General features: G+C 31.9%; 79 protein-coding genes and 2 tRNA genes. 38 read left to right on the top strand and 43 right to left on the bottom strand.

Annotated features, from left to right (window positions below; all coding sequences use genetic code 11):
* Positions 1-163 precede the first annotated feature (163 nt).
* From LG649_RS14830 to LG649_RS14860, 7 genes are all read left to right on the top strand, one after another.
* Positions 164-604, top strand: coding sequence for a hypothetical protein (locus LG649_RS14830; protein WP_226544605.1), 441 nt, complete (start codon positions 164-166; stop codon positions 602-604).
* Positions 605-773: 169 nt separating this feature from the next.
* Complete coding sequence (locus tag LG649_RS14835; protein WP_226544606.1) at positions 774-1349, top strand: Crp/Fnr family transcriptional regulator; 576 nt, start codon at positions 774-776, stop codon at positions 1347-1349.
* A 9-nt stretch (positions 1350-1358) separates the two neighbouring features.
* On the top strand, positions 1359-2054 hold the full coding sequence (locus LG649_RS14840; protein WP_226544607.1) for a hypothetical protein: 696 nt from the start codon (positions 1359-1361) through the stop codon (positions 2052-2054).
* Positions 2055-2138: 84 nt separating this feature from the next.
* A complete protein-coding gene (locus tag LG649_RS14845) occupies positions 2139-2492 on the top strand; it encodes a YciI family protein (RefSeq protein ID WP_226544608.1) in 354 nt (117 codons plus the stop codon).
* Between the two features lie 24 nt (positions 2493-2516).
* A complete protein-coding gene (locus tag LG649_RS14850) occupies positions 2517-3044 on the top strand; it encodes an SRPBCC family protein (protein WP_226544609.1) in 528 nt (175 codons plus the stop codon).
* Positions 3045-3185: 141 nt separating this feature from the next.
* Positions 3186-3770: a hypothetical protein gene (locus tag LG649_RS14855; RefSeq protein WP_226544610.1), complete on the top strand. Its 585-nt coding sequence runs from the start codon at positions 3186-3188 to the stop codon at positions 3768-3770.
* 367 nt (positions 3771-4137) lie between these two features.
* Positions 4138-4464 (top strand): hypothetical protein, encoded by a 327-nt coding sequence (locus LG649_RS14860; RefSeq protein WP_226544611.1) that lies wholly within the window; start codon positions 4138-4140, stop codon positions 4462-4464.
* Between the two features lie 13 nt (positions 4465-4477).
* Here LG649_RS14860 and LG649_RS14865 read toward each other — a convergent pair whose 3' ends face one another.
* From LG649_RS14865 to LG649_RS14890, 6 genes are all read right to left on the bottom strand, one after another.
* Positions 4478-5140 (bottom strand): ATPase, encoded by a 663-nt coding sequence (locus tag LG649_RS14865; protein ID WP_226544612.1) that lies wholly within the window; start codon positions 5138-5140, stop codon positions 4478-4480.
* Positions 5141-5166: 26 nt separating this feature from the next.
* Positions 5167-5871: a hypothetical protein gene (locus LG649_RS14870; protein WP_226544613.1), complete on the bottom strand. Its 705-nt coding sequence runs from the start codon at positions 5869-5871 to the stop codon at positions 5167-5169.
* Positions 5872-5946: 75 nt separating this feature from the next.
* A complete protein-coding gene (locus LG649_RS14875; RefSeq protein ID WP_226544614.1) occupies positions 5947-6228 on the bottom strand; it encodes a helix-turn-helix domain-containing protein in 282 nt (93 codons plus the stop codon).
* 485 nt (positions 6229-6713) lie between these two features.
* Positions 6714-7547: an RteC domain-containing protein gene (locus LG649_RS14880; RefSeq protein ID WP_226544615.1), complete on the bottom strand. Its 834-nt coding sequence runs from the start codon at positions 7545-7547 to the stop codon at positions 6714-6716.
* A 153-nt stretch (positions 7548-7700) separates the two neighbouring features.
* Positions 7701-8960 carry a site-specific integrase gene (locus tag LG649_RS14885; protein ID WP_226544616.1) on the bottom strand — a complete coding sequence of 420 codons (1260 nt, stop codon included), beginning with the start codon at positions 8958-8960 and terminating at the stop codon, positions 7701-7703.
* A 234-nt stretch (positions 8961-9194) separates the two neighbouring features.
* Positions 9195-9268, bottom strand: a tRNA-Arg gene (locus LG649_RS14890).
* Between the two features lie 254 nt (positions 9269-9522).
* Here LG649_RS14890 and LG649_RS14895 point away from each other — a divergent pair.
* Entirely contained in the window at positions 9523-11085 is a 1563-nt protein-coding gene (locus tag LG649_RS14895) for a hypothetical protein (protein ID WP_226544617.1), read from the top strand.
* A gap of 914 nt (positions 11086-11999) precedes the next feature.
* Positions 12000-13145, top strand: a complete 1146-nt coding sequence (locus LG649_RS14905) for an alpha-hydroxy acid oxidase (protein WP_226544619.1) — start codon at positions 12000-12002, stop codon at positions 13143-13145.
* An 82-nt stretch (positions 13146-13227) separates the two neighbouring features.
* On the opposite strand, the gene LG649_RS14910 is transcribed toward LG649_RS14905, so the two are convergent.
* The 9 genes from LG649_RS14910 to LG649_RS14950 form a co-directional block, all read right to left on the bottom strand.
* On the bottom strand, positions 13228-14085 hold the full coding sequence (locus LG649_RS14910) for a hypothetical protein (protein ID WP_226544620.1): 858 nt from the start codon (positions 14083-14085) through the stop codon (positions 13228-13230).
* 6 nt (positions 14086-14091) lie between these two features.
* Positions 14092-14760, bottom strand: a complete 669-nt coding sequence (locus LG649_RS14915) for a bifunctional 4-hydroxy-2-oxoglutarate aldolase/2-dehydro-3-deoxy-phosphogluconate aldolase (protein ID WP_226544621.1) — start codon at positions 14758-14760, stop codon at positions 14092-14094.
* A gap of 71 nt (positions 14761-14831) precedes the next feature.
* Positions 14832-15878: a sugar kinase gene (locus LG649_RS14920; protein ID WP_226544622.1), complete on the bottom strand. Its 1047-nt coding sequence runs from the start codon at positions 15876-15878 to the stop codon at positions 14832-14834.
* Between the two features lie 44 nt (positions 15879-15922).
* Complete coding sequence (locus LG649_RS14925) at positions 15923-16675, bottom strand: SDR family NAD(P)-dependent oxidoreductase (protein WP_226544623.1); 753 nt, start codon at positions 16673-16675, stop codon at positions 15923-15925.
* 53 nt (positions 16676-16728) lie between these two features.
* Positions 16729-18306, bottom strand: coding sequence for an MFS transporter (locus LG649_RS14930; RefSeq protein ID WP_226544624.1), 1578 nt, complete (start codon positions 18304-18306; stop codon positions 16729-16731).
* Between the two features lie 51 nt (positions 18307-18357).
* Positions 18358-19062 carry a FadR/GntR family transcriptional regulator gene (locus LG649_RS14935; RefSeq protein ID WP_226544625.1) on the bottom strand — a complete coding sequence of 235 codons (705 nt, stop codon included), beginning with the start codon at positions 19060-19062 and terminating at the stop codon, positions 18358-18360.
* A gap of 234 nt (positions 19063-19296) precedes the next feature.
* On the bottom strand, positions 19297-20844 hold the full coding sequence (locus LG649_RS14940; RefSeq protein WP_226544626.1) for a RagB/SusD family nutrient uptake outer membrane protein: 1548 nt from the start codon (positions 20842-20844) through the stop codon (positions 19297-19299).
* Between the two features lie 20 nt (positions 20845-20864).
* The gene (locus LG649_RS14945) at positions 20865-23927 is read right to left on the bottom strand and encodes a SusC/RagA family TonB-linked outer membrane protein (protein ID WP_226544627.1); all 3063 of its coding nucleotides are present in this window, start codon (positions 23925-23927) and stop codon (positions 20865-20867) included.
* A 436-nt stretch (positions 23928-24363) separates the two neighbouring features.
* Entirely contained in the window at positions 24364-26673 is a 2310-nt protein-coding gene (locus LG649_RS14950; RefSeq protein ID WP_226544628.1) for a chondroitinase-B domain-containing protein, read from the bottom strand.
* A 287-nt stretch (positions 26674-26960) separates the two neighbouring features.
* Here LG649_RS14950 and LG649_RS14955 point away from each other — a divergent pair, with 287 nt between their 5' ends.
* The 3 genes from LG649_RS14955 to xylA are packed head-to-tail and all read left to right on the top strand — an operon-like array spanning position 26961 to position 30774.
* A complete protein-coding gene (locus LG649_RS14955; RefSeq protein ID WP_226544629.1) occupies positions 26961-27947 on the top strand; it encodes a GntR family transcriptional regulator in 987 nt (328 codons plus the stop codon).
* Positions 27947-29437, top strand: coding sequence for a xylulokinase (locus LG649_RS14960; protein WP_226544630.1), 1491 nt, complete (start codon positions 27947-27949; stop codon positions 29435-29437). The genes LG649_RS14955 and LG649_RS14960 overlap by 1 nt, the downstream gene beginning before the upstream one ends.
* Before the next feature lie 11 nt (positions 29438-29448).
* Positions 29449-30774, top strand: a complete 1326-nt coding sequence (gene xylA, locus LG649_RS14965) for a xylose isomerase (RefSeq protein WP_226544631.1) — start codon at positions 29449-29451, stop codon at positions 30772-30774.
* Positions 30775-31017: 243 nt separating this feature from the next.
* On the opposite strand, the gene LG649_RS14970 is transcribed toward xylA, so the two are convergent.
* From LG649_RS14970 to LG649_RS15005, 8 genes are all read right to left on the bottom strand, one after another.
* Positions 31018-31091, bottom strand: a tRNA-Arg gene (locus tag LG649_RS14970).
* Positions 31092-31211: 120 nt separating this feature from the next.
* Positions 31212-31487, bottom strand: a complete 276-nt coding sequence (locus tag LG649_RS14975; RefSeq protein WP_226544632.1) for an ATP-dependent Clp protease adaptor ClpS — start codon at positions 31485-31487, stop codon at positions 31212-31214.
* Between the two features lie 31 nt (positions 31488-31518).
* Complete coding sequence (gene prmA, locus LG649_RS14980) at positions 31519-32355, bottom strand: 50S ribosomal protein L11 methyltransferase (protein ID WP_226544633.1); 837 nt, start codon at positions 32353-32355, stop codon at positions 31519-31521.
* A 245-nt stretch (positions 32356-32600) separates the two neighbouring features.
* Entirely contained in the window at positions 32601-33350 is a 750-nt protein-coding gene (tpiA, locus tag LG649_RS14985; RefSeq protein ID WP_226544634.1) for a triose-phosphate isomerase, read from the bottom strand.
* A 37-nt stretch (positions 33351-33387) separates the two neighbouring features.
* Positions 33388-33879, bottom strand: a complete 492-nt coding sequence (locus LG649_RS14990; protein WP_226544635.1) for a TlpA family protein disulfide reductase — start codon at positions 33877-33879, stop codon at positions 33388-33390.
* 45 nt (positions 33880-33924) lie between these two features.
* On the bottom strand, positions 33925-35001 hold the full coding sequence (locus tag LG649_RS14995; RefSeq protein WP_226544681.1) for an ABC transporter permease: 1077 nt from the start codon (positions 34999-35001) through the stop codon (positions 33925-33927).
* Positions 35002-35037: 36 nt separating this feature from the next.
* Positions 35038-36351: a BT_3928 family protein gene (locus LG649_RS15000; protein ID WP_226544636.1), complete on the bottom strand. Its 1314-nt coding sequence runs from the start codon at positions 36349-36351 to the stop codon at positions 35038-35040.
* 51 nt (positions 36352-36402) lie between these two features.
* On the bottom strand, positions 36403-36942 hold the full coding sequence (locus LG649_RS15005) for a DUF1599 domain-containing protein (protein ID WP_226544637.1): 540 nt from the start codon (positions 36940-36942) through the stop codon (positions 36403-36405).
* A gap of 138 nt (positions 36943-37080) precedes the next feature.
* Between LG649_RS15005 and folP the strand changes: the two genes are divergently transcribed.
* From folP to LG649_RS15025, 4 genes are read left to right on the top strand one after another with little or no spacing between them, the layout of a single operon-like run.
* On the top strand, positions 37081-37905 hold the full coding sequence (gene folP / locus LG649_RS15010) for a dihydropteroate synthase (protein ID WP_226544638.1): 825 nt from the start codon (positions 37081-37083) through the stop codon (positions 37903-37905).
* Between the two features lie 5 nt (positions 37906-37910).
* Positions 37911-38549: a hypothetical protein gene (locus LG649_RS15015; protein WP_226544639.1), complete on the top strand. Its 639-nt coding sequence runs from the start codon at positions 37911-37913 to the stop codon at positions 38547-38549.
* Between the two features lie 40 nt (positions 38550-38589).
* Positions 38590-39381, top strand: a complete 792-nt coding sequence (locus tag LG649_RS15020) for a diadenylate cyclase (RefSeq protein WP_226544640.1) — start codon at positions 38590-38592, stop codon at positions 39379-39381.
* Between the two features lie 2 nt (positions 39382-39383).
* Positions 39384-40172, top strand: coding sequence for a DUF3667 domain-containing protein (locus tag LG649_RS15025; protein WP_226544641.1), 789 nt, complete (start codon positions 39384-39386; stop codon positions 40170-40172).
* Here LG649_RS15025 and LG649_RS15030 read toward each other — a convergent pair.
* Both LG649_RS15030 and truA read right to left on the bottom strand, forming a co-directional pair.
* A complete protein-coding gene (locus LG649_RS15030) occupies positions 40169-41935 on the bottom strand; it encodes an ABC transporter ATP-binding protein (RefSeq protein WP_226544642.1) in 1767 nt (588 codons plus the stop codon). The two genes, LG649_RS15025 and LG649_RS15030, sit on opposite strands and share 4 nt — an antisense overlap.
* A complete protein-coding gene (gene truA / locus LG649_RS15035) occupies positions 41932-42675 on the bottom strand; it encodes a tRNA pseudouridine(38-40) synthase TruA (RefSeq protein ID WP_226544643.1) in 744 nt (247 codons plus the stop codon). Before truA ends, LG649_RS15030 begins: the two co-directional genes overlap by 4 nt.
* A 99-nt stretch (positions 42676-42774) precedes the next feature.
* Between truA and LG649_RS15040 the strand changes: the two genes are divergently transcribed.
* Positions 42775-43272 carry a metallophosphoesterase family protein gene (locus LG649_RS15040; RefSeq protein WP_226544644.1) on the top strand — a complete coding sequence of 166 codons (498 nt, stop codon included), beginning with the start codon at positions 42775-42777 and terminating at the stop codon, positions 43270-43272.
* 59 nt (positions 43273-43331) lie between these two features.
* On the opposite strand, the gene LG649_RS15045 is transcribed toward LG649_RS15040, so the two are convergent.
* Positions 43332-43742 carry a DUF4293 domain-containing protein gene (locus tag LG649_RS15045; RefSeq protein WP_226544645.1) on the bottom strand — a complete coding sequence of 137 codons (411 nt, stop codon included), beginning with the start codon at positions 43740-43742 and terminating at the stop codon, positions 43332-43334.
* Positions 43743-43924: 182 nt separating this feature from the next.
* Here LG649_RS15045 and rho point away from each other — a divergent pair, with 182 nt between their 5' ends.
* Positions 43925-45538 (top strand): transcription termination factor Rho, encoded by a 1614-nt coding sequence (gene rho / locus LG649_RS15050; protein WP_226544646.1) that lies wholly within the window; start codon positions 43925-43927, stop codon positions 45536-45538.
* A 151-nt stretch (positions 45539-45689) separates the two neighbouring features.
* On the opposite strand, the gene lpdA is transcribed toward rho, so the two are convergent.
* Together lpdA and LG649_RS15060 are read right to left on the bottom strand one after the other, a co-directional pair.
* Entirely contained in the window at positions 45690-47090 is a 1401-nt protein-coding gene (gene lpdA, locus LG649_RS15055; protein ID WP_226544647.1) for a dihydrolipoyl dehydrogenase, read from the bottom strand.
* A gap of 90 nt (positions 47091-47180) precedes the next feature.
* Positions 47181-48800, bottom strand: a complete 1620-nt coding sequence (locus LG649_RS15060; RefSeq protein ID WP_226544648.1) for a S41 family peptidase — start codon at positions 48798-48800, stop codon at positions 47181-47183.
* An 85-nt stretch (positions 48801-48885) separates the two neighbouring features.
* Between LG649_RS15060 and smpB the strand changes: the two genes are divergently transcribed.
* The 4 genes from smpB (at position 48886) to LG649_RS15080 (ending at position 52366) form a co-directional block, all read left to right on the top strand.
* Positions 48886-49344: an SsrA-binding protein SmpB gene (gene smpB, locus LG649_RS15065; RefSeq protein WP_226544649.1), complete on the top strand. Its 459-nt coding sequence runs from the start codon at positions 48886-48888 to the stop codon at positions 49342-49344.
* A 78-nt stretch (positions 49345-49422) separates the two neighbouring features.
* On the top strand, positions 49423-49974 hold the full coding sequence (locus LG649_RS15070; RefSeq protein ID WP_226544650.1) for a hypothetical protein: 552 nt from the start codon (positions 49423-49425) through the stop codon (positions 49972-49974).
* A 13-nt stretch (positions 49975-49987) separates the two neighbouring features.
* On the top strand, positions 49988-51817 hold the full coding sequence (locus LG649_RS15075) for a Xaa-Pro dipeptidyl-peptidase (protein ID WP_226544651.1): 1830 nt from the start codon (positions 49988-49990) through the stop codon (positions 51815-51817).
* 6 nt (positions 51818-51823) lie between these two features.
* On the top strand, positions 51824-52366 hold the full coding sequence (locus LG649_RS15080) for a pyridoxamine 5'-phosphate oxidase family protein (RefSeq protein WP_226544652.1): 543 nt from the start codon (positions 51824-51826) through the stop codon (positions 52364-52366).
* 234 nt (positions 52367-52600) lie between these two features.
* Here LG649_RS15080 and LG649_RS15085 read toward each other — a convergent pair whose 3' ends face one another.
* Positions 52601-53242 carry a protein-L-isoaspartate(D-aspartate) O-methyltransferase gene (locus tag LG649_RS15085; protein ID WP_226544653.1) on the bottom strand — a complete coding sequence of 214 codons (642 nt, stop codon included), beginning with the start codon at positions 53240-53242 and terminating at the stop codon, positions 52601-52603.
* Positions 53243-53402: 160 nt separating this feature from the next.
* Here LG649_RS15085 and LG649_RS15090 point away from each other — a divergent pair, with 160 nt between their 5' ends.
* The 8 genes from LG649_RS15090 (at position 53403) to LG649_RS15125 (ending at position 61552) form a co-directional block, all read left to right on the top strand.
* Positions 53403-54362: a Gfo/Idh/MocA family protein gene (locus tag LG649_RS15090; RefSeq protein WP_226544654.1), complete on the top strand. Its 960-nt coding sequence runs from the start codon at positions 53403-53405 to the stop codon at positions 54360-54362.
* A gap of 3 nt (positions 54363-54365) precedes the next feature.
* The gene (locus LG649_RS15095) at positions 54366-55253 is read left to right on the top strand and encodes a 3-hydroxyacyl-CoA dehydrogenase family protein (protein ID WP_226544655.1); all 888 of its coding nucleotides are present in this window, start codon (positions 54366-54368) and stop codon (positions 55251-55253) included.
* Positions 55253-55921 carry a YggS family pyridoxal phosphate-dependent enzyme gene (locus LG649_RS15100; protein WP_226544656.1) on the top strand — a complete coding sequence of 223 codons (669 nt, stop codon included), beginning with the start codon at positions 55253-55255 and terminating at the stop codon, positions 55919-55921. The genes LG649_RS15095 and LG649_RS15100 overlap by 1 nt, the downstream gene beginning before the upstream one ends.
* Before the next feature lie 63 nt (positions 55922-55984).
* Positions 55985-57346 (top strand): exonuclease domain-containing protein, encoded by a 1362-nt coding sequence (locus LG649_RS15105; protein ID WP_226544682.1) that lies wholly within the window; start codon positions 55985-55987, stop codon positions 57344-57346.
* A gap of 9 nt (positions 57347-57355) precedes the next feature.
* Complete coding sequence (locus tag LG649_RS15110) at positions 57356-59317, top strand: DUF3857 domain-containing protein (RefSeq protein WP_226544657.1); 1962 nt, start codon at positions 57356-57358, stop codon at positions 59315-59317.
* Positions 59318-59346: 29 nt separating this feature from the next.
* Positions 59347-60189 carry an ion transporter gene (locus LG649_RS15115; RefSeq protein WP_226544658.1) on the top strand — a complete coding sequence of 281 codons (843 nt, stop codon included), beginning with the start codon at positions 59347-59349 and terminating at the stop codon, positions 60187-60189.
* Between the two features lie 169 nt (positions 60190-60358).
* Entirely contained in the window at positions 60359-61273 is a 915-nt protein-coding gene (gene miaA / locus LG649_RS15120; RefSeq protein ID WP_394371925.1) for a tRNA (adenosine(37)-N6)-dimethylallyltransferase MiaA, read from the top strand.
* Positions 61274-61552: a pyrimidine/purine nucleoside phosphorylase gene (locus LG649_RS15125; RefSeq protein ID WP_226544659.1), complete on the top strand. Its 279-nt coding sequence runs from the start codon at positions 61274-61276 to the stop codon at positions 61550-61552.
* 11 nt (positions 61553-61563) lie between these two features.
* On the opposite strand, the gene LG649_RS15130 is transcribed toward LG649_RS15125, so the two are convergent.
* The 3 genes from LG649_RS15130 to LG649_RS15140 are packed head-to-tail and all read right to left on the bottom strand — an operon-like array spanning position 61564 to position 64283.
* Positions 61564-63150 (bottom strand): hypothetical protein, encoded by a 1587-nt coding sequence (locus tag LG649_RS15130; RefSeq protein ID WP_226544660.1) that lies wholly within the window; start codon positions 63148-63150, stop codon positions 61564-61566.
* A gap of 13 nt (positions 63151-63163) precedes the next feature.
* On the bottom strand, positions 63164-63748 hold the full coding sequence (locus LG649_RS15135; RefSeq protein WP_226544661.1) for a hypothetical protein: 585 nt from the start codon (positions 63746-63748) through the stop codon (positions 63164-63166).
* Positions 63732-64283, bottom strand: coding sequence for an RNA polymerase sigma factor (locus LG649_RS15140; protein WP_226544662.1), 552 nt, complete (start codon positions 64281-64283; stop codon positions 63732-63734). The genes LG649_RS15135 and LG649_RS15140 overlap by 17 nt, the downstream gene beginning before the upstream one ends.
* Positions 64284-64455: 172 nt before the next feature.
* Here LG649_RS15140 and LG649_RS15145 point away from each other — a divergent pair, with 172 nt between their 5' ends.
* Positions 64456-65010, top strand: coding sequence for a DUF2911 domain-containing protein (locus LG649_RS15145; protein ID WP_226544663.1), 555 nt, complete (start codon positions 64456-64458; stop codon positions 65008-65010).
* 139 nt (positions 65011-65149) lie between these two features.
* Here LG649_RS15145 and LG649_RS15150 read toward each other — a convergent pair whose 3' ends face one another.
* The 7 genes from LG649_RS15150 to mnmA form a co-directional block, all read right to left on the bottom strand.
* On the bottom strand, positions 65150-65527 hold the full coding sequence (locus LG649_RS15150; protein WP_226544664.1) for a hypothetical protein: 378 nt from the start codon (positions 65525-65527) through the stop codon (positions 65150-65152).
* A gap of 214 nt (positions 65528-65741) precedes the next feature.
* The gene (locus tag LG649_RS15155; RefSeq protein WP_226544665.1) at positions 65742-66308 is read right to left on the bottom strand and encodes a phosphatase PAP2 family protein; all 567 of its coding nucleotides are present in this window, start codon (positions 66306-66308) and stop codon (positions 65742-65744) included.
* Between the two features lie 123 nt (positions 66309-66431).
* Positions 66432-66659, bottom strand: a complete 228-nt coding sequence (locus tag LG649_RS15160; protein ID WP_226544666.1) for a hypothetical protein — start codon at positions 66657-66659, stop codon at positions 66432-66434.
* Positions 66660-66665: 6 nt separating this feature from the next.
* Positions 66666-68045: an MATE family efflux transporter gene (locus LG649_RS15165; protein ID WP_226544667.1), complete on the bottom strand. Its 1380-nt coding sequence runs from the start codon at positions 68043-68045 to the stop codon at positions 66666-66668.
* A gap of 259 nt (positions 68046-68304) precedes the next feature.
* Entirely contained in the window at positions 68305-69246 is a 942-nt protein-coding gene (locus LG649_RS15170) for an NAD(P)H-dependent flavin oxidoreductase (RefSeq protein ID WP_226544668.1), read from the bottom strand.
* Positions 69246-70838, bottom strand: a complete 1593-nt coding sequence (locus tag LG649_RS15175; RefSeq protein WP_226544669.1) for a S8 family serine peptidase — start codon at positions 70836-70838, stop codon at positions 69246-69248. The genes LG649_RS15170 and LG649_RS15175 overlap by 1 nt, the downstream gene beginning before the upstream one ends.
* A 25-nt stretch (positions 70839-70863) precedes the next feature.
* Complete coding sequence (mnmA, locus tag LG649_RS15180; RefSeq protein WP_226544670.1) at positions 70864-72051, bottom strand: tRNA 2-thiouridine(34) synthase MnmA; 1188 nt, start codon at positions 72049-72051, stop codon at positions 70864-70866.
* Between the two features lie 180 nt (positions 72052-72231).
* On the opposite strand from mnmA, the gene LG649_RS15185 reads away from it, so the two are divergent.
* The gene (locus LG649_RS15185; protein ID WP_226544671.1) at positions 72232-73200 is read left to right on the top strand and encodes a fasciclin domain-containing protein; all 969 of its coding nucleotides are present in this window, start codon (positions 72232-72234) and stop codon (positions 73198-73200) included.
* 43 nt (positions 73201-73243) lie between these two features.
* On the opposite strand, the gene LG649_RS15190 is transcribed toward LG649_RS15185, so the two are convergent.
* From LG649_RS15190 to LG649_RS15200, 3 genes are all read right to left on the bottom strand, one after another.
* Complete coding sequence (locus tag LG649_RS15190; RefSeq protein WP_226544672.1) at positions 73244-73951, bottom strand: toxin-antitoxin system YwqK family antitoxin; 708 nt, start codon at positions 73949-73951, stop codon at positions 73244-73246.
* A gap of 150 nt (positions 73952-74101) precedes the next feature.
* Positions 74102-75988: a membrane protein insertase YidC gene (yidC, locus tag LG649_RS15195; RefSeq protein WP_226544673.1), complete on the bottom strand. Its 1887-nt coding sequence runs from the start codon at positions 75986-75988 to the stop codon at positions 74102-74104.
* A 79-nt stretch (positions 75989-76067) separates the two neighbouring features.
* Positions 76068-77708 (bottom strand): CTP synthase, encoded by a 1641-nt coding sequence (locus LG649_RS15200; RefSeq protein ID WP_226544674.1) that lies wholly within the window; start codon positions 77706-77708, stop codon positions 76068-76070.
* Positions 77709-78029: 321 nt separating this feature from the next.
* Between LG649_RS15200 and trmD the strand changes: the two genes are divergently transcribed.
* From trmD to LG649_RS15230, 6 genes are all read left to right on the top strand, one after another.
* Positions 78030-78707: a tRNA (guanosine(37)-N1)-methyltransferase TrmD gene (gene trmD / locus LG649_RS15205; RefSeq protein WP_226544675.1), complete on the top strand. Its 678-nt coding sequence runs from the start codon at positions 78030-78032 to the stop codon at positions 78705-78707.
* 3 nt (positions 78708-78710) lie between these two features.
* Positions 78711-79199 carry a GyrI-like domain-containing protein gene (locus LG649_RS15210; RefSeq protein ID WP_226544676.1) on the top strand — a complete coding sequence of 163 codons (489 nt, stop codon included), beginning with the start codon at positions 78711-78713 and terminating at the stop codon, positions 79197-79199.
* Positions 79200-79427: 228 nt separating this feature from the next.
* Positions 79428-79778: a 50S ribosomal protein L19 gene (gene rplS, locus LG649_RS15215; protein WP_044632442.1), complete on the top strand. Its 351-nt coding sequence runs from the start codon at positions 79428-79430 to the stop codon at positions 79776-79778.
* Positions 79779-80560: 782 nt separating this feature from the next.
* Positions 80561-82771 carry an NADP-dependent isocitrate dehydrogenase gene (locus tag LG649_RS15220; RefSeq protein ID WP_226544677.1) on the top strand — a complete coding sequence of 737 codons (2211 nt, stop codon included), beginning with the start codon at positions 80561-80563 and terminating at the stop codon, positions 82769-82771.
* Positions 82772-82864: 93 nt separating this feature from the next.
* On the top strand, positions 82865-83683 hold the full coding sequence (murQ, locus tag LG649_RS15225) for an N-acetylmuramic acid 6-phosphate etherase (protein WP_226544678.1): 819 nt from the start codon (positions 82865-82867) through the stop codon (positions 83681-83683).
* Positions 83673-83912: a DUF6095 family protein gene (locus tag LG649_RS15230; RefSeq protein ID WP_226544679.1), complete on the top strand. Its 240-nt coding sequence runs from the start codon at positions 83673-83675 to the stop codon at positions 83910-83912. Before murQ ends, LG649_RS15230 begins: the two co-directional genes overlap by 11 nt.
* A gap of 29 nt (positions 83913-83941) precedes the next feature.
* Here the strand turns inward: LG649_RS15230 and LG649_RS15235 are convergent, their stop codons facing one another.
* Positions 83942-84424 (bottom strand): hypothetical protein, encoded by a 483-nt coding sequence (locus LG649_RS15235; RefSeq protein WP_226544680.1) that lies wholly within the window; start codon positions 84422-84424, stop codon positions 83942-83944.
* Positions 84425-84704: the final 280 nt, after the last annotated feature.

Here is an 84704-nt window from a genome sequence, read left to right on the forward strand (position 1 = left end):
AAACTAAACAATAAACCTAGGAAAATAATAGGGTATAAAACTCCTAAAGAAATACTCGAATTTGAAGAAAAAAATGTAGCTTAGTAACACTAAAAATTAAAAACGCTTTGTTGCGTTAGAACATTGAATGCACGCAAAACGAATAAATAATAAACACGAGAGAATGAAAAACTTACTAACGAACTTAACCTTAATTTTATCATTGATTTTAATAATATCTTGTAGTAGAGATGATAGTGGGAATGCTGAAAATCAAACCGACCCATTAATCGGTAATTGGGAATACTCTGCACAATTTGAAAATGATACTGAAACTACGGTAAATAATTGCAGTCCTTCTACTATTGAATTTACACAAACTGGAAATAGAACTGATTTATATTACGGAACAGACAGTTCTGGAAATTGTGTAGTTGTTGACACTGTAAATATGACTTGGGAAAAATTAAGCAATGGAACATATGAATTTACTCAAAACGGATTTACTTTCTCTGATGTAGTGACTTTTGAGAATAATAACAACACTCTGACTTTAGAAGACTCTTATACAGATGGAAATGGCAACGTAATTGTCTATCGATTTGTCTATACTCGAATTAATTAAAAAAGCACTATACACAACAACGTGTATAATTAATTACTAGTTCTAGCCTATTTATGAATATTCCTGCGTAATATTCTATTCGGTTTTTATTTGCTAAATTACTTGCTAAACCACGCAACAAACTATATACAAACACGTTATGCCTTATTAAAACAGAACGCAAAAAACAATGAAAACAGCTCATTTTTTAAATAGCATTTTTAAATCTGAAAACTTTAATCAAGAAGAATTAGAATTGATTTTAATGCAATTTGAAGAAGTTGAATTTAGAAAGAATGAATATCTAATAGAAAAAGGAAAAGTAGCAAGTTACTATTACTTTTTAGAAACTGGTTTTTTACGTTCATATAGTATTGACACAGAAGGAAATGATGTTACAACCAAATTCTTTGCAGAAAAAGACATTGTAATAGATTGGCATTCCTACTTTTTAAAAAAACCTTGCAAAGAGTCAATTCAGGCGTTAACAAATGGAAAATGTTGGAAAATTAGTTTTGCCAATTTTATGAAACTATTTAACATTGAAGCTTTTAGAGAAGTAGGCAGAACAAGACTGATAAATAACTACTTTGAATTAAAACATCACTCCATTTCGGTTATTGCAGACCAAGCCAAAGACAGATACTTGAATCTATTAAAAGAAAAACCTTCAATAATACAAAATGTACCACTAAAACATATTGCTACCTATTTAGGTATTACAGACACCTCTTTAAGCAGAATTAGAAAAGAAATTACTTTATAACCTCAACCTATGTTTTCAAATCAAGTACCTATAATTATCTCTATCATTTTTCTATTGGCTTTTATATTTCCTATAGCAATGGTAGCTCGATTAGCAAAAAAAGGGAAGGTTAAAAAAGGTTATTGGCGGATTATTGGTTTCTATATTCCTTATCTAACGATAGTTTCAATAGCAAGTTTTAATGGATTTTTTGATACTATTATGTTACCTCCCAAAATTGTTTTAACAACAACACTACCTTTGGCAATATTTGCAACCATAATCTATAACACCGTTGTCTGTAAAGATGCAAACAACATCTTAACTCTTGAAGATTTAGTTAAGATTCATATATTTCGATTAATTGGTAGCACCTTTATTATTCTATTCCTTTATGATTTACTGCCTCCAGTTTTTGCTCTTTTTGCTGGTATTGGAGATATACTTACAGCTATATCAAGTATTTTTGTGGCAAAAGCCATCCGAAACAAAAAAAACTACAGTAGAAAACTAACCTATATTTGGAACACTTTTGGACTTGTCGATATTTTAATTACTTCGGCTATGGCTATTATTTTTACTAAAATCAGTATCGATAATAATATTCAAGGTGTAGAGTTTTTAGCGGAATTCCCATTTTGTTTTATTCCTGCCTTTGCTCCACCAACAATTATTTTTCTTCATTTATTGGTATTTCGAAAATTATCTTGGCTCAAAAAAGGGTAATTCTCATTTCTTGTCATAGGCTAAGATTTTTGTTATTCATCTGCTCGACTTTTGAAGTATTATTAATTATTAAAACTTTAAAAAATGAAAAACGAGCAAATTTTTATGATGATTTTTAGGTTCACTCCAAACTTTGAGTATCAACCTACAAAAGAAGAACAAGCCCAAATGCACGAGCAATGGGGAAGCTTTATTGGCAATATTGCCATTCAAGAAAAGCTAATTAGTACACATCAACTTGGTTTTGAGGGAATGCAAATTAACACAGACTTATCTATCTCTGAAGGTATTTTAATTTCAGAAAACAAAACACTTGGAGGAAATATGGTTGTAAAAGCAAATTCATTAGAAGAAGCCACAACTATGGCAAAAGATTGTCCTATTCTAAAAATGGGTGGTACTGTAGAGGTAAGAAGTATAATACCAATGGAAAACTAATATAAATTTTATAAAATGAAAAAAATGATAGTAACAATAATCGTAGGGGCTGTTATACTGTTTTTAGTAATAGGATTTTATAACGCAAGTAAATTACAACATATTCACATTCAAAAAAGTGTAACTATAAATTCAGATATTGAAACTGCATTTACCAACGTTCTGTATCTAAAAAACTTTCCAAAATGGTCTCCATTTTATGAAGCCGACCCATCTCAGAAAACAGAAGTTAAAGGAAACGATGGACAAGTAGGAGCTCAATTTCATTGGAACGGAAATAAAGGTAAAGACTTAGGTTATCAAGAAATAAAAGAAATAAAACCCTTAGAATACATAAAAATGGAATGTGATATTCAAAAACCATTTAAAGCAAATCCCACCTTTGAGTATTCTTTCTCCAAAACAGGAAATGGCGTAAAAGTAACTCAAGATTTTAATCTCAAATCAGGATTGGTAGATTCATTCTTTATGTGGCTCTTTGGAGCAAAGAAAGATATGGCGAAAATGAATGCGAGAGGAATGGAGCTTTTAAAAATAGCATCTGAAAAGTAACAAGGCATAACAATGTATAAAAAGCAATAGCGGTTTAGGTGTAAGCTCTAATCTCTATTGCTTTTAATTAAGTATATTGTTGTCAGAAAGACTAGTGAATTTAATCCGCTACTGCCCTTATATTAACCGTTAGCAATAATTATGACCAAATTTAGAAACTTATTGACATTAATAGCGTTATTGATTTTCAACGAATTGATTTCACAAGAAATAATCGGAATGAAAGAAGTATATATTGAGAATAAATTGGTTTATAAAATTGCTACGGATGAACTCTTTACTGGAATTGCTCAAAGCAAAAGAAAAAACGGACATTTAGTTTATGATGAGGAATATAAAAAAGGAATTATACTATTAAGTAACTTGTATTATAATGGAAAAAAAAGAAGAGTTTACAATAAAACGATATATAACCCGAACAAACCCTTAGTGCTTTCAAAAGAGATTAAATACCATTTGGATGGAGAAATGTTTGAAACAACAACCTATAATAAGAAGGGAGTAAAAATACTTTACGAGCAATTTACAAATGGAAAAGTTAGTTATAGTTGTCAATATTTCGGAAAGAAGAAACACGGCCTTGAATTGGGCTATAGAGATGGAGGCGAAAAAATAACTTTTCGTTGTGAATATATTAATGGAAAGAAAAACGGGACGGAATATTGTTTAAAAGAAGACGGAACCGAAACCAAAAAACAATATAAATTCGGAAAAAAAATAAAATAACTAGTACCAACACCATGTACAATTAATTGCTTGGTTCTATCCTACTTACGAAAGTCCTCTCGGATTTTCTATTCGGTTTTTATTTGCCCTATCTACTTTTAAATGGGTATACTCAAAGTGGTTATTCGTTTATTATTATAAAGCATAAGATATAATTGTACTTGGAAAGAATGGTGCAAAACAGACACTTATATCACTGATTCTTAATCTATTTAACAATTATTATGCTCTAAATTTTAAACAAAAATTATTAATTTTACTACACTAGCTAACCACTAGATTTTTTATTACACCAACACACTAAATAATTTAAAAAGTCATGACACATTTGAGCCTTATTAATCGTTTTTCTATTTTATGCGTTCTTTTGACTTCCTGCGGATCGTCCATATCTCCTAGTCAGGTTAACGACACGCTTCCCTCTTTAACCCAAGCTACTTATTATAATCAGGTAAATGCTGCAGAAGCTCAAAACAGCGGGAAATGTAAATTACTTACTAAGAGTAGAAATTATGTTGCACCCATTGGATTCACCGTAAAAAATGATTTAAAAAATGGTGCTCGCGGTATTGATGAATGGGTACAATTAGATGGCGGGAATGCCTATGTACTCACTAATTTTAAATGGGTAACGGTGGATCATCAAGGTTCTACACAATTACATATTGATTTTAATACCATGGTATGTGAATAATAAAAACAGTACTTTATTCCCGTTTATCTTCACTTTCTTTATCGAAAGCCAATAAGTTAAAAAGTTGTCGCATTCGGGAACGCACTCTATTTCCGTAGCGTTGCTCCAATTCTTGTGCATTTAAATTGGCTGTAGCATGGGTTCTGATTTTATGCTTCAAGAATAAGTCGTAACGCGACAATAGGATTTCGCCCATTACATTGCAATCGGCACCATAATGTTTTCCAGTGGGTTCAACCCCTAAGTCGTCGAAGCAATAATAATTATTGTCGCCATACTGTTGAATGGTAGAAAATCCATTTCTGTTAAACCTAAAAGCTATATTACGGCATGGTACCACCTCGTAAGGTTTTATGTGTGGCAGAATATATTTTACAAGTTTCATTAGGGATGTTTTTCCGCAACCAACGGGTCCAGATAGCAAAATACCCTTATTGGGATCTATATTGAACTTTTTGCAATTGGATACATCCTGAATGAAATACACACATAGTTTGAAAATAAGTGCTTTGTCCTCAGAATAAATTTTAAACTTTTTACCGAACAGTAACTTGCCTTTGTAATCGAGATACTCTAATATTCTATCGAAATCGTAGTGAATGATATTTTGTTTTACATCGCCGATTTGAAATTGATACTTATTTTCGAAAATGATATGTGGCTTGATGGTTTCCATATTTGGCTGATTTACCCTTTCAACCGTTACAAAGGTTGGTTGTAATTTTTATTTCTGTTGGTATGTAAATAATCGGTGGTATTCAAGTTGTCTCTATTTTGAGATTGCTGCGGGCTGTTTTCATGGGTTTTAAAGTCTTGAGATTTTAATATCCATTTTTTTGCCAATGCCTTCCAGTTTTCAATTTTAGTATGGTTGGGAAATTTCCATCCGGTGGCCATATAATGATTGTAAAATTTTTGTGCCTCATGAGTGGTAGCATCATTATTCTTAAAAAACTTAATAACTTCTTTTTCTGAATTTGGGATTGAGGTTTGTCCCTCGTTTATATTGTTTTTTAATGTTTTTATATGTTTGTTTTTAGATACCAAGGCTTGTTTTATAGTTGTACTGTTAATGGAATTGTATTGTACTTTGTCTTGTTTTAAGGTTGTACCAAAATTGAACAACTTAACTTTAGACCCTTTGAATGGGTTTTTAGAGGGCATATAAACGATGTAATTATAATAACCTAATGCTTTAATTACTCTGTGATATGTGGCTTTAGAGCCTATTTTAGAGAGTTTCATAATTTCCTCTCGATTGACATGAAAAGTTTCTGGAAAGTGTAAAAAGTTCCAGTAATTAAAAAGTGCCATGTACATGCTAATATGAGTTGGGTTTAATCTATCGTCTTTAGAAAATTGATCTAAAACGGCGTTGAGGTGATTTATATAATTTACATTAGGCATAATTATGTGTATTGAAAGCTAAGGCATGCTATACTTAACAACTTAGCATACCTCAAGCTTTATAAATGCGGTTGTTTAATTGTAAACGTTTGCTACTTGATTATTCTCAAGCATTTGGTTAATTAATTCGGCATTATAATACATAAGATTACCAAATTTGGTATATGGCAATGTACCATTAGCACGCATGTTTTGAAGTGTTCCTGGTGAGACCCCTAATAGCTTACGTACTTCGGAAGACTTGATCCATTTTCTGGGTTTTTGTTGTGATGATGTTGTTAGCAGTTCCTTTAGATCTTCTAGTAACTCTACTTTAAAATTTTCAAGGTCGTCCGTAGTTAGAATTTTTACGCTCATAATTGTTCTTAGTTTTAAGTTAGTTGATTAAATTTTCGGGTTGTAGCCATAAGCTACACATAGTTTGATTTGACTTTCTGTGAACAAATTTGCATTCCTTTTTTATATTTTATTCACAAGGTATACCCAAGTTGGGTACTGTAAAACTTCCGATAAAATCGAATGCATTTTGCTACAAACGAAAACAAATAAGCGTCTTCTACTTATTTACTTAGATGTTAAAACCATATGATTTGGTTTATTTTTTTAATGATAATATTTCACCAACTTGGGTACTTTTTAAAACTGTAGAGCTTTACTCAAATAGCCTTCAAAAAACCTAATCAACTATAAATCAGAATGTAATTTTTATTTAAACAGCCTATTACGAATGACGCTATTTGCTATAACCTCTAGACTATTTATTTTAAGAATTACTAGAATGTCAGAATGCATTATTTTCAGCGATTTGAAAGCATAAAATAATAATAGTCAAAGTGTACTTTTTATAATGACCGTTCTATTTTTATTTCCAATGCGTCTTGTAGTTGGCCTAAGAACTTCGTGGGATTAGACCGTAACTGTATATCATAGAAAATTCTGGAATAATCGCCTAACTGGATATTAAATACATCTTCTAAAGACTCCACAAGGTCTTTAAGCGTGATACCTCCATTATTTATAGCTCCTGCTGTTTGTAAGGCATAAATTAACTCTACTAAATCACTTTTATTGGCTGTCCATTTTAACACGGATCGGTTTAAATTTTTATGACTTTTAGGTTGATTTTGTAACACTGCAATTTGATTTTCTACATAATTGAAAATGTTTTCATAGGCCATAAAAGTGGCTAATATTACATCGTGACTTGTTGAGAAATCGGAATCTATAGCATAGAACATAGCCTGAGCATGCAGAGTTTCATTACGTTTTAAACGAGTAAAATATTTTTGATCGTAACTTGTATCCTTCATCCGATAGTACTTATAGAATTCCTGATTTTCTTCAAAATACACTTTCAACATTTTAATACAATTTTTATATTCTTTTAATTTTATTTCGGATGGTAACACGACATGCTTAATTTCAAAATCACAAAGCATTCCATATTTTATAACTTTACTTAATACCACTGGTTTAATATTTTTAAAAAAATGTACCTCTTCTTCATCTGTTTGTGGTTCGTTTAGCTTAAATTTTTGCTTTAACTTTGTTAAGGCTTCACATGAGGTGTCATAACATAATTTAAGACGATTTACTCGATCATTTTCTTGTTTGTTAATTAGTTTTAGTTGCCTTTTTAACTCGGTTGCAACTTGATTTAGGGAATTTAGTTTCATTAATTTAACACGTTAATTAGTAATTTATATGTAGGTTTATTTTTACTAATTTAACATAAATAACTAAATCGTACCATTTGAATATATTTTGTATCCATAAAAAAACAGAGTTAAAAGGCTTTAACTCTGTTTACAATCATTAGAAAACTAAGACTAACCATTTCCCTTTTTCAGGTTTCTTGCTTGTCTTTTTTTACTCAATTGCTGCCTTAATTGATTTACATCTGCACTAATTTTATCTTCTAAAACCCGGGCGTAGATTTGTGTAGTTGCTATTTTTTTGTGCCCCAATAATTTTGAGACGGTTTCAATGGGTACGCCATTGGATAGTGTTACTGTTGTCGCAAAGGTATGTCGCGCCATGTGGAATGTAAGGTGCTTTTTAATGCCAACTGCTAGGGCTACCTCTTTTAAATAAAAATTTAATTTTTCATTAGTTATTTGTGGGAATAGCGTACCTGAAACCACTGACATAGGGTGATTGTTGTATTTATTAATTAATGATTCAGCCATTCCGAATAAAGGAATTTTAACTCTAGTGTTAGATTTTTGTCTGTTTGTTACAATCCAGGTTGTTCCATCTATGCCTCTTACTAAATTGTCTTGGGTTAATTTTATAAGGTCTATATAGCTTATCCCTGTATAACAGCTGAATAAGAATAAGTCTTTAACACGTTCTAACCTATCTATAGCAAATTGATAATCTTCCATTTTTTGAAGTTCAATATTGGAGAGAAATTCACGTTCTCGTTTTTCAAAAACAGATTTCCATTTAACAAATGGATCTCTATCTATCCACTCCATATGGTAAGCTAGCGTAACCATTTTTCTTAATCGCTGAACATGTTTCATGACAGTATTATTACTTATTTGTCTTGGATGATTTTCTGGCCAATAGTTTTTTAAATAAGCGACAAAATCGCATAAAAACTCGTAATTAAGATGTTTTAAATATATGTCGTTGGCTTTTCTACTTGCTTTTAAGAATCGCTTGAGATAGTTTTCGGTAATACCATAATTTACAATGGTTCCTGGAGACAAAGTGTTTTTAAACTGATTTTTATGATATGCAATAAGATCCATTAAGGTTTTAGAAAATACAGTTTCGCCCGTATAAATAGACTTTATTAGTTGGGCGGTAACAATTTCCTCTTTATAAATTAAATCCTTATAAATTTGAAACAAGCGCGTGTACACTTCGTTTAAATACATGTTAATTTGTCTAGCATCGGCGGTATTTCCTTTAACTTTTTTAGCTTTAGCATCCCAAAGCTTATAGGATATGTGCCTCTTTAAGCTAATATTTGCACGTTTCTGGTTAACGGTAATACGTGCGTATAGTAAAGCTTTGCTTGATTTTGAGCTACTATTATCTGCCCAAAAAAGAATTGAGAAAGTGTTTTGTGATTTCATAGTTATCGTCTTAAAATGTTAAACATATGTCTAGACGAAAGCCAAATCAACTATGATTATTATGGGGCCAAAATAAGTTAAATTTGAATGAACTGACAGTTTTAAAAATGAACTGACGGATAACTGACAAATTATATCAAATCATTACAAATTAAACTTATTCCGTAAAAACTAGAAAACCACGCATTTCCATAGAATTACGTGGTTTTTGACTCTTTTTAAAAGCCCTTCTAGTGATCGCGACAGGATTCGAACCTGTGACCGTCTGCTTAGAAGGCAGATGCTCTATCCAGCTGAGCTACGCGACCGAATATTTATAATTTAATTTTCCAGTGCGCAAATATAGAATTAACTATAAATCTAACCAAAAAAATAACTAATAATTTTAAGTTTTTTGTTTTTATTACTTAATTAAATCAACTTCAATTTGTTACAAGCTAACATATTTAAATTTTAACACAAAATTGTTTTCTTGTAAAATGTAAACCACTAATAATTTACTTGCAAAACACTAAAATTTAGATTACAAAGTTATATTTTTAGCCAGAAAATTAAATCAACCATGCGCTTTATATATTTCTTTTTAACCTTTTGCTTTGTTTTACTTTGGAGTTCTTGCCGAAAAGATTTTGAGTTTACAACAAGTACAGGGTCACTTCAGTTCTCCAAAGATACCGTTTATCTAGATACAGTATTTACTAATATAGGCTCTAGTACATACAATTTAAAGGTCTATAATAACAGTAATGAAGATATTTTAATTCCCTCAGTAAAATTAGGGCTTGGAGAAACCTCAAACTACAGACTAAATGTAGATGGTATATCTGGTAAAATTTTTGAAAATGTTGAGCTACTAGCAAAAGATAGTCTTTACATTTTTATTGAAACAACTATTAATTATTCCGAATTTGCAAATACAGAATCATCATATTTATACACCGATCAAATTCAATTCGATTCTAACACCAACCTACAAACTGTAGAGCTTGTTACGCTCGTACAAGATGCCGTTTTTATTTATCCAGATAGAGACGAAACAACAAAAGTTATAGAAACATTAACTTTAAATATTGGTGACGAAATAGTTGAAACCGACTTACAAGGCAGAGAACTTCTTGCCGACGAACTTACCTTTACCAACGAAAAACCCTATGTTATTTATGGTTTTGCAACTGTACCAGAAAACGAAACGCTAACCATTAACCCTGGCGCTCGAGTATACTTTCATGCCGATTCTGGGATAATTGTATCCAATGGCGCTTCAATACAAATTAATGGCGAGTACAGTAATGATCAAGAATTATTAGAAAATGAAGTGATTTTTGAAGGAGACAGACTCGAACCAAAATACACAGATACACCTGGGCAGTGGGGCACTATTTGGTTGCTCGATGGTAGTATTAATAATCAAATTAATTATTTAACCATAAAAAATGCCACAATAGGCATTTTAAGTGATGGTAATCCTACAGAAACAAACAATAAACTTAGCATCTCCAATTCACAAATTTATAACTGTAGTTCTTTTGGCCTTTACGGAAGAAATACATCGATTGAAGCAAAAAATTTAGTAATTAATAATTCTGGCCTGTCATCCTTTGCCGGAACCATTGGCGGAAAATATAATTTCACCCACTCTACTTTAGTAAATTACTGGAATAGTAGTTTTAGGCAGTATCCTGCCATATTATTAAATAATTTTGTTTTAGATGAAGATGGTAATGCAGCTATAGCAAGTTTAACCGAAGCCAATTTTAACAATTGTATAATTTACGGTAATGATAATCCTGAATTTTTGATTGAAGAAATTGAAGATGATACTACAGACTTCAACTTTAAATTCACCAATTGTTTAATACGTTTTAGCGACACCAATAATAATTACACCGGCGACAATTATAATTTTGATGACGTAACACACTATGAAAATATCATTTTTAATGAAAATCCTGATTTTAAAGATACAGTTAATAATAAATTAATTATTGGAGAGAATTCAGAAGCTATAAATAAAGGTTCAACAATTTTTTCAAATCAAGTAACTACAGATATTTTAAACAAAGATAGAACTACCTCACCAGATTTAGGTGCTTACCAACACATAACCTTTACCGAAGATGATTAAATAATTTATTCAATTTTTCTTATTATGAAATATATTAAAAGATGAAAATTGAAAAAATCAATTATTTTTAAATCAAATTTGCCTTGATTTTACAAATCAACAACAAAAACACCCTACAAAGCCAACTATTTGAAACATATTTATGTTTTTTTTATTTAAAATTAAAACATAAGCAAAGAGAGTCACTCAAATATTAAAACTAATAATACTTTTTTAGTTACATATTAGTATTCACTTTCACAGATTTTAATAAAACATTTTGGTTTGCATATGTGTTAGTATTTATATTGAAAAAACAATCAACAAATATAATTACTAACCATTTTAAAACTAACCATTTTATGATCACACTTGCCAAATTGTTAATTGAAATAATAATCTTTATTATTTCTTTAATGTAATTTTTAAAACATGTAAAACTTAGTCTAGAATAAGTTTTACTATTTTTACCAAAAAGCAAGTAAGTTGAAAAAAATTATATTTAAAATTTTAGCACATTTAAACAAACTTTTACTCCCTAGTTACACAAAACAGCAGCTAGACCTAGCTAAAGCTAGTAAATTACAATTAGCAATAATTGGCTGGCGTTATTTTGTAACAAAAAACGTTATTAACTAGCTATTTTTTTGCATAATATATGCTTTATATTGCCTTATTTTAATATTGTTATTTAATCTTCATTTTTATAATGAAACATTTAAATATATTATTAAAAGAACTTTTATTCCATAAAACCAATAGGTTAAGCCCACAATAATTATTCTGACTAATAAATATTTAAAAACAAATTCTTAATTTTAACCACTATTTTTTAAAAAATTCTCATTTTTTAACAATAGCTGTAAGTAAACGCTTAAAAACAAACCAAATATCATAACCAACTAATATTTTAGTTTTATAATTTATTAAATAATATGGCTTTAAAAATTGACACGAGATACCCATCTATAGATGACTTAAGAAAAAAAGCTCAAAAAAAAATACCAAAATTTGCTTTTGAATATTTAGATGGCGGATGCAATGAAGATGTAAACTTAATTAGAAATACAGCCGAATTAAGAGATGTACAATTAAAACCAAATTATTTAAGAAAACACAGTGGCTCTTCACAAAAAACGAAATTATTTGGTGTAGAGTATGACGCACCTTTTGGTATTGCTCCAGTAGGCTTACAAGGCTTAATGTGGCCTAATTCTCCAGAAATTTTAGCCAAAGCAGCATTCGAGCATAACATCCCTTTTATTTTAAGTACAGTTACTACAACCAGTATAGAACGAGCTAGTGAACTAACAGAAGGTAAAGCGTGGTTTCAATTATATCACCCTACCGAAGATAGGCTACGTGACGACATAATTAAGCGTGCAGAAGCAGCAGAATGCCCAGTACTTGTTATTTTATGTGATGTCCCTACTTTTGGTTTTAGACCAAGAGATATTAGGAATGGATTAGCAATGCCTCCTAAAATGTCGGTTAAAAACATTCTTCAAGTTTTAGGAAAACCACATTGGGCTATGCAAACTTTAAAATACGGACAACCTAATTTTGCAAACCTATTACCATATATGCCTAAAGGCTTAGATTTAAAACAGCTTGGTAAATTTATGGATCAAACCTTTAGCGGACGTTTAAACGAAGAAAAAATAAAACCAATAAGAGATATGTGGAAAGGTAAATTGGTTTTAAAAGGTGTAGCTTCTGAATATGATACTGAAGAAGCTATAAGATTAGGTTTGGATGGAATTATTGTTTCAAACCATGGTGGAAGACAATTAGATGCCGGAGAATCCACTGTAAAACCATTATCTAGAATTGCTGAAAAATATGGCGATAAAATTGAGGTTATGGTAGATAGTGGTTTACGATCTGGACCAGATGTTGCACGTGCTATGGCTAGCGGTGCTAAATTTACATTTATGGGACGTTCGTTTATGTATGGTGTTTCTGCCTTAGGAAAACAAGGAGGAAATCATACAATTTCATTATTAAAAACCGAATTACAACAAGTAATGGAACAATTGTGTTGTGAAAAAACAAGTGATTTTCCTGAGCATTTAATTTAACATATCCCTTATAGTTACTCCAAATAAAAACCCCTTAACAAAATAATGCTAAGGGGTTTTTATTATTTTAACCAAAAGTAAATTATTTTTTATCTGTACTCATTGGCTTATGAGTTTTTAACCACTCTTGCCCTTCTTTGGTTAAGAAAAAATCCATCCACATATAATTCATACGTTTATTTTCTTCTACTTTAACCCAATGACTCGAACCTATTGGAATATGCAATAAAGCAAATTCCTTTAATTGAGTAGAAGCATCATCTGCAAATACCGTAATATCATTATCTGTTAAACCTAAAAACAATTGATCTAGCATTGGATGCTTATGCGCGCCAACCTCGTCTGGTCCCATAGCTTCTACTGTTCCTAAAGATACTCTAGGAACAATATCGGCAGGTAAAACCGTTCTACTAGTTGTATTAGGGCTCTTTATCTTTTCAGTATAAGGTTCACAATCAACAAAACGTGTGTAAAATAATTGATACTTATTTTCATCAGGAAAATTTTGAAAATCTTCCTTATCCTGTTCTGATAATTTTTTGGTAAACTGTACAAAATGTAAAACTTCTCCAGCAGGAACATCAAATTCAACATTATTAATGTTATCTATTGGTATCGCAATAGATTCTGGAACTAGACTTTTTACAATTGTATCAGCAATTAAATTTGCATTACCTTTTAAAAATAAAAACATAGTAATATTGTCTGAAGATAAATTAATCGTTTGCTTTGTTGGTCCAACAAAAGCTAGATGATCAATTTTTGTTTCAGCAATTTCACCTATTAATAATGGTTCAGAAAAAACTTGTTTTCCTTCTGGAACATCCATATTAAGATCTTGAACAACTATTTGATTTGTAGAATTACATGATAAAACTACAATAGCTATAAGCGAATAAACACCTAGTATTTTATTTTTTAAAAAAGATAATACTTTCATAACAAATTACTTTCTAAGGTTCTTAATTATCCCTAAAGCTTCTTCAACTTTACTTTGTAAAGTACTATAATCTTCGTTAGCAATAATTTCCTTAGAAATAAGTTTAGATCCCATTCCTACACAAGTAACACCTGCATCAAACCATCCCGTTAAATTTTCTACAGTTGGAGATACTCCACCTGTTGGCATAATGCTTGTCCATGGTTGTGGCCCTTTAACTCCTTTTACAAAATTAGGTCCATAAATTCCGCCAGGGAATAATTTCACTATTTCACAACCTAATTCTTCAGCTTTAGCTATTTCTGTTAAACTTCCACAGCCTGGAGACCATAAAACTTTACGTCTGTTACAAGCAATAGCAATGTCTTCACGTAATACAGGAGTTACAATAAAGTTAGCACCAAGAGCCATGTATAATGATGCGGCGGCTGCATCGGTTACAGACCCAACTCCCATTATCATACCCGGCAATTCTGCAATTGCATATTTTGTTAATTCACCGAAAACCTCATGAGCGAAATCTCCTCTTGCTGTAAATTCCATTAAACGCGCGCCACCATCGTAACAAGCCTTTAAAACTTTTTTACTAATTTCTATATCGCTATGAAAAAACAAAGGAACCATTCCAGTTTCTTTCATTACTTGAGCGACTTCTATTCTTGAAAATTGTGCCATTTTATAAAATGCTTTAAATTGATAAAGCTGCTACATTAAAAAAATGTAACAGCTTTATTATAATTGTTTTATTATCGAGCTACACGACCTGAAGCGTCTCCACCCATAAGTTTTTCAACTTCTGCAACAGTTGCTAAGTTCGCATCACCTTTAATAGTGTGTTTTAAACAAGATGCTGCAACAGCAAAGTCTAATGCATTTTGATCGTCTTCTGGGTACTTTAATAATCCGTAGATTAAACCTCCCATAAATGAATCTCCACCACCTACTCTATCTACGATATCTGTAATTTGGTATTGACGAGTTTCATACATTTTTTTACCATCGTATAATACACCTGCCCATGTGTTATGAGAAGCGGATATAGATCCTCTTAAAGTAGTAATTACCTTTTTAGCTCTTGGAAATTTTTCCATCATTTGTTTACAAACAGACAAGAAAGCTTCTGCTTTTACATTATGCCCTTCTGTTTGTACGCTTATACCTTCTGGCTTAATTCCAAAGTGCATTTCTGCATCTTCTTCGTTACCTAAAACGATATCACAATAAGAAGTTAATTCTGTCATTACAGCTTCTCTGTGTGCATCGTCACAGTACTTCCAAAGTTTAGCACGATAATTTAAATCTGTAGAAATAGTAATTCCTTTTTCGCTAGCCGCTTTTACAGCTTCTAAACAAACATCGGCAGCACCTTGTGAAATAGCTGGTGTAATCCCTGTCCAGTGAAACCACTCTACTCCTTCAAAAACAGAATCCCAATCAATCATTCCAGATTCAATCTCTGCGATAGCTGAATGTGCACGATCGTAAACTACTTTACTACCTCTGCTTACAGCACCTGTTTCTAAAAAGTAAATACCTAAACGGTCTCCACCCCATACTATTTTATCTACATTTACACCACGCTTACGCATCTCCATCATGGCACATTCTCCAATATCGTTTTTTGGTAATCTTGTTACGAAATCAACTGGAACACCGTAATTTGCTAAAGATACTGCAACGTTAGATTCTCCACCTCCATATACAACATCGAAACTGCTTGCTTGCGAAAATCTTAAAAATCCTTGTGGGGCTAATCTTAACATAATTTCCCCAAATGTTACTACTTTACTCATTTATTTATAGTTTGTGTTTTGTGTTTCTAGAAAGTTATTTAAAATTAAATTCCTAAACCTTGTCCACCTCCAACTTGAATAGTTTCAGCTGTTAAGAAGGCTGCGTTATCGCTTACTAAGAAAGACACTACAGAGGCTACGTCTTCTGGTTGCCCTAATCGTCCTAATAAAATGTTATTTTTCCATGAAGCAAAAACTTCAGGCTTAGTTGACTTAATTTGTTTGTGGAAATCTGTATCAATAGTTCCTGGAGATACAGCATTTACACGAATACCATATTCTGCCAAATCTTTAGCTAACGCACGCGTTATAGCGTGTACAGCTGCTTTAGATGTTCCGTAAACTCCAGCTCCTGGTCCACCTGCATTCCATCCTGCGATAGAAGTATAGTTTATAATAGATGGGTTTTCTCCTTTTTTTAAGTAAGGAATTGCAGCTCTAGATGCAAAGAATGTTGAGTCTAAGTTTAAAGCCATAACGAATCTGTAAAATTCTGTTGTCATGTCTTCAAATCTTGAACGACCACCAAGACCACCTGCATTGTTAACTAAAGCGTCTATTTTACCATATTTTTCACCAATTTTTTGAATGTTTGTTGTTACTGCCTCTTCGTTTGTAACATCAAACCCATAATATTCTGCAGTTATACCTTCTGCTTCTAATTGTTTTACGCGTTCTGCACCAGCTTCGTCTTCAATACCATTTAATATTACAGTATATCCATCTTGACCTAAACGTTTTGCTACTTCAAATCCAATTCCACCAGTTGCTCCTGTGATTACAGCTACTTTACTCATAACTTTGTTTAATTTTAGTTTTATATTAATTAATGAATTTTGTTAAATTTTGATTATTCTACTGATTTAATTTTTCTTGCAAAGAAATATATTGCTCCTACACCAAGTGGTACAAATACTGCAATGGCTATAAAAACAGGTGTGTATGAAATTTTCTCTACTACTATTGGCACTAAAAAGTTCATTACTATAACTGAGAAAACTCCAATCATACCTCCTAAACCTGCTAGTGAACCAACAGATTTACCACTAAAGAAATCACTTGGTAATGTTTGTACATTACTAATAGCAAACTGAAAACCAAACAATACAAAAAATACAATTACAACAAATTTTTCGGCTGTATTACCAATTAACACTGTTGCTATAAGCCCCAGTAGCATAATTACGCCTCCAATAAGTATTGTAGTTTTTCTTCCTTTATCAATTGAGTTTGTTTTTGCAATTATTTTTCCAGAAACAAAACCACCTGCTATACTACCAACTGCAGCTCCTACATAAGGTACCCATAAAAACATTCCAACATCCTTTACATTAAATCCGTAAACATCGAAAAGATAAATTGGCATCCAACCTACAAATAACCACCATATTGGCTCTAAAAAGAAACGCCCTACTACAACTGCCCATGACTCTTTAAATGATAATATTTCGCCTAGACTCTTACCTTTTGTATCGTCTGTGGCATTTTGGTCTGCTTCACTTTGCCCTTCAAGAATATACTTTTGTTCTTCTTCTGTAATCCAAGGGTGTTTTTTTGGTCCTGCTTTGTTAATTAATAACCAAGGAATTACCCATAATAATCCGAAAGAACCAATAACCATAAATGTTACTCTCCAGCCATAACCAACAAACAGCATAGCGATAAGTGGTGGTGCAATTACAGAACCTATTGATGCTCCTGCATTAAATAAACCTTGAGCAATAGCTCTTTCTTTTATAGGAAACCATTCTGCATTACTTTTTACACCTCCTGGCCAGTTACCTGCCTCTGAAATACCAAGGGTACTTCTAAAAAACAACAATCCTCCTAAACCACGGACTGTTGAATGTAAAAAAGATGATAAAGCCCATATACCAATTGACAGTACATAACCTATTCTTGTACCTACTTTATCAAATACTTTTCCAGAGAATAATTGTCCTAGGGCATAAAAAACCATAAATATGTTTAAAATTAAGGCATAATCGTTTTTTGAAAGTCCTAAATCTCTTGAAATAGAATGTTTTTCGATATCCAAAACCTCAAACACAGCATCTTCTTTTTCTAATACTTTACTATTTTTAAAACTTTGAATTAAATTTAAAGTTGCCTCATTTGAAACTCCAGCTTTAATGCTTTCGATAGTCTGTTTTATACTAGATGGTTTTTGTAAAGTAATTAAATTTATATGGCTTACAATACTATCTTGTTTTAAGGAAGGCTCGCGCAATTTATTATTAAAAAAGCTAACTAAACTATCGTTACTTACTTTAGAGTTTTCAATAATATCAACTAGATCAATCATTACTTCTTTTTCATCTGATGCTCCTCCCCACATTATTGCTAAAGCACTCCTGTCTATATAATTAATAACCGTAGCTAAAAATATGAGCCCTATAATGACCCATCTCAGTTTTTTTATTTTCATGATTGTATCTGTTTGTTTATATAGTTTTATTTAAATTTCCTTTATCTAAAATTAACTCTTGTTATAGCAGTATTGATATAATAAGTTAAAATGATCTTTCATTTTTTGTTTTGCCAATGTTGGATCTTGACTTTTTATGGATTGATAAATTTCGTTATGCTCTTTTATACCTAACAAAGCTTGTCCTTTATCGCAAACATGATATTTTTCAAAATCTATAATTATTTGTGGTGTTATGGTTAACATAAAGTTATTCATTGTACTATTACCAGATGCTTTTGCTATTGCCAAATGAAATAATAAATCTTCTTGCACCGCATCTTGTCCAGACATTACTTTATCTTCGTAAGCATCAAGTGCCTCTTTTATGCTCTTTAAATCCTCTTCGCTTCTTCTTAATGAAGCTAATCGAACTGTTTTTAATTCTAATAATATTCTTGTTTCTACTAAAGATTTAAAATCTTGTTCTTCTAGACCTATAATCTCATCTATCATACCATTCATTGCTATAACACCAATATTAGCTACAAATGTTCCACTTTGTGGAATAGATTGTAAAATGCCATAAAATTCCAATTTTTGTATAGCATCGCGTACATTACTTCTGGTAACTCCAAACTTTTCAGCTAGCATTCTCTCTGAAGGAAGTTTATCTCCGGGTTCTAAATTCTTAAAGTTTATTAAACCCCTGATATTGTCTATTATAGTGTTTTGCAAACTTGAATTTTCATTGGATGTTAAGGTCCCTGTCTTCATATTAATTCATGTATAATTTTATAAAATTGGCTAAATTATACTTTCTTTCATTATTTCGTTATTTTTCCTTGCATAATTACGTGAATACAACACCTAATTAGCTAATATTTTTGGTTAAAGTTTTACTGGCACTTTAGTACCAGTAAAACTTATAATTATTAACAAATCTAAAAGAAAAACCAAACATCAAAAAAAACATTCTTTTAGAAATAATTCGTTAATAAAATTTTATAATTAATTAGAAATATTAGGCATTCTATTTAATTCTTCATCTGGTATAGGTGTATCATAATCTACAGATGAATTCCAATCTGGTTTCTCTCCTTCGTAACCAGAAGCACTAAACACAGCATCTCCTAACTCTCTTCTTTTAATATCATACCATCTTTTACCTTCAAAACATAGCTCTATTCTTCGCTCTTCTAAAACATCATCAACAGTTACAGTTCCTGTTAAATCTGCAGGTACTGCACTTGGTGCTATAGTTTCTTCAACATAGCCTCCATTGGTTGAGTTGCCTCCTTGTCTTGCTCTTTCCCTAACCATATTAATATAATTTAAAGCAGAAGCATTATCTCCTATTTCAACAGCTGCTTCAGCAGCTATTAAAAGCACCTCAGCAAAACGAATCATTGAATAATTATGACTAGTTGCTCTTTTATTAGAACGTGCGTAAGGACCAGGATAACGCGTGTACTTAGCTATATAAGGTTGGTTAGCGGCATGTTCATGTCCACTAATAGTAAAATTTGTATAATCTACAGTTACTCCTCCAATAGTAGCCTCGGTTTGGAAACTTACACGTGTTCTATAGTCACCTTCATCAAAAGAATCGTAAACAGCCATGGTTGGCACTGCAACAGACCACCCTTGATCATCATCATCACCTCTAATTCCCGTCATAGGAGCTGTTTGGTCATATGCGTTATCTTCAGCTTCTACATTATTGTAATCGAGAGCAAAAATAGGTTCAATTGATGCATCTATTAAATTAGCATTAAATAATGTTTGGTAATCACTATCTAACCCTATACCATAGGTTCCTGCATTATTAATTACATCTGTAGCTTCATCAAAAGCCATTTGCCAATACTCTGAACCAGTATCGTTACCTGCCATAGTTAAATAAACTAGTGCTAAATAAGAACTAGCAGCAGCTTTAGACGGTCTAGATCTAGTAGTAACCGTATTTGGTAACCATGTTTTTGCGTATTCTAAATCTGCTATAATATTTTGATAAACTTCAGCTTCTGGAGTATTGCTTACAGAAGCTGCTGCGTCTGCATCTACAACTGGAGCATCGTAATAAGGAATGTCTCCAAATAAACGAACTAAATGAAAATAATAAAATGCTCTAGCAAAATAAGCCTGTGCTGTAACTGGGTTCTTTACACTATCATCTTCGTTTACGTCATCCGCTCCTGCTATTGCAGTATTAGCTGCTGAAATACCAAGATACATTCTTATCCATGGATCGTAAACCATTTCATTATCTCCAGAAATGGTATGCATATTCATTTCAACCCTTCTTGTTTGTGTGGATTGCAGGTTTACCATATCTGAACGCAACATTAAGGCTATAGAAAGCTTTCTACCCCAGATTTCTTCATTTATAGCATGGGTTAAAGAACCATCAACCGCTGCTTGTATATCGTCTGTGCTCTGGAAATATCCTGTAGGAGACAATAATGCCACTGGCTCCTCCTCTAAATCCGAACAACCTACAAATAATCCTAGGCTTACACCTAGAACTAACATATATATATATTTAATATTTTTCATTTTTTTAGTTTTTATTATTCTTAAAACGTTAAGTTAAGGCTAAAACTAACAGATTGTACTGTTGGGTAATTACCAAAATCGAATCCTCTAACTGTGTTGCTAGACGTATTGTTATTACCAGAAGCGCCAAAGTAGTTAACTTCAGGATCTAGACCAGAATAATCAGTAATAGTTAATAAGTTTTGAGCACTTACAGATAACCTTAGCTTCTCCATACCTAATTTTTCAACAATTTCTGAAGGTAAGTTGTATCCTAAAGCAACATTTTTTAATCTAATATAACTACCATCTTCAACGAATCGTGAAGATATTTCTCTATTACTATTGTTCCCTACGCGTGGTTGATTTGTATTTGTATTGGTAGGTGTCCATGCGTTATTAAAATAATCGTAAGTTGTATTAGCGTCACCATTATTTAACTGAACGTTGGTCATATTAAAAATATCACCACCTTGAGATCCTTGAAAGAATATGTTTAAATCGAAATTTTTATATCTGAAATTGTTAGTAATACCCCAGGTAAAATCTGGGTTAGGATTACCAATTATTCTTCTATCATCTGTATCAAGTTCATCATTATCATTTAAATCATAAAATAATGGATCTCCTTCTACTGCTCCTGCTACAGCGGTTGTACCTTCTGGTAAAGCTCCCCCTTGATAAACTCCTGCATAATCAAAACCAAAAAACAGACCAACTTCTTCTCCTTCTCTTAAAATATAGTTATTATCTACACTAAAATAACTTGGTGCACCATTACCAAAAAAGTCTGCACCATTAATAAGAGATACTACTGTATTTTTATTTCTTGAGAATACAACATCTGTTGTCCAGTTAAAGTTTTCGTTAGAAATGTTTCTGGTGTTTAAAGATACTTCAAAACCTTTGTTATTAATTTCACCAACGTTTGTTAGAATCTCATCATTTAAAAGTCCAAATGCCCAAGGAATACTATTATCAAACATTAATACATCTTTTGTATCAATATTATAATAATCTAAAGACATTGAAATAGCGTTATTAAATAAACCTAAATCTAAACCAAAGTTTGCCTGATAAGAAGACTCCCATTTTAAATTAGGGTTAGCGTTTTGGTATGGAGTTACAGCAGTAACCGTTTCTCCATTACTTGACGCATAAATACTACTTAATACAGCTAAAGATTCGTAAGCTCCGATTGAAGGGTTACCTGTAACACCATAACTTGCTCTTAATTTTAAGTTAGAAATAGCCTCAACATCTTTCAAGAAATTTTCGTTTGAAACTTTCCATCCTAACGCACCTGAAGGGAAGATTGCATACTTCTCATTTTCAGCAAAGTTAGATGCACCATCTCGTCTTACTGTTGCAGTAATTAAATATTTATCATCGTAATCGTAGTTAAATCTACCGAATTGCGATTGGATTTCAGTTTCGTTAAAGTAAACATCTCCCGCACCTCCATTAATTAATGATGTAGCCGTGTATAAGCCATAGTATGAAAAAGAATCATCTATAGTTCCTGTACCTTCACTATAAAAACCTTCATTAGTAGTTTTTTGATAAGAATAACCTGCCAATAAAGTTAAATCACCTTTTCCTATTTCTTTTTTGTAAGTTAAGTAGTTTTCACTTAAAACTGTTTTAGATCTATCTTCTGACATGATAGCTCTACCATCAACCCCACCCGAAGTTAAAGTTAATGTACGCGGTGTATATATTCCTCTAAACTCATTTTCTGTACTTAAACCAAAAGTAGTTTTAAAGTTTAAACCTTCAAAAATCTGATAATCAGCATAAACGTTAGCTCTAAAATTATCAATTGTAGTATCATCATCTCTTTGAGTCGCTACAGCCCAAGGGTTATCAACCTCATCACCAATTTGATCGTTTGTAGAAAATGTTCCATCATCATTATAAATACCTTTATCTGGTGCAAAACGCATAGCTAAAGATATTACATCATCTCCACCTGCTGATGCAGAACCATCAGACTGTGTTCCTACACCACTCTTTTTGCTGGTGTTACCAACTAAGTTAAGCCCTAACTTTAGTTTATCTGAAACTTGAGCATCAATATTTGATAAAAATGATAATCTCTCATAATCAGAATTAATTACTACACCATCTTGCTTAAAATAAGTACCAGAACCATAAATATTAATTTTTTCTGATCCTCCAGCGAAAGATACTTGATGATTTTGAGTGCTTCCTGTTTTGTAAATTAAATCTTGCCAATCTGTATCATAATCACCTTGAACGTATGGCGTTGCAGTAGTACCATTTGTAATTGCAACATTTTCTCTTACTTGGTTTTGATAATCTGCAAAATCTGAAGCATTTAATAAATCTAATTGATTAGAAACTGTTTGTACTGAATATGTAGAATTAAGTTCAATATTTAATCTTCCGCTCCTACCTTTTTTTGTTGTAACAATTACAACACCATTGGAACCTCTAGAACCATAAATAGCGGTTGCAGATGCATCTTTTAATACTTGTAAGCTAGCAATATCTCCTGGCTGCGGCATAGTAGCACCTACGAAACCATCTACAACAATTAATGGATCACTACTTGCATTAATAGATGTATTTCCACGAATATTGATTTTTATAGGCGCACCTGGCTCACCTCCATTGTTAGATTGAACTACAACACCAGAAGCTCTACCTTGAAGTGCTTGAGTAGCTTCTAAAACAGGAAAGGCTGTTAACTCTTCTGTTTTTACAGCAGAAACAGACCCCGTTACATCACTCTTTTTACGAGCACCGTAACCTACTACTACTACTTCTTCTAACTCTGCTAAATCTTCTACCAATGACACGTTTATTGTAGAACTATCTCCGACAACAATTGTTTTTGTAACAAAACCAATATAAGAGAATTGAAGTTCATCTCCTTTACTGGCTTTTATCTCATAATTTCCATCAAAATCGGTTGTGGTACCGTTTGTTGTATTTTTCAAAATCACATTAACCCCTGGAATAGGAACATTGTCGGTAGCTGAAACAACAACCCCTGAAACTGTTACGCCATTCTGAGCAAATGATACAGCACTAAAAATTAGTGCCATAAAAAGAATTAGTTTAATTTTTAAATTCATAATTTGTCTTTTTAGTTTAAATTATTCGCACCTACATGTGGTAATTAAGCGCTTTGTTTTTTACTTAAACCTAAACACCATAGTTATTTTTTATGCTTAGTTTATTTTATGCTGTTTAGTTCCCTGTAAATTTTGGTAATGAAAAAGGATATTTACAGGAATTCCTTTTCATAATTTTTTTTCATGATTTTTTCTTTAAGATTAAACAATAGGTGTGTGTTATTAACAATAAATTGGTTTCCCAATTTGGTTTACCAGTTTGGTTTTCCAAATATATGTTAAATTTTTGTTATAACAAAGCAAAACAAAAATTTAACATATAGTTGTTTTAATGAATAGTTATCAATTAAAAAACAGAATTAAACAACTAAAAAACAAGACATTAAAACAACTGCTAAATGCATTTATTATCTTTCAAATTGTAATAACGAAAGTATTAATACATTAAAGTTAGCTTTAAATTCTGCTCTGTTTTAATTTCTCCTGAATTAATTAGTGTATTATTAATTTCGGAATTATTTTTTGCTCCCCATAGCACAGAAACAAATTTCACAGGATTATTTTTAAATGAATTTTGAGAAATAGTAACATTTACAATACCACGATGATTTAGTAATACTCCATTTTTTTCGTGAGATCCAGAGTTTGTAAACACTGAATTTTCTATAATTAAATTACCTCCAATTGTAGATTCGTCGTAGCCACCACGATAATAATCAACAACGTTTTGTTTTACATTATTAAACTCACAGTTTTTTATTGTTAAATATTCCGTATTGTAGTCGCCTTTATCATTTATTTCCTCAGATAATTCTAAACCATTTTCACAGTTTAAAATTGATGTATTAATAAAAGAAATTCGTTCTGCAAAAGCCTGTTTGTAAACTTTTAAGACGTAATTAAAATTTGTTATGGTAGAATTATAAACATTTAACCCAAAATGAGTAAACATATTCTCTTTTAAAGATGCAAATGCCTTAGTTTCATTATTACCTTTTAAGGTTACACCATCTAAACTTAAAAATCCTTTTGGGTTAAGTTCAAAAAGTGCAGAACCAGCCTTTCCGGTATATGTTATAATTGTTTCGTTTTTATCAGCCGATTTTACTGTTATGTTTTTTGAAATTTTTAATGAATTTAAAACTGAATAATTTCCTGCACTCAACAAAATTACATCTCCATTTTGTGCTTCATCAATTTTTTTCTGAATATCTTCTCCTGGAGCAACTTTAAAAATTTGAGCTTCACTAGTATTCTGTTCTTGTGAAAACCAAGATGGACCATATTTAGATTTATCTAATATATTTGGATTAACCGCTTCGTTAGAAACAAAAGCACCAATATTATTGTTTGACGCTCTTGAATTACCAAATATATCTTCAGTAATCTTATCAAAATCAAAACCTACGTATGGTTCAACATTTAAACTTTCAGTTGGAATATAAATATTTTCAGAAATGGCTTTAACTTCAAAATTTGAAGCCGACAAACCTTCTACTGCATTAAAATACCCCTCTTGATTATTTATAATATTACTTTTAAATGTTACACCCTCAATTTTATCGTGTGCAACAATTGGTAAACTATCTGCTTCTTTATTATAAAGTGTGTTGTTAGCTACTATGGTGCGAATAGGCACTGCAGAACGAATTTCTGAAGCAGGTAAAACATCTTTTTGGTCTGTATTAACACCAACACCAAATTGCCAGGGAGACACACAGTTTACGTAAGAGTTGTATGCAACCACAACATCGGTTACTTGGTTATACCTGTTTTGTGGAGATTTTGGAATGCCGTTCATAACAGCTAGTGGACTTCTAAAATTCTTTCCTATTAAGTTATAAAAATAGTTGTTAATTATAGTGTGTCCAGAATTAATTACTCGTATACCTCCAATATTTTCATTTATACCGTCACCTATAAAATAGTTTCCTTCAATAGTGCAATAATTTCCATGTCTAGTAACTAAAGAACCTTCGCTTTTATAAAATACATTATTTTTAAACTGATTGAAGTTTGTTTTACTTGAAATTATTTCAACCTCTCCATTACATTCTTCAAATAAATTATTTTCTACTAAAGTATAACTTGGTGCCATTGAGGTATAACTATCTCCTAATTGAATAGTTTCGCCGCTTGCTCCTCCTTTTGGTGGTCGAGGACCAAAATGATTATTTATAATTTGGTGATAATTATTAATATGTTCGTTTCCTTTTAAATCAATTCTAATAGTAGGCCCGCGATTGGTTTTTCCTGCAATATAACAATTACTCAAGGTGTTGTGTCTGCCCCAGAATTGCACCCAACGGTCAGAGTCGTCGCGTTCCATTTTATTAAAATCCTCAATAACACTATTTGTTAAAGTACAATGATTACCAATATTCTCATCATCCAATTTAAAATCAACCACATTTCCTTTAGCATACCCACCTTTAAAATGCAGACCATTTACAACTAAATAGCTACCTCCAAATTTTAAATGAGACACACCAGATATAATTACCTCGCCCTCTGTTTCTGCCTGTATTGTAATAGGGTCTTTTTCGGTACCATTAGCTTTAAAGTTTATTTCTAAATCTTTCCAAACGCCATTTTTTAAAACAATTACATCTCCTGGTTCGGCCTGCTTAATTGCAGTATTTAATGCATCTTCTGTATCTACTAAAATTTCATTGTTTATTGCACTTTTACTTTCACAAGAAATAATTAAAGTGATTAATAAAAGAAAGGAAAAAAGATTTTTCATAAGAATTTAAGTCTAAGTTTTAGTTTAGTTTTTATAACCTGGAATTAACATTAAGAAGAATTAATTTTCAGGACGCTCTTTGGAAAACCAAACTGGTTAACCAAATTGGTTTTCCAAAAATACTAATAACTTTTAATTATCAAAATGAATTTAAAAGAAATTAAGTAAGGAACATGTGTTAATTAACATAGTAAAAAAATAAAACTTAATTTAATTTTTGAAAATCATCTATTAAATTTTTCAAATATTTGTGTATTTTTGACAACCAGAACAGAACAGAACAGTTAATGCCTTTTTTATTAAAACTAAATTTAGAATCACCTAAATACCAGCAGATTGTAAATGCTGTAAACGTTGCGTTAGCTAACAATACTTTAAGTAGTGGCGATGCACTACCCTCGGTAAATACAATGTGTAAAACTTATAATTTATCTAGAGATACTATTTTTAAGGCCTACTCTATTTTAAAAGAAAACGGAGTTATAGAGTCTGTTCCTAACAAAGGTTATTTTATAGCAAATAATACAAGAAAAGTACTTTTGGTATTAGACACCTTTAAAGCATACAAAGAAGTTTTATATCACGCTTTTATAAATAATTTACCTAAAAAAGTAATTATTGATGTTCAATTTCATCATTACAATATAAATAATTTTAAAACTATTTTAAACCACAGTAAAGGCAAATATTTTAAATATGTGGTTATGAATTTTAACCACGAGGAGGTTCCCATAGTTCTGAAAGATTTTGATAATGATAAACTTTTGCTAATCGACTGGAATATTCATGCTAAAACAAATAATAACTTTGTATTTCAAGATTTTGGCAACGCTTTCGCGGAAGCTTTAAAAAAAGCAAAACCAGCGCTAAAAAAATACAAACGTTTTGTTTTTGTATATCCCGCATTTACTTTTCATCCTTTTGAAACTGTCACGTTTTTTAAACAATTTTGTAAAACTGAAAATATAAAATATAAAATCGTTACCAACATTGATGATTTTGAAGTTAAACAAAATGAAGCTTATTTAAGTGTAAGTGATCGGGTTTTGGGTATGTTTTTAGAACAATGCCGAAATAAAAACCTAGAACCGGGAACTCATGTTGGCTTTTTATCTTATAACGAAACACCAATGAAGCCCTTTATTTACAAAGGAATTTCGGTTATTTCAACCGATTTTAAAGCCATGGGAAACCTTGCTGCTTCATTTGTAAATCAAGATCAATCAATACAAAAATATATACCCACTAAACTTATTTTAAGAGACTCATTATAATGTATTATTTAGGATTAGACATAGGAAGTTCTTCTATAAAAGCAGCTTTGGTTAACACCGAAACCAGTAAAAGCATTACTCTTGTGCAAGAACCAAAACAAGAAATGGAAATGTACGCCGAAAAAAACGGTTGGGCCGAACAAGACCCAGACCTTTGGTGGCAACATGTTTGCAACGCTATTTCCCGTTTAAAAAGAGAAAACAACGTTACTAGCGAACAAATTGTTGGCATAGGTATTTCGTACCAAATGCACGGTTTGGTTATTGTAGATAAAGCAGGTAAACCATTACGAAAAAGTATAATTTGGTGTGATAGTAGAGCGGTTGAAATTGGTAATAACGCGTTCAAATCTATAGGCGAAAACACTTGTAATACCAACCTACTAAATTCTCCGTCAAATTTTACGGCATCTAAGCTAAGTTGGGTAAAACAAAACGAACCTGAAGTTTTCGAAAAAATTCACAAGTTTATGTTACCAGGAGATTATATTGCTTATAAATTCTCCAACACCATAAATACTACAATTTCAGGATTATCAGAAGGAGTTTTTTGGGATTTTAGTAAAGACGATATTGCCGATTTTTTATTAGACCATTATGGCATTCATAAAAACTTAGTACCCGATATTGTTGCTACTTTTGGTAAACAATCTGTTGTAAATGAAGCTGGAGCTAAAAGCAGCGGATTACTAGCAGGAACACCTATTTTTTATAGAGCTGGCGACCAGCCAAATAACGCTTTATCTTTAAATGTTTTTAACCCTGGTGAAGTTGCTTCTACCGGTGGAACCTCTGGTGTAATTTATGCGATCACTAATAATTTATCTGTTAAAGAAAGCTCTAGAGTAAACAATTTTGCTCACGTAAATTATTCAAAAGGAGATGAAGCACGCATCGGGAAATTACTTTGTATTAATGGCGCAGGAATTCAATATAGATGGTTGTTAAACAATCTCGCTGTTGAATCTTATGAAGACATGAACGAACTTACCAACAACATTCCTGTTGGTAGCGATGGCGTGTGTATAATTCCGTTTGGCAATGGTGCAGAACGCATGCTAAACAATAAAGATGTTGGTACGCGCATTTTAAACCTTAACCTCAACAATCATAATAAAGGGCATTTATGTCGTGCTGCTTTAGAAGGTATCGCGTTTTCGTTTGTATATGGCATGGAAATTTTAAAATCCGATGGCATAAAACCAACCGTTATACGTGCTGGAAACGATAATTTATACCGCTCAGAAATTTTCGCAAATACCGTAGCAACCTTAATTAATCAAGACATTGAAATTTACAACACAACCGGAGCAATTGGAGCGGCTCGCGCAGCGAAACTTCATGAAGGCGATTTCGAAGGCTTTGGTAAAGGCATTATGGAAAACGATTATGTTATGACTTACAAGCCATTAGAAGACAAAACACCTTACCTAGAGGCTTATAACAACTGGAAAAAAGAATTAGAAATTATATTAAAAAACAATAACTAAATTTTAAAAACATGGCATTAATAGGAAATAAAGAATACTATAAAGGTATTGGAGAAATTAAATTTGAAGGTAAAGAGTCAGACAACCCTTTAGCGTTTAAATATTACAACCCAGATCAAGTTGTTGCTGGCAAAACTATGAAAGAATGGTTTAAATTCTCGGTGGCTTACTGGCATACGTTTTGCGGACAAGGAAGCGACCCGTTTGGTCCTGGAACTTTAAACTTCCCTTGGGATGCTTCAACCAACGCTGTACAAGCTGCAAAAGATAAAGCTGATGCTGCTTTTGAATTTATTACAAAAATGGGATTTGGTTACTACTGTTTCCACGATGTAGATTTAGTTCGCGAAGGTAATTCGTTTGGCGAACTAGAATCTAACTTAGCGGCAGTTACCGAGTATTTAAAGGAAAAACAAGCTGCTTCGGGTGTAAAATTACTTTGGGGTACAGCTAACTGTTTTTCTAATCCAAGATACATGAATGGTGCTTCTACAAATCCAGATTTTAATGTGGTTGCCAGAGCTGGTGGACAAATTAAATTGGCTTTAGATGCTACTATTGCACTAAATGGTGAAAACTATGTATTCTGGGGCGGTCGCGAAGGTTACATGAGCTTATTAAATACCGATATGGGTCGCGAACTAGACCACATGGGACAATTCTTAACCATGGCTAGAGATTATGCCAGAGCTCAAGGTTTTAAAGGAAACTTCTTTATTGAACCAAAACCTATGGAACCAATGAAACACCAATACGATTTCGATTCGGCGACTGCTATTGGTTTCTTAAAAGAATATGGTTTAGACAAAGATTTTAAAATTAATATTGAAGTAAATCACGCTACGCTAGCACAACACACGTTTCAACATGAAATTGAAGTGGCAGCAAAAGCCGGTATGCTAGGTAGCTTAGACGCCAACCGTGGCGATTACCAAAACGGCTGGGATACAGACCAGTTTCCTAACAACATTCAAGAAACTACCGAAGCTATGCTTGTATTTTTAAAAGCAGGTGGCTTACAAGGTGGTGGTGTTAATTTTGATGCTAAAATTAGAAGAAATTCTACCGATTTAGAAGATGTATTTTTAGCACACATTGGTGGTGCCGATACCTTTGCTAGAGCTTTAATTACTGCCGATAAAATTATTTCGTCGTCTCCTTATGATAAGTTAAGAAAAGAACGTTACAGCAGCTTTGATTCTGGAAAAGGAAAAGATTTTGAAGCTGGCAAATTAAGCTTAACCGATTTATATGATATCGCTCAAGAAAACGGTGAATTACCTTTACAAAGCGGTAAACAAGAATTGTTCGAGAATATAATCAATCAGTATATCTAATTAAACGCTATTTTAATTAGAGTTTATAAAGAGGCTGACTAAAAAGATACATGTTTTAATTAATCTGAAATCGTTTTAGATTCTTAAAACTAACGAAAATCAATGTTAATATTCTGAAATAAATTTAGAATGACAGATTTTCTATCTTTTTAGTCAGTCTCCTCTTATATAAAAAATTGATTACACAGTGTAGAATTTAAAGTTAAAGCATAAAAAAAAGCTTCAATTTCTTGAAGCTTTTTGTGACCGCGGCAGGATTCAAACCTGCAACCTCTTGAGCCGTAATCAAGTGCGCTATTCAGTTGCGCCACGCGGCCGTTTTTTGTGGGTGCAAATATATGTTTTATTAATAAACCACCAAAATATATTTAATTTTTTTTGCAAGATATTTTCCCCTAAGTAATATTGCCAAAAACAAAAAAGGGTAATAACAAAATTTAAATAATTTCTGCGCTTAAACCAGCCTCTAATAGTTTTGAGCATCGTGGTTTTAAATCGTCGTAGCCACCAGTTTTTACGGTACATTTACCTTTATAGTGTACTAAAATAGCGCACTGCTCTGCTTGTTCTAAGGTATGCTCGCAGGCGTAAATTAAAGTTTCTATAACATGATCGAAGGTATTTACATCATCGTTATAAAGCACAATTTCATTTTGTGTAGAAATTTCTTCTTGTAATAATACGTCTTCTAAAGTTTTTTCTTTAACACTCATAAGATATAAAACACTAATTAATAAGTTTTTACTAATTTATAAATTTTAGGGCAACCCAATTATTTCTTTCTAACTTTTCTCTAAATTTTAACATTAACTTCTCGCAAGTTTCTTGAATTACAGGAATATCCTCTTTATAAAATCCGCTTAAAAATAATAATCCGCCTTTATTTAAACAAGATACGTAAGTGGCCATATCTTGCAACAAAATATTACGGTTTATGTTTGCTATTATAACATCGTAATTGTTTTTACCTAATACGCTAGCATCTCCTTCAATTACTGTTATGCGTTCGCAGTTGTTACGCTCTACATTTTCTAAACTATTTAAATAGCACCAATTATCATAATCTATAGCATCAATTGGTTTTGCTCCTTTTTTTTCGGCCAAAATGGCTAAAACTCCTGTACCGCAACCCATATCTAAAACTGATTTGTCTTTAAAATCATTTTTTAAGATGTGCTGAATCATCATGTGTGTGGTTTCATGATGACCGGTACCGAAACTCATTTTTGGCTCGATAACAATGTCGTATTCTACGCTAAATTTTTCATGAAATGGTGCACGAACTGCACAAGCATCGTCAACAACTATTGGGTTAAAGTTTTTTTCCCATTCGGCATTCCAGTTGGTTTGCTCTATTTCTTCGAAGGTGAAAGAAATTTCAAACTCATCAGAATTTAATATTTGAATATCTTCTAAAATAGATTGGTTCCACTCTTCTTTTTGAATGTATGCAGTTACGCCTTCTTCGGTTTCTACGAAACTCTCGAAACCAGCGTACCCTAATTCAGCTATTAAAATTTCTACAGCGGGTTGTTGTGGCTCTACTTTAAAATAATATCCTAAATATATTGTATTTGACATATTGCAGTTTTTTGGCTGCAAAGATAATTACTAAAAACTAAAGCTAGACTTTTGATTGTATTTTATAATAAAAAAACCTGCTAAGTGCTTTTTAACTTAACAGGTTATTATTTTTATAACTGGTTTTGGCAAATATGCCTGCGTTAGGGATTGAGGTATTGTTGAAGCTCACCGACGAAGGAGGTAGCGACTACCGAAAGCCCGACCTTGCCCAAAAGCAAGGTAACGTCCAAATTATTTTATTTTTAAAAGGCGTTTACTATGGCAAAGAAATCTTCGGCTTTTAGTGATGCACCTCCAATTAAACCACCGTCTACATCTGGTTTAGAGAATATCTCTTCTGCATTTGCAGGTTTTACACTACCGCCGTAAAGAATTGAAATGGTTTCGGCCACATCGTTACCGTATTTATCGGCTAATGTTTTTCTAATATAGGCATGCATGTCTTGGGCTTGGTCTGGAGAGGCGGTTTCGCCTGTACCGATTGCCCAAACTGGCTCGTAAGCTAAAACGATATTTTGAAATGATGCAGCAGGTAAGTGAAATAAAGCGTTTTTAATTTGGTTACCTACTACGGTTTCTTCGTTACCAGATTTTCTGTCGGCTAACTCTTCGCCAAAGCAAAAAATTACGCGTATTCCTTTTGCTAATGCTGCGTCTACTTTTTTGGCTAATAATTCATCGGTTTCATTAAAGTATTCACGACGTTCGCTATGGCCTAAAATAACGGTGTTTATACCTATACTTTTAAGCATTGAGGCACTAATTTCGCCTGTGTAAGCACCATTTTCTGCAAAGTGCATGTTTTGTGCTACAACTTCTATGTTGGTTTCTTTTAAAGTTTCGTAAGCGCTGTAAAGGTTTGTAAATGTTGGCGCTACCATTACCTCTGCATTCGAGGTTTGCTCTTGTGCTTTTAATGCTGTAATTAACGTTTGCGTTTGTGCTAAATCGTTATTCATTTTCCAGTTTCCAGCTACTATATTTTTTCTCATGATGTTTAGGTTTTATAATAATGCTACGCTAAAATACTTATTTTTTTATAGCTTCTATAAGTTTTTCGTCGTCAGCTTCAATAACATTAAATACAACGATTTCGCTAGCTTTATTTATTACCATATATCGAGGAATCCAGCTTATATTTACAAAATCTGCAAAAGCACAATCTTTTGCATTTGGTAAATAATAATGGTCGCCTTGAACATTATATTTTTTTATACCTTTTTTCCAAGCTTCTACGCCTCTATCTAAAGATAAAAACACATATTCTACGTCTGGAAATTGTGCTTGTAAATTTTTTACTTTTGGCATGTTTTTAATGCAATCGCTACACCAAGATGCCCAAATATCTATAACTATTGTTTTTCCTTTGTGCTTATTTAAAATAGATTGAAGTGTTACTTCTTGCTCTGTTAGTGTTACAAAATTATCGCTTAAAGCTTCTTGAGAAAATTGTGCAGGTTCCTGCTTGTTACAACTTAAAAATGTTACAACAGTTAAAATAACTAAACTTAGTTTTTTCATTTTTATTTAATTGAATTTTGATATCGCTTTCGCGGATTTTGAAGATTAATTGAGTTTTACTTTCGGGTCTAACCAAACATATATTAAGTCGACAAGAATATTAATAATTACAAACATAATGGCTATTATTAATACAGCTCCCATTATTATAGGCAAATCTAGTGTGTTTAAAGCATTTACAATTTCTTTACCAAGACCATTCCAACCAAAAATATATTCTACAAAAACAGCACCGGCTAACATAGATGCAAACCAACCAGAAATAGCTGTAACCACAGGATTTAAAGCATTTTTTACGGCGTGTTTTTTTATTATTTGAAACTCGCTAAGTCCTTTGGCTCTGGCTGTTCGTATGTAATCTTGATTAAATACTTCTAACAACGAATTACGCATAAGCTGAATAACAACTGCCAACGGACGAATACCTAAAACAATTGCAGGAAGTATTAAATTTTTCCATTTTATGTGCATGTCTTCACCAAAATCGTCTAGCTCGTAAAGGCTTCCTGTCATTTCTAAATTGGTATATTTATGAAGCACGAAACCAAATAACCAAGCAAATAAAATGGCGCTGAAAAACGATGGTACACTCATGCCTAATGTACTAAAAATTTGAATGGTTTTATCTAACCATTGGTCTTTGTAAAGTGCCGAAACAATACCAAAAGTAATGCCTAACAACATAGCAATAATTATTGCCGAAACTGCCAAAACGAATGTGTTTGGCAAAGTTTCTTTTAATACATCGCTTACTTTTTTTCCTTGTTTTGCAAACGATTCGCGCAAATAAGGCAACTTTAATGCAATTATAGTATTAGCTATGCTAAACAATTTTACAGCATTGTATTTACCGTTTTGTAAATAGGTATAGTGATTTTCTTTTTTTGAATGTAAAGATATTGGTGATAAATCGTTTAAATAGTAAAAATATTGGGTTGATAATGGTTTATCGAAACCGTACTTCTGTTTAACTAAAGTAAGCTGTTCACTATCTTCATTTTGTCCTAGCATCATTTGTGCTGGATCGCCCGGTAGCACATTAAATAATAAAAATATAACTGTAACTACTCCAAATAAAGTGAGTAAGGCGTAAGTGATTTTATTTAAAAGATAGCTTAACAGACAGTTGTTTTTTTGTTTTAGTAAACTTACTAAATTTTATTCTGGTTTTAATGTAATATGCATTAAAGCTGTAAACGAAGTATTGTTTTCTTTGTTAAACTTTTTTACCAAAGCTTCATCTTTTACAACATTAACACTATCTACTTTCTCTGGGTTTATAGCTTCAACCACCTGCTTTGTGCTTAACGAATCGTTTACAAAATACCCAATTTCTTCTTCGTGATTATGAAAAGGTTTGGGCTTGGTTTCAACTAAAGGTAATTTTAAATCTTCTATATCGTTCCAGTGTACTTTTTGCTTTACAGTACCTTTATCTAATTCTATAATACCTGGGTTGGCTCTTACTACTGTTTTTAGTGCTTTTTCGTCGCACAAATACCAAGCTAAATCTAAATTATATAATTTGTTTATTTGTTTTTTTGTGTCTTCGCCAGAAGCTGTTAAACCTATAACTTGATACCCGTTTTTACGAGCTGTATCTTGTAATTGTTTTAATTTTAAAGCCCCTTCTCGTTCAATATGCTCTAAACTATATGATATAATTACAATTAAGTTTTCTTCTGAAAGAAAATGTGTAGTTAAATCTTCTTCTTCCGTTTCTATAGAGAAATCGTAAATTGGTGGTTGGTAACCTTCCTTAATTACCTTAGTTTCTACGCCAATAAAATCGCCTTCAACAGATGGGTAAGACCCCATGGTTGTTATTACTTTTTCTTCACCGTTTACTTTAAACTTCCAATAATATTCTGTTTCTGCCTTTGGAGCATCTTCTGGTACAGTCATGCCCTCACTTATATTTGCTCCTATTTTATAAGCTCTAAAATCTTTTGCTGGCAAATGCATTAATACATAATAGCCAAACCATAACGATAAAATAAAGCTTAATAAAGCAATAATTGTTGTTGTTAACTTACCAAAAATTGGGTTTATATATTTTTTTCCAATAACTAAAATTAAAATAAAAACTAATAAAATTACATCTTTTGTAAAGCTTTCCCATGGTGTTAATTTTAAGGCATCGCCAAAGCAACCACAATCTTTTACCTTATCGAAATATGCTGAATAAAAGGTTAAAAAAGTAAAAAATACAATCATTAAAAGTAAACTCCAGACTGTAAATTTGGATTTATATCCAATTAAAAGGAAAACACCCAAAACCACCTCGAATACTACCACTAATACAGAAATAGCTAAAGCATAGGGCTCTAAAAAAGGTAAGTTTAAAACATCTGGACTAAAATATTCTTGCAATTTATAAGAAAACCCAAGTGGATCGTTTAGTTTTATTAATCCTGAAATTATAAACAAAACGCCAACAAATATTCTAGAAATACTTACTAATATCTTCATTATGTATTTTTATGTATGAATGTATAAATTTAGGCCGAACAACAGAAAATTTTAACTATTGTTTAAATGAATAAGTGCGAAAATGGAATAATTTATCATGTCTTGGTAATTGGCATCAATACCCTCGCTTACCAATGTTTTTCCTGCATTATCTTCAATTTGTTTTACCCTTAATAATTTTTGCAAAATTAAATCGGTTAAACTACTAACACGCATATCTCTCCAAGCTTCACCATAATCATGGTTTTTATCTTCCATTAATTTTTTAGTAATGGCAACTTGTTTTTCGTAAAGTTTGGTAGCTTCTTCTGTGTTTAAATCTGGTTGATCTGCCACACCCTTTTCAATTTGTATTAAAGCCATAATACAATAATTTATTATGCCAATAAACTCACTTACTTCGCCTTCGTCTACCTTTCTTACATCATTTTCTTGCAGACCTCGAATACGCTGTGCTTTTATAAAAATTTGATCGGTTAAAGATGGTAGCCTTAATATTCGCCATGCGCTACCATAATCGCTCATTTTTTTTACGAATAAACTTTTACAAGTATCTATAACGCTATCGTATTGTTTCGAGGTTTCTTGCATAAATAATTAGAATTTTGTGTAAATTTCGCTTAAATAGTTTAAAGTACAAAGTTCCGCGTTCAAAGTTTTAATTAGCCCCATAAATTCATGAATTAGTTCTTATTTTTGATTTTTAAAATTTGAATATTAAAATTTTATATGACAATTAATTGCAAAGGCAACCTCATCGATTTATCTACCCCTAAAGTAATGGGAATTCTTAACCTTACTCCAGATTCTTTTTACGATGGTGGTAAATATAAAAACGAAAAAGATATTTTAACAAATGTTGAAGGTATGCTAAATGAAGGGGCAACATTTATAGATGCCGGTGCCTACAGCTCGCGACCAAATGCAGATGATGTTTCGCAAGATGAAGAAATATCCAGAATTTTACCGGTAGTACAATTAATTTTAAAGTATTTTCCTGATACACTAATTTCAATAGATACATTTAGAAGCGATGTGGCAAAACAGTGTATTAATGCTGGGGCTGCATTAATAAATGATATTTCTGCAGGTAAATTAGATGATTACATGCTACAAACTGTTGCCAATTTAAAAGTACCTTACATAATGATGCATATGCGTGGAACACCAAAAACCATGCAACAACAAACTAATTACAATAATATTATTAAAGACATTACTTATTATTTCTCTGAAAGATTAGCCGCTGCAAAGGCCTTGGGAATTATAGATGTAATTATAGACCCTGGTTTTGGTTTTGCAAAAACAACTGAACAAAATTTTGAAATTTTAAATGCATTAGAACTATTTAAAATAATTGATAAACCTTTACTTGCAGGTGTTTCTAGAAAATCAATGATTTATAAAACACTAAACTCAACAGCAAGTGAAGCCTTAAACGGTACTTCTGTTTTAAATACTATAGCATTACAAAAAGGAGCAAAAATTTTAAGAGTTCATGATGTTAAAGAAGCTGTTGAGTGCGTAAAATTAATAAAAGCCTTACACCCATAAACGTTATGAAATATTTTTTTTTACTTATTATAAGCTTATTAATTCTTTCTTGCGGTAAACAAAAAACAGTAAAACTACCAGAAATAAATTATTCTAAAATTAGAGATGTTACTGATGTTTCGGCTGCTTACCTATTTTACAACGAAACCAAAAAAGATAGTATAGAATTAAATCGTAAAAACTTAATTAGCACCACAAATTGGTTAATAAATGTTGATAAGCGTTTAACACTAAAGCAAGTTATACCCCAAATACAATTTCTTCAAGATAAAAAAGCTAATGCCGGCCATAAAAATGAAAACTCTAAAAATTACTTTACTTGCAATGATATAAGTAAAAAAAACTTAGGATTTTTAGATTTTACAAATGTTAAGTACAAGCTATTAAAAAACCCAAATAAGCATAAAACCATAATTATTAATAGTCTAAATGATATTTTAATAATCAACAACAACAATTTAATAAAAACAACCTATAAAGAAAATTTTGAAGCTATATTAAAAGCTAACTTTAATACTAACGATGTTATTTTTCTTCAATTCTACAATCAATTATCTTTTCAAGATTATATAACTTTTAAATCTTTAATTCTGTATAAATTAGGTTTAAAACAACACATCTCGGACAACGAATTTATAATTTAATTGAATCAATTTTTACTACATTTACAAAAACGGCTTACCCTTGGAAATTTTTAAAAATATATTAAGTTTTAGTATTATAGATGTTATAGATGTTATTCTTGTAGCACTACTACTCTATTACGTTTATAAATTAATAAAAGGTACAGTTGCAATAAATATTTTTATAGGTATTATAATTATTTATTTGGTTTGGAAACTTACCGAGTTTTTAAACATGCAACTACTTACAAGCATTTTTGGTGGTTTTATTAAAGTAGGAATTATTGCATTGATTGTTGTTTTTCAACCTGAAATCAGGAAATTTCTTTTAATGGTAGGCTCAACAAACCTTAATAGAAGAAAACAATTTTTTAAACCTTTTAGTTTTTTAAAAACTGAAAATGAATTAGAAACGGAAACCGATATATCCTCTATAGTTTCTGCTTGCAACAAAATGAGTCAATCTAAAACCGGAGCATTAATTGTTTTTGAGCGAAATAACAATTTAGATTTTTTAACGTCTTCTGGTGATGAGATGAATATTAAAGTAACCCAGCCTATTATAGAAAGTATTTTTTTTAAAAATAGTCCGTTACATGATGGGGCTATTATTGTTAGCGACAATATTGTTAAAGCAACTCGAGTAGTACTTCCTGTAAATAACGACAAAGCAATTCCTAAGCGTTTTGGTTTACGTCACAGAGCTGCAATAGGTGTTACCGAAAAAACGGATGCACTGGCTTTGGCTGTAAGCGAAGAGACTGGACAAATTTCTTATTTTAAAGATGGGGAATTTGTTGTTTATCAAGATGTTAAACAATTGGAAAATTTAATCAGGAAAGATTTAAGTTGATTATGAATTGTAAAAACTGTAACAATACCCTTAGAACCGATTATAGTTTTTGTCCAGATTGCGGTGCTAAAGTTATAAGAAACCGAATTACAGCAAAAAGTTTGACTTTCGATTTTTTTGAACGTTTTTTCAATCTAGATAATACACTTTTTAAAACGCTTTGGCACATGATAATTAAACCACAAGACGTTTGTGGTGGTTACATTTCTGGATTACGTAAAAAATATTTAAACCCAGTAAGCATCTTAGCTATTTCGCTTACGGTATCGGGTTTGGTAATGTTTTTAATGAAAAAATTTGCATGGGAGCATATCGATTTTAGTAATATTGGTTATGTCCAAACCAGTTCGGGAGCAGCTGGCTCAGAGAAAATTATTTCTAAAACCATGGAATATAGTTCATTTGTATACTTTTTATATATTCCAATTATAGCGTTTTCAAGTTTTGTTGCCTTCAATTATAAAAAATATAATTTTGCAGAACACGTTGTTTCGGCCATTTATACACTTACTAGTTTTAGCCTTATTACTACAATTTATGCTTTAACTACACTGCTAATAAATCCGCAGTTATACATGAATACGGCAATGATTTACATTGTTTTTATGATCGTATTTTGTATTTATGTATCATATAAAAATTCTGAGAACAACCTAAAATCTTTATTTTGGAGAATTCCCTTATTCCTACTCATTGTTTTAATAGGTTATATAGGGACTTCTATATTAACAGTAGTTGCATTGTTTATAACTGGCGAAATAAGTCCGCAAGATTTTATCCCAAAAAACTAAGCTACTTTTTCTTGTAAAAACTGAACCTCGTAAAGGTTTTTATAATAACCGTTTTCTATTTTTAATAGTTCATCATGCGTACCTTGCTCCACAATTTTACCAGCATCCATAACTATAATTTTATCTGCTTTTTTAACAGTTGCCAATCGGTGAGCAATAACTATAGATGTTCTTCCTTTTGTAATTTTATCTGTAGCGTTTTGTATAAGTTGCTCTGAATACGAGTCTACCGAAGATGTAGCTTCATCTAAAACTAAAATACTAGGGTTTGTTACGTAAGCTCTTAAAAAAGATATTAGTTGTCGTTGCCCAGATGAAAGCATTACACCTCGCTCTTTTACATTGTAATTATAGCCATTTGGAAGACTAGAAATAAACTCATGCACACCAATATCTTTAGCTGCTGTAATTACATCTGCTTCAGAAACCTCTGGATGATCTAAAGTTATATTACTCATTATTGTATCGGCAAACAAAAATACATCTTGTAATACTACTGCTATTTGACTTCGTAAGGATTGTAAAGTAAATGACTTTATATTAATATCATCTACTAAAATATCGCCATCTTTTATTTCGTAAAAACGATTTAGTAAATTAATTATAGTAGATTTTCCTGCTCCTGTTGCTCCAACAATAGCTACTGTTTCACCTGCTTTTACATTAAAAGAAATTCCTTTTAATACTTCTTCATCTTGAACATAACTAAACTTTACATTATTAAACGCAATGTTTCCTTTAAAATCTTGAGCTATTTGAGTTCCGGCATCATCTATGTGTGAAGTGGTGTCTAATACTTTAAATACTCGAGTTGCCGCAACCATACCCATTTGTAAAGTATTAAACTTATCTGCTATTTGGCGTAATGGCCTAAATAACATAGGTATATACATTATAAACGAAATTAAAACCCCTTGAGATACATTACTACTCGCTACAATATTTAAACCGCCATACCAAGCAACTAACCCAATAGTTACCGAACCAAATAATTCTGCAATTGGAAAGAAAAACGAGTTATACCAAACCGTTTTTAACCAACCTTTTTTATGGCGCTGATTAATGGCTTTAAACTTTTCGTATTCTATAGCTTCTCGAGAAAATAATTGTAAAATTTTCATGCCCGTTAAACGCTCTTGCACAAAGGAATTAAGGTTTGAAACTTCTGAGCGCACTTCCTCGAAAGCCCTTTTCATATATTTTTGAAAAATTCTTGTGGCATAAATTAATAAAGGAAGCATTAATACTACTATTAATGATAATTTTAAGTTGGTATATAACATAAAACCAAATACTACAACCATGGTTAATAAATCTCGAATTATCATAAACAAACCTTGACCAAAAATATCGGCAATACGTTCCATGTCTGCTACAGATCGAGTAATTAAAACCCCTACTGATGAATTATCATAATATTTCATTTTAAAACTTAGCAAGTGGTCAAATAATTTAATACGTATATCTTTTACTAAATTTTGACCTAACCATGAGGCATAATAAATAAAAAGCAGCTGAAATATAGTTTGTAACACTAATGCAACAAGCATTAATGTAATATAAAATAAAAAGTCTTTCTCGTTTTTATTTACTATACTATCATCAATTGCGTACTCTGTTAATTTGGGTGTTGCCGCACTTAAACCAGCTAATAGAATAACGAAAAATGTTAAACTAAAAAATATAAACTTATAAGGCTTTATGTATACAAAAAGTCTTTTAAATAGTTTAAAATCGAAAAATTTATCTTTGGTTTCGCTCATTTTAATTTTATATCCTCTGGGTATTCAATATGTGTTAAGTATAAACCGTGTGCTGGCACCGAAAACCCTGCTTCACTTCTATTTTTTGATTCAATAATACTTTCTAAATCGTTAACTGCTATTTTACCAACACCTATATTTACCATAGTACCTACAATGGCTCGAACCATATTGCGTAAAAATCTATCTGCTTTAACTGTAAAATGAATTTCGTCTTCAACCTTATTCCATTCAGCTTTCATTATTGTACAATTAAATGTTTTTACATCGGTATTTGTTTTGGAAAAACATTGAAAATCTGTGTAATTAAAAAGCATACTTGATGCTTTATTCATTTTAACTAAATCAAGGTCTTGATTAAAAAAATATGCATCATTATAATTAAATACATTTTTTTTTGTCGCTATTCTATATAAATAAGTTCTACTTAAGGCATCAAAACGAGCGTGAGCATCATTTTTTACTTCAAATAAATTTTGAATTGCAATAGTTTTTGGTAAAAACGAATTGAGCTTATAAACCAAATTACCAGGCAATTCTTTATCACTTTCAAAATGAGCATACATTTGTTTAGCATGCACGCCTGCATCGGTTCTACCAGCTCCAACTATACTTGTTTTAGTATTTAATAGAGTAGATAGTGCTTTTTCAATAACTTCTTGTACGGTAATTGCATTGGGCTGATTTTGCCACCCATGATAATTGGTGCCATTATATGAAAGTTCTAAAAAATACCTCAATCTGTTTTAATACTTTTGTGAAAACACAAAGATAGGCAGTTTTTACAATTTCAAAGAAAACTAAAATCTTAATTCTATATTAAAAGATTTAATGCATAAATGACCAAAATACTTTTACTTTCCGACACCCACGGTTATATAGATAATCACATTTTAAAACATGTTAAAAAAGCAGATGAAGTCTGGCATGCTGGAGATATAGGTAGTTTAAATGTAACTGATGCTATAAAAGCTATTAAACCACTTCGAGGAGTGTATGGTAATATTGACGATGCTTCGGTTCGTGTAGAATTTCCAGAGCACAATCGTTTTAAATGCGAAGATGTTGATGTTTGGATTACCCATATTGGTGGCTACCCACCCAAATACAATGTAAGAACTTATCATGAAATAAAACAAAACCCACCAAGACTTTTTATTTGTGGGCATTCACACATTTTAAAGGTTATGCCCGATAAAAACTTAAATTTAATTCACATGAATCCGGGAGCGGTTGGCAAACACGGTTTTCATAAAGTGCGTACCATGTTACGTTTTACTATTGATGGTAAAAAAATTGATAATCTTGAAATTATTGAATTTGATAAAAGACACTAAAAAAACCCGAAGCTAAGACTTCGGGTTTTTTACGCACTAATACTACTAAGATGTTAGGTTTATCGCAATCTATCAACAGATTTTACAAGATCTTCATCCTTTTTTATAGCTTTATTGGCTAAAGCTAAAAACACGATAGAAATAATAGGAAGAAGCATCCCAATACCTTTCTTAGAAACCGCCGTTTCTCCAGATATGCTTAGTGATTGATACACGAAAAATCCTAGTAAAATAAAATTTAATATGATGTTAAGTCGACCCAACATAAATTGAGTCTTCCTATTTTTAAACATAAATATTGATATTACAGATAATATCGCAGAACCTAAAAACAAGGCTAAATACAATAAATTATCTTTTGCATAAACAACTATATCATTTTCTGTAACCCATAAATTGAATACAAAAATTAACCCTGCAGAAATTACTGCTGCGCTTAATAGATAAATTGTTTGAATGCGTTGTAACATATTTTTAAAAACTTGACCGCAAAAATAACAGAAATTATGTTAAAAATTAAAATAAAGTCGTATAATTGCATTATTATTTCACAACAACCGTAGTAACAACCGGTTATTTCTTCAAATCAACTTTAAATCATCCTTCGAAATAAAAAAATTCTCTAAAAAAATATATACACATTTTTATATCAATGTTTGAAATTTCCCAATTAAAAGAAAAAAAACTTACTGAGTTACAAGAAATAGCGAAAAAACTGAGTATTCCAAAGTACCGCTCGTTAAAAAAATTAGATCTAGTTTATCAAATTCTAGATCAACAAGCAGCAGACCCCAAAGCTATAAAAGAAGTGGTTGCTCCAAAGCAAACTGAAGAAAAAACCACTAAAGAAAAACCGACTCCAGAGGCTAAAAAACCTAGACAGCGCATACAAAAAACTGCTAAAAATACTCCACAAAAGAAAACTGAGGATAAAAGCAACAATAGCGCGCCAAAAAATAAAACTGAACAAAATTCTGATAAAAATCAAAACAATCAGAATGATAATCAAAATCAGCAAAAAACAAATCAAAGAAACAATAACAATAATCACCAAAATAAAAATCAACATAAAAACCATAAAAACAATGGCAACCATGTTGATAAGGGGAATAAAGATAACCGAAACCGTTATCGCGAACCAGATTTTGAATTTGATGCTATTATAGAGAGTGAAGGTGTTTTAGATATTATGCAAGATGGTTATGGTTTTTTACGTTCATCGGATTATAACTATTTATCTTCTCCAGACGATATTTATGTATCTCAATCGCAAATTCGTTTATTCGGGCTTAAAAAAGGAGATACTGTTTTAGGAAATGTACGCCCACCAAAAGAAGGTGAAAAATATTTCCCATTAATAAAAGTTAACAAAATTAATGGCCAGAAACCAGAGGTTGTTCGCGATCGCGTATCGTTCGAGCATTTAACACCTTTATTTCCTCAAGAGAAATTTAATATTGCTGAAAAACAAAGCACTATTTCTACAAGAATAATGGATTTGTTTTCACCAATAGGTAAAGGACAACGTGGTATGATTGTTTCTCAGCCAAAAACAGGTAAAACGATGCTATTAAAGGATGTTGCAAATGCCATTGCTGCCAACCATCCTGAAGTTTATCAAATGATTTTACTTATTGATGAACGCCCTGAGGAGGTTACAGATATGCAACGTAATGTTCGTGGTGAAGTAATTGCTTCAACCTTTGATAAAGAAGCTCATGAACACGTAAAAATAGCCGATATTGTTTTAGAAAAAGCAAAACGTTTAGTAGAATGTGGACACGATGTTGTTATTTTATTAGATTCTATAACACGTTTAGCAAGAGCTTATAACACTGTACAACCAGCATCTGGTAAAATTTTAAGTGGTGGTGTTGATGCCAATGCATTACACAGACCAAAACGCTTTTTTGGAGCAGCAAGAAATATTGAAAATGGTGGTTCTTTAACTATAATTGCTACTGCTTTAACCGAAACTGGTTCTAAAATGGATGAAGTTATTTTTGAAGAATTTAAAGGAACAGGTAACATGGAACTACAATTAGATAGAAAAATATCTAACCGTAGAATTTTCCCTGCTATCGACCTTACATCTTCAAGTACACGTAGAGATGACATTTTATTAGATGATGTTACCGTACAACGTATGTGGGTAATGCGTAAATACCTAGCAGATATGAATCCTGTTGAAGCTATGGAATTTATTAACGACCGTTTTAAACAAACAAAAAACAACGAAGAGTTTTTAATATCTATGAACGGATAATTTAAATTCTTTTCTTTAAAATAACTAAAAAGCAAACTCTTGGAGTTTGCTTTTTTTATTCATGAAATACATTTTTTTATAATAGTTTAAAACATAAAAAAAGCGAACCTAAATGGGTTCGCTTTTTTTAAGCTTATATAATTTACCGTTTTTAAACGTGTAATGCTCTGTCATCTGTTGCTGCAAGAGCTGCTTCTTTTATAGCTTCAGTAAATGTTGGGTGTGCATGCGACATACGCGATACATCTTCTGCACTTGCGCGATACTCCATAGCTACAACCGCTTCTGCAATCATATCTGCAGCGCGAGCTCCAACCATGTGCACACCTAAAATTTCATCTGTTGTTTTATCGGCTAACACTTTTACAAATCCGTCAATATCCATACTTGCTCTACTTCTACCTAAAGCACGCATTGGAAATTGTCCCGTTTTATATGCAATACCAGCTTCTTTAAGTTGCTCTTCTGTTTTACCAACAGCTGCAACTTCTGGCCATGTGTAAACCACACCTGGAATTAGGTTATAATCGATATGCGGCTTTTGTCCTGCTAAAGTTTCAGCAACAAAAACACCTTCTTCTTCGGCTTTGTGAGCTAACATTGCTCCCTTAACAACATCGCCAATAGCATAAATATTAGAAGCACTAGTTTGTAAATGGTCGTTAACTTCAACACGTCCTCTTTCGTCTATTTTAACGCCGGCGGCTTCAGCATTTAAACCATCAGTGTAAGGACGACGCCCAACAGACACTAAACAATAGTCTCCTTTAAACTCAACCTCTTCACCTTTTTTATTATCTGCTTTTACAATAACCTCATCACCCACGCGCTCTACAGATTTTACTTTATGTGAAGCATTTATTTTAAATTTCTGTTTCTTTAAAACTTTATTCAATTCTTTTGAAACACCAGCATCCATGGTTGGGACAATTCTATCGGCATATTCTACAACGGAAACTTCTGCACCTAAACGTTTGTAAACTTGACCAAGCTCTAAACCAATAACTCCGCCGCCAATAACTATTAAGTGTTTTGGTATTTCTTTAAGTTTTAAAGCTTCTGTTGAAGTAATAACGCGTTCTTTATCTAACTCTATAAACGGTAAGCTAGCAGGTTTACTACCTGTTGCTATAATCGTGTTTTTTGCTTCAATTTCTGTGGTTTCTTCTCCAGAAATAGTAATATGTGTAGCATCTTTAAAGCTTCCTAAACCTTGATAAACATCAATATTATTCTTTTTCATTAAATAATCGATTCCTCCGGTAGTTTGATCTACAACCGATTGCTTACGCGCAATCATTTTTTCAAGGTTTACCTTTACTTCGCCAGGAATTTCAATACCATGTTCTTCAAAATGCTTAATAGCATCTTCGTAATGGTGTGACGAATCTAATAATGCTTTACTTGGTATACACCCAACATTTAAACAAGTTCCGCCAAGTGTAGCGTATTTTTCTATAATGGCTGTTTTCATGCCTAATTGTGCGCAACGAATTGCTGCAACATATCCTCCAGGTCCAGAGCCTATTACGGCTACATCATATGAATTCATAAACTAATGTTTGTATTAAAATAAAATTGGTTAACCAAAAATACAAATGTTTTATGGTAGCACAATGAGAAAATTACTTTTAAAACAGAATTATATTTTTTGTGAAGTATTTAAAACGGTGCTAGTGTTAGTTTCTATTTTATTTAAAACCCATTCTAATTCCGGATCTTTACCTTCAACCCTATCGCTTATTGTAGGTGCTATTTCAATATCTGGCTTTACACCATAGCCATCTGGTGATTGCTTTTGTGGTGTATCAACTTGCATTAAACCCATTCGTACCTTAATTTTACTATTGGGCATTTGATACACTTTATAAATTCCTGCCACTGTGCCATTATAGGCTCCACCTGTTTCTTCACCAATAAAAACAGCACGATTATTACCTTTTAATTGAGCTGATATTAACGATGAGGCAGAGAATGAATTACCGTTTATTAACACATAAATATCTCCTTTATAATGTAATGGTTTTGGTGCTTTTGTTTTAGTATATTTTCTAAACTTATAATACAACTTTCCGTCTTTTTTATGTGTGTTTATAAGATTATGAGCTGCAATAAATGGCGAAAACAAACCTGAAAACACTTTTGCAGAATTTGGCATTGTATTACTCATTAAAAACTTTAAAAAAGGAATACGGCTATTTACTTCACTTTCGTTTAAAAACTGGTAATCTTTTGTGGTTAAATAACTGTACAGATAATCGATTTCAGCAATGCGACCGCCACCATTATCACGAAGATCTAAAATTAAATTTTGGGTTTTAGCAGAATCTAATTTAGTAAAAACATCTTTGTAAAATTTTTTATAATTACCGTTAGTAAAACCTCTAATTTTCATGTAAGCTACCGCGCTATCTTTTCCGGTAAATTTAAAATTCCTAGTGTAAGTTTTACTTTTAGAAATAAATCCGTGCTTTTTATTAAATTTTAATTTATTTCGTTGCGCTATTCGCCTATCTTTTTTTTGCTGTTTGGTTAATTTTATAGGTTTTGCCTTCTCTACCTCTAAACTATCTTTCTCGTCTTGTTTTTCTTCTTTAGCTATGCGATTAAAACTTTTTATGTATACAGAATCCTTGTGTTTTAAAGTTACATTCAAGCTATCTAAAAAACCTTTATCTCGGGTGTAAAACACAGAGAAACCTTTAGCTACAAATCTATTATGCAATGTGGTATTAAACCCGTCTGAAGCAAATCTTGTTTTATAATCTTTTATTAATTTTGAAACTGAATCGTTTTCAATTTTAATAATTTCACTTCCTATAATTGTAGAATCTTTTCCATAATTATTTTTAACCAAGAGTTTATCATTTAAAAATTCAAACTCTAGATCATAAAAATCTAATTTTTGCTTTTTTAATTTTTTTCTCTCTTTTTTTGTAAAACGTTTTACTGTATATGCCGTAGAAACATGACCTTGCTTTACATAAGTTACAACTGGAGCTATTTTTTTATAAAACTCTCTTGTATTTAATGGTTTTATTATACTCTGTTTTAAACTATCAAATTTATAATCTAAATCGGCTTTTGAAGTGTATTGATATAACCTTGGATGATGTTTCTGTAATTGATTATACAACTTATCCACATCTGTTTTTAAATCTTCAGGTGTATGCAACTTTGTAATTTGTTCGTTATATTTTTTAACACTATTGCAGGATGTAAAATAAGCTAAAATTAAAATAAAAACTAAAAAATGCTTCATACAAAATTGAGATTAACTGTAAATGTTTTTAATTTGAAAGATACAATGTTATACACAAAGTTAAATTTATGTAATTTTGTACTTCATGCAAAAGAAAATTAACATACTTAATAGAAAAGCTCGTTTTAACTACGAGATTTTAGATAAATATACCGCAGGTATAGTATTAACTGGCACAGAAATTAAATCTATTCGCACAGGTAAAGCTTCTATTGCCGAAAGTTTCTGTGAATTTAATGACCGTGGAGAACTTTTTGTAATTAACATGACCATTGAAGAATACCTTTATGGCACATATTACAACCACAAACCTAAAGCAGAGCGAAAATTACTTTTAAATAAGCGCGAGTTAAAAAAACTTAACAAAGAAGTACAAAATACAGGGTTAACCATTGTTCCTCTAAGATTATTTTTAAACGACAAAGGTTTAGCTAAACTAGAAATTGCCTTAGCAAAGGGTAAAAAGCTATACGACAAACGTGAAACCATGAAAGACCGCGATAACAAAAGAAACTTAGATCGCATTAAAAAAATTTATAAATAGTTTTTTTTTAAGATATCCTTAACATGCTAGGCGCTTTGAAACTACTAATTTGTAAATTATTTATACGTTAACATTTTTATGAAAAAAATTATTTTCATCCTATTTGTAGGGCTATCATTTCAATCAGCAATTAGCCAAGAAAAAAAAGATAAACCTGAGAAAAAGGAAGACAAATCTTTAAGCTACCCCGAAAAAGTTAAAACCTTAGATGCCACCGTAAAAAACTTATATAAAGTTATTTCTGGAGAAAAAGGAGAAGAACGCGACTGGAAATTATTTAAATATTTTTTTACTAACGATGCTAAATTAATACTTACTCTAAAGGATAAAGACGGAAAACCTTACCCAAAATATATGTCGCCAGCAGATTACATTAAATCTTCTGGAACTTGGATTGTAAAAAATGGCTTTATAGAACGCGAAATACATCGTGAAGTACATATTTTTGGTAATATGGCACAAGTTTTTAGTACTTACGAATGTTACGAAAGTATTAATGATGAAAAACCTTTTATGCGAGGCATAAACAGCATTCAATTATTTAATAATGAAGAGCGCTGGTATATTGTTAATTTACAATGGACTCAAGAAAACGCCAAGTATCAAATACCAAAAAAATATTTAAGATAAAAAACACAGTGTCATGAAAATTAATAAAAATAGTTTTTGCAAAACCTTATTTATTACTGCTTTTAGTTTTACAATAATAAACGCACAAGAAACAAAAACAGCAAAACCTATTTTTATTGATGGTGAAGCACAAATTGTTGAAGCTTTTAACCATCCTGAAAAATGGATTAGACATGATTTATTTGTTGAAACCACCTTTGATTCTGATAAAGATGGAAAGCTAGACCGCGTACATGTAGATGTTACAAGACCTTACCAAACAGAAACCCAAAATTTAAAACTACCTGTAATTTACGAATCAAGCCCTTATTATGCTGGTGTTGCGCCAGATGTTGATGGTGTTTTTTGGAATGTAAACCATGAATTAGGTGAAATGGCCGAAGAGCGTGTTCATCCACCTGTAACTCGCCGTGGTAAGCGTCCAATTATCTCTAATTCTCAAGTTAAAACTTGGGTACCTCGAGGTTACATTGTAGTACATTCTTCTTCTCCAGGAACTGGTTTCTCGCAAGGTTCTCCAACCGTTGGCGGTAAAAACGAATCTTTAGCTCCAAAAGCAGTAATAGATTGGTTAAATGGAAGAGCTAAAGGTTATACAGAACCTGAAGGCGGTGAAGAAGTTAAAGCTTTTTGGAGTACCGGAAAAGTTGGCATGACGGGTACATCATACAACGGTACTATACCCTTGGCCGCTGCAACCACTGGTGTTGATGGTTTAAAAGTTATTATCCCTGTAGCGCCTAACACATCGTATTATCATTATTACAGATCTAACGGATTAGTTCGATCGCCAGGGGGTTATTTAGGTGAAGATATAGATGTTTTATACGATTACATTCATAGTGGAGACGAAAGTAAACGAGCTAGCAACAATGCCAGAGTTAGAGATATTGAAATGAAAAACGGAATGGATAGAGTTACTGGCGATTATAACGATTTTTGGGCTGGTAGAGATTATTTAAACCAAATGGATAATATGAAAGCCGCTTTACTCATGTCTCATGGTTTTAACGATTGGAATGTTATGCCAGAACACAGTTACAGAATATATAAAAAAGCCAAAGATATGGGCTTAGAAACTGCTATTTATTATCACCAATTTGGTCATGGTGGTCCTCCACCTGTTTCTATGATGAATAAATGGTTTACACATTATTTGCATGGTATAGATAATGACATTGAAAAAAATTCTAATAAGGCCTACATAGTTCGCGAAGGTGAATCACGAAGTAATCCTACAGCGTACAAAGATTATCCAAACCCAGAAGCCAAACCTGTTACTTTTTACTTAACAAAAGGAGCGCCTGAATTTGGCGGACTAACACTTGAGCCTCAAAAAAAACAAGGCAAAGAAACCTTAACCGACAATTACACTATTAACGGGGAAACTTTAGCTCAAGCTACAACATCAAACAATCGTTTATTATATGTTACACCAACCTTAACTAAAGATGTTCATATTTCTGGACTTGCGCAAGTAACGGTAACCTTAGCAAGCAGTAAACCTGCGGCAAATTTATCAGTATGGTTAGTTTCACTTCCGTGGAATGATAATAAAGGCACTATTATAACAGATAATATCATAACACGAGGTTGGGCAGACCCTCAAAACTACAAATCTATTACAGAAAGTGAACCTTTAAAACCAGGTAAATTTTATAAAGTTACTTTTAATCTTCAACCGGACGATCAAGTTATAAAAGCCGGACAACAAATTGGTTTAATGATATTTTCAAGTGATAAAGATTTTACATTACACCCAAAACCAGGCACAGAATTAACTGTAGATTTAAATAAAACTTCAATAACTTTACCTATAGTTAACGGACTAAGTAAATTTTAAAATATCATGGGAAAGCAACTACCAGAAATCACTCCAAAACTTCAAAAATTTATTGAAGCTCAAAAAATATTTTTTGTAGGTACAGCGGCTACCGAAGGCCGTGTAAATGTTTCACCTAAGGGGCATGATACACTTCGTGTTATATCTCCAAACAAGGTTATTTGGTTAAACCTTACAGGAAGTGGTAATGAAACCGCAGCACATCTTTTAAAAAACGATCGCATGACTATTATGTTTTGTGCTTTTGAAGGTAAGCCACTTATTTTAAGACTATACGGGCATGCAAAAATATATCATGAGCGCGATGAAACATTTCAAAAACATATTGGTTTATTTGATAAAAATGTAGGCTCTAGGCAAATTATAGAGTTAGATATAGAAATGGTTCAAACCTCATGTGGTTTTTCTATTCCTTTTATGGATTTTAAAGAAGAACGTGGGCAACTAAACTCGTGGTCTGAAAAACAAGGAAAAGAACGTATTGAAGCATACTGGGAAGAAAAAAACTCGAAAAGTATTGATGGTTTTGAAACAGGCATTATAGAGTAATTTCAAGATACTGAAACTGTGATATACATCACAAAAAATTTCTCAAAAAGGCCTATAGCCCTAAGTTTAATTGCATATTTTTTTGGTGGTTCCGTGCTCTGTCAAAACATCTCTGCCATAAAAAGAGATGCTTAAACTAGTTCAGCCTGACATAACTAACAACTAACAACTAACAACTAACAACTAACAACTAACAACTAACAACTAACAACTAACAACTAACAACTAACAAACCTAATTCTTATCCTCCAATAAAGGCACAAAACGAAATTCGCCAAACTCATGTTGCTCAAATTCTTTGGGGCCTTTTCTAATAAACATTGTCATAATTTGCACATCATCTCCCACAGGAATTACTAACCTACCTCCTATTTTTAGTTGTCCTAAAAGCGGTTTAGGCACAAAAGGTGCTCCAGCTGTAACAATAATACTATCAAAAGGGGCTTCTTCTGGTAAACCTTTGTAACCATCGCCAAAAATCAACTTTTTAGCACGATAACCTAGTTTGGGTAAAAATCTACTGGTTTTTTTAAACAACTCCTGTTGGCGCTCAATACTAAAAACACGAGCCCCAAGTAAACATAATACAGCTGTTTGGTAACCGCTACCTGTTCCAATTTCTAAAACTTTATGTCCTGGTTCAATTTGCAACAATTCACTTTGAAAAGCTACGGTATAAGGTTGCGAAATAGTTTGGTCTGCAGCAATAGGAAACGCTTTATCTTGGTATGCATGGTCTAAAAAACTAGAATCCATAAACAAGTGCCGTGGTATTTTGCCAATAGCCTGCAAAACTTTTTCGTTAGTAATGCCTTTGTTTTTTAACACATTAACAAGTTGTTGGCGTAAGCCTTGGTGTTTAAAAGTATCTTTCAATTTTTGGGTGGGTTTAGTTTGCTAAAATTAATTAAACATTTTAAAGCTAAAAACTATTTACAAAGATTTTATTTTTAGCATTACTTATCGGTAAAAAATCAATTTAAATCCCTAAATTCAACCTTTAATTATGTTATTTTTGTTTAAAACGTAAAATATTATGCTAAACGCCGGAGTACTTGGTGCAGGTCACCTTGGAAAAATTCATTTAAGACTATTAAATCAATCTAATAAATATAATCTTGTTGGTTTTTACGATGCCGACGAAGAAAACGGGAAAAAAGTAGAAGCCGAATTTGGATATAAATTCTTCCCAACTATCGATGCTTTAATCGAGGCGGTTGATGTTGTAGATATTGTTACACCAACCTTATCGCATTACGATTGCGCTAAACAAGCCATAGCTAAAGGCAAACACATTTTTATTGAAAAACCAATTACAAACACTGTTGAAGAAGCAGAACATATTCGTGAATTACTTGCCGAAAACAAGTTACGCGGGCAAGTAGGCCACGTTGAGCGATTTAACCCTGCATTTTTAGCTGTAAAAGACGATATAAACTCACCAATGTTTATTGAAACACACAGACTTGCAGAGTTTAACCCAAGAGGTACAGACGTTCCTGTGGTTTTAGATTTAATGATTCATGATATAGATATTGTTTTAAGCATTGTAAAATCTAAAGTTAAACATGTTTCGGCTAGTGGCGTTTCTGTTATTAGCGACACACCAGATATTGCTAACGCTCGTTTAGAGTTTGAAAACGGTTGTGTTGCCAATTTAACTGCTAGTAGAATTTCGCTTAAAAAAATGCGTAAAGCCCGATTTTTTCAAAAAGACGCTTACATTTCAGTCGATTTTTTCACTAAAAAATGTGAGGTTGTAAAAATGAAAGATGCACCAGATAATCCGGGTGATTTCGATATGATTTTGCAAAACGCAGAAGGTGTAAAAAAACAAATTTATTTTGATAACCCTGAAGTGTCTGATAACAATGCCATTTTAGATGAGCTTGAAACCTTTGCTGATGCTATAAACAACAACACAACACCTGTAGTTACACTTCACGATGGCACAGAAGCGTTACGTGTTGCTAACCAAATTATAAACTGTTTCTAAAACATGAAAAACATTGCTGTAATTGGAGCGGGCACCATGGGAAATGGTATTGCGCATACTTTTGCGCAATGCGATTTTAAAGTAAATTTAATTGACATTAATGATGCTGCTTTAAAATCGGGATTAAACACAATTTCAAAAAACCTAGATAGGCAATTAGCCAAGGATAAAATATCTGAAGCCGATAAAACTAAAACTTTATCTAATATTTCAAGTTTTACAAATATTGAAGAAGGTGTAAAACAAACCGATTTGGTTATAGAAGCGGCCACCGAAAATCTCGATTTAAAACTTGAAATTTTTAAACAACTTGATACTTTTTGTTCATCTGAAACTATTTTAGCTACAAATACCTCATCAATATCTATAACTCAAATTGCAGCTGTAACCAACAGAGCTCATCAGGTTATTGGGATGCATTTTATGAATCCAGTGCCCATAATGCCCTTGGTTGAAGTAATTCGCGGTTACAATACCAGCAATTCGGTTTGCAAAACCATAATGGAATTATCGAAAACGTTAGGTAAAACACCTGTTGAAGTTAACGATTACCCGGGTTTTGTTGCCAATCGCATTTTAATGCCCATGCTTAATGAAGCCATTGAAACACTTTTTAACGGTGTTACTGGCGTTACAGAAATAGATACTGTTATGAAACTAGGAATGACACACCCAATGGGACCATTACAGTTAGCCGATTTTATTGGTTTAGATGTTTGTTTATCTATTTTAAACGTTATGTACACTGGCTTTAAAAACCCAAAATATGCACCTTGCCCTTTATTAGTTAATATGGTTAACGCAGGAAAACTAGGTGTAAAATCTGGCGAAGGTTTTTATGATTATTCCGAAGGAAAAAAAGCCGAAAAAATCTCAAAACAATTTAGTTAATGTCTATTACACAGAATTTAAATACCATTAAAAACACTTTACCCGAACATGTAACTTTAGTTGCTGTATCTAAAACAAAACCTGTAAGCGATATCATGGAAGCTTACAATACCGGACAACGCATATTTGGTGAAAATAAAATACAAGAAATGGCAGAAAAGTATGAGCAAATGCCAAAAGATATTGAGTGGCACATGATCGGGCATGTACAACGAAATAAAGTGAAATACATGGCCAGTTTTGTAAGTTTAATTCACGGTGTAGATAATTTTAAGTTACTTAACGAAATTAACAAGCAAGCACTTAAACACGACCGAGTTATCAACTGTTTGCTTCAAATAAAAATTGCTGAAGAAGACAGCAAATTTGGAATGACAGCCGACGAAGCTTCAGAGATACTACAATCGGAAACGTTTTCAGAATTAAAAAACATAAATATTGTTGGTGTTATGGGAATGGCAACATTTACTGATAATGAACAACAAATTGAAAACGAATTTAAATATCTTAAAACAACTTTTAACGAGTTGAAAAAACTAAATACTGAAAACTGCAAACTAAATACAATCTCCATGGGCATGAGTGGTGACTACGAATTAGCTATAAAATGCGGCAGTAATATGGTTCGAGTTGGAAGTAGTATATTTGGTAGTAGAAATTATAGTTAAGTCAACGAACACTGTTAAGAAACCTAACAGCCAATAAATAACCATCAACTAAAAACAAAAAAAATCTACGCAATTCTCGACATAGAAACCACTGGCGGTAAGTACAACGAAGAAGGCATTACAGAAATAGCCATTTACAAATATGATGGGCATGAAGTGGTCGATCAATTTATAAGTTTAATAAACCCCGAGCGCGAAATTCAGCCCTTTGTGGTTAATTTAACAGGAATAAATAGCAACATGCTGCGCAATGCTCCTAAATTTTACGAGGTAGCAAAACGTATTGTAGAAATTACTAATGATTGCATTATTGTTGCGCACAATGCGAAATTCGATTACAGGATTTTGCAAACTGAATTCCGTCGTTTAGGTTTTGAATACGAACGCAAATCGTTATGTACTGTAGAGCTTTCAAAATATTTAATTCCAGATTTACCGTCATACAGTTTAGGGAAATTAGTGCGTTCGCTAGGTATTCCAGTAACCGATAGGCACAGAGCTTCTGGTGATGCTTTGGCTACGGTTAAGCTATTCAAATTATTGTTAAGCAAGGATTCAGAAAAAAAAATAATTCAAGAATCGGTAAGACAAAACCCAAAACACCAATTAGAACCAAGACATTTAGATATTTTAAGTCAACTACCATCCATCACTGGTGTTTATTACATACATAATACCGATGGCGAAATTATATACATTGGTAAAAGCAACAACATAAAAAAACGAATTAATCAGCATTTCACAGGAACAAACCCAAAATCTAAAAAAATACAATCTAAAGTTTACACAGTAACCTATGAAGCTACAGGTAGCGAACTCGTTGCTTTACTAAAAGAAAGTGAAGAAATAAAACGAGTTAAACCTATTTTAAACAGGCAATTAAGACGCTCAATTTTCACACACGCATTGTATAGCTTTAAAGATGAAAACGGTTATATTAATTTAAAAATAGATATAGCCGATGGGCGTAAAAAACCAATAACCACTTTTACCAACAGGCAAAGCGGAAAAAGTTTTTTAACCAAAGCGGTTGAAGATTATTCGCTATGCCAAAAGTTAGCGGGTTTATATAACACAAAATCTAGTTGTTTTAATTACGAAATTAAAGCCTGTGAAGGTGCTTGTATTCAAAAAGAATCTCCAGAAAGTTATAACAAACGTGTCATGGCTTTAATTGATAAAAATAGCTACACCAATAAAAACATGGTAATTATAGATAGAGGTCGAGATGTAGATGAGCGCAGTGCTATTTTAATTGAAAACGGTGTTTTTAAAGGCTTAGGGTTCTTCAACTTAAATTATCAAATTAACAATATTGAAGTGTTAGAATCTATTATAACACCAATGCAAAATAATAGAGATACGCAGCATATAATTCAAAGTTATATCCGTAAAAATAAACGCTTAAAAATTATTACCCTTTAACGTCAAAATATGAACAAAACTTTACTATTATTAGCTTTTTTCAGCTATTTTGCCTTATCTGCCCAAACGTTTAATTCTACAGACCTACGTGTTACTAAAGACGATTTAACATTAAACACTTACGAAAAAGATTCTACTGCCAATGCCTTAGTACTTTACGAGCAAGGTAACAGCTATTTCGATAGGCACGATTATGTTTTAACAACCAAAGAAAAACATAAATTAAAAATATTAAATAATCAAGGTTTTGATCATGCTACAATTGAGGTGTATTTGTATTCTGAAAAATCTGATAGCGATAAAGAAAAGATTGAAGATATAATAGCTACAACTTATAACATTGAAAACAATGAAGTTATAGCAACCAAATTGAGTGAAGAAAATATTTATAAAACAAGATATAACGAACATTACAATAAAGTTACATTTACACTACCCAACGTAAAAGCTGGTTCTGTTATAACGTACAGTTATACGCTAATTTCTCCTTTTATGTGGAAATATAAAGGTTGGGAATTTCAAAGCAGTATACCAAAATTATACAGTGAATATAAAGCCAGTATTCCCGGAAATTGGTTATACCATAAAAAGCTTATTGGATCAGAAAAATTTGCGGTAAACGAAGTAGACATTAAAAAAAACTGCTTAACAAGCTTCAATGGTGGAAAAGCAGATTGTGAAGAAAGCGTTTACGCCATGAAAAATGTTCCTGCATTTATTGAGGAAGATTACATGACGACTACAGATAATTATTTAGCCAGAATTGAATACGTTTTAAAAACGTTCCATAGTATGGATGGGGTTATTAAAAACTATACAAAAACCTGGAAAGACGTAGACAAAGAGTTTAAAACAGAAGATGGCATTGGAAAACAATTAAGAAAAAAAGTAAATACCGAAGAGCTTTTAAGTCAAGATATTTTAAACAATCAAAATACCTTAGAAAAAACCCAAGCCATTTATAAATATGTACAAAATAATTACTCCTGGAATAACGATTATAAATTATTTTCAGATTTTACTATTAAAGAATTAACCAAAACAAAAACAGGAAATGTTTCGGCTATAAACATATTACTTCACAACCTGTTAGACCAAACGGGTATTAACGTTAAACCTGTGCTACTTTCAACAAGATCTAACGGTTACCCAACAAAAATTTTTCCGGTAATAGACGATTTTAATTACTTAATAGTAAAAGCAACCATTAATGGTAAAGACTATTTACTAGATGCCACAAATAAATTTTTAGCCTTTGGCGAATTACCATATAAATGTTTAAATTATTATGGAAGAGAATTAGACTTTAAAGAAGGAAGTAACTGGGTAGATATAGAACCACAATCCATATCACGAGTTATGTATAGCGTAAATGCAAGCATAAACGATAACGACGAAATTATAGGAAAGGTAAAAGATAAATATACCGGCTACGATGCCTATTTTACAAGGCAATCTTATTTTGAAAACAAAGAAGAATACGTAGACGAGCTTATAAACAACACCCCTTTTCTAGAAATATATAACCACGAAACAAGCACAACGGGAAAAACAGAAAACACCTTTGCCGAAACTTACGATTTTGAATATACCATAGACGATAACACAAACCTAGTTTACCTAAACCCATTCATTATAAAGTTTTTTAAAGAAAACCCCTTTAAATTACAAGAACGCTCCTACCCTATAGAACTTGGTTACCAAAGAAACTACTTATATAGTTTCAGCATCGATTTGAAAGATAAATATACTGTACAAGAACTACCTAAACCAACCCGTTTAGCATTACCTAATAACACAGGCGATGTATCATTTTCAGCACAGCAATTAGGCAATAAAGTTTTACTAAATTTTAAACTAAGCCTAAATTCGGTAATTTATCCAGCAGAATACTATCCGTATTTAAAAGAATTTATGGGTAAAGTGGTCAATATTCAAAAAAACTCCATTATTGTATTAAGTAAAAATTAAACTTATAATTTTTAAGTACTTTTGATTTTATGAGTAAAACACAAAAACCTTGGCAAAAAAAACTTCATGAAATAATTTATGAAGCCGATACACCTGCCGGAAAATTATTCGACATTGTTTTACTAATAATTATTTTAGCAAGTGTTATTTTAGTAATGCTCGAAAGCGTAAAAAGTTTCGAAAAACACGTAGCTATACTCGATACCCTCGAATGGATAATAACCATACTTTTTACTATTGAATATTTTGCCAGAATAATTACCGTAAACAAACCCTACAAATACATTTTTAGTTTTTACGGTATAGTCGATTTTCTATCTACTATACCAAAATACATTTCCCTATTTTTTGGTGGCATTCATGCTTTAGCGGCATTACGAGCCCTAAGATTACTTCGTGTTTTCCGCATATTAAAACTAGCACGATATTTAGGTGCATCAAAAAATCTAACAAATGCCATAAAAGCAAGCAGAGCCAAAATTTCGGTATTTTTATTCGCCGTATTAATTGTAGCCATAATTTTAGGCACCATAATGTATCTGGTAGAAGGCGAAGAAAACGGATTTTCAAACATACCTAAAAGCGTATATTGGTGTATTGTAACCCTTACCACTGTTGGTTTTGGCGATATTGCACCACAAACACCTTTAGGTCAATTTTTAGCCTCACTAGTCATGATTTTGGGTTACGGTATAATAGCTGTACCAACAGGCATTGTTTCTTCCGAATATTCAAATCAAAATAAAAATTCAAATAACGATAACAAAACTCCAATCGTACATTTAAACTCGCAATCGTGCGCCAACTGTTTAGCCAGTAAACACCAAGATGGTGCAAAATTTTGCCATAACTGCGGCCATCCATTACATTAAAACAATTAGGGCGTTACCACAAGGGTCGGGCTTTCGCTACTCGCTGCCTTCTGCGGCGGCGAGCTCAAACATGCCGCTCAATCCCTAACGCGATAAGATACTTAGTTAATCATTACAAATATCTTGTAAAATCGTTAATTCAAATTAAATTTGTAAAAAAATTAAAACTATTAATACAAACCCTAAATATTTAATATCAATAGTTGGCCCAACAGCCATAGGTAAAACTGCATTAAGCATAAAATTGGCCAATTATTTTAATACCGAAATTATATCGGCAGACTCTAGGCAGTTTTTTAAAGAAATGCAAATAGGCACCGCTGCACCAACACCAGAAGAATTAGCAGCAGCTAAACATCACTTTATTCATCATAAATCTATTCAAGATAATTACAGTGTAGGTGCTTTTGAAAAAGAAGCCATAAACCGTTTAGAAAAATTGTTTACCAAACACGATGTTGTAATAATGGTTGGTGGTTCTGGTTTGTATGTCGATGCCGTAACAAAAGGTTTAGACTATTTCCCCGATGTAGATAAAAGCATCCGCGAAAAATTAAATAGTGATTTAGAAGCCTTTGGTCTAGAACACCTTCAAAATCAATTAAAACAACTTGACGAAGTATCATACAACACAATCGCTATCGATAATCCACACCGTGTAATTCGAGCGCTGGAAGTTTGTATTGGTAGCGGTAAGCCCTATTCTTCATTTTTAAATAAAGAAAAAAACAATAGAACGTTTAAAACCATAACCGTAGGTTTAACAGCAAACCGAGAATTAATATACAACCGCATAAACCAACGTGTAGATATTATGGTTAACCAAGGTCTTTTAGACGAAGTAAAAAATTTAATTCCTTTTAAACATTTAAACGCCTTAAATACGGTAGGCTATAAAGAAGTGTTCAACTATTTTAATGGCACTTGGGAACTCGATTTCGCAGTTTCAGAAATAAAGAAAAACACACGTAGGTTTGCAAAACGACAACTTACTTGGTTTAAACGAAACGAAAACACACTTTGGTTCGATTATAAAACCGAGCTAACAGATATTATAAAAACAATTAACACAAAACTGAATTAAATGATAAAAGTAAACGAATATTTTGATGGAAAAGTAAAATCGTTAGGGTTAAAAAACACACAAGGTAATTTTACAATTGGTGTTTTAACTAAAGGCACTTACGAATTTAATACATCAACTAAAGAATGGATGACTTTAACAGCCGGAGCTTGGGAAATTCAATTACCAAATAGCGATAAAAAAACATTTGGCATTAACGAAACTTGCGAAATTCCTTCTGGAATAACCTTTACAGTTTACGCCTTAGAAGATTCGGCGTATTTATGTAAATATGAGTAGTTAGCGTAGTTTTATTCCATAATTACATTACAGTATTTAGCGTTAATCATAATATTTTTTCCGCTAGCTAAACTTCCAGAAGAAAAACTAGAAGTATTTTCTTTTGTTTTTTTCTTTGGGTGTGTAAACCTAGTATGCGATCCTTTAAACTGAAAATTAAATGCTGTTTTAGGCAAAGCAATTATAGCATCAGAATTTTGAATAATAACGTTTAAATTAGTAAAAGTATCATCAATATTTAAAATATTAAGGTTTCCAATGTTGCCGTCAACCATAGCTGCACCTGTTAAGTTTTCAATATTAACATTAGATGATACTGCATTTAAAACCAAGTTATTTACATTTTTTAAATGCACATCTTCAGCATAGTTAAGATTTAGTTCACCTAAATTCCACTGTGACACATATACTGGCGAATAAGAAGCATTAATGGAAGTATCTCCTCCATTAATGCTATTTGCTGTAAACTTTGTATAAGCTAAATCTGCCTTTAAATTTTCTATAGTTGTGGCGAACTCAATTTCACCATGCTTTACATTAACTTTAAGTTTAGCATCTTTAGGCATTTTAATAATAATTGTTTTTTTAACCTTAGATCCGGCCCTATGCTCTACGGCTTGTTCAATTAAAACACGACGCTTTTCGGCGAGTTTAGCGCGCTCTTTAGCCATGGCCTTTCTTTTTTCGGCCATTATTTCAAGACGTTGCTTGTGCGCTTCTGCTCTGGCTTTATTGGCTTCAGCCCTAGCTTCGTTGGCCTCAATTCTAGCTGCACTACGCTCAATTTGTGCTGCTAAACGTTCTCCCCATGCCTCCATTTGTTTAACAAATTTTTCTCCAAATTCCTCACCCCATGCTTCCATGTTCTTTTCAAAATCTGAGCTTTCCATATTTTTTTCAAATTCTTTGGCCCATTTTTCCATTTCTTTTCCATACTTCTCTCCCCATTCTTTACCAAACTTTTCGCCCCATGCTTCCATTTTTTTGGCATACTCATCGCCATACAAATTTTCAAAACGTGCACTGTATTCTTCTAAATATTTATCGCCATCTTTTTTATAAGCTTCATAATCAAAAGAAAAACCACTTGCACCTTCTGGTAGCTCCGGTAAAGCAGGCATTTCTGGCATTTCAGGAAGTACCGGAACTGGTGGAACTTCAACATTTACTTCCGGTATAAGTGCTAACATTTCGGGTAAATCGGCTAATTCAAATTGTAACTCATTTAAAAGGGCACTTACCATACCTCCTTCATCACTGCTATCATTCATATAAATAACATGAGGTGATTTTCCTACTTTTGATTTAATACTTACAGATTTACTTGTAGCATTAACACTTAACCCCCAAGATTTTAAAATGTTTTCAAGCTCGCTTTTGCTCATTTTTTCGCCTTCTACAAAGGCTTCTATTTCTACTGTTCGTTTGTTCCAGGTGTCAATTATTATGTTGGTATTACTTGTATTTAAGTCTACCACAACATCTTTATCGACTTTGATTGATTGAGAAACTTTTGTTAACTTTTGTTGGGCTACTAAACTTAAAGTTATAGTAAAACACAAACTAAATAATAACGATTTTATATTGAATTTGTTCATTTTGATGATTGATTTAAATAGATTGTTTAACGTCTGTTGATGCAGACGGATTTAATTCTTGTATTTGAGTTCTTAAACGATACAATAAATTTAAGCGCAATTTTAAATTATCTATTAAAGCATTAACCGTGAGCTCATTTAAGCCAGACTCTGTTAAATCTACCGAAAGTCTTTTATATTCTAAATCTAAAACTTGAAGCTGATTTATATAATCGTCAAGCATTTCTTTATTTTCTGGCGTGTATTTAATTTTGCTCAATTCTAAATTTATACTTGCTAAATAATAATCTTCAACTTTTTTTAACCCCGGAGAAAAATCGCCTAAAGTTTTAATTGGCTCTGTTTCAGATTCATTTTCTGCCACTTCAACATTAGATATTTCAGTTGTATTACCTGTTTTAAAAAAATTATAAGCTGTAAAACTTAAACCTAAAATTACCACAACACTAGCTGCTATATGCATCCAAGTAAAATGTTTTTTCTTTTTTTGAGGTAATGCATGGTTTAATTTTTCAAGAAACCGATCTTGATGTTGGTTAGGCATTTTTTCATGGCTAACTTTATCATTTTTAAATAACTCTCTAATATCTTGTGCCATTGTGTGTAGGTTTTAAAAGTTCTTGTAATTTTACTTTTCCTCTAGATAATTGTGTACGTGAAGCAACTTCGGTAATATTTAAAATTTCAGATATTTCTTGATGGTCGTATCCTTCAATTAAATATAGCATTACCACATATTGGTATTTATCTGGCAGCTTGTTTATTGCTGATTTAACATCGCTTAGTGTTATTGTATCTTCTACTAACCATTTGTCGTTTTTTGGTGTATCAATAACTTTTAAGTGCACTTCTTCTAAATCTATAAGTTGTTGCTTTTTAGATTTTAAAAAATCGATACTTTTATTTACAACAATGCGTTTTAACCAAGCTCCAAAAGTAACCTCTGCTTTATATTGATGTAGCTTTGTAAAAGCCTTAATAAAAGCTTCTTGCACCACATCTTCGGCATCGGCAGCATCTTTTAAAAATCGTTTAGCAACAATATACATACCATCGCAGTACTGGTTGTATAACTGCATTTGTGCCTTGCGATTGTTTTGTTTACATTGTTCAATAATGTCAACTTGAAACATGCGTTTTTCTTTTGGTTGGTTTATAGTTCATCTTAAAGACGACTAAAAAAAAGTAGTGTTGCAAAAAAATTAAATATTTTTTTAAAATTTATAACAAAGCACGTTAAATACTCGTTTCTAATTCAATATTTATTAGTTTTTAAAGTATATTTACAGCTTAAAATTGCTCTGCATGAACACCCTCTTAAAACGAATTTTAGTTTTTTTATCCATTATTGCGCTAGGTTTATTGTTATATTCTGTATTTGTTGAAAATATTTTTGCGCCACGATTAAGTCCAAAAGATACCGTAAAATTTGAGCTTAATGACTTAAAACTTAAAGTATTTTACAATAGACCTTACAAGAAAAATCGTGAAATTTTTGGGGCTCTTGTACCTTACAACCAAGTTTGGCGTACTGGTGCCAACGAAGCCACTACTTTTGAAACTAATAAAAAACTAGATGTTAACGGCTTTACATTAGCTGAAGGTAAATACACACTTTGGACCGTGCCAAGAGACTCCGTGTGGACGGTTATTTTTAACTCTAAACAATACAAATGGGGTGTAAACGAACAAATGCAACCTATGTGGGATCCTAATTACGATGCTGTAAGCGTTGATGTACCTGTACAAAAACTTAATACAACCGTTGAGCAATTTACTATCGCTTTTGATAATTCTACAGATAACTTATTTTTAACTATGGCCTGGGATGATGTTAAAATTTCTGTACCATTAAAATAAACTTCACATTTAAAAAGATTATTTCTAAGTTTTGACATACACTTGTTTGTATATATTGATAAAAAATAAAGCATGAAAACCTTTAGAGATAATTTTTCATGCTTTAACAAAAATAATATCATAAAACTTCTACTTCCAATTAATCAAAATATGAATTTACAATATTTGAATTTGATGATGTAGAACTTGGATTAAAAGGTAAAAGAGCTACTCTAGCATATACCTCATCCGATTGTTTAACCCAAAGAATTTTTGGATCTTCATTTAATACAGAATTATTAACTTTACGTGTAAATTTTCTTTTAATGCAAGCTTTAGTTGCCTTAACACAAGTATTAGATATTGTAGTTAAATGGTCATCACTAATAGGATCATCTCCTCTTAATGTAATAGTTTCAACAAAAACAGTTTCATCTAATCGCTCACAATGCGAAAAGCATAGCTCGTAACTTACAGTTACATCACTTGAACTACTTCCTTTTTTAATGTCTAATTGCAAATTTGTTATAGTTGCCATAATAATTAAAATTTAAATACCTACTCTATCTTAAGCTTTTCGGTTTACGCTTATAGCTTTAACAAAGCCACAAAACAAAATTGCAACATAACAGGTTGTAAATCAACATATAAAACACCCTTTTGCAAAAAGAAAATGTCTATAATATTTATAATTAAATAAAATTAAATGAAGAAAATTATGGTATTTGTAACAAGAAAAACACCCTAAAAAATTAAATATTAAAATGTATTAATAAGTATTTCATAAACTTATAAAAAATTAAACCCGAAATAACACCAAAAGTCATTCCGCATAAAATATCTAGTGGGTAATGTACACCTACGTAAATTCGGCTATAAGCTACCGTTATACTCCACAACACCATAAAATAAATTAACTTTTTATAATGCGGTCTTAAAATTAAACCTATAAAAATGGCTCCTGCCATAGTGTTAGACGAGTGCCCTGAAAAGAAACCATATTTACCACAATACGAAGCCACCATGCGCATATACTCCATAACTCCCTCGGTTCTACAAGGTCTAGAGCGCGCATAAAAACGCTTAAAAACATTAGTAATTTGGTCTGTAAATGCAATCATTAAAGCCGTAACAACAATAAAAATAAGCAACGCTTTAAGTCCAAATTTTTTATAAAATAAAAACATTAAAACAGCGTAAAGCGGGATAAACGAAAGCTTATTAGTAATTATTAACCACAAGGTATCCCATTCTGGCGAACCTAAATTATTTAAAAATAAAAAAAGCGCTTCATCCTGTTCAATAAGTTGTTCAATCATGTTGCATATTTTGGGCGTTACCACAAGGGTCGGGCTTTACGCTAAATCTTTTTAATTTAAAATTCTTGCTTTTGGCAGTAATTTTAAATTAAAAAGGATACCGCTGCAATCCCTAACGCAGTTTTAGTCTTCGTATTTAGCTATTTCGGCATCATAAAATGCTGTAGCTTCTTTAATAGCATTTTGGGTTTCAACCTCCAATTCCTTTTGGTCTTCAGCATCAAAATCTTCAAACCATTCTAACTCATCATTTTCAAGATTAATTATAAACCTTGGAAATTCGGTATGAATAATAAAAATAGCATTTGGGTAATCGCTATTATCGCCTAAAATAAATTTTGGAAGTGTCATGTATCGTTATTTGCTATTCGACAAAATTAAACGTTTCGTTAAATAATTAAACCTAATATATAATAAAATTGCAGCAGTACTTAAACCAGCGAGTAAACCTAACCAAATACCAAAACTACCATAGGCTTCTGCTTTACCAAAGTACCAGCTAATCGGGAACCCAACCAACCAATACGAAATAAATGTTATTATAGTTGGTATTTTTACGTCTTGTAATCCGCGTAAAGCGCCTAAAACCAAAACTTGTATACTATCGCTAACCTGAAAAATTGCTGCAGCAATAAGTAAATTAGAAGCTATGTTTACCACTTCGGTATTATCTGCAAAATTTTCTGCATCATTAAAATCTACATACAACTTAGGTAAATAATTATGAAAAATTAAAAATAATATCGCGAAACAAAACGCCAATATTATGCCTAACAAAAATATTGAGAACGCTATACGCCTAAGCTCTACATAATTTTTAAGCCCTTTTTGGTTTCCAACTCTTATCATAGAAGCCACACTTAAACCAGTGGCAACCATAAACGTCATAGACGATAAATTTAAAGCTACCTGATTAGCCGCCTGCGGATTTTTACCCAACAAGCCGCTTAACCAAATTGCTGCTGTAAAAATAGCGACCTCAAAAAACATTTGCATGGCACTAGGTGCTGCAAGGTTTATTATTTTTTTAAGCATTAATTTTTCTAAAACAAAAAACTTAATGTTAGTAACATAGTCTTTAGATTTTTCTTTTTTGTAAAGTAAAAACCACAAATAAAATACCATAATTATTCGTGAAGCCAAAGTACCATAAGCGGCACCAACCATTCCCAGTTCTGGGAAACCAAACTTACCAAAAATTAAAAGGTAATTTAAAATTACATTTACAATATTCCCCAAAAGTGTAGCGTACATAGGGTATCGTGTCATAGACAAGCCATCGCTAAACTGTTTAAAGGCCTGAAACACTATTAGCGGAATAAGAGAAAATGCTACTAAATTTAAGTACGGAATAGCATACTCCACTACCTCAACAGGTTGTTTCATTAAATACATTAATGGCTTACCAAAAAATACCATTAAAAATAATAAAACCCCCAAAGTAGTACATAAAAACAAACCATGCTTAAATGATGATTTTCCTGAAGCAAAATCTTTTGCGGCATCTGCTTCAGCAATTAAGGGCGTAATAGCTGTAGAAAAGCCAATCCCTAAAGACATAGCTATAAACATAAAACTATTACCTAAAGATACTGCTGCAAGTTCTGCAGTACCTAATTGGCCAACCATTATATTATCTATAAAACTTACAAAAGTATGACCAAGCATACCTAACATAACCGGAGAAGCCAACTTCCAGTTATACTTAAATTCCTTTGTATAATCGCCTAAATTCATTAGGCAAAAGTACGCTTAACACTAATTATTACCAATTGATATAGTTATTAAATAATTAAAAATTGATGTGTATTTTTTATAAATTATCGATTTTTAATATTTTTTTTATTAAATTTACAATAACAATCTGAAAATCAAATTATTTGCTCCAAACGAAAAACAAAAAGCAAATATTTTAAAGGGATTAAAAATTAGGCTAAATAGTTTTTCATCAAACAGGAGAAAATAAATATTTTCTCCTGTTTGCATATCACATAGTTTATAATGTGTATATTTTATTTTTAGCCTCGTTAAATTCAGAAATTATTTCTGTTACAATTTCCGAAACGGGTTTTATTGTATTTATCAACCCTGAAACCTGACCTATTTCAAGTTCGCCTTCATCTAAATCGCCTTCAAACATTCCTTTTTTTGCTCTACCTCTTCCTAATAAAGCTTTTAATTCATCAGTTGTTGGTGTAGTTTTATATAAATCTTGTAGTTGATTATAAAATTCGTTTTTAAGCAATCGTACAGGAGCTAATTCTTTTAAAGTAAGTTGTGTATCACCTTCCTTAGCATTAACAACTAATTCCTTAAATTTTTGATGGGCAGAACTTTCTTTGCTTGCTACAAACCTACTTCCTATTTGTACACCATCGGCACCTAAAACCATTGCTGCCAACATACCTCTACCAGTTGCAATACCACCTGCAGCAATTAAAGGAATTGTCATTTGGTCTTTAACCATAGGTATTAAAGTTAAAGTAGTGGTTTCATCTCTACCGTTATGACCACCAGCCTCGAAGCCTTCTGCTACAATAGCATCAACACCAGCATCTTGAGCCTTTAAAGCAAACTTTAGGCTGCTTACAACATGTACTACAGTAATACCTTTGTCTTGCAACCACTTAGTCCATGTTTTTGGGTTTCCTGCCGATGTAAAGACTATTTTTATACCTTCTTGAACAATTACGTCCATTAATTTATCTATATCTGGATACAACAAAGGTACATTAACACCAAAAGGTTTATTTGTTGCTTTTTTACATTTAATAATATGTTCTCGCAAAACCTCTGGATACATACTGCCTGCACCTAAAATGCCTAAAATACCTGAGTTGCTTGCGGCTGAAGCTAAACGCCATCCACTATTCCATACCATTCCTGCTTGAACAATAGGATATTTAATTTTAAACAATTCTGCTACGCAATTTGCCATTACTCTTTAATAAATTTTATGGTTCTAGAACTGTTATCTTGTTCTATTTTAAAAAAGTACACTCCAGATTTTAAAAACGAAAAATCCATTGTTTCAGTTTCTGAAGTAAAATTATAATAGCCTAAAAATTTTCCTAAAACGTTAAAAACGGTAATTGATGTTTCACCATTTATTCCAGAGAAATAAACCTTTCCGCTTGTCGGGTTTGGATATACTTTTAGTTGAGTTAAACTTGTATTTTTCACAGATAAACCTAAATTATAAGCATTATATAAGTTTGGAATGCCATAACCTAAAAAATAATCTGGTGTTGCATATTGCGATGCCGATTGGCGAACTAGCTGCATAATTTCTTCTGGTGTTTTACTAGGTAATGCCTGCCATAAACAAGCAATACCACCAGCTAAAATTGGCGAACTAAAAGAAGTTCCACTGGCCGTAGAAATATTATTATTTGTATTAATTAAAACACTAGATTCTCCTTGTGCTACAACATCAGGTTTTTGGGTAGGCTGAATAGAACTACCAACAGAGCTGAACGATGCATAATTTCCATTGGAATTTACCGCACCAATAGATAATGTATTTGGGGAATCGGCTGGTGCTGTAATACCATCTGTACCTTCATTTCCTGCAGAAGTAATTAAAAGCAAACCTTTTTCGAATGCAATATTTGCTCCTCGTGTTATAAATGTAGTGTAACCATTCATTTCGGCATCTGTGTAGGTGTAGCTTGCATTATCGAACACTTTGTATCCTAATGAGGTATTAATAATATCTACACCTAAACTATCTGCACGTTCTGCGGCTTCTACCCAATAACTTTCTTCGGCTGGAGTTTCGCTACTTACATCTTCGGTTATAAATAAATAATAGGAAGCATCGGGTGCTGTACCTACATAGCTGTTTTCAATATAACCAGCCATAGTGCTTAAAACCAAAGTACCATGATAATGTTGCTCAGCGTTATAAACATCGGTATCTCGGTTTACAAAATCGTATACATCTAAAATATTTCCTGCATTTCTTAATCGCTCAAAACCACCCATGGTATTTACATTTGGGAAACCTGAGTCGAAAATAGCAATGGTAATTCCGGAACCAGTAAAATCATCTAAATGTAAATTATCTCCACTTATCATTTCTATTTGATTGGTGGCACTTCCATAATTAAATGTAGTTTTAATGCCCTCAAATTTATTTACAATTTTATCGGCTACAGATTTTGAAGTGTTTAAGTTATCGTCTGCAAAATCAATGCTATCAACAAAACTTAATACTGCTAAAGCCTTAATATCTGTTTCGCTACCTCGAACATGAACGGCATTAAACCATTTAGACTTTGCCAAAACAGCTATACCTGTTTGCGCTTTTATTTGAGTAATGTAATTTTCGTTTACAGGAACGTCTCTTGCATCTATAGTAATATTAAATCTTTGTTTTTTATCAATAGCTTTTTGAGTTAAAATAGAAATAGGATTGGCTATTGATGCTTCTACGTTTTCTTTGTCTGTTAAAAACACCCAAGCATCTTCATTTTGAGAGAAAAGGAAACTAGGGCAAACAAATAAAATTAAAACTAAAAATTTCATGGGGCAGTATGTTGTTTACTGCAATTTAAGAAATTACGCCCGAACCTACTAACTCATCGTTTAAATACCAAGCTACAAATTGTCCTTCTGTAATTGCCGATTGATGGTTTTTAAACACAACATACAATCCGTTTTCTACTTTATGCAGAGTAGCTTCTTCTAAAGTTTGTCTGTAGCGAATTCGTGCTTTAACAGGCATGGTTTCATTAGTATTTAATGCTAGGTCTTCTCTTACCCAATGCAACTCCTCATTTGCAACAAAAAGGGCCTTTTTAAATAATCCTGGATGTAATTTTCCTTGGCCAGTATATATTATATTTTCTTCAACATTTGTATCTATAACAAACAATGGCTCTACTGTACCCCCAACAGCTAAACCTTTTCGTTGACCCTTTGTAAAGTAGTGCGCTCCTTGATGTTTACCAACAACTTTGCCTTGATTTTTTGAATATTTTATTTTACGAGATAAATAACTTAATTCCTCTTCTTTTGAATTAAAGCTTGTTTCAGTTTGGCTATAAACCTCTAAATTGTTTGGGATTTCAACAATTTCGCCTTCTTTTGGTTTAAGCTGTTGCTGAAGAAACTCAGGCAACTTCACTTTGCCTATAAAGCACAGTCCTTGAGAATCTTTTTTGTCTGCAGTAATTAAATCTAACTCTGAAGCTATTTCACGAACCTCTGGTTTTGTTAATTCACCTATTGGAAATAGAGATTTTGCTAGTTGTTCTTGAGATAATTGACATAAAAAATACGATTGGTCTTTATTACCATCAACACCAGCTAATAATTGGTAAACTTCCTTTCCGTCTTTCTCTATTGTGCCTTTACGGCAATAATGCCCCGTAGCAACATAATCTGCTCCTAAATCGAGTGCTATCTTCATGAATACATCAAACTTTATCTCGCGATTGCATAGTACATCTGGGTTTGGTGTTCTACCTTTTTCGTATTCATTAAACATATAATCTACAATTCGCTCTTTGTACTGAGCGCTTAAATCTACTGTTTGAAATGGAATACCTAACTTTTCTGCTACTAGCATAGCATCATTACTATCGTCTAGCCAAGGGCATTCATTGGATATGGTAACTGAATCATCGTGCCAATTTTTCATAAACAATCCAATAACCTCATAACCTTGTTGTTGTAACAAATAAGCTGCAACACTTGAATCTACACCTCCTGAAAGCCCTATTATTACCCGTTTCATAAATACCAATTTTTAGGCTGCAAATATACATATAAATATCATTTTTTAACCCTCCCAACTTAGTGACCTAAAGGTGTGGAAAAACAATTTTTGTTTAAATTTTAACAAATTTTAATAAACAAAAAATTAATTCTGTTTAAATTTTAACTATTTTTGTTAAACAAAACAAAATCTAACAACATGAAAAAGTTAAATTTATTAAAACCATTAGTAATTGTATTTGCTCTTATCTTATCATCTTGTAACAGTGATGATGAAGGCACTACCCCACAAGAATTAAACATTGTAGAAACCGCTCAAAGTGTTTCAGATTTAAGCATTCTAGTTGAAGCTGTTATACAAGCAGACTTGGTAGATGCTTTATCTGCTGCCGGTGATCGAACAGTTCTAGCTCCAACCAATGCTGCATTTACATCATTTTTAAGCGACAATGGCTACAGTGCCCTATCTGAAGTTCCAGATGATGTATTAACTCAAATTTTATTAAATCATGTTATTCCAAGTGTTAACATTGAATCATCTGCCCTAATAGGAAATACAGGTTACACAACAACAATGGCAGATGGCCCTAGCTCAACTAATTTGAGTATTTTTTATGACGGTACATCAGGAGTAACTTTTAACGGAATGGCAACAGTTACTACTGCAGATGTAAGTACATCAAATGGTGTGGTTCACATTATTGACGAAGTTATTACGTTACCAACAATTGCTACTTTTGCTACAACTAATTCGGCATTATCTACTTTAGTAAGTGTTTTAGCTTACGCCGATACTGGTAGCCCAACTGTACCTTACATTGAAACAGTATCGAACAGTGAAGCGGGGCCTTTTACTGTTTTTTCGCCAACTAATGATGCATTTACTAATTTACTAGAAGAACTTGGTGTTGATGAATTAACAGATATTGATACAGATACCGTTGATGCTGTTTTATTAAATCATATAGTTAATGCAAATGTACAATCTAGCCAACTTACATCTGGAACTGTTACTACTCTTGGAGGCGATGTAACTGTTGATGCTACAGCCTTTACAATTACAGATATGAATGATAGGGTAAGTAATATTATTACAAGCTTAGTTGATATACAAGCTACTAATGGTGTTGTTCATGTTATAGATAAAGTAATTTTACCTGCGCAATAAAAGGGAGAAAAATTGATTATGAAAAAGAAAAAACGCCTTAAAATTAAGGCGTTTTTTTTATTCTTTTTGGTTTAGCACTCATATCTTTTTCTTCAACCAAATTACCATTTTCATAATATTTCCAAACACCTGCCTTTTTACCATTCTTATAGTGGCCTTCGGTAATTAACTCTCCTAAAGGGTTATAAAACTGAGATAGACCATGTAATTCACCATTGTTATATGAGTAACTTTTCAAAATAGTTTGTTCTTTAGTATACCAAACTGACTCCCCCTGCAAATTACCATTTAAGTAGTTTTGCTTTTCTGCCATTGCACCATTTGTATAATATACAATACGTTCGCCATGTAATTCGCCGTTATTATTATAATGCTCCAAGGTTAATAAATTATCAGAATATCTATGATAATATTTCCATGTTCCAATATATTTTTTATCATCCATTTGGCCTTCGCTAATAACTTTACCCGTAGATGCTAAAAATTTAACGGTTGCAATGCTGTTATCTTTATTAAACGCTTTAGTTGCAGTTAAAACAGCATGATTGCCAATATTTTTATAATATTTAAAAATACCAATTTCTTTACCATGAAAAAACTCGCCTTCATATCTAGTTACTTTTGTACCTTCAAAATTCTTCTTCCAAATACCATGTCGCTTTCCAGCCTCATCAAATTGATTAATATCTTGAGAAAAACCAGAAAACTTAATCAGAAAAATTGATATAAAAACGAACTTATAAATATTCATAAAATTAAAATTATTATTAGTTAAAGTAACGCTTAATAGTCTAAACAAAACTTCTTAATAAATTTATAAACGACAAATTTAACACCAAATTGCACAAATAAAAAAGCTGCTATAAAATATTTATAGCAGCTTTTTTTATAATTTATAACTTTATTTACGCTTGTTTTGTTGTGCTTTTTGCTGTTGTTCTGCTTGCTCCATCATTTCAGACATTTTACGCTGAAAACGATTTTGCTTACGCGGCTGTTTCTTTTTCTCTTGAATTTGGGCGTGTATTTTATCTTCGTCCAAAATAAAGTTTTTAATTACTAGAATAATTCCGATACTAATTAAGTTTGATATAAAATAATACAAACTTAACCCTGATGCGTAATTATTAAAGAAAAACAGCATCATTATTGGTGAGAAATACATCATATATTTCATCATTTTAGCCATATCTGGCATACCTTCTTGTTGTGGAGCTGTTTGTACATTTTGTCCTGTAGTTAATCGCATGTAAAAGAATATAGCTACAGACGCTAAAATAGGAAACAAACTTACGTGATTACCATAAAAAGGAATATGGAATGGTAAATCTGCAATAACATCGTATGACGATAAATCGTCTGCCCAAAGGAATTTTTGCTGTCTTAATTGAAAAGCCGAAGGGAAAAATTGGAATAACGCATAAAACACTGGAATTTGTATTAAGGCGGGTAAACATCCTGCCATTGGGCTAGCTCCTGCCTTGGTTTGTAACGCCATTGTTTCTTGTTGCGCTTTCATTTTATTATTCTTGTACTTTTCGCGAATGGCATCTAATTCTGGCTTTAAAATTTTCATTTTAGCCTGAGATAAGAATTGCTTATATTGCACAAACGATAAACATATCTTAACCAAAATAGTCATTACAATAATAGCTATACCGTAAGGTAACCAATTACCTAACATACCAAATAAAGGCATGAAAATGTAACGGTTTATTACGCCAAAAATACCCCAACCAAATGGTACAATTTCATCTAAATTGCGGTTGTAAGCATTTAAAGTTTTAAATTCACTTGGACCAAAATAGAAATCCATAGGTTGATTAATTTCGCCACCTTGCAACTCTAAAGGCATTTTTGCAGCGAAGTATTTAGTATAAACTGTATCTATTTCTTCGTCTTCTACTAAATTTTCAGCTTTAATGTTTGCTGTTTTAAATGCTTTATCGGTAAGTAAAACCGATGTAAAGAAATGTTGCTTATACCCTATCCAAGTTACATCTTCTAAATCTTCATCTGCATCTCTTGCTCCTGTATAATCATCTTTTCCATCTTCATATTCGTAATGAATATCTGTATAACGATTTTCGTAAGAAATACTTTTAGCATGACGGTATCCTTTTAAATCCCAATTTAAATTGATGTCTTGAGAACTGTTAATTACATCGCTTAAGCCTTGAGAACGGATTGTAAAATCCATCATGTAATCGTTATCTTTAATTTCGTAACGGTATTCTAAAAATTTACTTTCTGAAACTTTTAGCTTCATAGACACTACAGTAACATCTCCATTTTTAGTAACTGTTGGTACAAAAGGTAAATCTTTAGTATTTAAAACACGGCTATCTGAAGTTCCAAAATTAATGTTGAAACCAGAATTGTTATCTTTTATTAAATAGATAGGAACCGAATCGAAATCAACAAACTTTTTTAAGCGTACTTCACTTAAATAACCACCCTTGTTACTAAATTTTAAAGCTAATAAATCGCTTTCAACAGTGGTTTCGTTGTTGGAAGATTGCGTAGCAGAATATGCAAAAGCACCTAATTTATTTTTTAATGCTACAAGCTGAAGCGAATCTATATCGCTTCCTAAAGTATAATCTGTAGTTGTGGCTGTTTTAGTTTGGTTGTTTTTTTTCTCGGCTTCAACTTGTTCTTGTTTAGCCTTTTCTTCAGCTTCAAGTTCTTCTTGTGTTGGCTGGTTTTGCCACAACATGTACATTAAAATACCAAAAATTAGTACAAAACCAATTATTGAATTAATGTCTAACTTCTTTTCTTCCATTTAATAAATTGTATTCGTAATAGTTAAAAACTCTTGCATTGGCAAGAATGAATGTTGATTATCAAAAAACTATCCAGTTTTATTTTTGTGCCAAAGTGGCACTTTTATGTTTCTTTTTGTAGTTAAAAGCAGCTTTTACAAAAGCTACAAATAACGGATGTGGATTAGCTACTGTACTTTTGTATTCAGGGTGATATTGTACGCCTACAAACCAAGAATGTTCTGGTAATTCTACAATCTCTACTAAACCTGTATTAGGGTTTAAACCAGAGGCTATTAAACCTTTTTCTTCCATTTGGCTCTTATATGCACTGTTAAATTCGTAACGGTGGCGGTGACGCTCCTTAATACTTTCAGCTTTATAAATATCTCTAGCCAGACTTCCCATTTTAAGGTCGCAATCCCATGACCCTAAGCGCATGGTTCCGCCCATTTCTGTGATATTTTTTTGATCTTCCATTAAATTAATTACAGGATTGTCGCAATCTGGAGCCATTTCGGTAGAATTGGCATCTTTTATCTTCAATACATTTCTAGCAAATTCTATAACTGCCATTTGCATACCTAAACAAATTCCTAAAAATGGAATATTATTTTCGCGAACAAACTTAACTGCATCTATTTTACCTTCAATACCACGCTCTCCAAATCCTGGTGCTACCAAAACACCATCTAAATGCGATAATTTTAGTTTAATGTTGTCACTGCTTAAATATTCAGAATGTATAGATTCTATATTTACCTTAACTTCATTTTCTGCTCCTGCATGTATTAAAGCTTCTAAAATGGATTTATACGAGTCTTGTAACTCTACATATTTGCCTACTAAACCAATAGTAACTTCGGTTTTTGGATTTTTATGGCGTTTTACAAACTCATTCCAACGTGAAATATCTGGTTTTGTACTTTTTAAATTAAGTTTTTTAAGTACCACTTTATCTAAACCTTGGTCTAGCATTAAATTTGGTACGTCGTAAATGGTTGAAGCATCAATAGATTGTATTACAGCTTCTTCCTTTACATTACAGAAAAGCGCTAGTTTACGGCGTAAATCGTTAGGTAAATCATGCTCGGTTCTACAAACCAAAATATCGGCTTGCACACCACTTTCCATCAATGTTTTTACACTGTGTTGTGTTGGTTTTGTTTTAAGCTCGCCAGCTGCCGATAAAAATGGCACTAAAGTTAAATGTATAACAATACCATTGTTTTCTCCTAAATCCCAACGTAATTGCCTAACGGCTTCTATGTATGGTAAAGATTCAATATCCCCAACTGTACCACCTATTTCGGTAATAATAATATCGTAATCGCCAGAATTACCAAGGCTTTGTACGCGTGCTTTAATTTCATCAGTAATATGCGGAATAACTTGTACCGTTTTACCTAAAAACTCACCACGACGTTCTTTTTCAATAACGCTTTGGTAAATGCGTCCTGTTGTTACATTGTTTGCCTGACTAGTTGGCACGTTTAAAAAACGCTCGTAATGGCCTAAATCTAAATCGGTTTCTGCACCATCATCAGTTACATAACATTCGCCATGTTCGTAAGGATTTAAAGTTCCCGGATCTACGTTTATATAAGGATCTAGTTTTTGAATGGTTACGCGGTAGCCTTGAGCCTGTAAAAGTTTGGCTAACGATGCCGCAATTATACCTTTACCTAAAGATGATGTAACCCCGCCAGTTACGAAAATGTATTTTGTTGTAGTTGTCATGTTGCGCTTTTAAACGCAGGCAAATTTACAAAATTAAACCAGTTAATAAAGCAATTAAGTTTAGTTATTTAATTAGGAGTTGTTAACAAGTACTACTATTTGATTTTGAGAACCTTATATTCAAACTTATTAAAAACCAATTCACTAAATAGATATTTATTTTTAAAGTCTGTAAACCTTAAAATATTAAAAAACATCATTTCTATATAATTCAAAGAAAATAAGTGATTCATATTTAACCAGGATAGATAAAAAACTAAAAAAAACAATCCAAAATATCCCAAACAATTAAATTATCTTTGCAATCTATATTAGAATTTTATGCGCATTGATATTATAACGGTTTTACCGGAATTACTTAAAAGTCCTTTTGAGGCTTCAATTTTAAAACGAGCTATTGAGGCTAATTTGGTTGAAGTTCATTTTCATAACCTACGCGATTATAGTAATAACAACTACAAAAGTGTAGACGACTACCAATTTGGTGGTGGCGCAGGCATGGTTATGATGATTGAACCTATTGATATATGTATCAGTAAACTCAAGGAAGAACGACATTACGACGAAATTATTTATATGACACCCGATGGTGAAACCTTAAACCAAGGTATTGCCAACCAATTATCGTTAAAAGAAAACATAATTATTTTATGCGGACATTATAAAGGTGTAGACCAACGTGTGCGTGATCATTTTATAACTAAAGAAATATCTATTGGCGATTATGTACTTTCTGGTGGAGAATTAGGTGCAGCTGTACTTTGTGATGCTGTTATACGGTTAATACCAGGTGTTTTAGGAAATGAAACCTCTGCCCTAACCGATTCGTTTCAAGATAATTTATTGGCACCTCCAATTTATACCAAACCTCGCGAATATAAAGGCATGAAAGTTCCTGAACTTTTATTTAGCGGTAACTTACCGGAGATTGAAAAATGGCGAGAAGAACAAGCCTACCAGCGTACCAAAGAACGCCGTCCAGATTTATTAGAAGATTAATACATGGTAAATCCTGAAATTGTAACCATTCCAGAAACGTTACTTGTTGGTATGCCTATCAGTATGTCGCTTACAGAAAATAAAACCTTTAATTTATTTTCTGCTTTTATGCCAAAACGAAAAACAATTAAAAATCCTATTAATACCGATGTTTTTGAAATATGCGTATATGAAGATGGTTATTTTAAAAACTTTAACCCGAACAACATTTTTACAAAATGGGCGACTTTAGCAGTTAAAAATTTTGAAAATATTCCAGAGAATATGGAAACTTTTAATATTGAACCTGGTTTGTACGCTAAATTTAATTACAAAGGTTTACCACAAGAAATAGGTGGTTTTATGGGATATATTTTAGGAACTTGGTTGCACAATTCTGCGTATATTCTAGACCATCGCCCTCATTTTAATGTTCTTGGAAATTCTTACAAAAGTAATCACCCAGAATCGGAAGAAGCCATTTTTATACCTATAAAGCCAAAAACATCCTAAAAAGTTGTGTTAAGGATAGTAACGGCATCCTTTTTTGAAGGATGAAAAAAAGATATAGTGGATAGCCTGACCCCGAGATAACGGGGTAACACCAAAAGCATTAAAATTTTAAAACTTTTACTTTTTAGTTATAACTTTTTAATTATCTTTGCAGCCAATTTCGGGTTAACCTCTGGCGAGAATCGTGAATGTTGTTTCGAATTAACTCATAATTAATATTTTAAAGATATGGAATCTTTAGTAAAATTTGTACAAGACGAATTTGTAACAAGAAAAGAATTTCCAGAGTTTAGCGCTGGAGACACAATAACAGTTTACTACGAAATTAGAGAAGGAGAAAAAGTACGTACTCAGTTCTTTAGAGGTGTAGTAATACAACGTAGAGGTTCAGGAACTTCTGAAACTTTTACAATTAGAAAAATGTCTGGAACTATTGGTGTAGAACGTATTTTCCCGGTAAATTTACCAGCATTACAAAAAATTGAAGTAAACAAGCGTGGTAAAGTTCGTAGAGCTAGAATTTACTACTTTAGAGGCTTAACTGGTAAGAAAGCTAGAATTAAAGAAGTAAGACGCTAATATTATACTGCTTTTGCAGATTTAAAAGCCTTGGTTAATAACCAAGGCTTTTTTCGTTATTAACAATTGTTAATAAATATGGTTTATAACCGGTTGATATTTAAACTGGTAAACATATAAAATGTTGCAAATAATTTTGTAATTTAGTTATAGAAATAATAACCAAATACGTTTGGATTTCATTTACCGACAATGAATTTATATTATCTTCTAAATAAGGTAACGTTCTTATTTTTATAATTGTTATTAACTTTTAAGAATATATTAGTTTTAACTAATTCTATTTTTAAAATGTATGTATTTATTAAAGGTTATGCATTTAACTTTTATAATTACAATGCTTAAACCTGTCATTACAGAATTATGTAATAATTAGGTTTATAGTGTAAACAATTATCTTGAAGTAAGTTGATTAATTAGGTCAATACATTTTGAAAATTACATCCTTACTTCGTTGAAATAATTAATTACTTGATTAATTTAAATGTCTATTTAGGTTAAAATTTAGTAAAATGCTAAAAAAGTAAGCGGTTATTTCATGAAAAGCCATATCAAAGAAGATTAAATTCTTCAGTGATATGGCTTTTATTTTGTAATAAAAATATAATTTCTTGTATTCATTTTAACAATAGCTACAAATTTGTTTAAAATGATGCATTTTTTACTATTTTCAGCCTAATTCACACCAAAAATACAGGTCAATTTTTGTATATTCGCATCGCTTTAAATTAGACTAGATATAATTTAAACTGAAATAATAAACATAAATAAACTACAATTTGATGTCGAAAATAATTTACACAAAAACAGACGAAGCACCAGCTTTAGCAACACAATCTTTTTTACCTATTGTTCAAGCCTTTGTAAAATCTTCTGGTATTGAAATTGAAACGAAGGATATTTCTTTAGCCGCAAGAATTTTAGCTGTTTTTCCTGATTATTTAAATGAAGATCAACAAGTTCCAGATGATTTAGCAATTTTAGGTGAATTAGCAAAAAAGCCTGAGGCTAATATTATAAAATTACCAAATATTAGTGCTTCTATACCGCAGCTTAAAGGAGCTATTAAAGAATTACAATCTCAAGGATTCGCAATTCCTAGTTATCCAGATGAACCTGCAAACGATACCGAAAAAGAAATAAAATCTCGTTACGATAAAATTAAAGGTAGTGCTGTAAACCCCGTTTTACGTGAAGGTAACAGTGATAGACGTGCACCAAAAGCCGTTAAAAACTTTGCTAAAAAGAATCCTCACTCTATGGGTGAATGGAAAAGCGAATCAAAAACACACGTTGCCACAATGAGCGATAATGATTTTGCTCACAACGAAGTTTCAGTAACTATTCCTGAAGCAACAAACATAACTATAGAACACACCGATGAAAAAGGTAATACTACAGTTTTAAAAGATAGCTTCGCCTTATTAAAAGGTGAAATTATAGATTCTACCGTTATGCGCAAAAAGGCTTTAATTAGCTTTTTTGAAGAGCAAGTAGCAGACGCTAAAGAACAAGGTGTATTGTTTTCATTACACATGAAAGCTACCATGATGAAAGTAAGCGATCCAATTATATTTGGTCATGCTGTTAAAATATTTTTTAAAGACATTTTTGAAAAACATGGTGAAGCACTAGAAAGTGTTGGTGTAAACGTAAATTCTGGTTTTGGAAACCTAATTGAAAAAATAAACGATCTTCCTGAAGATAAAAAAGCAGAAATTGAAGCTGATATTGAAGCTGTTTATAAAAATGGACCAGGATTGGCAATGGTGAATTCAGATAAAGGTATTACAAACTTACACGTGCCAAGTGATGTAATTATTGATGCTTCTATGCCTGCTATGATTCGTACTTCTGGACAAATGTGGAATGCTGAAGGAAAATTACAAGATACTAAAGCCGTAATTCCAGATAGTAGTTATGCTGGTGTATACGCTGCAACTATAGATTTCTGTAAAAAGAATGGTGCTTTCGACCCTACAACAATGGGAACCGTCCCAAATGTTGGATTAATGGCTCAAAAGGCAGAAGAATACGGATCTCACGATAAAACTTTCGAAATTGCTACAGACGGTGTTGTTAAAGTTATTGATGCTAACAGTAATGTGTTAATGCAACATGATGTTAATGCTGGCGATATATGGAGAATGTGTCAAACAAAAGATGCTCCTGTTCAAGACTGGGTAAAATTAGCAGTTACTAGAGCTCGAGCTTCAGAAACACCTGCTGTATTCTGGTTAGATGAAAACAGGGCTCATGATGCAGAGTTAATTAAAAAAGTAAATCTTTATTTAAAAGATCATGATACCGATGGATTAGATTTAAGAATCCTATCACCTATCGAAGCAACATTATTTACTTGCGAAAGATTAAAAGCTGGAGAAGATACCATTTCGGTTTCAGGGAACGTGTTAAGAGATTACTTAACCGACTTATTCCCAATTTTAGAAGTTGGAACTAGTGCAAAAATGTTATCTATTGTACCATTAATGAATGGTGGAGGTTTATTTGAAACTGGTGCTGGTGGTTCTGCTCCAAAGCACGTACAACAGTTATTAGAAGAAAACCATTTACGTTGGGATTCTTTAGGAGAATTTTTAGCATTAGCAGTTTCTCTAGAACATTTTAGCGAAGTTAATAACAATACTAAAACTAAGATTTTAGGAAAAACATTAGATGATGCTACGGAAAAATTATTAGAAAACAAAAAAGGACCGTCAAGAAAAGCTGGAGAATTAGACAACAGAGGAAGTCACTTTTATTTAGCTATGTATTGGGCTCAAGAGTTAGCTAATCAAACCGAAGATATTACCTTAAAAGAAGAATTTACACCAATAGCAGAACAATTATTAGCAAATGAATCTGATATTGTTAACGAGTTAAATTCTATACAAGGTAAAGCTGTTAGTATTGGAGGTTATTACGAACCAAATGCAGAATTAATGCAAAATGTAATGCGTCCTAGCAAAACTTTCAACAATATTATTAATTAATAAAAAGGCTCCTTTACAGGAGCTTTTTTTCTTATTCTCAATAACAAATTTTAATACGTATTATTACTATTAAAATTTGTTATTTTTAACTATATGAGTTTTATTAAAACCACTGAGCAAGATTCAAAATACAATCATCTTGAAAAGATGAGTACAAAAGAATTGCTTGAAAATATTAATAAAGAAGATAAAACCGTTCCACTAGCTGTAGAAAAGGCTTTACCTCAAATTGAAATACTGGTTAACCAAGTCGTATCTAAATTGAGTATAGGTGGACGTTTATTTTATATTGGAGCTGGAACTAGTGGCCGTTTAGGAATTTTAGATGCATCGGAATGCCCACCCACCTTTGGTGTTTCACCAGAACTAGTAATAGGAATTATTGCTGGTGGAGAAACAGCTATTAGAAACGCTGTTGAAAACGCCGAAGACTCAATAAACCAGGGTTGGGAAGATTTAAAAAAGTTTGAAATAACATCAAAAGATATTGTTATAGGTATTGCTGCATCTGGCACAACACCCTATGTTATATCTGCTCTAGAAAATTGTAACAACAATAATATTGTTACTGGAAGTATTTCTTGTAATGCAAACAGTCCATTATCTAATGCAGCAAAATATCCAATAGAGGTTATTGTAGGTCCTGAATTTGTTACTGGTAGTTCTAGAATGAAAGCAGGTACTGCTCAAAAGTTAGTATTAAATATGATTACTACTTCTACCATGATAAAATTAGGTCGTATAAAAGATAACAAGATGGTAGACATGCAACTTAGTAACAGTAAATTAGTCGATAGAGGTACTAAGATGATAATGGCCGAGTTAAATTTACCAGAAAAAGAAGCAAAACAATTGCTTCAAAAATATAAAAATGTTAGGTTAGCTATTCAAAACTATAACAATGGAAACTAATAAAACAGACAAAAAAACGTTATTCAAAGGCATTAAAATTATGATTTTTGCCTTGTTTAGCTTCTTTATTGGTCCAACCTTTATGCATATGGCTTTAAATAATAAAGAAAAACCTCTTTATATGCCAATGCTAATTGTAGGCTGTTTAATTTGTGCTATGGCCGTTATATTGGCTTTTAAAGGTATTAATACAATAATGAATAGTATCTTTAAAAAAAATAAAAAATAAAATTAGTAAAGTTTAAAATATTCTGTATTTTAATTTCTTGGTGTTGAAGGATTATAACCAAAACTACAATCTTTTAGTTTTATACCAAGTTGATCAATAATATAATTAATTATGGCGTAATGGTGTATTGTATGGCTATTAGCTTGAGCAAATAAAGCTTCTATAGTATAATTTATTTCTGTTTTACCATTACCCAAATTATCAATAACAATAATATTATTTTCATCATAGTTATATTCATTAAGCCTGCTTAAAATAAATTTCAAATAATTTTGAGCGCTTTTACAACATGATTCTACTTCAGTATTTCTTTCCCTTGCTGTTAAATCTATAACACCATTAACCTCTCTAAAAATACAATTATAAAAGTCATAAATATGTCTTATATGAGAACCTATACTAGAATAGTAAGGCCCTATAGATGTATTCATTAATTCTTCATTAGATATTTGCTCCAATAAGGATTCTGATTTTCTAAGAGTGTCAATTGACGCTTTAATGAGTAATTGCATGCAAAGAATTTTTGTTTAAAATAATAAAAATATTCTGTTCTTAGTCCATACACAACAATAACCTTACAAAAAAGAATAAAATAACATACTTTTAAAAACTGTAACTTTAATAATTCTTAAAACTTAAAATCGTAATTATAAAATATTAAATAAAACTATTGATAAATAAATAGCCTCTATAGATTTAATAAAGATCAACTATATAAAATCTTAAATATTATTAAAAAGGGAATAAAAACAAAAAACCCTTCACAGTGTTGTGAAGGGTTTAAAAAAGGCG

Origin of the sequence: Neotamlana laminarinivorans, from assembly GCF_020523925.1 — a bacterium.
In the GTDB taxonomy this organism is placed as follows: domain Bacteria; phylum Bacteroidota; class Bacteroidia; order Flavobacteriales; family Flavobacteriaceae; genus Neotamlana; species Neotamlana laminarinivorans.

Bases quoted from the DNA above. Each gene is read 5' to 3' on its own strand.
- LG649_RS14845 (WP_226544608.1), top strand. From the start codon at position 2,139: ATGAAAAACGAGCAAATTTTTATGATGATTTTTAGGTTCACTCCAAAC.
- LG649_RS14940 (WP_226544626.1), bottom strand. From the start codon at position 20,844: ATGAAAAATATTAAATATATATATATGTTAGTTCTAGGTGTAAGCCTA.
- trmD (WP_226544675.1), top strand. From the start codon at position 78,030: ATGCGCATTGATATTATAACGGTTTTACCGGAATTACTTAAAAGTCCT.
- LG649_RS15175 (WP_226544669.1), bottom strand. From the start codon at position 70,838: ATGAAATTTTTAGTTTTAATTTTATTTGTTTGCCCTAGTTTCCTTTTC.
- LG649_RS15080 (WP_226544652.1), top strand. From the start codon at position 51,824: ATGGGAAAGCAACTACCAGAAATCACTCCAAAACTTCAAAAATTTATT.
- LG649_RS15005 (WP_226544637.1), bottom strand. From the start codon at position 36,942: ATGCAAGAAACCTCGAAACAATACGATAGCGTTATAGATACTTGTAAA.
- LG649_RS15185 (WP_226544671.1), top strand. From the start codon at position 72,232: ATGAAAAAGTTAAATTTATTAAAACCATTAGTAATTGTATTTGCTCTT.
- murQ (WP_226544678.1), top strand. From the start codon at position 82,865: ATGAGTTTTATTAAAACCACTGAGCAAGATTCAAAATACAATCATCTT.
- smpB (WP_226544649.1), top strand. From the start codon at position 48,886: ATGCAAAAGAAAATTAACATACTTAATAGAAAAGCTCGTTTTAACTAC.
- LG649_RS15025 (WP_226544641.1), top strand. From the start codon at position 39,384: ATGAATTGTAAAAACTGTAACAATACCCTTAGAACCGATTATAGTTTT.
- LG649_RS14865 (WP_226544612.1), bottom strand. From the start codon at position 5,140: ATGGAAACCATCAAGCCACATATCATTTTCGAAAATAAGTATCAATTT.
- LG649_RS14990 (WP_226544635.1), bottom strand. From the start codon at position 33,879: ATGAAAAAACTAAGTTTAGTTATTTTAACTGTTGTAACATTTTTAAGT.
- LG649_RS15040 (WP_226544644.1), top strand. From the start codon at position 42,775: ATGACCAAAATACTTTTACTTTCCGACACCCACGGTTATATAGATAAT.
- LG649_RS14975 (WP_226544632.1), bottom strand. From the start codon at position 31,487: ATGAGTGTTAAAGAAAAAACTTTAGAAGACGTATTATTACAAGAAGAA.
- LG649_RS14930 (WP_226544624.1), bottom strand. From the start codon at position 18,306: ATGAAAATAAAAAAACTGAGATGGGTCATTATAGGGCTCATATTTTTA.
- LG649_RS15070 (WP_226544650.1), top strand. From the start codon at position 49,423: ATGAAAAAAATTATTTTCATCCTATTTGTAGGGCTATCATTTCAATCA.
- LG649_RS14880 (WP_226544615.1), bottom strand. From the start codon at position 7,547: ATGAAACTAAATTCCCTAAATCAAGTTGCAACCGAGTTAAAAAGGCAA.
- LG649_RS15190 (WP_226544672.1), bottom strand. From the start codon at position 73,951: ATGAATATTTATAAGTTCGTTTTTATATCAATTTTTCTGATTAAGTTT.
- LG649_RS14830 (WP_226544605.1), top strand. From the start codon at position 164: ATGAAAAACTTACTAACGAACTTAACCTTAATTTTATCATTGATTTTA.
- LG649_RS15145 (WP_226544663.1), top strand. From the start codon at position 64,456: ATGAACACCCTCTTAAAACGAATTTTAGTTTTTTTATCCATTATTGCG.
- LG649_RS15100 (WP_226544656.1), top strand. From the start codon at position 55,253: ATGTCTATTACACAGAATTTAAATACCATTAAAAACACTTTACCCGAA.
- LG649_RS14835 (WP_226544606.1), top strand. From the start codon at position 774: ATGAAAACAGCTCATTTTTTAAATAGCATTTTTAAATCTGAAAACTTT.
- LG649_RS14855 (WP_226544610.1), top strand. From the start codon at position 3,186: ATGACCAAATTTAGAAACTTATTGACATTAATAGCGTTATTGATTTTC.
- LG649_RS14910 (WP_226544620.1), bottom strand. From the start codon at position 14,085: ATGAAAGTATTATCTTTTTTAAAAAATAAAATACTAGGTGTTTATTCG.
- LG649_RS15125 (WP_226544659.1), top strand. From the start codon at position 61,274: ATGATAAAAGTAAACGAATATTTTGATGGAAAAGTAAAATCGTTAGGG.
- rho (WP_226544646.1), top strand. From the start codon at position 43,925: ATGTTTGAAATTTCCCAATTAAAAGAAAAAAAACTTACTGAGTTACAA.
- LG649_RS15090 (WP_226544654.1), top strand. From the start codon at position 53,403: ATGCTAAACGCCGGAGTACTTGGTGCAGGTCACCTTGGAAAAATTCAT.
- LG649_RS14905 (WP_226544619.1), top strand. From the start codon at position 12,000: ATGGCTTTAAAAATTGACACGAGATACCCATCTATAGATGACTTAAGA.
- LG649_RS15015 (WP_226544639.1), top strand. From the start codon at position 37,911: ATGAAATATTTTTTTTTACTTATTATAAGCTTATTAATTCTTTCTTGC.
- LG649_RS14850 (WP_226544609.1), top strand. From the start codon at position 2,517: ATGATAGTAACAATAATCGTAGGGGCTGTTATACTGTTTTTAGTAATA.
- LG649_RS14915 (WP_226544621.1), bottom strand. From the start codon at position 14,760: ATGGCACAATTTTCAAGAATAGAAGTCGCTCAAGTAATGAAAGAAACT.
- LG649_RS15220 (WP_226544677.1), top strand. From the start codon at position 80,561: ATGTCGAAAATAATTTACACAAAAACAGACGAAGCACCAGCTTTAGCA.
- LG649_RS15110 (WP_226544657.1), top strand. From the start codon at position 57,356: ATGAACAAAACTTTACTATTATTAGCTTTTTTCAGCTATTTTGCCTTA.
- LG649_RS14870 (WP_226544613.1), bottom strand. From the start codon at position 5,871: ATGCCTAATGTAAATTATATAAATCACCTCAACGCCGTTTTAGATCAA.
- LG649_RS14895 (WP_226544617.1), top strand. From the start codon at position 9,523: ATGCGCTTTATATATTTCTTTTTAACCTTTTGCTTTGTTTTACTTTGG.
- LG649_RS15170 (WP_226544668.1), bottom strand. From the start codon at position 69,246: ATGGCAAATTGCGTAGCAGAATTGTTTAAAATTAAATATCCTATTGTT.
- LG649_RS15165 (WP_226544667.1), bottom strand. From the start codon at position 68,045: ATGAATTTAGGCGATTATACAAAGGAATTTAAGTATAACTGGAAGTTG.
- LG649_RS15045 (WP_226544645.1), bottom strand. From the start codon at position 43,742: ATGTTACAACGCATTCAAACAATTTATCTATTAAGCGCAGCAGTAATT.
- LG649_RS15230 (WP_226544679.1), top strand. From the start codon at position 83,673: ATGGAAACTAATAAAACAGACAAAAAAACGTTATTCAAAGGCATTAAA.
- LG649_RS15135 (WP_226544661.1), bottom strand. From the start codon at position 63,748: ATGGCACAAGATATTAGAGAGTTATTTAAAAATGATAAAGTTAGCCAT.
- LG649_RS14955 (WP_226544629.1), top strand. From the start codon at position 26,961: ATGCCTTTTTTATTAAAACTAAATTTAGAATCACCTAAATACCAGCAG.
- LG649_RS14950 (WP_226544628.1), bottom strand. From the start codon at position 26,673: ATGAAAAATCTTTTTTCCTTTCTTTTATTAATCACTTTAATTATTTCT.
- LG649_RS15155 (WP_226544665.1), bottom strand. From the start codon at position 66,308: ATGATTGAACAACTTATTGAACAGGATGAAGCGCTTTTTTTATTTTTA.
- tpiA (WP_226544634.1), bottom strand. From the start codon at position 33,350: ATGAGAAAAAATATAGTAGCTGGAAACTGGAAAATGAATAACGATTTA.
- LG649_RS14960 (WP_226544630.1), top strand. From the start codon at position 27,947: ATGTATTATTTAGGATTAGACATAGGAAGTTCTTCTATAAAAGCAGCT.
- LG649_RS15000 (WP_226544636.1), bottom strand. From the start codon at position 36,351: ATGAAGATATTAGTAAGTATTTCTAGAATATTTGTTGGCGTTTTGTTT.
- LG649_RS14920 (WP_226544622.1), bottom strand. From the start codon at position 15,878: ATGAGTAAAGTAGTAACATTTGGGGAAATTATGTTAAGATTAGCCCCA.
- LG649_RS15160 (WP_226544666.1), bottom strand. From the start codon at position 66,659: ATGACACTTCCAAAATTTATTTTAGGCGATAATAGCGATTACCCAAAT.
- LG649_RS15130 (WP_226544660.1), bottom strand. From the start codon at position 63,150: ATGAACAAATTCAATATAAAATCGTTATTATTTAGTTTGTGTTTTACT.
- yidC (WP_226544673.1), bottom strand. From the start codon at position 75,988: ATGGAAGAAAAGAAGTTAGACATTAATTCAATAATTGGTTTTGTACTA.
- LG649_RS14840 (WP_226544607.1), top strand. From the start codon at position 1,359: ATGTTTTCAAATCAAGTACCTATAATTATCTCTATCATTTTTCTATTG.
- LG649_RS15235 (WP_226544680.1), bottom strand. From the start codon at position 84,424: ATGCAATTACTCATTAAAGCGTCAATTGACACTCTTAGAAAATCAGAA.
- LG649_RS15075 (WP_226544651.1), top strand. From the start codon at position 49,988: ATGAAAATTAATAAAAATAGTTTTTGCAAAACCTTATTTATTACTGCT.
- LG649_RS14945 (WP_226544627.1), bottom strand. From the start codon at position 23,927: ATGAATTTAAAAATTAAACTAATTCTTTTTATGGCACTAATTTTTAGT.
- rplS (WP_044632442.1), top strand. From the start codon at position 79,428: ATGGAATCTTTAGTAAAATTTGTACAAGACGAATTTGTAACAAGAAAA.
- LG649_RS15200 (WP_226544674.1), bottom strand. From the start codon at position 77,708: ATGACAACTACAACAAAATACATTTTCGTAACTGGCGGGGTTACATCA.
- LG649_RS15140 (WP_226544662.1), bottom strand. From the start codon at position 64,283: ATGTTTCAAGTTGACATTATTGAACAATGTAAACAAAACAATCGCAAG.
- folP (WP_226544638.1), top strand. From the start codon at position 37,081: ATGACAATTAATTGCAAAGGCAACCTCATCGATTTATCTACCCCTAAA.
- LG649_RS14925 (WP_226544623.1), bottom strand. From the start codon at position 16,675: ATGAGTAAAGTAGCTGTAATCACAGGAGCAACTGGTGGAATTGGATTT.
- LG649_RS14875 (WP_226544614.1), bottom strand. From the start codon at position 6,228: ATGAGCGTAAAAATTCTAACTACGGACGACCTTGAAAATTTTAAAGTA.
- LG649_RS15030 (WP_226544642.1), bottom strand. From the start codon at position 41,935: ATGAGCGAAACCAAAGATAAATTTTTCGATTTTAAACTATTTAAAAGA.
- prmA (WP_226544633.1), bottom strand. From the start codon at position 32,355: ATGTCAAATACAATATATTTAGGATATTATTTTAAAGTAGAGCCACAA.
- LG649_RS15150 (WP_226544664.1), bottom strand. From the start codon at position 65,527: ATGGCAACTATAACAAATTTGCAATTAGACATTAAAAAAGGAAGTAGT.
- LG649_RS15210 (WP_226544676.1), top strand. From the start codon at position 78,711: ATGGTAAATCCTGAAATTGTAACCATTCCAGAAACGTTACTTGTTGGT.
- LG649_RS14935 (WP_226544625.1), bottom strand. From the start codon at position 19,062: ATGAAGACAGGGACCTTAACATCCAATGAAAATTCAAGTTTGCAAAAC.
- lpdA (WP_226544647.1), bottom strand. From the start codon at position 47,090: ATGAATTCATATGATGTAGCCGTAATAGGCTCTGGACCTGGAGGATAT.
- LG649_RS14885 (WP_226544616.1), bottom strand. From the start codon at position 8,960: ATGAAATCACAAAACACTTTCTCAATTCTTTTTTGGGCAGATAATAGT.
- LG649_RS15060 (WP_226544648.1), bottom strand. From the start codon at position 48,800: ATGAAGCATTTTTTAGTTTTTATTTTAATTTTAGCTTATTTTACATCC.
- xylA (WP_226544631.1), top strand. From the start codon at position 29,449: ATGGCATTAATAGGAAATAAAGAATACTATAAAGGTATTGGAGAAATT.
- LG649_RS15095 (WP_226544655.1), top strand. From the start codon at position 54,366: ATGAAAAACATTGCTGTAATTGGAGCGGGCACCATGGGAAATGGTATT.
- LG649_RS15115 (WP_226544658.1), top strand. From the start codon at position 59,347: ATGAGTAAAACACAAAAACCTTGGCAAAAAAAACTTCATGAAATAATT.
- mnmA (WP_226544670.1), bottom strand. From the start codon at position 72,051: ATGAAACGGGTAATAATAGGGCTTTCAGGAGGTGTAGATTCAAGTGTT.